Source organism: Simplicispira hankyongi, from assembly GCF_003570885.1.
Taxonomy (GTDB): Bacteria; Pseudomonadota; Gammaproteobacteria; order Burkholderiales; family Burkholderiaceae_C; genus Simplicispira; species Simplicispira hankyongi.
Genome location: NZ_QXJC01000004.1, coordinates 54,354 through 167,113, shown reverse-complemented (window position 1 = coordinate 167,113; position 112,760 = coordinate 54,354). Strand labels below are relative to the sequence as shown.

At 65.6% G+C, this 112,760-nt stretch carries 104 protein-coding genes and 1 riboswitch (1 of these 105 only partly in view); of the genes, 56 read left to right on the top strand and 48 right to left on the bottom strand.

The genetic code is table 11. From position 1 onward, the window contains the following. Positions 1-16 precede the first annotated feature (16 nt). Positions 17-919 carry a LysR substrate-binding domain-containing protein gene (locus D3F03_RS12020; protein WP_119109660.1) on the top strand — a complete coding sequence of 301 codons (903 nt, stop codon included), beginning with the start codon at positions 17-19 and terminating at the stop codon, positions 917-919. Here the strand turns inward: D3F03_RS12020 and D3F03_RS12015 are convergent. From D3F03_RS12015 to D3F03_RS11975, 9 genes are all read right to left on the bottom strand, one after another. Beyond that, entirely contained in the window at positions 873-2,087 is a 1,215-nt protein-coding gene (locus tag D3F03_RS12015) for a LacI family DNA-binding transcriptional regulator (RefSeq protein WP_119109659.1), read from the bottom strand. The genes D3F03_RS12020 and D3F03_RS12015 overlap by 47 nt on opposite strands. Then, entirely contained in the window at positions 2,084-3,073 is a 990-nt protein-coding gene (locus D3F03_RS12010) for a 2-hydroxyacid dehydrogenase (protein WP_119109658.1), read from the bottom strand. Before D3F03_RS12010 ends, D3F03_RS12015 begins: the two co-directional genes overlap by 4 nt. Next, complete coding sequence (locus D3F03_RS12005) at positions 3,070-4,035, bottom strand: sugar kinase (RefSeq protein WP_119109657.1); 966 nt, start codon at positions 4,033-4,035, stop codon at positions 3,070-3,072. The genes D3F03_RS12010 and D3F03_RS12005 overlap by 4 nt, the downstream gene beginning before the upstream one ends. Next, positions 4,032-4,775, bottom strand: coding sequence for a sugar phosphate isomerase/epimerase family protein (locus tag D3F03_RS12000; protein WP_119109656.1), 744 nt, complete (start codon positions 4,773-4,775; stop codon positions 4,032-4,034). Before D3F03_RS12000 ends, D3F03_RS12005 begins: the two co-directional genes overlap by 4 nt. 59 nt (positions 4,776-4,834) lie before the next feature. After that, on the bottom strand, positions 4,835-5,614 hold the full coding sequence (locus D3F03_RS11995) for an amino acid ABC transporter ATP-binding protein (protein WP_119109655.1): 780 nt from the start codon (positions 5,612-5,614) through the stop codon (positions 4,835-4,837). Positions 5,615-5,630: 16 nt separating this feature from the next. Next, positions 5,631-6,437: a transporter substrate-binding domain-containing protein gene (locus D3F03_RS11990; protein ID WP_119109654.1), complete on the bottom strand. Its 807-nt coding sequence runs from the start codon at positions 6,435-6,437 to the stop codon at positions 5,631-5,633. A gap of 67 nt (positions 6,438-6,504) precedes the next feature. Further along, positions 6,505-7,158, bottom strand: coding sequence for an amino acid ABC transporter permease (locus D3F03_RS11985; protein WP_119109653.1), 654 nt, complete (start codon positions 7,156-7,158; stop codon positions 6,505-6,507). 8 nt (positions 7,159-7,166) lie between these two features. Beyond that, positions 7,167-7,838, bottom strand: coding sequence for an amino acid ABC transporter permease (locus D3F03_RS11980; RefSeq protein ID WP_119109652.1), 672 nt, complete (start codon positions 7,836-7,838; stop codon positions 7,167-7,169). Between the two features lie 468 nt (positions 7,839-8,306). Continuing rightward, a complete protein-coding gene (locus D3F03_RS11975; RefSeq protein ID WP_119109681.1) occupies positions 8,307-10,220 on the bottom strand; it encodes an ABC transporter ATP-binding protein/permease in 1,914 nt (637 codons plus the stop codon). A gap of 553 nt (positions 10,221-10,773) precedes the next feature. Here D3F03_RS11975 and D3F03_RS11970 point away from each other — a divergent pair. Beyond that, positions 10,774-11,640, top strand: coding sequence for an SDR family oxidoreductase (locus D3F03_RS11970; RefSeq protein WP_119109651.1), 867 nt, complete (start codon positions 10,774-10,776; stop codon positions 11,638-11,640). 202 nt (positions 11,641-11,842) lie between these two features. Here the strand turns inward: D3F03_RS11970 and D3F03_RS11965 are convergent, their stop codons facing one another. From D3F03_RS11965 to dnaA, 6 genes are all read right to left on the bottom strand, one after another. Further along, the gene (locus D3F03_RS11965) at positions 11,843-12,199 is read right to left on the bottom strand and encodes a DsrE/DsrF/TusD sulfur relay family protein (RefSeq protein ID WP_119109650.1); all 357 of its coding nucleotides are present in this window, start codon (positions 12,197-12,199) and stop codon (positions 11,843-11,845) included. 35 nt (positions 12,200-12,234) lie between these two features. After that, positions 12,235-12,474 (bottom strand): sulfurtransferase-like selenium metabolism protein YedF, encoded by a 240-nt coding sequence (yedF, locus tag D3F03_RS11960; RefSeq protein WP_119109649.1) that lies wholly within the window; start codon positions 12,472-12,474, stop codon positions 12,235-12,237. Positions 12,475-12,483: 9 nt separating this feature from the next. Further along, complete coding sequence (gene yedE, locus D3F03_RS11955; protein ID WP_119109648.1) at positions 12,484-13,698, bottom strand: selenium metabolism membrane protein YedE/FdhT; 1,215 nt, start codon at positions 13,696-13,698, stop codon at positions 12,484-12,486. A 117-nt stretch (positions 13,699-13,815) separates the two neighbouring features. After that, a complete protein-coding gene (gyrB, locus tag D3F03_RS11950) occupies positions 13,816-16,413 on the bottom strand; it encodes a DNA topoisomerase (ATP-hydrolyzing) subunit B (protein WP_119109647.1) in 2,598 nt (865 codons plus the stop codon). Between the two features lie 132 nt (positions 16,414-16,545). Further along, on the bottom strand, positions 16,546-17,652 hold the full coding sequence (gene dnaN / locus D3F03_RS11945) for a DNA polymerase III subunit beta (RefSeq protein ID WP_119109646.1): 1,107 nt from the start codon (positions 17,650-17,652) through the stop codon (positions 16,546-16,548). 90 nt (positions 17,653-17,742) lie between these two features. Further along, positions 17,743-19,164 carry a chromosomal replication initiator protein DnaA gene (gene dnaA, locus D3F03_RS11940; RefSeq protein WP_119109645.1) on the bottom strand — a complete coding sequence of 474 codons (1,422 nt, stop codon included), beginning with the start codon at positions 19,162-19,164 and terminating at the stop codon, positions 17,743-17,745. 248 nt (positions 19,165-19,412) lie between these two features. Here dnaA and rpmH point away from each other — a divergent pair, with 248 nt between their 5' ends. The 7 genes from rpmH (at position 19,413) to D3F03_RS11905 (ending at position 25,199) form a co-directional block, all read left to right on the top strand. After that, complete coding sequence (gene rpmH / locus D3F03_RS11935; protein WP_005798102.1) at positions 19,413-19,547, top strand: 50S ribosomal protein L34; 135 nt, start codon at positions 19,413-19,415, stop codon at positions 19,545-19,547. Positions 19,548-19,603: 56 nt separating this feature from the next. Continuing rightward, complete coding sequence (locus D3F03_RS11930; RefSeq protein ID WP_119109644.1) at positions 19,604-20,020, top strand: ribonuclease P protein component; 417 nt, start codon at positions 19,604-19,606, stop codon at positions 20,018-20,020. Next, positions 20,017-20,316, top strand: coding sequence for a membrane protein insertion efficiency factor YidD (gene yidD / locus D3F03_RS11925; protein ID WP_119109643.1), 300 nt, complete (start codon positions 20,017-20,019; stop codon positions 20,314-20,316). Before D3F03_RS11930 ends, yidD begins: the two co-directional genes overlap by 4 nt. Continuing rightward, positions 20,313-22,088 carry a membrane protein insertase YidC gene (yidC, locus tag D3F03_RS11920; RefSeq protein WP_119109642.1) on the top strand — a complete coding sequence of 592 codons (1,776 nt, stop codon included), beginning with the start codon at positions 20,313-20,315 and terminating at the stop codon, positions 22,086-22,088. Before yidD ends, yidC begins: the two co-directional genes overlap by 4 nt. A gap of 147 nt (positions 22,089-22,235) precedes the next feature. After that, positions 22,236-23,642: a tRNA uridine-5-carboxymethylaminomethyl(34) synthesis GTPase MnmE gene (gene mnmE, locus D3F03_RS11915; protein ID WP_119109641.1), complete on the top strand. Its 1,407-nt coding sequence runs from the start codon at positions 22,236-22,238 to the stop codon at positions 23,640-23,642. Positions 23,643-23,717: 75 nt separating this feature from the next. After that, positions 23,718-24,209, top strand: a complete 492-nt coding sequence (locus tag D3F03_RS11910) for a Crp/Fnr family transcriptional regulator (protein WP_119109640.1) — start codon at positions 23,718-23,720, stop codon at positions 24,207-24,209. A gap of 225 nt (positions 24,210-24,434) precedes the next feature. Next, a complete protein-coding gene (locus D3F03_RS11905; protein WP_119109639.1) occupies positions 24,435-25,199 on the top strand; it encodes a hypothetical protein in 765 nt (254 codons plus the stop codon). 15 nt (positions 25,200-25,214) lie between these two features. On the opposite strand, the gene D3F03_RS11900 is transcribed toward D3F03_RS11905, so the two are convergent. After that, positions 25,215-25,769 (bottom strand): adenine phosphoribosyltransferase, encoded by a 555-nt coding sequence (locus tag D3F03_RS11900; protein WP_119109638.1) that lies wholly within the window; start codon positions 25,767-25,769, stop codon positions 25,215-25,217. Between the two features lie 151 nt (positions 25,770-25,920). Between D3F03_RS11900 and D3F03_RS11895 the strand changes: the two genes are divergently transcribed. After that, positions 25,921-28,983, top strand: coding sequence for an EAL domain-containing protein (locus D3F03_RS11895; protein WP_119109637.1), 3,063 nt, complete (start codon positions 25,921-25,923; stop codon positions 28,981-28,983). An 11-nt stretch (positions 28,984-28,994) separates the two neighbouring features. Here D3F03_RS11895 and D3F03_RS11890 read toward each other — a convergent pair whose 3' ends face one another. Then, positions 28,995-30,980: a monovalent cation:proton antiporter-2 (CPA2) family protein gene (locus tag D3F03_RS11890; protein WP_119109636.1), complete on the bottom strand. Its 1,986-nt coding sequence runs from the start codon at positions 30,978-30,980 to the stop codon at positions 28,995-28,997. 39 nt (positions 30,981-31,019) lie between these two features. On the opposite strand from D3F03_RS11890, the gene D3F03_RS11885 reads away from it, so the two are divergent. Genes D3F03_RS11885 through lptC form a run of 3 tightly spaced genes read left to right on the top strand, consistent with a single transcriptional unit; the run spans position 31,020 to position 33,200 of the window. Beyond that, the gene (locus D3F03_RS11885) at positions 31,020-32,021 is read left to right on the top strand and encodes a KpsF/GutQ family sugar-phosphate isomerase (protein WP_119109635.1); all 1,002 of its coding nucleotides are present in this window, start codon (positions 31,020-31,022) and stop codon (positions 32,019-32,021) included. Position 32,022: 1 nt separating this feature from the next. Continuing rightward, positions 32,023-32,586: a KdsC family phosphatase gene (locus D3F03_RS11880; RefSeq protein ID WP_119109634.1), complete on the top strand. Its 564-nt coding sequence runs from the start codon at positions 32,023-32,025 to the stop codon at positions 32,584-32,586. Continuing rightward, positions 32,583-33,200 carry an LPS export ABC transporter periplasmic protein LptC gene (lptC, locus tag D3F03_RS11875; protein WP_119109633.1) on the top strand — a complete coding sequence of 206 codons (618 nt, stop codon included), beginning with the start codon at positions 32,583-32,585 and terminating at the stop codon, positions 33,198-33,200. The genes D3F03_RS11880 and lptC overlap by 4 nt, the downstream gene beginning before the upstream one ends. A gap of 118 nt (positions 33,201-33,318) precedes the next feature. Here the strand turns inward: lptC and D3F03_RS11870 are convergent, their stop codons facing one another. After that, positions 33,319-33,819, bottom strand: a complete 501-nt coding sequence (locus D3F03_RS11870) for an RNA recognition motif domain-containing protein (protein ID WP_119109632.1) — start codon at positions 33,817-33,819, stop codon at positions 33,319-33,321. 308 nt (positions 33,820-34,127) lie between these two features. After that, entirely contained in the window at positions 34,128-34,529 is a 402-nt protein-coding gene (locus tag D3F03_RS11865) for an RNA recognition motif domain-containing protein (RefSeq protein ID WP_119109631.1), read from the bottom strand. 344 nt (positions 34,530-34,873) lie between these two features. Between D3F03_RS11865 and metX the strand changes: the two genes are divergently transcribed. The 4 genes from metX (at position 34,874) to pyrF (ending at position 38,232) form a co-directional block, all read left to right on the top strand. Beyond that, positions 34,874-36,052 carry a homoserine O-succinyltransferase MetX gene (gene metX, locus D3F03_RS11860; protein ID WP_119109630.1) on the top strand — a complete coding sequence of 393 codons (1,179 nt, stop codon included), beginning with the start codon at positions 34,874-34,876 and terminating at the stop codon, positions 36,050-36,052. After that, a complete protein-coding gene (metW, locus tag D3F03_RS11855) occupies positions 36,049-36,636 on the top strand; it encodes a methionine biosynthesis protein MetW (protein ID WP_119109629.1) in 588 nt (195 codons plus the stop codon). The genes metX and metW overlap by 4 nt, the downstream gene beginning before the upstream one ends. Positions 36,637-36,961: 325 nt before the next feature. Continuing rightward, positions 36,962-37,315, top strand: a complete 354-nt coding sequence (locus tag D3F03_RS11850) for a gamma-glutamylcyclotransferase family protein (protein ID WP_199665455.1) — start codon at positions 36,962-36,964, stop codon at positions 37,313-37,315. Between the two features lie 92 nt (positions 37,316-37,407). Next, on the top strand, positions 37,408-38,232 hold the full coding sequence (gene pyrF / locus D3F03_RS11845) for an orotidine-5'-phosphate decarboxylase (protein WP_119109628.1): 825 nt from the start codon (positions 37,408-37,410) through the stop codon (positions 38,230-38,232). A 68-nt stretch (positions 38,233-38,300) separates the two neighbouring features. Here pyrF and D3F03_RS11840 read toward each other — a convergent pair whose 3' ends face one another. Continuing rightward, positions 38,301-39,428, bottom strand: a complete 1,128-nt coding sequence (locus D3F03_RS11840) for an NAD(P)/FAD-dependent oxidoreductase (RefSeq protein WP_119109627.1) — start codon at positions 39,426-39,428, stop codon at positions 38,301-38,303. 20 nt (positions 39,429-39,448) lie between these two features. Then, positions 39,449-40,816 (bottom strand): D-serine ammonia-lyase, encoded by a 1,368-nt coding sequence (locus tag D3F03_RS11835; protein WP_119109679.1) that lies wholly within the window; start codon positions 40,814-40,816, stop codon positions 39,449-39,451. Positions 40,817-41,048: 232 nt separating this feature from the next. Here D3F03_RS11835 and D3F03_RS11830 point away from each other — a divergent pair, with 232 nt between their 5' ends. After that, positions 41,049-41,345 (top strand): DUF4148 domain-containing protein, encoded by a 297-nt coding sequence (locus tag D3F03_RS11830; protein ID WP_119109626.1) that lies wholly within the window; start codon positions 41,049-41,051, stop codon positions 41,343-41,345. 67 nt (positions 41,346-41,412) lie between these two features. On the opposite strand, the gene D3F03_RS11825 is transcribed toward D3F03_RS11830, so the two are convergent. From D3F03_RS11825 to uvrA, 3 genes are all read right to left on the bottom strand, one after another. Beyond that, entirely contained in the window at positions 41,413-42,366 is a 954-nt protein-coding gene (locus D3F03_RS11825) for an EamA family transporter (RefSeq protein WP_245960601.1), read from the bottom strand. Next, a complete protein-coding gene (locus D3F03_RS11820; protein WP_119109625.1) occupies positions 42,363-42,809 on the bottom strand; it encodes an acyl-CoA thioesterase in 447 nt (148 codons plus the stop codon). The genes D3F03_RS11825 and D3F03_RS11820 overlap by 4 nt, the downstream gene beginning before the upstream one ends. Before the next feature lie 91 nt (positions 42,810-42,900). Continuing rightward, complete coding sequence (uvrA, locus tag D3F03_RS11815; RefSeq protein ID WP_119109624.1) at positions 42,901-45,969, bottom strand: excinuclease ABC subunit UvrA; 3,069 nt, start codon at positions 45,967-45,969, stop codon at positions 42,901-42,903. A gap of 215 nt (positions 45,970-46,184) precedes the next feature. On the opposite strand from uvrA, the gene D3F03_RS11810 reads away from it, so the two are divergent. The 6 genes from D3F03_RS11810 (at position 46,185) to D3F03_RS11785 (ending at position 54,092) form a co-directional block, all read left to right on the top strand. Then, positions 46,185-47,018 (top strand): GNAT family N-acetyltransferase, encoded by an 834-nt coding sequence (locus tag D3F03_RS11810; RefSeq protein ID WP_119109623.1) that lies wholly within the window; start codon positions 46,185-46,187, stop codon positions 47,016-47,018. Further along, a complete protein-coding gene (locus D3F03_RS11805; RefSeq protein WP_119109622.1) occupies positions 47,015-47,533 on the top strand; it encodes a phage tail protein in 519 nt (172 codons plus the stop codon). Before D3F03_RS11810 ends, D3F03_RS11805 begins: the two co-directional genes overlap by 4 nt. 13 nt (positions 47,534-47,546) lie before the next feature. Beyond that, positions 47,547-48,050 carry a phage tail protein gene (locus D3F03_RS11800; protein ID WP_119109621.1) on the top strand — a complete coding sequence of 168 codons (504 nt, stop codon included), beginning with the start codon at positions 47,547-47,549 and terminating at the stop codon, positions 48,048-48,050. An 18-nt stretch (positions 48,051-48,068) separates the two neighbouring features. Next, entirely contained in the window at positions 48,069-48,623 is a 555-nt protein-coding gene (locus D3F03_RS11795; RefSeq protein WP_119109620.1) for a phage tail protein, read from the top strand. An 85-nt stretch (positions 48,624-48,708) separates the two neighbouring features. After that, complete coding sequence (locus tag D3F03_RS11790; protein ID WP_245960600.1) at positions 48,709-52,497, top strand: beta strand repeat-containing protein; 3,789 nt, start codon at positions 48,709-48,711, stop codon at positions 52,495-52,497. A 410-nt stretch (positions 52,498-52,907) separates the two neighbouring features. Then, a complete protein-coding gene (locus D3F03_RS11785; RefSeq protein WP_119109677.1) occupies positions 52,908-54,092 on the top strand; it encodes an MFS transporter in 1,185 nt (394 codons plus the stop codon). Between the two features lie 23 nt (positions 54,093-54,115). Here D3F03_RS11785 and D3F03_RS11780 read toward each other — a convergent pair whose 3' ends face one another. Then, complete coding sequence (locus tag D3F03_RS11780) at positions 54,116-55,480, bottom strand: chloride channel protein (protein WP_119109618.1); 1,365 nt, start codon at positions 55,478-55,480, stop codon at positions 54,116-54,118. A gap of 160 nt (positions 55,481-55,640) precedes the next feature. Here D3F03_RS11780 and ssb point away from each other — a divergent pair, with 160 nt between their 5' ends. Next, positions 55,641-56,198 carry a single-stranded DNA-binding protein gene (gene ssb, locus D3F03_RS11775; protein WP_119109617.1) on the top strand — a complete coding sequence of 186 codons (558 nt, stop codon included), beginning with the start codon at positions 55,641-55,643 and terminating at the stop codon, positions 56,196-56,198. 60 nt (positions 56,199-56,258) lie between these two features. On the opposite strand, the gene D3F03_RS11770 is transcribed toward ssb, so the two are convergent. Then, on the bottom strand, positions 56,259-57,608 hold the full coding sequence (locus D3F03_RS11770) for a sigma-54 interaction domain-containing protein (RefSeq protein ID WP_119109616.1): 1,350 nt from the start codon (positions 57,606-57,608) through the stop codon (positions 56,259-56,261). A 196-nt stretch (positions 57,609-57,804) separates the two neighbouring features. On the opposite strand from D3F03_RS11770, the gene cydP reads away from it, so the two are divergent. The 6 genes from cydP (at position 57,805) to D3F03_RS11740 (ending at position 61,892) form a co-directional block, all read left to right on the top strand. After that, positions 57,805-57,990: a cytochrome oxidase putative small subunit CydP gene (gene cydP, locus D3F03_RS11765; protein ID WP_158606162.1), complete on the top strand. Its 186-nt coding sequence runs from the start codon at positions 57,805-57,807 to the stop codon at positions 57,988-57,990. 4 nt (positions 57,991-57,994) lie between these two features. Beyond that, positions 57,995-59,551 (top strand): cytochrome ubiquinol oxidase subunit I, encoded by a 1,557-nt coding sequence (locus D3F03_RS11760; protein WP_119109614.1) that lies wholly within the window; start codon positions 57,995-57,997, stop codon positions 59,549-59,551. A gap of 93 nt (positions 59,552-59,644) precedes the next feature. After that, complete coding sequence (cydB, locus tag D3F03_RS11755) at positions 59,645-60,781, top strand: cytochrome d ubiquinol oxidase subunit II (protein ID WP_119109613.1); 1,137 nt, start codon at positions 59,645-59,647, stop codon at positions 60,779-60,781. Positions 60,782-60,822: 41 nt separating this feature from the next. Then, a complete protein-coding gene (gene cydX, locus D3F03_RS11750) occupies positions 60,823-60,939 on the top strand; it encodes a cytochrome bd-I oxidase subunit CydX (RefSeq protein WP_119109612.1) in 117 nt (38 codons plus the stop codon). A 1-nt stretch (position 60,940) separates the two neighbouring features. Then, positions 60,941-61,255 (top strand): cyd operon YbgE family protein, encoded by a 315-nt coding sequence (locus D3F03_RS11745; RefSeq protein ID WP_119109611.1) that lies wholly within the window; start codon positions 60,941-60,943, stop codon positions 61,253-61,255. A 172-nt stretch (positions 61,256-61,427) separates the two neighbouring features. Then, positions 61,428-61,892 carry a PaaI family thioesterase gene (locus D3F03_RS11740; RefSeq protein WP_119109610.1) on the top strand — a complete coding sequence of 155 codons (465 nt, stop codon included), beginning with the start codon at positions 61,428-61,430 and terminating at the stop codon, positions 61,890-61,892. 15 nt (positions 61,893-61,907) lie between these two features. Here D3F03_RS11740 and mnmA read toward each other — a convergent pair whose 3' ends face one another. Continuing rightward, a complete protein-coding gene (gene mnmA / locus D3F03_RS11735) occupies positions 61,908-63,047 on the bottom strand; it encodes a tRNA 2-thiouridine(34) synthase MnmA (RefSeq protein WP_119109609.1) in 1,140 nt (379 codons plus the stop codon). Then, on the bottom strand, positions 63,034-63,522 hold the full coding sequence (locus tag D3F03_RS11730) for an NUDIX hydrolase (RefSeq protein ID WP_119109608.1): 489 nt from the start codon (positions 63,520-63,522) through the stop codon (positions 63,034-63,036). The genes mnmA and D3F03_RS11730 overlap by 14 nt, the downstream gene beginning before the upstream one ends. 107 nt (positions 63,523-63,629) lie before the next feature. Here D3F03_RS11730 and D3F03_RS11725 point away from each other — a divergent pair, with 107 nt between their 5' ends. Further along, on the top strand, positions 63,630-64,241 hold the full coding sequence (locus D3F03_RS11725) for a LysE family translocator (RefSeq protein ID WP_119109607.1): 612 nt from the start codon (positions 63,630-63,632) through the stop codon (positions 64,239-64,241). Here the strand turns inward: D3F03_RS11725 and D3F03_RS11720 are convergent, their stop codons facing one another. From D3F03_RS11720 to D3F03_RS11705, 4 genes are all read right to left on the bottom strand, one after another. Further along, positions 64,242-64,745 carry a GNAT family N-acetyltransferase gene (locus D3F03_RS11720; protein WP_119109606.1) on the bottom strand — a complete coding sequence of 168 codons (504 nt, stop codon included), beginning with the start codon at positions 64,743-64,745 and terminating at the stop codon, positions 64,242-64,244. Between the two features lie 179 nt (positions 64,746-64,924). Beyond that, entirely contained in the window at positions 64,925-66,244 is a 1,320-nt protein-coding gene (locus tag D3F03_RS11715; RefSeq protein WP_119109676.1) for a sensor histidine kinase, read from the bottom strand. A gap of 47 nt (positions 66,245-66,291) precedes the next feature. After that, a complete protein-coding gene (locus tag D3F03_RS11710; protein ID WP_119109605.1) occupies positions 66,292-66,963 on the bottom strand; it encodes a response regulator transcription factor in 672 nt (223 codons plus the stop codon). Continuing rightward, the gene (locus tag D3F03_RS11705) at positions 66,944-67,315 is read right to left on the bottom strand and encodes a PepSY domain-containing protein (protein ID WP_245960599.1); all 372 of its coding nucleotides are present in this window, start codon (positions 67,313-67,315) and stop codon (positions 66,944-66,946) included. The genes D3F03_RS11710 and D3F03_RS11705 overlap by 20 nt, the downstream gene beginning before the upstream one ends. A 109-nt stretch (positions 67,316-67,424) precedes the next feature. On the opposite strand from D3F03_RS11705, the gene D3F03_RS11700 reads away from it, so the two are divergent. From D3F03_RS11700 to D3F03_RS11675, 6 genes are all read left to right on the top strand, one after another. Next, positions 67,425-68,804 (top strand): ferredoxin reductase family protein, encoded by a 1,380-nt coding sequence (locus D3F03_RS11700; protein ID WP_119109604.1) that lies wholly within the window; start codon positions 67,425-67,427, stop codon positions 68,802-68,804. A 79-nt stretch (positions 68,805-68,883) separates the two neighbouring features. Beyond that, a complete protein-coding gene (locus tag D3F03_RS11695) occupies positions 68,884-69,291 on the top strand; it encodes a PepSY domain-containing protein (RefSeq protein ID WP_119109603.1) in 408 nt (135 codons plus the stop codon). 20 nt (positions 69,292-69,311) lie between these two features. Beyond that, positions 69,312-69,788 (top strand): DUF2271 domain-containing protein, encoded by a 477-nt coding sequence (locus tag D3F03_RS11690; RefSeq protein WP_119109602.1) that lies wholly within the window; start codon positions 69,312-69,314, stop codon positions 69,786-69,788. Between the two features lie 11 nt (positions 69,789-69,799). Beyond that, positions 69,800-72,013, top strand: a complete 2,214-nt coding sequence (locus D3F03_RS11685) for a PepSY domain-containing protein (RefSeq protein ID WP_119109601.1) — start codon at positions 69,800-69,802, stop codon at positions 72,011-72,013. Then, positions 71,994-72,962 carry an FAD:protein FMN transferase gene (locus tag D3F03_RS11680; RefSeq protein ID WP_119109600.1) on the top strand — a complete coding sequence of 323 codons (969 nt, stop codon included), beginning with the start codon at positions 71,994-71,996 and terminating at the stop codon, positions 72,960-72,962. The genes D3F03_RS11685 and D3F03_RS11680 overlap by 20 nt, the downstream gene beginning before the upstream one ends. A 224-nt stretch (positions 72,963-73,186) precedes the next feature. Further along, positions 73,187-73,495 carry a hypothetical protein gene (locus D3F03_RS11675; protein WP_119109674.1) on the top strand — a complete coding sequence of 103 codons (309 nt, stop codon included), beginning with the start codon at positions 73,187-73,189 and terminating at the stop codon, positions 73,493-73,495. Positions 73,496-73,502: 7 nt separating this feature from the next. Here D3F03_RS11675 and D3F03_RS11670 read toward each other — a convergent pair whose 3' ends face one another. Further along, on the bottom strand, positions 73,503-74,501 hold the full coding sequence (locus tag D3F03_RS11670) for an MDR family oxidoreductase (RefSeq protein ID WP_119109599.1): 999 nt from the start codon (positions 74,499-74,501) through the stop codon (positions 73,503-73,505). Positions 74,502-74,649: 148 nt separating this feature from the next. On the opposite strand from D3F03_RS11670, the gene D3F03_RS11665 reads away from it, so the two are divergent. Next, positions 74,650-74,898 (top strand): hypothetical protein, encoded by a 249-nt coding sequence (locus tag D3F03_RS11665; protein ID WP_119109598.1) that lies wholly within the window; start codon positions 74,650-74,652, stop codon positions 74,896-74,898. A gap of 17 nt (positions 74,899-74,915) precedes the next feature. Here the strand turns inward: D3F03_RS11665 and D3F03_RS11660 are convergent, their stop codons facing one another. The 8 genes from D3F03_RS11660 to D3F03_RS11625 form a co-directional block, all read right to left on the bottom strand. Continuing rightward, positions 74,916-76,622 (bottom strand): FAD-dependent oxidoreductase, encoded by a 1,707-nt coding sequence (locus tag D3F03_RS11660; RefSeq protein WP_119109597.1) that lies wholly within the window; start codon positions 76,620-76,622, stop codon positions 74,916-74,918. Positions 76,623-76,628: 6 nt separating this feature from the next. Further along, positions 76,629-78,272: a polyamine aminopropyltransferase gene (locus D3F03_RS11655; RefSeq protein ID WP_119109596.1), complete on the bottom strand. Its 1,644-nt coding sequence runs from the start codon at positions 78,270-78,272 to the stop codon at positions 76,629-76,631. A 127-nt stretch (positions 78,273-78,399) separates the two neighbouring features. Beyond that, on the bottom strand, positions 78,400-79,749 hold the full coding sequence (locus D3F03_RS11650; protein ID WP_199665453.1) for a chloride channel protein: 1,350 nt from the start codon (positions 79,747-79,749) through the stop codon (positions 78,400-78,402). A 232-nt stretch (positions 79,750-79,981) separates the two neighbouring features. Further along, on the bottom strand, positions 79,982-80,203 hold the full coding sequence (locus D3F03_RS11645; protein ID WP_119109595.1) for a DUF350 domain-containing protein: 222 nt from the start codon (positions 80,201-80,203) through the stop codon (positions 79,982-79,984). A 128-nt stretch (positions 80,204-80,331) separates the two neighbouring features. After that, positions 80,332-81,834, bottom strand: coding sequence for a DUF4178 domain-containing protein (locus tag D3F03_RS11640; protein ID WP_119109594.1), 1,503 nt, complete (start codon positions 81,832-81,834; stop codon positions 80,332-80,334). Positions 81,835-81,909: 75 nt separating this feature from the next. Further along, positions 81,910-82,968, bottom strand: coding sequence for an SPFH domain-containing protein (locus tag D3F03_RS11635; RefSeq protein WP_119109672.1), 1,059 nt, complete (start codon positions 82,966-82,968; stop codon positions 81,910-81,912). A 175-nt stretch (positions 82,969-83,143) separates the two neighbouring features. Next, a complete protein-coding gene (locus D3F03_RS11630; RefSeq protein ID WP_119109593.1) occupies positions 83,144-83,443 on the bottom strand; it encodes a flagellar basal body protein in 300 nt (99 codons plus the stop codon). Between the two features lie 80 nt (positions 83,444-83,523). Beyond that, a complete protein-coding gene (locus D3F03_RS11625; protein ID WP_119109592.1) occupies positions 83,524-84,468 on the bottom strand; it encodes a LysR family transcriptional regulator in 945 nt (314 codons plus the stop codon). A 100-nt stretch (positions 84,469-84,568) separates the two neighbouring features. On the opposite strand from D3F03_RS11625, the gene aptA reads away from it, so the two are divergent. The 12 genes from aptA (at position 84,569) to D3F03_RS11565 (ending at position 97,819) form a co-directional block, all read left to right on the top strand. Next, complete coding sequence (aptA, locus tag D3F03_RS11620) at positions 84,569-85,927, top strand: omega-aminotransferase AptA (RefSeq protein ID WP_119109671.1); 1,359 nt, start codon at positions 84,569-84,571, stop codon at positions 85,925-85,927. Positions 85,928-86,227: 300 nt separating this feature from the next. Then, positions 86,228-88,537: an NADP-dependent malic enzyme gene (locus D3F03_RS11615; RefSeq protein ID WP_119109591.1), complete on the top strand. Its 2,310-nt coding sequence runs from the start codon at positions 86,228-86,230 to the stop codon at positions 88,535-88,537. 164 nt (positions 88,538-88,701) lie between these two features. Then, entirely contained in the window at positions 88,702-89,106 is a 405-nt protein-coding gene (locus D3F03_RS11610; protein WP_119109590.1) for a guanyl-specific ribonuclease, read from the top strand. An 81-nt stretch (positions 89,107-89,187) separates the two neighbouring features. Next, positions 89,188-89,613 carry a barstar family protein gene (locus tag D3F03_RS11605; protein WP_119109589.1) on the top strand — a complete coding sequence of 142 codons (426 nt, stop codon included), beginning with the start codon at positions 89,188-89,190 and terminating at the stop codon, positions 89,611-89,613. A gap of 269 nt (positions 89,614-89,882) precedes the next feature. Then, the gene (radA, locus tag D3F03_RS11600; RefSeq protein WP_119109588.1) at positions 89,883-91,262 is read left to right on the top strand and encodes a DNA repair protein RadA; all 1,380 of its coding nucleotides are present in this window, start codon (positions 89,883-89,885) and stop codon (positions 91,260-91,262) included. A 115-nt stretch (positions 91,263-91,377) separates the two neighbouring features. Continuing rightward, positions 91,378-92,316, top strand: a complete 939-nt coding sequence (locus tag D3F03_RS11595) for a branched-chain amino acid transaminase (protein ID WP_119109587.1) — start codon at positions 91,378-91,380, stop codon at positions 92,314-92,316. Positions 92,317-92,320: 4 nt separating this feature from the next. Beyond that, positions 92,321-92,527, top strand: a complete 207-nt coding sequence (locus D3F03_RS11590) for a zinc-finger domain-containing protein (RefSeq protein WP_119109586.1) — start codon at positions 92,321-92,323, stop codon at positions 92,525-92,527. Between the two features lie 91 nt (positions 92,528-92,618). After that, positions 92,619-93,929, top strand: a complete 1,311-nt coding sequence (locus D3F03_RS11585) for an O-antigen ligase family protein (protein ID WP_119109585.1) — start codon at positions 92,619-92,621, stop codon at positions 93,927-93,929. After that, complete coding sequence (locus D3F03_RS11580; RefSeq protein ID WP_119109584.1) at positions 93,926-95,062, top strand: glycosyltransferase family 4 protein; 1,137 nt, start codon at positions 93,926-93,928, stop codon at positions 95,060-95,062. Before D3F03_RS11585 ends, D3F03_RS11580 begins: the two co-directional genes overlap by 4 nt. Continuing rightward, a complete protein-coding gene (locus D3F03_RS11575) occupies positions 95,059-96,096 on the top strand; it encodes a glycosyltransferase family 2 protein (protein ID WP_119109583.1) in 1,038 nt (345 codons plus the stop codon). Before D3F03_RS11580 ends, D3F03_RS11575 begins: the two co-directional genes overlap by 4 nt. Beyond that, positions 96,093-97,076 (top strand): glycosyltransferase family 32 protein, encoded by a 984-nt coding sequence (locus D3F03_RS11570; RefSeq protein ID WP_119109582.1) that lies wholly within the window; start codon positions 96,093-96,095, stop codon positions 97,074-97,076. The genes D3F03_RS11575 and D3F03_RS11570 overlap by 4 nt, the downstream gene beginning before the upstream one ends. Next, on the top strand, positions 97,073-97,819 hold the full coding sequence (locus D3F03_RS11565) for a hypothetical protein (RefSeq protein ID WP_119109581.1): 747 nt from the start codon (positions 97,073-97,075) through the stop codon (positions 97,817-97,819). The genes D3F03_RS11570 and D3F03_RS11565 overlap by 4 nt, the downstream gene beginning before the upstream one ends. Positions 97,820-97,828: 9 nt before the next feature. Here the strand turns inward: D3F03_RS11565 and D3F03_RS11560 are convergent, their stop codons facing one another. The 3 genes from D3F03_RS11560 to D3F03_RS11550 all read right to left on the bottom strand — a co-directional run bounded on the left by D3F03_RS11560 (position 97,829) and on the right by D3F03_RS11550 (position 101,236). Next, positions 97,829-99,046: a HAMP domain-containing sensor histidine kinase gene (locus D3F03_RS11560; protein ID WP_119109580.1), complete on the bottom strand. Its 1,218-nt coding sequence runs from the start codon at positions 99,044-99,046 to the stop codon at positions 97,829-97,831. 7 nt (positions 99,047-99,053) lie between these two features. Then, positions 99,054-99,773, bottom strand: a complete 720-nt coding sequence (locus tag D3F03_RS11555) for a response regulator transcription factor (RefSeq protein ID WP_119109579.1) — start codon at positions 99,771-99,773, stop codon at positions 99,054-99,056. Between the two features lie 128 nt (positions 99,774-99,901). Continuing rightward, complete coding sequence (locus tag D3F03_RS11550) at positions 99,902-101,236, bottom strand: AmpG family muropeptide MFS transporter (protein ID WP_119109578.1); 1,335 nt, start codon at positions 101,234-101,236, stop codon at positions 99,902-99,904. A gap of 60 nt (positions 101,237-101,296) precedes the next feature. Between D3F03_RS11550 and D3F03_RS11545 the strand changes: the two genes are divergently transcribed. Both D3F03_RS11545 and D3F03_RS11540 read left to right on the top strand, forming a co-directional pair. Then, on the top strand, positions 101,297-101,983 hold the full coding sequence (locus D3F03_RS11545; protein WP_119109577.1) for a helix-turn-helix domain-containing protein: 687 nt from the start codon (positions 101,297-101,299) through the stop codon (positions 101,981-101,983). A gap of 120 nt (positions 101,984-102,103) precedes the next feature. Further along, positions 102,104-103,054, top strand: a complete 951-nt coding sequence (locus D3F03_RS11540; RefSeq protein ID WP_119109670.1) for a DMT family transporter — start codon at positions 102,104-102,106, stop codon at positions 103,052-103,054. 192 nt (positions 103,055-103,246) lie between these two features. Here the strand turns inward: D3F03_RS11540 and D3F03_RS11535 are convergent, their stop codons facing one another. Further along, the gene (locus D3F03_RS11535; RefSeq protein ID WP_119109576.1) at positions 103,247-103,885 is read right to left on the bottom strand and encodes an MBL fold metallo-hydrolase; all 639 of its coding nucleotides are present in this window, start codon (positions 103,883-103,885) and stop codon (positions 103,247-103,249) included. Between the two features lie 323 nt (positions 103,886-104,208). Here D3F03_RS11535 and D3F03_RS11530 point away from each other — a divergent pair, with 323 nt between their 5' ends. Both D3F03_RS11530 and D3F03_RS11525 read left to right on the top strand, forming a co-directional pair. Then, positions 104,209-104,982: a ferredoxin--NADP reductase gene (locus D3F03_RS11530; RefSeq protein ID WP_119109575.1), complete on the top strand. Its 774-nt coding sequence runs from the start codon at positions 104,209-104,211 to the stop codon at positions 104,980-104,982. A gap of 414 nt (positions 104,983-105,396) precedes the next feature. Continuing rightward, positions 105,397-106,104, top strand: a complete 708-nt coding sequence (locus tag D3F03_RS11525; protein WP_119109574.1) for a hypothetical protein — start codon at positions 105,397-105,399, stop codon at positions 106,102-106,104. Here D3F03_RS11525 and D3F03_RS11520 read toward each other — a convergent pair. Together D3F03_RS11520 and metH are read right to left on the bottom strand one after the other, a co-directional pair. Further along, the gene (locus D3F03_RS11520) at positions 106,094-106,822 is read right to left on the bottom strand and encodes a CDC27 family protein (protein ID WP_158606161.1); all 729 of its coding nucleotides are present in this window, start codon (positions 106,820-106,822) and stop codon (positions 106,094-106,096) included. The two genes, D3F03_RS11525 and D3F03_RS11520, sit on opposite strands and share 11 nt — an antisense overlap. Before the next feature lie 303 nt (positions 106,823-107,125). Beyond that, a complete protein-coding gene (gene metH / locus D3F03_RS11515) occupies positions 107,126-109,900 on the bottom strand; it encodes a methionine synthase (protein WP_119109572.1) in 2,775 nt (924 codons plus the stop codon). Positions 109,901-109,930: 30 nt separating this feature from the next. Beyond that, a riboswitch (S-adenosyl-L-homocysteine riboswitch) is annotated at positions 109,931-110,027 on the bottom strand. A gap of 337 nt (positions 110,028-110,364) precedes the next feature. Between metH and D3F03_RS11510 the strand changes: the two genes are divergently transcribed. Then, positions 110,365-112,602 (top strand): NADP-dependent isocitrate dehydrogenase, encoded by a 2,238-nt coding sequence (locus D3F03_RS11510; protein WP_119109571.1) that lies wholly within the window; start codon positions 110,365-110,367, stop codon positions 112,600-112,602. Between the two features lie 107 nt (positions 112,603-112,709). Here the strand turns inward: D3F03_RS11510 and D3F03_RS11505 are convergent, their stop codons facing one another. Then, positions 112,710-112,760 carry the 3' end of a hypothetical protein gene (locus D3F03_RS11505; protein WP_147414721.1) on the bottom strand. It continues 303 nt past the right edge of the window, so the window shows 51 of its 354 coding nt (coding positions 304-354); its start codon lies beyond the right edge, outside the window; the stop codon is at positions 112,710-112,712.

The window sequence follows — 112,760 nt, the reverse complement described above, 5'->3', positions numbered from 1 at the left end:
AAAATGAGACGCCACCATGGACCTGAACGACCTGCGTTACTTCGCTCTGATCGTTGAGCACGGGGGATTCAGCGCTGCCGAGCGCGCCACGCATGTCACCAAGTCCAAGCTCAGCCGCCGCGTTGCCCTGCTGGAAGAGCGCCTCGGTGCACGCCTGTTCCAGCGCAGCACGCGGCGCCTGTCGCTCACCGAGGCAGGGCAGGCGTTCTACGAGCATTGCGCCGCCATGCTGGTGGAAGCCGAGGCAGCGCACCAAGCCATTGACGCGCTGCGCTCGGCGCCTTCAGGCACCGTCCGGCTGACCTGCCCGGTCGCCATTGCGCAGTTCTACGCGGCGCGCGTGGTCGCCGATTTCCTGCGCGAGCACCCCAAGGTGCGGGTGGAGATCGAATCCACCGACCGGGTGGTCAACCTGATCGAAGAGCGCATCGACGTGGCGCTGCGCGTGCGCACCAGCGGCCTGGAAGACCCGGGCCTGGTGACGCGGCGCATTGCTTCCGGCCACCGCGTTCTGGTGGCGGCCCCGGCCTACCTCGCAGGGCGTGAGCCCGTCGTAGAAGTGGCGCAGATTGCCGAGCACGACACCGTCAGCGGTCAGCGCGAGGGCGCTGAGCAGATCTGGGCGCTCACAGCCGCGGACGGGCGCAGTGCGCGCATCGCGCACCGCCCGCGCCTGCTGTGCTCAGACTACGCCGTGCAACTGGAGGCGGTGGCGGGCGGTGTCGGCATCGGGCTGCTGCCGCTGCGCATTGTCTGGCACGCGCTGGAAAGCGGAGCGCTGGTGCATGTGGCCAAGGACTGGCGCACGCTGGAGCAGGACATTCACCTGGTGTTTGTCAGCCGGCGCGGCCTGCTGCCGGCCGTGCGTGCGCTCATCGACCACCTGGTGCTGCACATTCCGGGGGCTCTGGGGGGGTGAGCTGCTTCTGGCTTCGGGTCGCCGGCCGTGTTGTGGCCGCAGCTGACGAGCCGCGCACGACCAGCCGACCCGGCAGCAGACGTTCGCGTGCCGGGCCATGCAGGCCGCCCAGCCGCTCCAGAAGGCACTGTGCGGCGCTCTGCCCTATCGCATCGGTTGGCTGAGAGACCATGGTCAGGCCAGGGCCGATCAGTGGTGCCCAGTCGGGGTCGTCGAAGCCGACAAAGCCCAGCTCGCGGCCAAAGCGCCAGCCCAGGCGCGCCATGGCTGCGGCCACGCGCAAGGTCACCACCGAGTTGCCCGCGACGATAGCCCCGCGCCCGTTGGCGCCAGCGCGTTCGCGCAACGCGCGGATCGCGGCGTCCAGTGTGCCGTCAGGCGCCCCATCAGCCGCGCCCTTCATCGCTTTGCCCAGCTCCAGCAGCTGTCCACGCACGGCCTGCGCGTGCACCTTGATGCAGCGCGAGAATGCGCTGGCGCGCTCCTGGCGTGAGCTTACGTCCTCCAGGGGCTGCGTGATGTAGAGCAGCTCGCGCCAGCCCTGCTCCACCAAATGGTCGCAGGCGGCGCGCATGGCGCTCTGGTTGTCCAGCGAGACGAAATCGGCGTTCAGGGCAGCATGGCGGCGATCCACCAGCACGGCGGGCCGGCCCTGGAGAATATCCGTGTCGGTTGGGTTTTTGCCCAGTGCTTCGCTTTGCCCCTGGGTGTTGAGAATAAAGCCGTCAACCTGGTAGCTGGCCAGCGCGGCGATGGCATCGCGCTCGCGCTCACGCTCGTTGCCAAGGTTGAACAACATCACGAGGTAGCCTGCTTCCTGGCAGACCTTTTCCGCGCCGCGCAGGACGGCGACGGAAAACGGATTGGTGATGTCGGCCACCACCAGGCCGATCAGCCTGGAACGCCCATGGCTGAGCGCCTGCGCCATGGGGCTTGGGCTGTAGGCCAGTTTGGCGATGGCCGCCTCCACTCGGGTGGCGATATCGGGGCTGAGCAGGCGCTCTCGGTGATTGAAGAAGCGCGAAACCGTGGCCTTGGACACGCCGGCTTCGGCGGCTACGTCGGCAATCGTCGGGCGGGTGCGCGCCACGCTGGCGGCAGTGGCGCGCACGGCGGGTGACGGGGTTGCTTCTGGCAATGCCAGCTTCGGCGGGCGCCGGGCGCTCATGTTGCTGGGGCTGTAGGGTAAGCCGCTTCAGGCCGCTCGCCTGCCAGTGCTTGTAGCAGATTGCGCGTGGCGAGGGCGGCCATGGCGTGGCGCGTGTCGTGCGTTGCCGAGCCAATGTGCGGCAGCGGCGTGACGCGCGGGTGTGTGCGCAGGGGCGAGGCGAGCGGCAGTGGTTCGGTGGTGAACACGTCAAGGCCTGCCGCGCACAGTTGGCCGTGGTCGAGCGCGGCGAGAAGATCGGCCTCCACCACGGTGGCGCCGCGTCCGCCATTGATGAAGAAGGCGCCAGGCTTCATGGCCGAGAAGAGTTGCGCGTCCACCATCCCGCGCGTTGTGTGGGTCAAGGGCAGCATGGCCACCACGATATCCGATCGCGCCAGCAGGGTGGCGAGCGGTGTGTGTTCGGCTTTGCCTTGCAGCTCAGGGGCCTGGCTTGCCAGGTCCACCGCATGGCGCGCGTGGTACAGCACCGGCATGCCAAAGCCCAGTGCTGCACGCCGTGCGATGGCTTGGCCGATGCGGCCAAAACCCAACAGGCCCAGCGTTTTGCCGTGCACGTCGGTGCCGAACAGGTCTTCGCCGATGTTGCGTGTCCAATGGCCTTCGCGCACCAGTTGCGAGAGTTCCACCACGCGGCGGCAGGTGGCCATGAGCAGTGCAAATACTGTGTCGGCCACGGTTTCGTCGAGCACGCCCGGTGTGTGGCACAGCACGATGCCACGCGCGTGCAGGGCGCCGAGGTCGTAGTTGTCCACGCCCACCGAAATGCTGGAGACCACCTCCAGGTGTTGGGCGTGCTGGATCAGCGCAGCGTCAAACCGGAAACTCGACCCGATCACACCGTGTGCTTTGGCCAGGGCAGCGTCAAACAGTGGGCGTTGTGCAGGCTGGCGCGGGTCGGCCACGGTCACGTCGTGCGCTGCCTGCAGGCGTGCCAGCTGGTCGGGTGGCAATTCCCGGAACACGAGGATCTTCTTGCGCGTCACAGGCCGGCTTCCTGCAGTTGGGTGCGCGATGGCAGGCCCTCGGTATCGCCTAGCACCTGTACCGCGCGCGCCCCGATCCAGGCGCCGCGCCGCACGGCGGCCAGCACGGTCTGCCCCTCCAGCAGTGCAGTGATCACGCCGACGGCAAAACCGTCGCCTGCGCCCACGGTGTCGACCACTTGAGCCACCGGGAAACCCGCCACGCGGCCGGTGCCCGCCACTTCGCTGTCGAAGTACGCGCCTTCGGCGCCAAGCTTCACCACGACCAGCTTGGCGCCGCGCTCGCGGTAGAAGCGTGCCACGCCTTCGGGCGTCGTTTCGCCGGTGAGGAACGCCCCCTCCTCCATGCCCGGCAGCACCCAGTCGGCATAGCGCGAGAGCTCGTTGATCCAGTGCCGCATGGTCTCCGGCGAGGACCACAGCGTGGGCCGCAGGTTGGGGTCGAACGAGATGGTGCGGCCGGCGGCGCGCATCACCTCCAGCGTTCGGATGGCGGCCTGCAAGCTGGTGTCTGAAATCGCGGCGAAGACGCCGGTAGCGTGCAGGTGGCGTGCGCTGCGCAGCCATGCCGCGTCCACATCGGCAGGGCCCATCTGGCTGGCGGCCGAGCCTTTGCGGTGGTATTCCACCTGGGGGTCGCGGCCGTCGGTCACGCGCTCCTTGAACTGAAACCCCGTGCGCTGCCCGGCGTCGCACACCACGTGGGAGCAGTCGATCCCTTCGCTCTGCATGGTGGCGAGCAGCGCGCGGCCCATGGAGTCTGTGCCCAGGCGGCTCGCCCAACCGACTTTCAGGCCCAGGCGTGCCAGTCCGATCGCGACGTTGGTTTCCGCCCCTGCGGTGCGCTTGTGAAAACCGGTGGCATGCTCCAGCGGGCCGGGCTCGTTGGCCACCAGCAGCAGCATGGCCTCGCCAAACAGGGCAACGTCGAGCGCGGTCTGCGCCGTGGCGTCGGCACTCATAGGCCCCTCCGGGCGGCGCGAATCACCTCGATCTGCGTGCGCGTGGCGGCTTCCAGCGTGTCGCCCACCAGCGGGTATTCAATGGCATGGGGAACGTCGGCAGGCAGGGCCCGCAAGACCGCACGCCACGGCGCGGCCGACGCCATGAGCGGCACCGCTACCCACTTGGCTGGTTGGCGCTGGACGCCCTTGCAGTGCACGTAGCGCACGTGGCGTGCCAGTGCCTGCGCAGCCTGCAGCGGGCATTCGCCTTGCCAGTGCCAGTTGCCCATGTCGAAGGTCATGCCCAGGTCCAGCCCGGCGCGTTCCTGCGCATCAAAAAAGCCCTGCATGGCGGCCAACGTGCCGGCGCTCTCCGTCTGGTCGTTCTCTATCACCAGCTCGGTTGCTTGTGCCACCAGCAGCTCCTTGAGCCGCGCGAGCGATGCGTGCGATGCCGTTCCGAAACCGCCAATCGCCATCTTCAGCCGAGGGGAACCCAGCACCTGCGCGGCGTGCAGGCCACGTGCCAGCGCCTGCTCGTCGAGTTGTCCCGTGGCGGCCCACAGCCCCTCGGGGCTGGAATACACCGCCGCCATGCCGGCCAGTGCGGGCAGCTCTGTCGCAGCATCGCGCAGCAACTCGCCACGCACCTCGACGCTGTCGGCCCCGGCCGCGCGCGAGAGCTGCGCGCACCAGAGCTGGCCATGGCGGCCGACTTCTGCCGCGCCGAAGGACGACAGGGAGATCAATACATTCATTGCTGTTCTTTCAGGAACCGCGCTCGGCACGGGACATCGTCACCGCGCGTGGGCGCGGCTCATTGGGCCTGGTGCGAGGTGAGAATCTGGCCGAGAAACTGGCGTGTCTTTTCGTGCCGGGGTTGCCCGAAGAATTGCGCCGGCGGCGCCTGTTCCAGGATTTTTCCGTCGGCCATGAAGATCACGCGGTCGGCCACGCTGCGGGCAAAGCCCATCTCATGCGTCACGCAGAGCATGGTCATGCCATCGTCGGCCAGGCCGATCATGGTGTCGAGCACTTCCTTGACCATTTCCGGGTCCAGAGCCGAGGTGGGTTCGTCGAACAGCATCACCTTGGGCGATAGGCACAGCGCCCGCGCGATGGCGACGCGCTGTTGCTGGCCGCCCGAGAGCTGGCTGGGGTACTTCTGCGCCTGCTCCGGGATGCGCACGCGCTTGAGGTACTGCATGGCGGTGGCCTCGGCCTCCTGGCGCGACATGCCCTTGGAGCGCATCGGCGAGAGCACACAGTTCTCCAGAATGGTCAGGTGCGGAAACAGGTTGAACTGCTGGAACACCATGCCGACCTCGGCGCGCACCGCGTCCACGTTCTTGCCGCCGGCGGTCAGGTCGATGCCGTCGACCACGATGCGGCCCTTTTGCACCGTCTCGAGCCGGTTGATGCATCGGATCAAGGTGGATTTGCCCGAGCCAGAAGGCCCGCAGAGGACGATGCGCTCACCCGCGCGCACCGACAGGTCGATGTCGGTGAGCACCTGAAAGCTGCCATACCATTTGTCGACGCCCTGCATCTCGATGATGGGCGCCGGGGCGGGCAGGGTCGTGACTGCGTCCGTCATGGGGGTTCCTCGGTACTTACTGCAGCTTGGGCAGATCGGCGCCCAGCCACTTCTGGTAGAGCTTGTTGAGCTCGCCGTTGGCCGTGTTGCGCTCGACAAAATCGTTCACCGCCTTGAGCAAGTCGTCTTGTCCGGGGCGCATGGCAATGCCCATGGCCTGTTGCAGCAGGTTGAACTTGTTCTCGAAGGTGTTGGCCGGCACGCGTTTGGCGATCTGCGCGGCCACGGTGACCGAGCAGCCAATGGCATCGACTTGCCCGGAAATCAAAGCCTGCATGGCAGACGCGTCGTCGTCGAAGCGGCGGATCTCCGTGCCTTCGGGCGCCGCCTTGGTCACCGCGACGTCCTGCGTGCTGGCACGCGCCACGCCCACGCGCAGGCCCTTCAAATCGGCACCGCTCTTGATGTTGGAGCCTGTTTTGCCGTACAGCACGATGGTGGCCGCGGCGTAGGGCTTGGAGAACTGTACCTGCTTGGCGCGTTCGGGCGTGATCGCGAGCGATGCCACCAGGACGTCGACCTTGCTGGTTTGCAGGAACGGAATCCGGTTGGGGCCGGTCACGGGGACGATGTTGGCTTTGACCCCCAAGTCCTTGGCGAGCAGCTTGGCCACATCGGCGTCGTAGCCGTCGGGCTGGTTTTGCGCGTTGGTGGTGCCGTAGGGCGGGAAGTCGATCAGCATGCCGATGGTGATCTCACCCTTCTTTTTGATCTCGGAGACCGTTTGCGCGCTGGCAAATGGTGCGAAAACGGTCAGGGCGGCGCCCAGGCCCAGCGCCGCGAGCGTGGCGGTAGCGGTGCGGCGTTGCAGGGAAAAGGTCATGCGAAGTCTCCTGGTGGTGGCGGGGTGAAAAGAGGGAAAGGACCGTTGTGCGCTGATGGTTAGGCGCTTAACGGGTCAGTGCCTTGGCGCGCTGGCGCTCCATGCGCGCCGCCATCAGCGACAGAGGCCAGCAAATGGCGAAGTACAGCGCTGCCACGGTGGCGAATACGCGCAGCGGCTCAAACGTGGCGTTGTTGATGATCTGGCCGGCGCGCGTGATCTCGGTGAACCCGATGATGGCGGCCAGGGAAGTGCCCTTGATGATCTGCACCACATAGCCCACCGTGGGCGGCAGCGCGATCTTGAAGGCCTGCGGCAGCACCACGAAACGCATGCGGTCGACATAGCCCAGGTTCAGCGCGTGCGCGGCCTCCCACTGACCACGGGGAATGGCCTCGATGCAGCCACGCCAGATCTCGCCCAGGAACGCGGCGCTGTTGAGCACCAGCGCGGCGCCGGCGGCCACCCAGGGGTTGATGTCCAGCCCAAACACCGGTGCACCGAAAAAGATCAGGAACAATTGCAGAAGCAGCGGCGTGCCCTGGAATACCTGAATGAAAAGCGTTGCCGCAAGGCGGGCGGCGCGACTCTCAGACGTGCGCGACAGCGCCACGACAAGCCCCAGGATCGAGCCGCCCACGAAGGCCATGGCGGAGAGCGCCAGCGTCCACTGCGCAGCCTGCACGATGAACCAGAACTCGGGAAATCCGAAAGTACGCATGGCAGGCCTCAGCGGCGGTCGGGGTAGTTGAGCGTGCGCTGGTAGATCAGCTTGAACAGCGCCGAGAACGACACCGCCAGTGCCAGGTAGATGCCCGCCACCACGATGTAGATCTCGAAACTGCGGAAGGTCTGCGATTGCAGGTTGGCCGCCACCGAGGTGAGGTCGTCGGCCGAGATGACCGACACCACGGCCGAGCTCAGCATCAGCAGGATGAACTGACTGGTCAGCGCCGGGTAGATGGCCTTGAGCGCCGGCTTGAGGATGATGAAACGGAAAATCTGAGTGGGCCTGAGGTTCAGCGCCCGGCCTGCTTCGATTTGTCCCTTGGGAATCGACTCGATGCCGGCGCGCACGATCTCGGCCGCATAGGCGCCTAGGTTCACCACCATGGCGGTAAGCGCCGCGGTGTAGGGCGACCAGCGCAGGCCCAGCGACGGCAATGCGAAGAAGAAGAAAAAGAGCTGGACCAGGAAAGGGGTGTTGCGGATCACCTCGATATAGGCGTTGACCACAAAGCGCAGCCATGCGGGCCCGGAGGTCTTGCCCCACGCACAGGCGATGGCGACCAACAGGCCAAGCACCGTCGCGGTGAGCGACAACTGCACGGTGATCCATGTGCCCTTGAGCAGCAAGGGCCAGGCGGCGAAGACGGTGTTGAACTGGAACTGGTAATTCACGTGAATCGCTGTGTGAGAGGCTTGTCGCGATTCTATGAAACCGGTTTCATAAAAATATAAGGAAAAACCCGTAAGGGTTCAACGTGCGCCCATGGGCCAGTGAAAAGGTGGCGCTCGCGTCCTTACCCGTGACGACGTCGGAGACGGGTTGTCAACTCTCCCGTAAAGTCCGCATCCCCTTTTTGAGCGACAGTTTGTCGAAGTCCTTCGACAGGCTCCGGGCGAACGGCAGAGCGTTGCAAGCACCGCCTTAATTAACTGCCAGGTGCCCAGGTCATCCCAGTAGGCAACGCAGCACTCGCACGGTCAGCCAGGCGAGCTTCAGGCCGTTGCCCAGCATGGCGCTGCTGCCTGGCAGCAGGATGGGCAAGCGGTGCCGGCTGCGGCCGGCGCCCCTTGTTTCGACTCGTATAGCGGGGATCGTCCAGAATGCGATATTCCGGGCGCCTTGGGTAGAGGTGGGTTGACCTACCCGGCCACTACCACCGGGCGCATCAACTGCGCGGCCCATGGCTCGGCAGCCTTGTGCGATGCCGTGGCGGTGTCCAGGGTTGCCCCTGCGGCGCCTCGTGCCGCTTCCGCCCGCTCGTAGCGCAAATGGTGCCCATGCCAGCGCGCCACCGTGCTGCGGTGGGCGATGCTGACGATCGCGGCATGGGGCAGGCGCTCCACCAGCAGGGCGTACATCGCGGCTTCGGTTTCTTCGTCCAGCGCCGAGGTGGCTTCGTCGAGAAACAGAAAATCGGGCTGCTGCAGCAAGGCGCGGCCAAACGCCAGGCGCTGCTGCTCGCCGGGCGATAGCCGCAGCGACCAGTTGTCGGCCGTCTCCAGCCGCTCCACCAGGGCGCCCAGGCGGCAGGCCACCAGCACGCCCCGCAGCGCGGCGGCGTCTTGGGTGTGGCCGCGGGCCGGGTAGCACAGGGCGTCGGCCAGCGTGCCCGACGGCAGATAGCTCTTTTGCGGCAGGAACAGTAGGCGCGCACCGGCAGGGTGCTGCACATGCCCGCGGCCATACGGCCAGATGCCCGAGAGGGCGCGGAACAGCACGCTTTTGCCGCTGCCCGACGGGCCCGACACCAACCAGCGCTCGCCCGCGTTGACCCGCAGGTCAAACGGCGTGGTGAGGATCTGGCCGTGGCCGGCGGTCGTGTCATCGCCCAGCGCGGGCGATCCTGGCGGCAGCAGCTCGCCGGGCGTGGCCAGCACCAGGCCCTGCGCCAGCAGCGCCAGCGGCGCGCTGCCGCTTTGCGGTGGCGCCGCAGCGCCGCCTTGTGTGACCACGATGCCGTTGGCGCCATCGCGCGCGGCTTCGTCGCGCTCGGCCCGCTCGATCGCGTCCTGCAAATCCAGCAGCCGGTTGGAGGACGCCTGCCAGTTGACCAGCGAGGCATAACTGTCGACGAACCACGACAGCGCGCCCTGCACCTGTCCGAAAGCCGAATTGATCTGCATGAGGCCACCCAGCGTGATCTTGCCGGCGAAATAGCGCGGCGCGGCGACGATCAGTGGGAAGACGATGGCGATCTGCCCATAGCCCGAGTTCACAAACACCAGCCGCCGCATGTAGACCATCAGCCAATGCCAGTTATGGCGAATCAGCGTGAAGCGGTCTTTGAGGACGCCCGCTTCCGTGCCCTCGCCGCCATACAGCGCCACGCCCTCGGCGTTCTCGCGCAGGCGCACCAGGCCGAAACGAAAACCGGCTTCGGTCTGCTCCTGCTGGAAGTACAGGCCAATCAGCGGCTTGCCCACCCGGTGCGTGATCCACGAGCCGGCCGCTGCATACAGCAGCGCCACCCACACCATGTAGCCGGGAACCGTCACCGCGTGCCCTGCGAGCGCAAAGCTGATCGGGCCCGAAATGGTCCACAGAATGGTGATGAAAGACAGCAGCGTCACCACCGAATTGAGCAGGCCCAGCGAGAGCGAAAGGCTGTCGGTGGTGAGGCTGCGGATGTCTTCCGAGATGCGCTGGTCCGGGTTGTCGGCGCTGCGCGATTGCTCGATGCGGTAGTAGGCCTGGTGTGCCGTCCAGCGAGCCAGGAAGCGGTTCGTCATCCAGGTGCGCCAGCGCATCTGCAGCCGCATGGTGTAGAACTGCTTGACCACCGCCACCACGATGAAGGCCGCTGCAATTGCGCAGAACTGCGCCAGCGCCGTCTTGAAGGCCGGGAAATCCTTGGCTTCCAGCGCGTTGTAGAACACGCGGTTCCAGTTGTTGAGCCACACATTGATGGCCACCACCGCCAGGTTCAGCGCCACCACGAAGGCCAGGAGCCCGAGCGCCGCCTTGCGGTCTTCCGACACCCAGTAAGGTTTGAGCAGCGCCCAGCTGTCGGCGAGCCGCAGCCGCCCGCGCAGGTCGCCCACGGTGGCGGGCATGCCCGGTGGGGTGTCGGGCTCGCCTTCGCCGTAAGGGTCGGCGCCGCCATCGCGGCGGTTGTGGGCAGGCCCAACAGCACCTGGGCCGGGATTGCGTTGGTCTGCGGGAGTTGGGGGCATGCGGGAATCCGAAGAATGCGGTGGCGGGGATGTGCGGTGCGGCGGTCAGAGACAGCGATTTCGAACGACGCGCCGTGGGGAAAAACCTTTTCGCTCTTGCACTGGGGCGCTAGGGTAGGTGCAAGGCGAGGCATTGGAGCAGAGCAAGCATCGCCGGGTTCCGCGCAGCGCAGCCGGCGACGCGGTCACAGCCGTGTGAGCACGCGGGCTATCGTCTCTGCGCCTGCGCCAGGCCGGGCGCGCAGCGGGCCCTTGGGTGTCCACGGCGCAGACGATCAATTAACTATGAAATGTATAGCTATCAGCGCTTACCACATAAGCGCTAGAGGCTTATTTTCTTAAAATTTTCGGTCTTAACCTTGGTGCAAGCGGGCTCGTCAGCCGGCGCCCCTGATTACCATGGCACGATCGTCCTGCTGCCTGTGCGCCCACCATGCCAACTCTGAATCTCCCCCTGCGCGGCCGCGTTGCCCTGGTGACCGGGGCCAACACCGGCATCGGGCTGGTGACGGCGCGTGTGCTGGCCGAGCGCGGCGCCCATCTGTTCGTCACTTGCCGCAATGCGGCCACCGGCGCGGCAGCAGTAGAGCAGATTCGCTCCGGCAGCGGCAACCCACAGGTCGAAGCCCTGTCGATGGATCTGGCCGATTTCGCCTCGGTGCGCGCCTGTGCGCACGCTTTTCTGGCCCGCGAATTGCCGCTGCACATTTTGGTCAACAACGCCGGACTCGGGGGGAAGAGCGGGCTGACCGCGTCGGGGTTTGAGCTGGCCTTTGGCGTGAACCACATGGGCCATTTCCTGTTCACGCAGTTGCTGCTCGAACGCCTCAAGCGCTCGGCACCGGCGCGCATCGTCACCGTGGCGAGCCGGGCGCATTTTCGTGCCGCTGGGTTGGATTGGGAGGCCCTGCGCCAAGGCACGCGCAGCCGCACCGGCATCGATGAGTATTGCAACTCCAAGCTTGCCAATGTGCTGTTCAGCGCCGAACTGGGCCGCCGGTTGCAGGGCAGCGGCGTGAGTACCTACGCGGTACACCCGGGCGTGGTGGCCTCGGACGTTTGGCGCGCGGTGCCGTGGCCGATCCGTCCGCTGATGAAGCTCGGCATGATTTCTACGGAAGAAGGTGCCGCCACCAGCTTGCACTGCGCCACCGCACCCGAACTTGCCACAGCGTCTGGCCTGTACTACGACAAGTGCCGGCCGCGCACGCCGAGTGCCCTGGCGCTCGATGCGGCCTTGGCGGCCCAGTTGTGGCAGCGCAGTGAAGCTTGGGCGGAGAGGGAAGCGGGCGCCCGCTGATACGCCTGGAACGCTGGGCAACCCCTGCCACCTCTCGGGCCGTTCAGAGGGGCTTCAAGCGGCTTGTTCTCAACCTCCAGGGTCAGAACCGCCCCCCGGGCCAGCCTTGAGCCCGAAGCACGGATGCGCGGCGTGTGAGGGACTTGTTCAGCATTGCCTTAACCAGCACGAAGCCCGTTGTCGCCACCCGTGCGGTGGGCGTTCAGAACGTCAGCACCTTGTCGGCTTCCAGCGTCCAGTCGGCCAGCTCGGGCAAGGTGCCAATGGCGACGCCTTCGATCAGTGGCAGGTCGGCCAGACCACGCGCCATGGCGCAGGTGCGGCACAGCCGGATCGCCACGCCATCGCCCACCAGTTGTTCGACCATGGCCTGCAGGCCGCCGGTGGCGCCGTCTCGCTGGTTCGGCAGCCCCAGAACGGTGGCGTCGGACATCAGAAACACGCGCACCAGGGGCGTGTCGTGCTCACGCCCCGCCAGCGTGGTGGCCAGGCGCAGCGCCGACAGGCAGCGCTCGCTGCCATAGGGGGCCGCGTGGACGATGATCAGGACTTTTTGCATGGATGGCTTTCTTGCTCGGCGGGTGGTCGGAGGGTTCAACGGCGGATCAGGTAGCGGATGGTCGGCCCGTCCTGCTGAATCTCCAGCACCTCGTAGCCATGGTTCTTGGCATCGAGGGGAATGCTGTTGATCGACTGCGGGCAGTCGGACACGACCTCCAGAATCTGACCGGGCGCAAGCTGGGGCATGGCTTCAAGCGTGGCGACCGCCGGGTAGGGGCAGGGCTCGCCCAGCATGTCAAGGCGAAAGTCGGGAACGTAGGGGCGGATGCTCATGGGGGCCTTTCAAAGGGCGGTTTGCAGTGCGGCGGCGCTCAGGCGTGCCTTCTTGGCAAAAAAGTGCTTTTCCCACCAGACGACCAGCGCCAGCGACAGGCCCAGCATTCCATAGGTGGCGAGCAGACCGCCCTGCGGGCCCAGCACCTTGAGCAGGTTGACCTTGTCGTAGTTGACGGCAATGAGGGGTGCCAGGTCGTCCCAGACCAGCGCCAGCAGTGTCGAGCCGATCACATTGCCCAGGCCCACCCACCAGTAGTGCACCTGGCCTTCGACGGCACGGTACATCCAGCCGGTCTCGCAGCCACCGGCCAGCACGATGCCAAAACCGAACAGCAGGCCGCCGATCACGGCGTTCGGGCCGGCCCAGAAGATCTTTGGGTCCAGCCCCAGTTGCACATAGCTGTACACGCCAATGGTGCCCACCGCCATGCCGGCAATGATGGCCTTGGCCATCTGCGTGCGCCCGGTGATCCACAGATCGCGAAACGCCGAGGTAAAGCACACCTGGGCGCGCTCGATGATCAGGCCAAAGGCCAAGCCAAACAGCGCCGCCATTCCGAGCTTGGGTGCAGCGAAGGCTTTGGCCACGGCCCAGACGATAAAGGCCAGAAACAGCGCCATGCCGAGGCGAAAGCGTGTCCTGGCCTGCGCCTGGCGCGCCGACAGGGGCTGCGGCGCCGATACCTTTTGCAGCTTCACCGGGATGCGAAAGACGGGCAGCAGGCTGACCTTGGCCCCGGCCAACGAGCCGATGGCTGTGGCAATGGCAAAAAACCAGGCGTGCAGCGAGAACTGCGGAATTCCCGTGAAGAACGCGGCCAGATTGCAGCCCATCGCCAGGCGCGCGCCAAAGCCCGCGATGATGCCGCCCACCAACGCCTGGAACACGCGGATGCGGTGCGTGGGCAGGCGCAGCTTGACGTTATTGGCCCAGAGCGCTGCAGACAAGCAGCCGACAAACATGCCGATGATCATCACGCCGTCCACGCGCGTCAGCGGCGTGCCTTGCAGACCAATGAGCTTGAAGTAGCCCCAGTGCGACAGGTCCACGCCCGCAAACTGCAGTGCATGGCCGCCCCAGCGCGTGAATTCACCCGTGACGGCCCAGAAGGTGCCGGTCAGGCCAAAGTAATAGGCAGAGAGCACCCCCGCCGCAATTACGGACGGAACGGGCGACCAGAAGCGCACGAGGTACTGTTGTTTGAATTCCTGCCAGGTCATGACGGGTTGGCTTTCAGAAGAACACCCGCGCAACAGGGCGGGCCGAGGGTGGAAACAACAAAGGCTCCATGGCGGAGCCTCTGCAGCAATGAGGGGCGGCGGGTGCCTTGCTTGCGCTCAGATGTCGATATTTCCCGCGCGCAGCGCATTGGTCTCAATGAAATCCCGCCGTGGCTCGACCTCGTCGCCCATGAGCATGGTGAACACCCGATCCGCCTCGATGGTGTCGTCGATTTGCACGCGCAGCAGGCGGCGCACTTCGGGGTCCATGGTGGTTTCCCAGAGCTGCTCGGGATTCATTTCGCCCAGGCCCTTGTAGCGCTGGCGGCTGGTGGTGCGCTCGGCCTCCGAAATGAGCCAGGCCATGGCTTCGCGGAAGTCGCCTGCTTTCTCGGATTTCTGGCGCTCGCCTTCGCCGCGCTGCACCTTGGCGCCCTCGCCCAGCAGGCCGCGGAAGGTGTCGGCCGCGGTGGCCAGAGCGGCGTAGTCGGCGCCGTGCACGAAGTCTTGCGTGATGACGCTGCTTTTGACGTTGCCGTGGTGGCGGCGGCTGATGCGCAGCAGCGGCTTGTCGGTGCGGGCATCGAACTCGCTCGCCACTTCGGCGGGGACGCCAGTGCTGGAGAGTTCGCGCAGAGCGGTTTGCAGGGCGACGGCGCTGGCTTCGGCAGCCTCCACTGTGTCGAGGTTGAGGTGCACGCCGCCGGCAATCGCGCGCAGGGCTTCGAAGTCCATGAAGCTGGACAGGCGGTTGATGACGTTTTCGGCCAGTTGGTGCTTTTGCGCCAGTTCGGCCAGCGTGTCGCCGCTGAGGGTTTGCGGGTCGGCACCGCCGGTGGTCACGCTGGCGCCCTGCAGCGCCACGCGCAGCAGGAAGGTGTCCAGCGCGGGTGCGTCTTTCAGGTACAGCTCGTCCTTGCCGGCCTTCACTTTGTACAGCGGCGGCTGGGCGATGTAGATGTGGCCGCGCTCGACCAGCTCGGGCATCTGGCGGTAGAAGAAGGTCAGCAGCAGGGTGCGGATGTGCGCGCCGTCCACGTCGGCGTCGGTCATGATGATGATGCGGTGGTAACGCAGCTTGGCGACGTCGAAATCGTCGCTGCCGGTGCTGCCGCCGGCCTTGCCGATACCGGTGCCCAGCGCCGTGATCAGCGTGAGGATTTCGTTGCTGGTCAGCAGTTTTTCGTAGCGGGCTTTCTCAACGTTCAGGATCTTGCCGCGCAGCGGCAGGATGGCCTGGAACTTGCGGTCGCGGCCTTGCTTGGCAGAGCCCCCGGCGGAGTCGCCCTCGACAATGTAGATCTCGCACATCGCCGGGTCTTTTTCCTGGCAGTCGGCGAGCTTGCCGGGCAGGCCCATGCCGTCGAGCACGCCCTTGCGGCGCGTCAGGTCGCGCGCCTTGCGGGCGGCTTCGCGGGCGCGGGCGGCCTCGATGATCTTGCCGCAGATGATTTTGGCGTCCGCGGGCTTCTCCTGCAGGTAATCGGTGAGCAGCTTGCCGACGATGTCTTCCACCGGGGCGCGCACTTCGCTCGATACCAGCTTGTCCTTGGTCTGGCTGCTGAACTTGGGTTCGGGCACTTTGACGGAGAGCACGCAGCACAGGCCTTCGCGCATGTCGTCGCCGGTGACTTCGACCTTGGCCTTCTTGGCGAGGTCGTTCTCGTCGATGTATTTGTTGATGACGCGCGTCATCGCGGCGCGCAGGCCGGTCAGGTGGGTGCCGCCGTCGCGCTGCGGAATGTTGTTGGTGAAGCACAGCACCTGCTCGCTGTAGCCGCTGTTCCACTGCATGGCCACTTCGACGCCGATGTGCGTGCCGGGGATACCGCCGTAGGTCTCGGCCGGCCGCTCGCCGGCCGCGTAGAAGGAATGGGGATGCAGGACGGTCTTGCCCTTGTTGATGAACTCGACAAAGCCGCGCACGCCACCCGCGCCGGAGAAATCGTCTTCCTTGCCGGTGCGCTCGTCTTTCAGGCGGATGCGCACGCCGTTGTTCAGGAACGAGAGCTCGCGCAGGCGCTTGGCCAGAATCTCATAGTGGAAATCGCTGTTTTCCTTGAAGATTTCGGTGTCGGGCAGAAAGTGCACCTCGGTGCCACGCTTGTCGGTGTCGCCTGTCACCTTCATGGGCGAGACTTCGACGCCGTCCACGGTCTCGATGAGGCGGTTTTGCACAAAGCCGCGGCTGAATTCAAGCACGTGCACCTTGCCTTCGCGGCGCACCGTCAGGCGCAGCATTTTGGAGAGCGCGTTCACGCAGCTCACGCCCACGCCGTGCAGGCCGCCCGAGACCTTGTAGCTGTTCTGGTTGAACTTGCCGCCGGCGTGCAGCTCGGTCAGAGCAATTTCGGACGCACTGCGCTTGGGCTCGTGCTTGTCGTCCATCTTCACGCCCGTGGGAATGCCGCGGCCGTTGTCGGTGACGGAGACCGAGTTGTCCGAGTGGATGGTGACGACGATGTCGTCGCAATGGCCGGCGAGTGCTTCGTCGATGGAGTTGTCCACCACTTCAAAGACGAGGTGGTGCAGGCCGGTGCCGTCGGACGTATCGCCGATGTACATGCCGGGGCGTTTGCGCACCGCTTCCAGGCCTTCGAGGATGGTGATGGCGCCTTCGCCATAGCCTTCGCTGGCGCCGGCCTGGTGGGCGTCGATCCGCTGGACGGGGGTGAGCGGTTCGTCGGATTCGGGCAAGTGGTTGTCAGCGGTCATAAAATTCTAGCCAAATTGGCCTCTAGCGCTTATCCTGTAAGCGTGAGCAGCTATTAAATAAATAGTAAATGCATGCCGAGCAATGCGCCACTCGGCTTGTGCAGGGAGCGCAGCGACACAGGGGGTTGGCCTCTAGATTCTCATCGGCATCACGACGTATTTGAAGCTGTCGTTCTCAGGAATGGTGATCAGCGCCGAGCTGCTGCCATCGGCCAGGGCGATCTGCACCATGTCTTGCGGCATGCTGGCGAGCGCGTCGATCAGGTAGGTGACGTTGAAGCCGATCTCGATCGGCTCGCCGCCGTAGTCGATATCCAGCTCGTCCACCGCCTCTTCCTGCTCGGCGTTGTTGCTGGTCACGCGCAGGCTGCCGGGCTCCAGGTTCAGGCGCACGCCCTTGAACTTGTCGCTGGTCATGATGGCGGTGCGCTGCAGGCTGGCCAGAAGCGGCGCGCGGCCCAGGGTAATGGTGTTGCCGTGGCTGCGGGGAATCACGCGGTTGTAGTCAGGGAACTTGCCTTCGACCAGCTTGGTGACGAACTCCATCGCGCCAAAGCTGAACTTGGCCTGGTTGCTGGCGAATTGCATTTCGATGGCGGCGTCGCCGTCGCTCAGCAGGCGCTGCAGTTCCAGCACCGTCTTGCGCGGCAGGATGACTTCCTGCTTGGGCACCTCGACATCCAGCGTGGCACTGGCAAACGCCAGGCGGTGGCCGTCGGTGGCGACCAGGGAGAGCGTCTTGCCCTCGGCGACAAAAAGAATGCCGTTCAGGTAGTAGCGGATGTCTTGCACCGCCATGGCGAAGGCCACCTGGCCGAGCAGGTTTTTGAGGGTCTTTTGCGGAATGCTGAAAGCCGGGCCGAAGTTGGCGGCCTCCTGCACCAGCGGGAAGTCTTCCGCCGGCAAGGTCTGCAAGGTGAAGCGGCTCTTGCCGCCCTTGAGCACCAGCTTTTCCTGCGCCGTCTCCAGGCTCACGGTCTGGTCACCGGGCATGGTGCGCAGCACGTCGATGAGCTTGCGCGCCGCTACCGTGGTGGTGAAGTCGCCGGTGTCGCCGCCGAGTTCCGCCGTGGTGCGGATCTGGATTTCCAGGTCGCTGGTGGTCAGTTGCAGGGCGTTGCCGGTCTTTCTGAGCAGCACGTTGGCCAGGATCGGCAGCGTGTGGCGGCGCTCGACGATGCCGGCGACCGATTGCAGGACTGCGAGAACCTTGTCTTGGGGAGCCTTCAGAACGATCATTTCATCCTCTTGTGGTTTTCTGCGATTGGCCGGCGCCCGTCTCCCGCGCCGTTTAACCCGCCATTTTGCCTGTGCGCCACGCCGTCTGGCCTAGCCTTTGAGTGTCTGCTCCAGCACATGGAGCTGCTGGTTCAGTTCGGTGAGCTGCTGGCGCTCGGTGGATATCTTGCGCACCGCGTGCAGCACGGTGGTGTGGTCGCGCCCGCCAAACAGTTCGCCGATCTCGGGCAGGCTTTTTTGCGTCAGCTCCTTGGCCAGGTACATGGCAATCTGGCGCGGCCGGGCAATGCTGGCCGGGCGCTTCTTGCTGTACATGTCTGCCACTTTGATCTTGTAATAGTCGGCTACCGTCTTTTGAATGTTCTCGACGCTGATCTGGCGGTTCTGGATGGACAGCAGGTCGCGCAGGGCCTCGCGGGCGAGCTGAATCGAGATTTCCTTTTGGTTGAAGCGGCTGTAGGCCAGGATCTTGCGCAGCGCACCTTCGAGCTCGCGCACGTTCGAGCGCACGTTCTTGGCGACGAAAAACGCCACTTCCTCGGGCATCTCGACGCTCTCGGCGTGCGCCTTGTTGATCAGGATGGCGACGCGCATTTCCAGCTCGGGCGGCTCGATGGCCACCGTCAGGCCGGAATCAAAGCGCGAGACCAGCCGCTCGTGGATGTCCGCCAGGCCCTTGGGGTAGGTGTCGCTGGTCATGACGATGTGGCTCTTTTTGGCCAGCAGCGCCTCGAAGGCGTTGAAGAATTCTTCCTGCGTGCGGTCCTTGTTGGCGAAGAACTGCACGTCGTCGATCAGCAGCAGATCGAGCGAGTGGTAGCGCTGCTTGAACTCGTCAAAAGTCTTGCGCTGGTACGACTTGACCACATCCGAGACGAACTGCTCGGCGTGGATGTAGAGAACTTTGGCGTTCGGCCGGTCGGCCAGCAGCTTGTTGCCCACGGCGTGCACCAGATGGGTCTTGCCCAGGCCGACGCCGCCGTAGATGAAAAGCGGGTTGTACAAATGCCCCGGCATCCCCGCCACGTGCATGGCGGCGGCGCGCGCCATGCGGTTGGCCGTGCCCTCGACCAGCGTGTCGAAGGTGAGGCCAGGGTTCAGGCGGTTGCGCGGTGGGCTGTACGCCGCATCGCCCTCGGGGCGCTGCGAGGCAAGCGCCTCCGCCGGCGCCTGGGCGGCGGTATTTGCAGGTGCAGCGTACGCACGCACGGGGGCTGCGCGCTGAGCAAGCGCTAACTCCAGCGTCACGGTCTGGCCCGAGAGCTGCTCCAGTACCGAGGCAATGCGCCCGGCATACTGCGAGCGAATCCAGTCGAGCGTGAAGCGGTTGGGAACGTACAGCGTGGCGCGGGAGAAGTCGTCCGAGACTTGAGCGCTCAGGGGTTTGATCCAGGTGCCGAACTGTTGGGCGGGCAAGTCTTGCGCCAGTTGCTCCAGGCAGGCCTGCCACAATGCCTGCCCCGCTTGTGGTGCGGATGCGTCAGGGGCAGGGTTCGCGAATTCCTCTGTCATGTAGATGGTTTTCTTGTGGATAGAGGGAGCTTATGAGGCCCGGAATTGTAGCTTTTCAAGATCTTATCCACACCCGTGAAAAGGCGTGCGCAAGGGCATTTGCGGCGAGTTCGATTGCTTCGTTCATACAAGCCTGCGATAATTGCCGGTTTCCCTGAAAAGGTTCAGGGCAATTTTGACTTCGCACGCAACTGCTCTGGCGCCATTGGTGGCTGGCGGCTTGCCTGAACAACTTCCAAGGAAAGACCATGAAACGCACTTACCAACCTTCCAAGACCCGCCGCGCCCGCACCCACGGTTTCCTCGTGCGCATGAAGACGCGTGGCGGCCGCGCCGTGATCAATGCCCGCCGCGCCAAGGGCCGCAAGCGCCTGGCCGTCTGAGCCTGCGTGAGCATCAGCGGTCGGTGGCAGTTTCGTGCCCGGCGCGCCACGCTCGTATGCAGCGCCTGAAAACCCGTCCGCAATTCCAGGCCACTCTCGACGGTGGCACGGTGGCGCGGACGCCCCATTTCGCCATGCACCGCCTTGTCCTGGCGCCCACTGCCGTGCCGCTAACGCCGGTTGATGGGGGGGTCGTAGCAAAACCTCTGATCGTGCCCGGCATGGTCTGGCTTGGCGCCATGGTGCCCAAGCGCTGGGCCCGGCGCGCGGTCACGCGCAATGCCATCAAGCGCCAGATTTTTAGCGTGGCGACCAGCTTTGAGCCCCAGCTCCCTCTCGCGGCCCATGTGGTGCGGCTGCGCGCAGCGTTCGATCGCAAGGTGTTTGTCAGTGCCAGCTCTGATGTGCTCAAGAGCGCGGTGCGCGAGGAATTGCACACGCTGTTTGAGCGCGCCAGCCGGAGTAGCGCCTGATGCGCCGCGTGCTGATCGCGCTGGTGCGCGGCTACCGCCTGCTGCTTAGCCCCTGGCTCGGCTCGGCCTGTCGCTTCGAGCCCACCTGCTCCGTGTACGCCATAGAGGCGCTTGAGCGCCATGGGGCACTCTCAGGCAGTTGGCTCACGCTCACGCGGTTGGCGCGCTGCCAGCCCTGGTGTCAGGGCGGGCACGACCCGGTGCCCTTGGATTCGCCGCGCGCTTCGCGCCTGTTCTCGCGTCTTTTGGTGGCGCAAGAAAAATCTCACTCTCCTGCTTCTGAGAAGACTCCATGAACGACATCCGCCGCACCATTCTGTGGGTCATATTCGGCTTTTCCATGGTCCTGCTGTGGGACAAGTGGCAGGTGCACAACGGCCACCGGGGCACGTTTTTTCCCAGCCCCGCGCAGCAAGTCTCGAGCGTACCTGCTGCGGACAAGGCTGCGCTGTCCGGTGTACCAGCCGCCGCTGCAGCAGCAGCACCAGCAGGCGCCCAGACGGGGGCCGCCGTGCCGGACCAGGCGAGCCCTGTGGCGCGCGACAAAATTTCGGTGTCCACCGATGTCTTCAAGGTCGTGATTGACAGCCAGGGCGCTACCTTGTCGGAGCTTGAGCTCACGCAGTACAAGGAAAAGTCGCATATCCGCGGGCTGGTCGATGCCGTCAAGGGCGTCTTGGGCATGCCGTTGCTTCCCGTCGAGATCACGCCTGTCACGCTGATGGAAGACGGCAACCCGGCGACCCGCTACGTGGCGCAAACCGGCCTGCTCAATACGGTGGACGCTGGCGCCAGCTTCCCTAACCACCTGACGCTGATGCAGGCGCTGCCTGGCCCGCGTGTGCTGGCCGATGGCGCCAAGACGCTGGAAGTGAGCTTTGAATCGCAGCCTGTGGGCGGGCTCAAGTACGTCAAGACCTATGTCTTTACCCGTGGGGACTATTCCATCCGCGTGAAGCACCAGGTGGTCAACGTCGGCGACCAGCCACGTGACGCGCAGCTCTACCTGCAGCTGGTGCGCCATGGCACGGTGGCTAAGGGCACCATGCTGGGGGCCAACACGTTCACCGGACCGGCCGCGTATACCGATGAGAAGAAATTCCACAAGATTCCCTTTGCTGACATCGAAAAGCAAAAGGCCGAAGTGCCTGCGCCAGCGAACAACGGCTGGATCGCCATGGTCCAGCACTACTTTGTTGCGGCCTGGCTGCTCAACGCACCTGATAGCCAGACCCTGCAGCGTGAATTTCGCGTGAAGCGTCTGGGCGACAACCAGTATTCCGTGGCCATGGTGATGCCGTTGGGCACCATCGCGCCGGGCGCGAGCCGGACCGTTGACAGCGACCTGTATGCTGGCCCGGAAGAAGAGAAAAAGCTCGAAGCACTTGCCCCTGGCCTGGAGCTGGTGAAGGACTACGGCATCTTCACCATTATTTCCAAGCCGCTGTACTGGTTGCTCAACCAGTTGCACAGCGTGCTGGGCAACTGGGGCTGGTCCATCGTGGGCCTGGTGCTGCTGCTCAAGATCGCCTTCTACTGGCTCAATGCCAAGGCCTACGCCAGCATGGCCAAGATGAAGGCCATCAATCCCAAGATTACCGAGATGCGCGAGCGCCTCAAGGACAAGCCCCAGCAGATTCAGCAGGAGATGATGCGCATCTACCGCGAGGAGAAGGTCAACCCCATGGGCGGGTGCTTCCCCATCGTGATTCAGATTCCGGTGTTCATTTCGCTGTACTGGGTGCTGCTCTCCAGCGTGGAAATGCGCAATGCCCCCTGGATCGGCTGGATCCACGACTTGTCGTCGCCCGACCCGTTCTTTATCCTGCCATTGCTCATGACGCTCAGTTCGCTGCTGCAGACGGCGCTCAACCCGGCGCCGCCAGACCCTATGCAGGCCAAGATGATGTGGATCATGCCGCTGATGTTCAGCGTGATGTTCTTCTTCTTCCCCGCCGGTCTGGTGATGTACTGGCTGACGAACAACCTGCTGTCGATTGCCCAGCAATGGGTCATCAACACCCGCATGGGGGTTCCGCCGCAGTTCCATTTGCCAAAATTTAAGTAACCCCCTGAGCGGCTGCGCCGCTTCCCCCTTTCTCTCGCGCTACGCGCGGGAAGGGGGACGACACCAGCGCGGCGGGGCGGCCCTTGCGCGGTGTCCCGCGCCTGGGCTGCGCCAGTTTTTGGCGCTCCAATCCGAACCATCGCCGCCATGCTTGCCCGTCACCACGACCCCATCGCCGCCATCGCCACCGCCCCTGGGCGCGGTGCCGTAGGCATCGTGCGCGTGTCGGGCAAAGGGCTGGCGGCGCTGGCCCTGGCGCTTTTCGGTCGCCCCCTACGCGCACGCGAGGCCACCTACCTGCCGTTTCGCGACGCCGCAGGACAGGCCATCGACCAGGGGCTGGCGCTGTACTTTCCCGCGCCGCACTCCTACACCGGGGAAGACGTGCTGGAACTGCAGGCACACGGCGGCCCGGTGGTGCTCCAGTTGTTGCTGGCGCGCTGCCTGCAGGCGGCTGCCGAGCCCGACCCGCAGACGGGAACGCCGCGGCTGGCGGGCCTGCGCCTCGCGCAGCCGGGCGAATTCACCGAGCGGGCCTTTCTCAACGACAAGCTCGACCTGGCGCAGGCCGAAGCAGTGGCCGACCTGATCGACGCCTCGACCAGCGCCGCGGCCCGAAGCGCCGCGCGCTCGCTGGCGGGCGCGTTCTCGCAGGAAATCCACACGCTGCGCGACGCGCTGGTGCATCTGCGCATGCTGGTGGAAGCCACGCTGGATTTTCCTGAGGAGGAGATTGACTTCCTTCGCAGTTCTGATGCCGCTGGGCAGCTACAAGATTTGCAGCGGCGGCTGAAGCTTCTCATGGAGCGCGCGCACCAAGGCGCGCTGCTGCGCGAAGGGATCAAGGTGGTGATCGCCGGCCAACCCAATGCAGGCAAGAGCTCACTCCTCAACGCCCTGGCGGGTGCCGAACTGGCCATCGTCACGCCGATTCCCGGCACTACGCGGGACAAGGTGCAGGAGACGATTCAGATTGAAGGCGTGCCGCTCCACGTGATCGATACGGCTGGCCTGCGTGAGAGCGACGACGAGGTAGAGCGCATCGGCATCGCACGTGCCTGGGAGGCCATCGCTGGCGCTGATGCCGTACTGTTTCTGCATGATCTCACCCGAAGTGACACTACTGAATATGTAGCTGACGACGCAGTACTGGCAAGCGCTATGGGCAGATTTAAGCCGAATTCCGTACCCTTGCTCGACGTCTGGACCAAAAGCGACTGCGTCCCTCCGGGCGGGCCGCGCGAGGGTATCCGCCTGTCGTCCCATAGCGGTGAGGGGCTGGATGCGCTGCGCCTGCGCTTGCTGGCGATGGCCGGCTGGCAATCGGCTCCGGATGGCATCTTCATTGCCCGCGCGCGCCATGTGCAGGCGCTTGCTGCGGTGGGCGCGCATCTGGAGGCGGCGGCTGACCAATTGCAGGGCCGCCATCCGGCGCTGGATTTGTTGGCCGAGGAACTGCGCCTGGCGCAGAATGCCTTGAACGCCATCACGGGCGCGTTTGGCGCCGACGATCTGCTTGGCGTCATCTTCTCGAGCTTCTGTATCGGGAAATAGCCGCGAAAACCCGCTTGTAAGCGACCGTAACGCCGGCTTGTGCGCATTCCGCATTCGCGGTAGCGTCAATGGATCATGAATGCTCCAATGCCCTCCACGATCAAGCTCGATTTAAGCGGCCTGATCAACGCCATTATTCAAGCCACCGCCGAGGACAGTCTGAGCAATCCGCTGAATACTGCCGATTGGAACTTGCTGTCGGCCTACATCCAGCCCATGACGCTCGCCGCAGGCCAGACCTTGTTCATGCAGGGGGCCTCCGAGCGCACTTTGTACTTTGTCGAGAGCGGCAGCCTCAGCGTGCACTACGAGGACGAAAAGGAGCGCCTGCGCCTGGCCATCGTCACGGCCGGCTCGGTGGTTGGCGAAGGCGCGTTTTTCTCGCACCGACCGCGCAGCGCCACCGTGCAGGCCACGGCGCCTTGCAAGCTCTGGAGTTTGACGGCGATGCGCTTTACCGAACTGAGCAACCGCCAGCCCGCCATTGCGCTGCACCTCGCCATGGCGGTTGGGGCGGTGATAGCCAAGCGCATGGGCAATCGCCGCCGCCGCATCGCGACGACCTGAGCGCTGGATTCACGCCGACTGCGGTGGCGCTGGTCCGCGAAGGCGGCTTCGGTGTATTGCTGTGCCCCTGCATGCTTGATGGGGGCTACATGCTGTCGGGTGCCTTATTGACCGTTTATCTGACATAGCGCCTATCGCCATACAGGCTGCCATGACCTAAACTCGGCCCGCATACAGCGGTGCGCACGCCATCTGCGGCCCATTTAGGTTGAAGAAAGTACAACAATGTCCATTCTGAGCTGGTTCACCCGAAAGCAGACGCCGGTCGGTGCACGCAATCTTGAACCTTCGGGCCTTCTGAATGCCGACGCCACGGTGCCCCTCGTACCGGGCCGCAATGGGCGCCAAATGCCCGAGCCTGTCCCCATGGACCATGCGGCCAATCGCAAGAATGAGCGCATGGAGCGGCGCGAACTGCTCTACACCGTCGTGCGCGACGCCATGGTGCGTGCCGGCGTGCTCTCGGCCAGCTACAAATTCAAGGTGCTCTCGCTGGACCAGCGTGGCAGCCAGTTTCTCGTCATGATGGATCTGGCGCGCGAGTTTGGCGGGGATACCGCCAGGCTGAGCGAAATCGAGGCGCTGATTGCGCAGACGGCCAAGTCGCGCTACGACATTGCGGTGACGGCCGTCTATTGGCGGATCAACGACCACGTCGCCGTGGGCATTCCACAGAAAGCGGCTGCAGCGCAGCGACCGGTCGCGGCCAACGCCCCGGTAGCGCCGCAGCCGACGCACCCCCCGGTCGTGGCGCCGGTACGCGCCGCCGCACGTCCCGCGCCGGCGCCCTTTGACCCGATTGCCGCGGACGAAGTCGAAGCCTTCAAAAAGGCCCTGGGCGCTTCGCCGCAACGGTCCAATCTGCCGGGGGTCGCAGTGCGCACGGGGCCGTTGCGGCGCCCCACGGCAGATGATTTTGCCGACACGGAAATGCCGCACACAGAACCCCGTGGCCCGGACTTGAGTGGCACGCAGTACGGCGATTTGTGACCATTGCCGGCGCGTTCAATGCCCGGCGAAATCCACCAGCGTATATAGGCGCAGCCCCGCCTGGCGCAGTCGTGCAGAGCCTCCCAGTTCGGGCAGATCGACAATGCAGGCGCCTTCCACCACCTGAGCGCCGAGCTTTTCCAACAGCTTTTTCCCCGCCATCATGGTGCCGCCGGTGGCGATCAAGTCGTCGATCAGCAACACCCGGTCGCCAGCCTGCACGGCATCGGTGTGCAGTTCCACCGTTGCACTGCCGTATTCGAGCTCGTAGGTTTCCTCGACGGTGGTAAAGGGCAGCTTGCCCTTTTTGCGGATCGGCACAAAGCCCACGCCCAGTTCGTAGGCCACCACCGCGCCCAGGATGAAGCCGCGCGCGTCGAGGCCTGCCACTGCGTCTGGCCGCAAGTCACGCTGCATGTAGCGCTGCACGAAGGCGTCTATCAGCACGCGAAACACCTGGGGATCCTGCAGCAGCGGCGTGATATCGCGAAACTGCACGCCTGGGGCGGGCCAGTCCGGTACGGTACGGATGTGCTGGCGCAGGTAGTCGGAAAAGCTGGGTGTGGGCATGGCGAGAGTTTGCAATGAAATCCGCGGGTGCTGATGGCCTGTGCCAGCGGGCAGTGTAGTGAACCGTTGTGCACCCGCCACTTGTCAAAGTGTGTGGCAAAGCGCCCATAATGACTTTGGTAATGCGAGTCCGCGCGTACCCCAAAAGCCCATGACCGTTTCTGTTCTTCTTGTCGAAAGCAGCGACGACTACGCCGACCAGGTGCACGGGGCACTGGCCGAATCCTGGCTTGCCTGGGACGTCCAGCGCGCACGCACGCTTCGTGAGGCACGAGAAATCCTCCAGCAGCGCCGTTTTGATGTGGCGCTGGTGTCCTACCGCCTGTCGGACGGTGCTGCCTACGATGCGTTGGCGGCTCTGGCGGGGACCCCAGCCCTGATCGCGGTACCGGCGGGTGCCGAGTCGCAGGCGGCCCATGCCTTGCGCCACGGGTTTGCCGATTTTTTTGTGCACGACCCGGCCTGTCAGTACCTGCTCACCCTCCCTTCGCAAATCGAAGCCGTGCTCGAGCGCAGCCGCAGCGCGAAGTCCCGGGAAGCCGCCGAACAGCTGCTCGCGCGCCAGCACCGCTTGTTGCAAGCGATTTTCAAGGCCCAGGCCTTGTTCATTGCCAGTGCAACGCCCCGGGATGCTTTTGAAACCCTTCTTCACGAAATGCTGGTGTTGACGCAGAGTCCGCTGGGCTTCGTTGGCCAGGTGGAAGCAGCGCCCTCAGGTGCAAAGCAACTGCGCATCCACGCCATTACCGACATTGCCTGGGACGTGCCATCACGAAGAAAGCTTGCGCAACTCGATGCGGGAGGCATGGTCTTTAACAATCCCCACTCGCTGCTGGGTGCTGCGCTTGAGGGGGCTGTGCCCCTGATCAGCAACGATCCCGCGAGTGATCCGCGTGCCGGCGGATTGCCGCCCGGCCACCCGCCGCTGCACTCCTTTATGGCCTTGCCCATTCTGGCAGGAGGCGAGGTCGTTGCGCTGGCGGGTGTGGCCAACCGCGCCGAGGGCTATCTCACGGCAGATGTGAGCTTTCTGCAGCCGCTGCTCAACACCGTGGGGCAGTTGGAAATGGCGCGGCGCGCCGACCGGGAACGCCGGGCGATGGAGGCGCAGCTGGCGCGCACCAGTGCTGAGCTGGCCACCAAGAGCCAGGCGCTCGAAGTGACGCTGGCCAGCGTCTCCCAGGGCATTTCCAATGTGGACGAGCAGGGATTCGTGCGCGTGCACAACCAGCGCTACCGCGAGCTTCTGGATCTGCCTCAGGAACTGCTCGATCGCCAACCCCATATGAGCGAGATCGTGAGCTTTCAGCGGGAGCGCGGCGACTTTGGTGTGGGGTTCGAACTGATTGAGCCGAATGCGCGCAGCTATGTCGCCTCCGAGTCTGCCGCGCAGGCCCAACTGGGGGACATGCCGCCACTCTATATCCGCAAGACGATGGAGGGGCGCTATCTGGAAGTGCGCACCCGCCTGCTTCCAGGTGGCGGACGCGTGCGCACATTTGCCGACGTCACCGACTACCTCGTCACACAGGACGCGCTGCGCCAGAGCGAAGCGCGCTGGCGCAGCCTCACGCAACTGTCCTCCGATTGGTACTGGGAGTGCGATGCCGAATTTCGCCTGACACGGCTGGAGGGCAATATCCGCGCGGATCTGGGCATCTCTGAAGACCAGTTGTACGGCAAGCGCTTGTGGGAAATGGCGACGGTGCAAGTCCCTTCGGCTGCGATGGCAGCCTACCGCCGGCGGCTCAATGCGCACAAGGTCTTCCATGATTTCGAGATACAGAACGCCAATTCTGGCGTGACCACGTTCTGGGCGGCGCTCAGCGGTGAGCCGATATTCGACGAGGCGGGCCAATTCACCGGCTACCGCGGTATCGCGCGCGATATTACCGAGCGCAAGCGTGCTGAGGCCAAAATCGAGCAGTTGGCGTTTTTCGACGATCTCACAGGCCTGCCCAATCGCCGCCTGTTGCTGGACCGACTGGGCCAGGTGCTTGCTCAGTGCAAGCGAGTCAACAGCCAGGCTGCACTGTTGTTCCTGGATCTGGACAATTTCAAGGACATCAACGACACGCTGGGGCATGAATGGGGCGACCGGCTCCTCGCAGAGGTGGGCCAGCGCTTGTCCGAAGGCGTGCGCGCCTCGGACACCGTCGCCCGGCTAGGTGGAGATGAATTTGTCGTCATCCTCCAGGGCCTGAGCGGGAAGGCCCAGGACGCGGCGCAGGAAGTGGAGGTCGTGGCGCTCAAAATTCTCGCCCGCCTGAACCAAAGCTACGAGATCGAAGGTCGCTCCATCCACAGCACCCCCAGCATTGGCATCGCGCTGGTTGACTCGGCCTCTGGAACGCCGCAGGATCTGCTCAAGCGAGCCGACCTCGCCATGTACGAGGCCAAGGCGCAGGGGCGCAATACGCTGTGCTTCTTTGATCCGCAGATGCAGGCCACGGCATCGGCGCGCTCGCTGCTTGAAGCGGATCTGCGGCAGGCGTTGGCGCGGTCCGAATTTCTTGTGCACTACCAGCGCCTGGTCGACGCAGACAACCGTGTGCTCGGGGCGGAGGCACTGGTGCGCTGGCAGCATCCGCAGCGTGGGCTGGTGCCACCGATGGAGTTCATCGGTCTGGCTGAGCAGACCGGTTTGATCCTGCCGCTGGGCCGTGCTGTCCTGCGTAGCGCTTGCGAGCAACTCGCACGCTGGGCTGCCCATGCGGCCAGCGCGCACTGGACGGTCTCGGTGAATGTCAGTGCGCACGAGTTTCGCCACCCTGGCTTTGTCGAGCAAGTGCTCGCCATCCTTCAGGAAACGGGAGCACAGCCGGCCCTGCTCAAGCTCGAACTCACCGAAAGCCTGCTGCTGCACGATGTAGAGGATTGCATCGCCAAGATGCAGGTCCTGCGCAGCCGGGGCGTGGGGTTTTCCCTAGATGATTTCGGCACCGGGTATTCGAGCCTGACCTACCTCAAGCGCTTGCCGCTGGACCAGCTCAAGATTGACCAGAGCTTTGTGCGCGATGTGTTGACCGACCCCAACGATGCCGCCATCGCCTGCACCATTGTCACGCTGGCGCAGAGCCTGGGGCTCGATGTAGTGGCCGAGGGAGTGGAGACCGAAGGCCAGCGGCAGTTTCTGCTGAACAATGGCTGCCGCTGCTTTCAGGGGTATTTGTTCGGGCGCCCAGGTCCTGCTGAGGCCTTGCTGCAGCCATAGTGGCGGCGCACTCAGCCGCGCAGTAGCCGCTCCTCTGCCAGTGCCAGCGCGGGCGGCGCGCCCGAAAGCACCAGGGTGTCGCCTTCGGCCAGTACAGCCGCCTCGCTCACGCTGAGTGCATGGCCCAGGCGATTGCGCAGATTCACCACGCTCACCCCCAGATCGGGCAAATGGAGTGTCCCCAATGCCTGTCCCAGCGTGGCCGCCCCCGTAGGCAGCGTCAGCGTCGCCAGGCGTGCCTGTTCGCGCTCGGCGGAGGTGTCGTCGTCCGCACCATGAAAGTAGCCACGCAGCAACTGGTAGCGCGCTTCGCGCTGGTCCTGCACGGAGCGGATCACGCGCCGCATGGGGACGCCCACCAGCGCCAGTGCGTGGCTGGCCAGCATCAGCGAGCCCTCGATAGCCTCGGGCACCACTTCCGTTGCGCCGGCTTCGCGCAATTTTTCCAGGTGCAGATCGTCCTGGGTGCGTACGACCACCGGAACGTGCGGTGCATGCGTACGCGTATTGGCGAGCACCTTGAGCGCCGCAGGTAGTTCCAGGTAGGTGATGGCCACCGCACTGGCGCGTACCAGGCCCGCCGCCATCAAGGCCTGCAGGCGTGTGGCGTCGCCGTACACCACCTTGTCACCCGCGGCAGCGGCCTGGCGTACGCGGTCCGGGTCGAGGTCCAGTGCCAGGTACGGTATCGATTCGCGCTCAAGCATGCGCGCCAGGTTTTGTCCGCAACGGCCATAGCCGCAAATGATCACGTGTCCGTTGGTGTCAATCGACTTGCGCGCAATGGTTGTCATCTGCAGCGATTGCAAAAGCCAGTCACTCGCCACCAGGCGCATGACGATGCGGTTGCTGTACAAAATCAGAAAGGGTGTGGCCAGCATCGACAGCACCATGGCCGCGAGGATGGGGTTCATGAGCGCCGGACGCAGCAGGTTGTTTTGCAGGGTCAGCGAGAGCAGCACGAAGCCGAATTCGCCCGCCTGAGCCAGGTACAACCCGGTGCGCAGCGCCACGCCCGTGCTGGCCCCCGTGAGGCGCGCCAGCAGCAGGATGATGAGCAGCTTGAGCGCCAGCGGCACAACCACCAGGCCCAGCACCAGCCATCCCTGTTCGAGCAGGATGTGCCAGTCGAGCATCATTCCGATGGTGATGAAGAACAGGCCCAGCAGCACGTCGTGGAAAGGGCGAATGTCCGTCCCCACCTGGTGCCGGTATTCGGTTTCCGACACCAGTACGCCAGCAATGAAGGCCCCGAGGGCTAGGCTCAAGCCCGCAAGGTCGGTCAGCCACGCCAGGCCCAGCGTGATGAGCAGAAGATTGAGCATGAACAGCTCGTCGCTCTTGCGCCGTGCCACCAGCGTGAGCCACCGGCGCATCACGCCTTGCCCGCCCGTTAACAGCACCGTTACCAGCACAATGGCCTTGAGCAAGGCCAGGCCCAGCGCGCTCAGCAGGTTGTCGGGCGACGACCCCAGCGCCGGGACCAGCACCAGCAGCGGGACGACCGCCAGATCCTGGAACAACAGGATGCCCATGACATTGCGCCCGTGCTCGCTCTCCAGCTCGGCACGTTCGGACATCAGCTTGACCACAATGGCCGTGCTGCTCATGGCCAGTACGCCGGCGAGTGCCAGTGCGGTCTGCCACCCCACATCCCAGACTCCGCCCAGGTACTTGGCCAGGAACAAGGTCCCGCCAAACCCCAGGGCCATGGTCAGCGTCACCTGTAGCAGACCCAGCCCGAACACCTGGCGGTGCATGGCGCGCAGCTTGGGCAGGCTGAATTCCAGGCCAATGGCAAACATCAGGAACACGACGCCGAATTCGCCCAGATGGCGCACGCTGTCGGAATTGCGCGCCAGCGCCAGCGCATGGGGCCCGATCAGTACTCCTGCCACCAGGTAGCCGAGCATGGGGGGCAGTCGCAGGCTTCGGCACACGACTACGCCCAGCACTGCGGCAAGCAGATAGAGAAGTGTGAGCGCAAGGCTGGACATGGTGCAATGCTAGCGGAGCGCCACCGATAGAATTGGCCGATGCACGCTGCCCACGCCTCCGAGCGCCCTTTCGACCCGCAGCAAGCCCTGCGACTTGGTCGTGAGACCTTTGAAATTGAGTCGGCTGCTCTGCAGCGCCTGGGTGAATCGCTCACCGGCGCGTTCCCCGACGCGGTGCGTGCCATGCTGCACACGACGGGGCGCGTGGTGGTCATGGGAATGGGCAAAAGCGGGCATGTGGGGCGCAAAATAGCCGCCACGCTCGCCTCCACCGGCACCCCGGCGCTGTTCGTTCACCCCGCAGAGGCCAGCCATGGCGACCTGGGCATGGTGACCCCGGGCGATTTGGTGCTGGCCATTTCCAACAGCGGCGAGAGCGCCGAGTTGATTGCCATCCTCCCGGTGCTGCGACGGCTTGGCACGCCACTGGTCGCGATCACTGCCAAGCCGCAGTCGGCGCTGGCGCAGCATGCCGATATCGTGCTTGACTGCAGCGTCGAGCGCGAGGCCTGCCCGCTCAACCTGGCGCCGACCACCAGTACCACGGCGCAGCTGGCCCTCGGCGATGCGCTTGCCGTGGCCCTGCTGGATGCACGGGGTTTCCGCGCCGAAGACTTTGCGCGCTCACACCCCGGCGGTGCCTTGGGTCGCAAGTTGCTGACGCATGTCAGCGACGTGATGCGCAGCGGCGACGAACTGCCGCGCGTGGGCCCAGAAGCCGGATTTGGCGAACTGATGCGCGAGATGAGCGCCAAGGGCCTGGGCGCCGCTGCCATCGTGGACCAAGCTGGCCATATTCTGGGCATTTTTACCGACGGTGACCTGCGCCGGCGGATCGAGAACGGCGCCGATCTGCGCCCTTGCACCGCCGCGCAGCTCATGCACCCGGGTCCGCGCACCATCCGCAGCGACGCGCTGGCGGCCGACGCTGCGGCGTTGATGGAAACCCATGGCATCACCAGCGTGCTGGTGGCCGGCGACGATGCGCTGCTGCTGGGCGTGGTGCATATTCGCGACCTGATGCGCGCCAAGGTGATCTGACATGAAGAGCGCTGCGCCAACCCTCCCCGCCCTGCGCTTTGCGCCTGAGCTGCTGCTGGCCGCACAGGGCGTGCGCGTGGCGTTTTTTGACGTGGACGGGGTGCTGACCGACGGGGGCATCTATTTCACCGACACTGGCGAAACCCTCAAGCGCTTCAGTACGCTCGATGGCCATGGCCTCAAGCTGCTGCAGCGCGCCGGCATTGTGCCCGCCGTCATCACCGGGCGCGATTCTGCGCCGCTGCGCCTGCGGCTCTCCGCCCTGGGCGTGCAGCATGCGGTGTTCGGCACCGAAGACAAGGGCCCGGCCGCGGAGCGCCTGCTGGCAGAGCTGGGCCTCACTTGGGGCCAGGCGGCTGCCATGGGCGACGACTGGCCCGATCTGCCAGTGTTGCGGCGCGCCCGCTTCGCCTGTGCGCCGCCGGGTGCCCACGCCGAGGTCCTTGCCAGCGCCCAATACACCACTCAGGCATTGGCCGGTGCCGGAGCTGCACGTGAGTTCTGTGATCTGCTGCTGGTGGCCAGCGGCAGCTATGCTGGCCTGCTGGCCGACTACTGCGTATGAGAAGCCGCCCGCAGCGCGTGTGGGACCACATATCGGTGTACCTGCCCGTCGTGCTCATGGGGATGCTGGCGCTCGCCACCTGGTGGCTGGTGCGCAGTGCGCCTTCGGCTCCGTCCGGTGCGCAGGAGCCTGTGCGTGGCCATGAGGCGGACTATTTCATGCAGGGTTTCTCGGTCAAGAATTTTGGCCCCCAGGGGCAGTTGCTCAGTGAAGTACGCGGTGAAATGGGCCGCCACTACCCAGACACCGACACGCTGGAGATCGACCGCATGCGCCTGCGCGCGCAGGACGCTGCCGGCCGGGTCACCCATGCCTCTGCCGACCGTGCACTGAGCAACGCTGATGGCTCCGAAGTGCAGCTTTTCGGGAATGCCAAGGTGGTGCGCGAGGCCGTACCCAGCGTGCGCGGGCAGGCGCAGCCGCAGCTTGCGTTTGAAGGCGAGTTCCTGCACGTGTGGCCGCAGTTGGAGCGGGTGCGGTCCAACAAACCGGTGACGCTGACCCGCGGCAATGACCGTTTCACGGCGAATGGCCTGGTGTACGACAACATCGCCCAGGTGTTGGAACTGCAGGGTGCCGTGCACGGTAGCTTGGTGCCGAGAAAATCAAAGTAAAAAGCGCTCTATCGTAATTGGAAGAACAGTCTTGCGCTACATAATTAGTAGCATTTGATTGGCTAGGCCGAAAAAAAAGCCTCCGCAGAGGCTTTTCGTCGAAGTGCTATGCGGCCGGTCAGTAGCCGCTTCCGCCGCCATAGTCGTTGCCACCACTTCGGCCACCGCCGCCGCGGGGGCCAGAGCCGTAAGGGCTGCGGAAACCCCCTTCACTGCGACCGCCGCCGTAGCCACCACCGCCGCCCTCGCGGCCACCGCCGTAGCCTCCACCGCCACCTTCGCGTCCCCCGCCGTAGCCGCCGCCACCGCTGCGACCACCGCCGTATCCGCCACCACCGCCGCCATAGCCACCGGAGCGCGGTGGGCGCGGCTCCATGGGACGCGCTTCATTGACGACGATGGCCCGGCCGCCGAGCGATTGGCCATTCATGCCGTTGATGGCGGCCTGCGCTTCTGCGTCGCTGCCCATTTCGACGAATCCAAAGCCCTTGGAGCGACCGGTATCGCGCTCCATCATCACCTTGGCGCTGGTCACGGCTCCGAACTCGGCAAAAGCCTCTTCCAGATCGTTGTCGCGCACGCCGTAGGGCAGGTTGCCCACGTACAGTTTGTTGCCCATGTTCGGGATTCCTCAAAAACACATGAAAAAAGCGATGGAGTCCCGAAAACGCAACCAGATCATCTTGACGACGCTGCGTGAAACCGACGGATCACCGCAAACCCAACGGGACCGCACGAAGCACGCCCCATTTGTTAAAGGCACTCTCCGCACGCGCTCCAATGGAGCACCCGCCAGCGCATTATGAATCTTGTTTTTCCCGGGAAAGCAAGGGTTTTCTGGGATTTTTGTGTGCACCGGCAACAAAAAAGGAACCCGAAGGTTCCTTTTTTAGCTATGCCGGCGAAAGCCGGCTCGCAAGGGGTTGATCAGTAGCCGCCGCGGCCACCACCGTAGCCGCCACCGCCGCCGCCGCTGCGGCCACCACCGTAGCCGCCGCCACCACCGGCACCACCACCGTAGCCGCCGCCGCCAGCACCACCACCATAGCCACCGCCGCCACCGCTACGGGGAGGACGGGGTTCCATGGGGCGCGCTTCGTTGACCACGAGGTCGCGGCCGCCGAAGTTTTGGCCGTGCACGCCAGCGATAGCAGCTTGTGCCTCAGCGTCGTTGCCCATTTCGACAAAGCCGAAACCCTTGGAGCGGCCGGTGTCGCGTTCCATCATGACTTTGGCGCTGGAGACCGAGCCGTACTGGCCGAAGGTTTGCTCAAGGTCGCTGTCGCGGAAAGAATAGGGCAGGTTGCCCACGTAAAGTTTGTTGCCCATAAGGGACTCCTGAAGAAACAAAAAACGCGATGGAGTCCGACGCAATCAACAAACCTGTGACGACTTCAAAGACGCGAAACTGACCATGCACCGCTTCACTGTTTTTTCGACATGCGGAAAAACCTGACCATTATCAGCCAATTTTCCAGGGCGGCCGCTTTTATTTCCCTTTTCTTCTAAATTGTGCCTTGGCACAACGCCCGTATGGCGCGCATGGGCACCTGCGGCTTTGCTATAGTGGCTGCCACGCGCCGATTTGCCACAGCTTGCGGGCGCTTTACAAATACTGCTAAAGACCGTCCGCGAGCCACCCGGTACCGTTTTTAGCGTTGCCGGGTTTTTTTATGCCGCTACTCGCCACGCCCCAGTTCCAGCATTTTTCCGAGCCGCTCGCGCTGCAAAGCGGTGCGTCCATCGCCGGCTACACGCTGGCGTTTGAAACCTACGGCACGCTCAACGCTGCGCGCTCCAACGCCGTGGTGGTGTGCCACGCGCTCAATGCATCGCACCATGTGGCGGGCGTCTATGCTGGCCAGGACAAGAGCGAAGGCTGGTGGGACAACATGATCGGCCCCGGCAAACCGGTGGACACCAACCGCTTCTTCGTCATCGGCATCAACAACCTCGGCTCGTGCTTTGGCTCCACCGGCCCCATGCACGAGAACCCGGCCACCGGCCAGGTCTATGGCGCCGACTTTCCCGTGGTCACGGTGGAAGACTGGGTGAATGCCCAGGCGCGGCTGCTCGATGTGCTGGGCATCGCGCAGTTGGCCGCCGTGCTCGGTGGGAGCCTGGGCGGCATGCAGGCGCTGTCGTGGGCACTGCAGTACCCCGAGCGGGTGCGCCACGCCGTGGTGGTGGCGAGTGCACCCAACCTCACGGCCGAGAACATTGCCTTCAACGAGGTGGCGCGCCGCGCCATCGTGACCGACCCGGATTTCCACGGCGGCAACTTCTACCGCCACGGCGTGGTTCCCAAACGCGGCCTGCGCATCGCCCGCATGATCGGCCACATCACGTACCTTTCCGACGACGTGATGAACGAGAAGTTCGGCCGCAGTCTGCGGCCGCCTGAGCTGCTGGCCGGCCAGGCGCCGCCGTCGGACGACCCGGCCACGCTGCTGCGCGACTACCACTACAGCACGCAGGACATCGAGTTCCAGATCGAAAGCTACCTGCGCTACCAGGGCGACAAGTTCAGCGAGTATTTCGATGCCAACACCTACCTGCTGATCACCCGCGCGCTCGACTACTTCGACCCCGCGCGTGCCTTTGGCGGCAACCTGACCGAGGCGCTGGCGCGCGCCAGCGCCAAATTCCTGCTGGTGAGCTTTTCTACCGACTGGCGCTTTGCCCCCGCGCGTTCGCGTGAAATCGTCAAGGCGCTGCTGGAGAACCGGCGCGACGTGAGCTACGCCGAAATTGATGCGCCGCACGGGCACGACGCCTTTTTGCTCGACGATGCCCGCTACCTGGGCGTCGTCGGCGCGTATTTCGATCGCATTGCCAAGGAGCTGGCATGACTGAAAAGGCCACCATGCAGGCGCTGGCCGCGCTGGTTCCCCAGGGCTCACGCGTGCTCGATCTGGGCTGTGGCGACGGCGCCATGCTCGACTACCTGCAACGAGAGCGCGGCTGCAGCGGCTACGGCGTTGAGATTGCCGATGCCAATGTGCTGGCCTGTGTGCGCCGCGGCGTCAACGTGGTGCAGCTCAACCTCGACGAAGGCCTGGCCCTCTTCGAGGACAACTCGTTCGACATGGTGCTGCAGATCGACACCCTGCCGCATCTGCGCAACGCCGAAGTCATGCTGCGCGAAACGGCGCGTGTAGGCCGCGCCGGCGTCGTCGCCTTCCCAAACTTTGCCCACTGGCCCAACCGCCTCTCGGTGCTGCGTGGGCGTATGCCCGTGACGCGGCGCCTGCCCTACCAGTGGTACGACACGCCCAACATCCGCGTTGGCACTTACAAGGACTTTGAGGTGCTGGCGCACAAGAACCAGCTGCGCATCCTCGACGCCTTTGGATTGCAGGACGGCGAAGTGGTGCGCTGGCTGCCGAACGCGCGGGCGGGGACGGCGGTGTTTCATTTCGAGCGTGCTGCGTGAGCGCGGGCACCCGGTGGGAGCGCAGCGATCCACTGTTCCAGGCCGACGCCCTCTTGGATCGTTGCCGGTGGCGCGGGTCAATGGCAAGCATGCGGGTTTCACTCCTCGCAAAATACCGTCCCCAGATGCCGCCCAATAGAATGATTTAAGGCGATGCTGAATAAGTCACCGCGATGGCGAGGATTTGCAACGCCGCAGACCGCCCGAAGCACGGATGCGCGGCGCGTGAGGGACTTATTCAGCATTGCCTTCACCGCCCCATGTTCCCGGCACGGCACGCTTGCCGATGCGGGGCGCAACCGTTTTTCATGACACTTCCATGCCCATGATGCAGCTTCTCTTCTCCTATGGAACGCTCCAGCAGCGTGATGTGCAACAGGCCACGTTTGGGAGACTCCTTCATGGAACCGCCGACGAGCTGCTAGGTTTTCACCAATCCATGGTCAAGATTGAAGATCCCGATGTGGTGAGGACCAGCGGGAAAACCCATCACCCCATCGTCGCCCGCACCGGCAGGCCAGACGACCGTGTGGCAGGGACCGTTTTCGAAGTGACGCAGGAGGAGCTCGCGCAGGCAGACCGCTACGAGGTGTCCGACTACAAGCGCGTCGCGGCCCAACTGGCTTCCGGGCGAACGGCCTGGGTTTACATCGATGCGCGCGCCCTCGCAGCGCCGTGATGCCCCCCTCATGCCATCCGCCATGCCTGTGCGCCGACGCCAAGGCCGCTGAACCGTGCAAACGGGTGGTCCTGGCTGCCTAAAATCCCCCCATGGACTTCCTCGACATGCTGCGCGCCGCTTCGGCGCAGAACGCCTCCATGCTCTGCGTCGGGCTGGACCCCGAACCCACACGCATCCCTGCTTGCGTGCCGGAGGGCCCGAACCGGCTCTACGACTTCTGCGCCGCCATCGTCGACGCCACCTGCGACCTGGTGTGCGCCTTCAAGCCGCAGATCGCCTACTTTGCCGCGCACGGCGCCGAGGGCCAGTTGGAGCGCCTGATGCAGCACATGCGCGCCAATGCGCCGCAGGTGCCGGTGATCCTCGACGCCAAGCGCGGCGACATCGGCTCCACCGCCGAGCAGTACGCACGCGAGGCGTTCGAGCGCTATGGCGCCGACGCGGTGACGCTCTCGCCCTTCATGGGCTACGACTCTATCGAACCGTATTTGCAGTACCCCGGCAAGGGCGCCTTTTTGCTCTGCCGCACGTCCAACCCTGGGGGCGACGATCTGCAGAACCAGCACCTGGCCGATGTGGAAGGCCAGCCGCGTGTGTACGAGCACATCGCCCGCCTCGCGCAGGGGCCGTGGAACCGCAACGGCCAGCTCGGGCTGGTGGTGGGCGCCACCTACCCGGCCGAGATCGCGCGCGTGCGGGCATTGGCGCCCACGGTGCCGCTGCTCATTCCCGGCGTGGGGGCCCAGGGGGGCGACGCCGCCGCTACGGTGCGCGCCGGCTGGCGGGTGGACGGGCCGATCGTCGTCAACTCGTCGCGGTCCATTTTGTACGCCAGCAACGGCAAGGATTTTGCCCAGGCCGCACGGCGCGAAGCCGAGCGCACGCGGGCGCAACTGCAGGCAGCGCTGGCGTAAGATAGCTACGGTAAATATAGCTGCAGGCGCATACAGGCTGTGCGTTAGCGGCCTATTTCTCTTAAATTTCAGCGCAAACGGGCGGGCGACATGGCAGCCGGGTCCACGCCCTGCGCCTGCAGGCTCTCGTCCAGCGTTTCGCCCAGCACGAGGTTGCGCGCCAGCAGGGCGTAGGCGGGCGCACTCTGGATGCCGTAGCCGCCCTGCGCGGCCAGCCAGAACAGGCCGCCCACGCCACCATCCCAGCCGATCACCATCTCGCCATCCGGCACGAAAGAGCGCAGCCCCGCCCAGGTGTGCGTGGGTCGGCGGATGGTGAAATGCGTCATCTCCTCGATGTGGAAGATGCCGGTGGCCACATCGATCTCTTCGGGCATGACGTCGTGCGGCGTCGTCGGGTCGGCGTTGGCGGGTGAGCCCAGCAGTTGGCGCGCGTCGGGCTTGATGTAGAAGCTCTCGTCCACGGCAATGATGGCGGGCATCCGCGCCAGATCCATGCCCTCTGGCGCCGGAAAGGTGAAGGCGGTGCGCCGGCACGGCGTGAGGCCAATGGGGGCGGCGCCCGCCATCTCACCCAGCACATCGGCCCAGGCGCCGGCTGCGTTGACGAGGGTGCGCGCGCGCACGTGGCTGCCGTCGGCCAGCGTGAGGTTCCACAAGCCATCGTGGTGCTTGGCCGCGACCACTTCGGCATCGGTGCGCAGCGCGCCGCCGCGCTGCCTCAGCCCACGCAGATAGCCCTGGTGCAGGCTGTGCACGTCGATGTCCGCGGCGCCCCCTTCCTGCAGGCCGCCGCCCAGCGCCTCGCGGCGCAGGCAGGGGTGGCGTGCGGCCAGGGCGTCGGCCGACAGGCGTTCGAGTTGCGGTGCATGGGGGCGCAGTTCGGCTTCGGTGGCGTCCAGCAGGTCGAGCTGGTCGGGCCCTGCGATATAGACCACGCCGCGCGGCGAGAGGATGGCGCTGTCGCAGAAACCGGGCGGAGGCGATTGCAGGAACGGCCGGCTGGCACGCGTCATGGCGCGAATCGCCGGCGTGCCGTAGGTTTCCAGGAACAGCGCCGCCGAGCGGCCCGTGGTGTGGTAGCCGGGAAGGGATTCGCGCTCCAGCAGCAGCACGCTGCCGTGCGCGGCGAGCTCCCAGCCCAGGCTGGCGCCCGCAATGCCGGCGCCGACGATGGCGAAATCTACGGTGGACATGCTCAGGTCTCCTTGCGGGTTCAGGATGCGGCTGCGCCTGCAGTAGCGGTTGCGGACAGGCCCCGTCCGCGCGCGACAAATTGCCCGAATTCGGCGTCCGGCAGCAAGGAGCCACCGGTGGTCCAGGCCACGTGGGTCGCCTGCGGCAACTGCGCGAGCAAACCCGTGTGCGCCAGCCAGGCGCGGCCAATGGGGCTTTGCGTCAGGCGCAGCGGGCCTTCAAGCCCGGCGGCGGCGGAGGGCTCGATGCGCAGGCCTTCTGCCTCGTGTGCCCGCACCAGGTGCTGGAACAGGGTTGCGTCATCCACCGTGTACACGCCAGAGAGCCGCTCGCGCATCAGGCCCGCTGCCAGGCGCGAAGCCTGCGCCACGGCAAGCCCATCGGCCTCCGTGCGGTTGGTCAGGCCCATGCCGTACACCGAAGGCTCGGCGCCCAGGCCCGCGCGCAATTGCAGCAACATGCAGGGCGATTGCACCGGCTCGGCAAAAAAGCAGTGCACATGCGGCCCGAAGCGCTCGCGCAGGCCCAGGGTGATGCCGCCGGGCGCGCCGCCGACGCCGCAGGGCAGGTAGACGAACAGCGGGTGCCGGGCGTCCACCATCACGCCGGCGGCGTCCAGTTGCGCCTGCAACTCGCCAGCCGCGACGCTGTAGCCCAGCAGCAGCGAACGCGATTGCTCGTCGTCGACAAAATGGCACAGCGGGTCTTGGGCGGCCGCTTCGCGTCCGGCCTGCACGGCCAGCGCGTAGTCGCCTGCGTGCTCCAGCACCTCCACGCCATGCGCGCGCAGCCGCGCTTTCTTCCAGGCCTTGGCGTCGTGCGACATGTGCACGCGGGCGCGAAACCCGAGCGCCTTGGCAATCAGCCCAACGCCCATCCCCAAGTTGCCGGTCGAGCCCACCGCCACCTCATGCTGCGCAAACAGCGCGCGCGCGGGGGCGCTGGCCAGCACCGTGAGGTCGTCCCCCGCAGCCATCAACCCGTGGGCAAGCGCCAGACGCTCGGCCAGTTCCAGTATTTCGTGCGTCGCGCCGCGCGCCTTGACCGAGCCGGCAACGGGGAGCAGGTGGTCGCATTTCAACCAGAGCGCGCCGCAGGCGGCGTCCAGGCCCAGGGCGCACTGCAATTCGGCGGTGCGCACCAGAGGCGAAGCGATGCGTCCGCCGGCCTCTGCGAGCACCGGGAACACGCGCGCCAACAGGGCTGCGGCACGCTCGAAGCGCTGCTGCGCGGCGTTTATCTGGGCCTGGCCGACTTCACCGGGCGCCGGGGCCGCCTGCCAATCGGGGTTGGCCCACAAACAGGGCTCGGCTTGGCGCAGTTGCGCCTCCAGCATCTCGGCGCTGCCAGCGCCAGCGGGTGGAACGGAAGAAGCAAAGGAAGGCATGTTGCCATTGTGCCCAGTGCGCACCTTTTGCGCACCTGCCGTCGATCGAGATTGTTTCAAATACTGGAACAGTCAATTCGTGACTGAATGGTTTTAAATCGACCTCATGCGGCGTACAGTTCAATCCATCGATGAGCCGAACACACAAGGCGACTCACCGAAACCGCTCCCCAAGGGCACCGTGCCCTTCCCACAGCGGGTTTTTTAAGTCGTTTTTAAGAAAGAAACCATCATGAACACCGCACGCATTCTCTCTATCGCCGCTGTTGCCGCTTTTGCCTCTATCGGCGCCCAAGCCGGCGAATTGAACGGCAACCTCTACGGCACGGACTTTGAAGCCCACGTGCAATCCACCCGCAGCAGCACCGACGTGCGCGCCGAAGGCCAGAAGGCACTGCCCAACTTCGCCAAGGGCCCCGTGGCCGACTACGCTGCACGCACCACCAGCAATCTGGACCGCGCCGCTGTTCGTTCGGACGCCTTGGTCGCTATCCGCGCCCACCAGATCGCCACCGGCGAACGCAGCTAAACACTGCGGCAGGGCGCTAGGCGCCCTCGCTTCTAGGCCCGTACCGTGCAAACGGTGCGGGCCTTTTTTACGGGGTACTTTTGCGCTGGGCCATGCGCCCGCCCAGCACCACGCAAACCAGCGCCGCCACGATAAAGGCCGTTCCGACCCATTGCCATCCGGTCACGACTTCGCCCAGCACCAGCAGGCCGGCCGCCAATCCCACGACCGGTACGCCCAGGCTGAAAGGCGCCACCCGGTTGGCCGGGTGGCGCGTGAGCAGACGTGTCCACAGGCCGTAGCCGAGGATGGTTGCCGCCCAGCCCAGGTACGCGACCGAGCCCCAGGCCAGCCCGGGCAAAGCGCTCCAGCTACCCAGGTGGAGCCAGCGGTCAGCGTCAGGCTCCGTGACCGCCACGAGCGCAGCGAACGCCAGAATCGGCGCCGGGCAGGACCAGACGACAAAGGCAATCGGGTCGTAGCCCGGCGCCGCACGCTGTGCCAGGCGCGCAATGATGTTCGAGACCGACCAAGACGCCGCCGCGCACAGCGTGAGCGCAATGCCGATCAGCGTGGCACCGCCGGCGCTGCCCGCTTCAGGCCCAATGAAGTTCATGGCAAAGCACCCGAGCCCGACAGCCGCCAGGGCCATGCCGATCAGCAGCGGGCGGCTGGGTCGCTCGCCCAGCGCCATAAAGCCAAACAGCGCGGTGAAGAACACCTGGGTCTGCATCAGCACGCTGGCCAGCGCCGCCGTCATGCCGAGTTTGAGCGCAAAGAAACCAAAACTGAACTGTCCCACGCCCTGGAACATGCCAAATCCGACCACCCAGCGCCAACCAATGCGCGGTGGGCGCACCAGAAACACCATCGGAAGGGCGGCGGCGACGTAGCGCATGCCGCCCAGTTCAAAGGGGGTGAAGCTTTCCAGCCCCCACTTCATGGCAATGAAGTTAAGCCCCCAGAGGACGACCACGGCCAGCGCCGCCAGCAGGTCGCCCGTCCCCAGGCCCGCTGCCTCACCGGTGGGGCGGCGGCTCACTGCACCGCCTGCGCGGCGGCAATTTGCGCTTGGACCCGCTGCGCCAGGGCCATGTCGCCAGGCGTTTCGGGAATGAAATGGTCTACGGCGCGCGGCGCGCCGGCAGCGTCCAGCGCCACATAGACGGCTGCGCAGTGCAGCACCATGTGCAGCTCGCTGCCGGCCAGCGCGCCGGTGTGCACTTCAATCGCCAGGCTCATGCTGGTCTCGCCGGTGAACGCCAGGTGCGCACGCACCTCGACCAAATCGCCCGCATGCACCGGCCGCAAAAAGTGCGCGTTGCCGACAAAAGCCGTCACGCAGGCGCCCCGCGCCCAGGCCGAGGCGCAGGCAAAGCCGGCTTCGTCCACCCAGCCAAGAACGCTGCCGCCTGAGACGCGGGCGCCGGCGCCGGCGTGCGGGCTGTTGTGCGGGGCCAGAAAGCGCAAGGTGATGGAGTGCATGGGCGGGTGTGGGCGGGCGAGTTGGAGAGGCCATTATTCCCTAGAGCATCTCCGTACGTAAGCTACCAAATAAATAGCTGAAAGCGCATATCTATAAAGCGCTAGAGGCCGATTTGGCCAAATATTTCCGCAGGTAATGCCCGGTATGGCTCGCCGGGTTGGCCGCGACCTGCTCCGGCGTGCCCGTGCCCACCACGCTGCCTCCACCCGCGCCGCCCTCGGGTCCCATGTCGATGATCCAGTCGGCGGTCTTGATGACGTCCAGGTTGTGCTCGATGACGACGATGGTGTTGCCGGCGTCGCGCAGCTGGTGCAGCACCTTGAGCAGCAAATCGATGTCGGCAAAGTGCAGGCCGGTGGTGGGCTCGTCCAGGATGTAGAGGGTGCGGCCGGTGTCGCGTTTGCTGAGCTCTTGCGCGAGCTTGACGCGCTGCGCCTCGCCGCCCGAGAGCGTGGTGGCGCTTTGCCCCAGGCGCAGGTACGACAGGCCGACGTCGAGCAGGGTCTGCAGCTTGCGGGCTATTGAAGGCACGTCCTTGAAGAAGGCGTAGGCGTCTTCCACCGTCAGCTCCAGGATGCCCGCGATGTTGCGGCCCTTCCATTGCACTTCCAGCGATTCGCGGTTGTAGCGTTGGCCGTGGCAGATGTCGCAAGGCACGTAGACATCTGGCAGAAAGTGCATTTCCACCTTCACCACGCCGTCGCCCTGGCAGGCCTCACAGCGCCCGCCCGCCACGTTGAAGCTGAAGCGCCCTGGGCCGTAGCCGCGCTCCTTGGCGAGGTTGGTTTCCGCCATCAGTTCACGGATGGGCGTGAACAGGCCGGTGTAGGTGGCCGGGTTGCTGCGCGGCGTGCGGCCAATGGGGCTTTGGTCGACGTTGATGACCTTGTCGAAATACTCGATGCCTTCAATGGCTTCGTGTGCCGCCGGCTCCTCGTGCGCGCGGTAGAGCTGGTGGGCCACGGCGGTGTACAGCGTGTCGTTCACCAGCGTGCTTTTGCCTGAGCCAGAAACGCCCGTTACGCAGGTGAACAGGCCGACCGGAAAATCGACGCTCACGTCTTTGAGGTTGTGACCGCTCGCCCCGACCACGCGCAGCGCCTGCACGGCGCCCTGGCGGGCCACATGCTCGGCAAGGCGTGCAGCGCGGCGTTCGCCGGCTTCGGTGACGGGGAAACGCGATTTGCCCTTGGGCGCGGCAGGGGCCTCCTGTTTCACCACCGGCAGCCAGGGCGTGCGCCGCGCCGGGACGGCGATGCGGCGCGTGCCCGCCAGGTACTGGCCGGTGAGCGAATCGGGGTTGGCGCGCACTTCGTCGTAGGTGCCCTGGGCCATCACGCGGCCACCGTGTACGCCAGCGCCGGGGCCCATGTCCACCACTTGGTCGGCGGCGCGCATCATGTCTTCGTCGTGCTCGACGACGATCACGCTGTTGCCGATGTCGCGCAGGTGTTTGAGCGTGGCGATCAGCCGGTCGTTGTCGCGTTGGTGCAGGCCGATGCTGGGCTCGTCGAGCACGTACATCACGCCCGTCAGGCCCGAGCCGATCTGGCTGGCCAGGCGGATGCGCTGCGCTTCGCCGCCCGAGAGCGTCTCGGCACTGCGGTCCAGGCTCAGGTAGTTCAGGCCCACGTCGTTCAGAAACTGCAGGCGGGTGGCGATTTCGCGCACCACTTTGTCGGCAATGTCGGCCTTCGAACCGCTGAGCCGCAGAGCGGCAAACCAGGCGTGGGAAGCAGACAGCGTGGCGCGGCTCACCTCCCAGATGGCGCGGGCCTGCTCGCCTTCGCCGATTTTCACGAAGCGTGCCTCGCGGCGCAGGCGTGTGCCGTGGCAGTCGGGACAGGGCTGCGACTGGCGGTAGCGGGCCAGGTCCTCGCGCACCGCACTGGAATCGGTCTCGCGGTAGCGCCGCGTCATATTGGGCAGGATCCCTTCGAAGGGGTGCTCGCGCAGCACCGGCTTGCCCTTGGATGCGCCACTGTCAACAAGGTAGCGAAACACAATCTGCTCGTCACCCGAACCGTGCAGCACCACCTGCTGCACCTGGGGCGGCAAGGTCTCGAACGGCGTGTCCACGTCAAAGTGGTAGTGCTCGCCCAGGCTTTGCAGCATGGCAAAGTAGTAGGCGTTGCGCCGGTCCCAGCCCTTGATGGCGCCGCTGGCCAGGCTGAGCGTGGGAAAGGCCACCACGCGCGCCGGGTCGAACACCTCGCTGTGGCCCAGGCCGTCGCAGGTGGGGCAGGCCCCCATGGGCGAGTTGAAGGAAAACAGGCGTGGTTCCAGCTCGGGCAGCGAATAGCTGCACACCGGGCAGGAGAATTTCGCGCTGAACGCGTGCTCGCCTTCACCGTCCGTGTTGCTGTCCATCTCCAGCGCCAGCACGCGGCCATTGGTCTCGCCCGCGCTGGCGCCCACGCGCAGCGCCGCTTCGATGCTCTCGGCCAGGCGCTGCTGGGCGTCCGGGCGCACCTTGAGGCGGTCGATGACGACGTCGATATCGTGCTTCTCGGTCTTTTTCAGCTGTGGCAGGTTTTCGGCCTCCAGCACCTGGCCATCGACGCGAAAGCGCACATAGCCCAGCGCCTGCATCTGCGCGAACAGCTCGGTGAATTCCCCCTTCTTCTCGCGTGCCACGGGCGCCAGCAGCATCAAGCGCGTATCAAGCGGCAGCGCCAGCACCGCATCGACCATTTGGCTCACCGTCTGCGATTGCAGTGGCAGGCCATGCTCGGGGCAGTACGGCGTGCCGGCGCGGGCGTACAGCAGGCGCAGGTAATCGTGAATCTCGGTCACCGTGCCCACCGTGGAGCGCGGGTTGTGGCTGGTGGCCTTCTGCTCGATGGCAATGGCGGGCGAGAGGCCTTCAATCAAATCGACATCGGGCTTGTCCAGTCGCCCGAGAAACTGCCGCGCATAGGCAGAGAGGCTCTCCACATAGCGCCGCTGGCCCTCGGCGTACAGCGTGTCGAACGCCAGGCTCGACTTGCCGGAGCCCGACAGCCCGGTGATGACCACCAACTGGTTGCGCGGCAGGTCGAGGTCGATGTTTTTGAGGTTGTGCGTGCGCGCGCCGCGGATGCTGATGCGCTGCTCGCGCAGGGCGCGGGCAAGGTGGGGGCCGTCGGTGGAAGCTTCAGGGGAGACGGGATCTGGCATCAGCGGGTGAAAAAAGTCGAACCCGCGATGATAGGCCCGCCTTTGCGGATCGCGCCCCACCGAGCCATCCCCGCTGATGCTGGACCCTGAGAAACAGGCAATGGCACTAGGGAAAACCCATTGTTCACAAAGATTTGCGGTTCCATTAGCATCAAGCTCCGGTGTACCAGGGCAGTGGCCGCCGCCGGGCATGCCGCCACACTCCCTACCCCACCATGCCTGCGCACCGCACCCTGCCCGATCCTCTGGCGTTGCGCTCCATCCAGCCTGGGGACGAAGAGGTATTGCACACCATATTCGCCGCCACTCGCGAGGCCGAGCGCCAGCAGTTTGGCTGGAGCGCGCCCGAGTGGGATGCCTTCACCCGCCAGCAATTCGCTGCCCAGCACGCCCAGTACATGCACGGCTACGCCAACCCTACGTTCAGCATCGTGCTGCGCGGCGGGGAGGGCGGCGGGCCAGCACAGATAGCCGGCCGCCTGTATGTGGACCGCACCCCCGCGGAAATCCGCATCATCGACATCGCCTTACTGCCCGCGCACCGGCGCCAGGGACTGGGCGGGCGCCTGCTGCGCGCGTTGGCCGATGAGTCCGACGCCTGCGGCGCCCCCCTGGGCCTGCACGTTGAGAAGAACAACCCCATCCTCAGCGCCTATGAACGCCTGGGCTTTCAGGTGCGGGACGACCGGGGCGTTTACCTTTACTTGCAACGCCCGCCCGTGCAACCGCCGGGTATGGAGGATTTGGCCGCCGAAACGGGAACGGACTTTCAGCTCAGCCAGCCCGGCGGCGACGGCAGTCTTTTGGCCACGCTGCGCTTGCAAGAGGCCACGCACCGCCAGGGTGCGCACGGCCTTGGCTGCTCGCTGCGCTTCACGGGCCCGGACCTAGGCCGCCCCGCGCACGCCACCTACACCCTGGCCCACCCACGCCTGGGGCGCTTTCCGTTATTCCTTGGCCCCGTGATGGACGGTGCGGCCGGGGACATGTGTTACCAGGCCATCGTCACGCGCCTGACCCCGCCGCCTACAAAGGAGCCCATCCCATGAGCGAAGCCTACATCGGAGAAATCCGCATGTTCGGGGGCAATTACGCCCCTCAAAACTGGGCGCCGTGCGACGGCCGCCTGCTGTCCATCGCCGAAAATGACGTCCTTTACGCCCTGCTGGGCACCACGTACGGCGGCGACGGCGTCAGCACCTTTGGTCTGCCCGACCTGCGCGGGCGCCTGCCCATCGGCATGGGTCAGGGGCCTGGCCTGAGCCCGCGCGTGCAGGGCCAGTTAATGGGCGTGGAAAACGTCACCCTCACCGTGGCGCAAACCCCTGCGCACACCCACACCTTCGCGGCGGGCGGCGCGTCCAGCAGCGCCAGCCCGCAAAACTTGGTGCCGGCGGCGGCTACCGGCTTGAGCTTCTACGCAAGTGCCCCCACCCCCTCGGCCTGGCTGGCCCCCGGCACGGTGGAAACCGTGGGCGGCGGGCAGCCGCACGGCAACGTCATGCCCTCGCTGGCGGTGGGTTTCATCATCGCCCTGGCGGGCATCTTCCCTTCCCAGGGCTGAACAGGAGCAGACCATGGATCCCTTTCTCGGTGAAACCCGCGCCTTCGCCTTCGGCATCACCCCCAAGGGCTGGGCGCCGTGCGACGGTCGCCTGCTGTCCGTGCAGCAGAACCAGGCCCTTTTCTCCTTGCTGGGCGTCGCCTACGGCGGTAACGGCACCACCAACTTCGCCCTGCCCGACCTGCGCGGGCGCGCCCCGTTGGGCTACGGCAGTTCGGTCGCCATCGGCGCCCAGAGCGGCAGTGAAACCGCCACGCTGACCGCTGCCGAAGTGCCTGCGCACACCCACGCCGTCTACGCCAGCACCGCCGCCGCCAGCACCGCCGCGCCCAGCACAGCATCGCTGGCCACCCTGCCAGCAAGTGTCTCGGCCTATGCCGTGCCCAACGGCAGCGCCGCGTTGGCCGCCGGCGCCGTGGCAACCAGCGGCGCCAACCAGGCGCACGAGAACATGCAGCCCTCGCTGGCCGTCAACTGGTGCATTGCCACCAGCGGCATTTTTCCATCCCGCAGCTGAAACAGGCAAGGAGACCCCATGGCAGACCCCTTTATCGGAGAAATCCGCGCCTTCGGCTTCAACTTCGCGCCCGTGAACTGGGCCATGTGCCAAGGCCAGCTCATGCCCTTGCAGCAGAATCCGGCGCTTTTTTCCATCATCGGCACCCAGTTTGGCGGCAACGGCACGAGCAACTTCGGCCTGCCCAACCTGCAAGGCCAGGCCCCCATGGGCGCGGGCGCCGGCCCCGGTCTCACGCCGCGCACCGTGGGCGAGGCCGTGGGTGAAGCTGCTGTCGCCCTGCTGCCCACCGACATGCCGCCGCACAACCACGCCATTGCCGTGCAGACGGCGAACGCCACCGCGGCCATTCCCGGCGGCAATGTGCTGGCGCAGAGCGTGAACGGTAGCGGCCCACGCGCACCGCAGGTATTCGCCTACGCCCCCGGAGCGCCCACCGTGCCCCAGGGCGCGCTGGCCGCCAACGCCCTGGCCCCGTTCAGTGGCGGCAGCCAGCCGCACAGCAACTTGCAGCCCAATCTGGCGCTGAACTTCTGTATTTGCCTGAACGGGGAATTCCCCGCCAGACCCTGACCGCTGTGCCCTGGTTTTGCATCAAATAGGCTGCTAGCGCTTATGTACAAAGCGCTGGCAGCTATGTTTTTGAATGATGATCGCCATGTTGCCTAACACGCCCCCCTCTCCCCATACGCATCAGCGCAAAGCCGCAGCCACCTTTGTGCGCCTGTGGTTCGCGTGGTGCATGGCGCTGCTGCTGGCGCTGGCCCTGCCCGCGCAGGCCGCCATCACAGGTGGAACGATCACATTCGGCACGGGGCATAACGAAGTGGATCCGATTGGCACCTTCAATGGCATCGACTTTTTGGGCACTAACTTCGGTGCCAACGGCTGGCTCTATGCCACACCAAGCGGGCTTTTGAGTGGTTTCCCTGGCGCGACGGGCGACGCCGCGCAGCCAGCCGCCGACGCGTCAGGCGGCCCCGGCCCGGGCCAGCCAACGATTGCGAACTTTCAGGCAGCAACGCCAGGCGACCGCTTTAGTATCAAGAGCGTCAAGATATTCAACTTTGTCAATGGGATCACCTTCAACTCCAAGATCACGGTCACAGGCTATCGGGGGGGTACGCCCGTAGGCTCCTTTGACCTGGCGGTTGTCGCCGACCCGTCAAACTTTCAATCCTTCACCTTCAACCCGACCCAGTTGGCCAGCGTAGTCGACGTGGACAAGGTGAGCTTCCTGTCTGACCAGAACTGGACCTTCGGTATCGATGACCTGGTGGTCGAGCCCTACCCCATAGCCCCCACGGTGACGGGCGTGTCGCCCGCCAGCGGCCTAGCGGCAGGCAGTACCAGCGTGACCCTCACCGGCACCGGCTTCAAGGCTGGCCTGGGCGTGACGGCAGTGAACTTTGGCGGCACGGCCGCGACGGCCTTTACCGTGAACAGCGACACCCAGATCACCGCCACCAGCCCGGTGGGTACGGGCACGGTGCACGTGACGGCGACTGGTTCCGGCGCCACCAGCAGCACCAGTGCGGCTGATCAGTTCACTTATGTGGCCGCACCCACGGTGACGGGCATTGCGCCCACGGCCGGCCCCACTGGGGGCGGCACCTCGGTCACCATTACGGGCACCGACTTCACGGGCACCACGGCGGTGACGTTTGGCGCCACGGCGGCCACGGGCTTCACCGTCAACAGCGCCACGTCCATCACCGCCACCGCCCCTGCGGGCAGCGCAGGCACGGTGGACGTGAGGGTGACCACACCCGGCGGCACCAGCGCCACCGGCGCGAGCGATCAGTACACCTATGTGGCTGCGCCCACGGTGACAGGCATTGCGCCCACGGCCGGTCCCACGGGGGGCGGCACCTCGGTCACCATTACGGGCACCAACTTCACGGGCGCCACGGCGGTGACGTTTGGCGCCACGGCGGCCACGGGCTTCACCGTCAACAGCGCCACGTCCATCACCGCCACCGCGCCGGCGGGCAGCGCAGGCACGGTGGACGCGCGGGTGACCACGCCCGGCGGCACCAGCAGTACCAGCGCGAGCGATCAGTACACCTATGTGGCTGGGCCCACGGTGACAGGCATTGCACCCACGGCCGGCCCCACGGGGGGCGGCACCTCGGTCACCATCACCGGTACGGGTTTTGCGGCTGCTGCGTCCACCGGAGCCGTGCACTTTGGCGCCACCGTGACCACCTATACCGTCAATAGCAACACCCAGATCACGGCCACTGCGCCGGCGGGCAGTGCGGGCACGGTGGATGTCACGGTGATCACGCCCGGCGGCACCAGCAGCACCAGTGCAGCTGATCAGTACACCTATGTGGCTGCGCCCACGGTGACAGGCATTGCGCCCACGGCCGGCCCCACGGGGGGCGGCACCTCGGTCACCATTACGGGCACCGACTTCACAGGCACCACGGCGGTGACGTTTGGCGCCACGGCGGCCACGGGCTTCACCGTCAACAGCGCCACGTCCATCACCGCCACCGCGCCGGCGGGCAGCGCAGGCACGGTGGACGTGCGGGTGACCACGCCCGGCGGCACCAGCAGTACCGGCGCGAGCGATCAGTACACCTATGTGGCTGCGCCCACGGTGACGGGCATTGCGCCCACGGCCGGTCCCACGGGGGGCGGCACCTCGGTCACCATTACGGGCACCAACTTCACGGGCACCACGGCGGTGACGTTTGGCGCCACGGCGGCCACGGGCTTCACCGTCAACAGCGCCACGTCCATCACCGCCACCGCGCCGGCGGGCAGCGCAGGCACGGTGGACGTGCGGGTGACCACTCCCATCGGCACCAGCAGCACCAGTGCGGCTGACCAGTACACCTATATGGCCGCACCCACGGTAACCAGCATTTCGCCCGCAGCCGGCCCGCTGGCGGGCAGCACCGTCGTCACCATCACCGGCACCAACCTGACGGGGGCCACGGGCGTGGCGTTTGGCGGTGGGGCGGCCACGGGCGTGACCGTCGTCAACGCCACGACCATCACTGCCACCGCACCAGCAGGCACGGGTACGGTGCACGTGCAGGTCACCACGGTGGGCGGCACCAGTGCCGCCGGCACGCCGGACCAGTTCACCTACGCGGCCGCGCCGACGGTGACGGCTATTTCCCCTATTACGGGCCCTACGGCGGGCGGTACTGTGGTCACCATCACGGGTACCCACTTTACCGGTGCCACGGGGGTGAAGTTCGGCGCCACGGCGGCCACGGGAGTTACCGTGGTCAGCGACACGTCCATCACTGCCACCTCCCCGGCAGGTAGCGCGGGCACGGTGGATGTGCAGGTCACCACGCCGGGCGGCACCAGCAGTACCAGTGCGAGTGATCAGTACACCTATGTGGCGGTGCCTACGGTGACCACCCTTTCGCCCGCGATAGGTCCTGCGGCGGGCGGCACCGTGGTCACCATCACCGGCACCAACCTCACGGGGGCCACGGGCGTGGCGTTTGGCGGTGGGGCCGCCACGGGGGTCACCGTGGTCAACGCCACGACCGTTACTGCCACCGCACCGGCGGGTAGCGCAGGAACGGTGGATGTGGTGGTCACCACGCCCGGTGGCACCAGCGCCACCGGCGCGAGCGATCAGTACACCTATGTGGCTGCGCCCACGGCGACGGGCATTGCGCCCACGGCCGGCCCCACGGGGGGCGGCACCTCGGTCACCATTACGGGCACCGACTTCACAGGCACCACGGCGGTGACGTTTGGCGCCACGGCGGCCACGGGCTTCACCGTCAACAGCGCCACGTCCATCACGGCCACCGCCCCGGCGGGCAGCGCAGGCACGGTGGACGTGCGGGTGACCACACCCGGCGGCACCAGCAGCACCAGTGCAACTGACCAGTTCAGCTACGCATCGCTGGCCAGCCTGCAAACGGCTACGGGTTCAGGCACCACGCTGACAATCAGCAACCCCGGCCCCACCTGCATACTGACCCTTGCGCAATTCACCAGCCCTTCCGCGTTGCCGACCCCACAAAGGCAGACACTGCCCGTGGGCTACACCTACCCGTTCGTCGCCGTGGATTTCACTGCCGAGCAGTGCATCCCGGGCAGCAACCTGGCGGTGACGCTTACCTTCCCGGGCCCGGTACCCGCCAATGTCGTGCTGATGAAGTACGACGCCGCCGCCACCCCGCCATGGCAGAGCTTCACGCCCACCTCGATCAGCGGCAACCAGGTGACTTATACGATCACCGACGATGGCGCCCTGGACGCGGACAAGACCGCAGGCCGCTTCACAGACCCTGTGATTTTGGCGGTGCCGGCGCCAGTCGGGGTGGCGGCGATTCCCACGCTAAGCCCGTGGGGCTTGGCGCTGCTGTCGCTGCTGGCGGGGTTGGCGGGGTTGGCGGGGTTGGCGGGGTTGGCGGGAGCCGTTACCTTGGTGCATAAACGCTATTATAAAAGTAGCATTTAGCACCTGCTGCGTGCAGGCCTCAGGCCAATTTACTTGATTGGATTCATTCCTTGGACAGCCGAGAAATTCATTGAGGGCGAGTTTGGATTTTTGAGCGTCTGCTTTTGCCAAGGGCGGAGGCCGGGGGTGCGTCTGGCAACGCAGTCGCTTTCTTTCGCGTCGCCAAAAGAAAGTCACCAAAGAAAGGGCGACCCCACTGCCGGACTGTGGGAGTACCTGGGCGCCTGTTTGCGTCTACGGCCAGCCACCGTGCCGCGGTCAGGGTTTGTCCCCCGCGCGGTGGGCGATTGGCGCACAATGCACGTTTTTTCAGCCTTCGCCGGCCCTTTCAGGCTGGCCTGCACCGCGTGTCCGAGTCCATCGCTTCTGCTCGCCCCATCCCCTCTTCGATTCCCGATCCCGCCCACCGCATGACCGCGCTGGAGCGACGCTCCAGCGTCAGCCTGGCGCTGATCTTCGCGCTGCGCATGCTGGGCCTCTTCCTGGTGCTGCCGGTGTTTGCGCTTGAAGCGCGCAAGTACCCCGGTGGCGACGACCCGGCGCTGGTCGGCCTGGCCATGGGTATTTATGGTCTGACGCAGGCCTTTTTGCAGCTCCCGCTGGGCCTGGCGTCTGACCGGCTGGGGCGCAAGCGTGTCATCGTGGCGGGCCTGCTGGTCTTTGCTGCTGGCAGCTTGGTGGCGGCGCTGGCCGGCTCCATCACGGGCCTTTTGGTAGGCCGTGCGCTGCAGGGCGCGGGCGCCGTGTCGGCGGCGGTGACCGCCCTGCTCGCCGACCAGACGCGCGACGGCGTGCGCACCAAGGCCATGGCGCTGGTGGGTGGCAGCATCGGCCTCATGTTTGCCGTGGCGCTGGTGGCGGCGCCGGCGTTGGCGGCCCACATTGGCTTGTCGGGGCTGTTTGGCCTGACCTGTGCGCTGGCACTGGGCGGCGTTGCCGTGGTGCTGTGGTGGGTACCGGCCGAGCCCGCCCAGCATGCCAATGCGCCGCGCGGGCGGCTGCTGGACGTCTGGAAGCATGCCGACTTGCTGCGCCTGAACCTGAGCGTGTTCGTGCTGCACAGCGTGCAATTGGCCATGTGGGTCGCCGTGCCGGCCATGCTGGTGCAGGCGGGCCTGCCCAAGGCGGCGCACTGGCACATTTACTTGCCGGCGGTGGTGCTCTCGTTTGTTGCCATGGGCGGATTGTTTGCACTCGAGCGGCGCGGTCACTTGCGCGCGGCCTTGCTGGCGGCGATTGCCATGGTGCTGGTGGTGCAGGTGGGCCTGGGCCTGCTTGCGGCCACCGAGACCGCGCCGACGCTGTGGGTGCTGGGGGCGGTGCTGTTTGTGTTTTTCTGTGGCTTCAATGCGCTGGAGGCCAGCCAGCCCAGCCTGGTCTCGCGCATGGCGCCAGCGTCGCTGCGCGGTGCGGCGCTGGGCACTTACAACACCCTGCAGTCGCTCGGCCTGTTTGCCGGCGGCGCCTTGGGCGGTGCACTGGTCAAGTGGGCCGGCGTGCCGACGCTGTTTGGTGTGACCAGCGTACTGTGTGTGCTGTGGCTGGCGCTGAGTTGGGGCTTGCGGCCGGTGGGGCGCAGCAGCGGCGGGCACTGAGACGCCCGCTGCGGGTGAAGGACTCAGTGCGGCGGCGCATCGGCAGCCGGCGCAGAGGGGTCTGGCGCTGCCGGTGCCTTCAGCACCGCCACCATGTGGGCCGCCAGCGTTTCGTACAGCGGCTTGGCGATCAGGCGCGAGATCAGGCTGGACAACATGGCGGCGGCCATGAGGCTCAGCACCAGAGCGTGGCCGTCGATCATCTCCATCACGATGATGAAGGCCGTCAGCGGTGCTTGCGTGACCGCCGCGAGGAATGCCGCCATGCCCATGGCAATGAGTGCTGGCGCAATGTCGGCGCCCATCAACAGCGAAACGTTGTGCCCTACGCCGGCACCAATCGACAGCGAAGGCGCAAAAATACCGCCCGGTACGCCGCACCAGGCGGTCAGCCAGGTGGCAATGAACTTGAGCGTGACATAGAACGCCGGAACGTCGGCGTGCCCGGCGAGCATGTGCTGCACTGCCTCGGAGCCGGCGCCAAATGTGGCGCCGCCGGTGGCCAGCCCCATCAACGCGATCATCAGGCCGCCCGCCGCTGCAAACCGCACCGGAAAGCGCGCGCGCAGCACGTTCAGGCGTTCCGGTGCTCCGGTCAGGGAGGTTGCCATCACCTTGGCAAACAGGCCGCCCAGTGCTCCGCAGACGAGCACCACCATCAGGCCGGGGGCCAGCGCGCTCCAATCCAGTGGTGGCACCACGATGACGCCGTAGTAGCTGTGGTTGCCATAGAAAGAGACGCCCATCAGACCGGCCAGCACGATGCCGGTGATGATCAGGCCGCTGCTGCGCGATTCGAGCTTGCGCGAGAGTTCCTCAATGGCGAATAGCACGCCAGCCAGCGGCGCATTGAAGGCTGCGGCGATCCCGGCAGCGCCCCCGGCTACCAGAAGAGCATGGTCGCTGATGCCCGAATGCGGCCCTAGCCAACGCCTTGCATGGCGCATGACGCCGGCGGCGATTTGCACCGAAGGCCCTTCTTTGCCGACTGACATGCCGGCCAGGAATCCGGCACTTCCCAGCACCAGCTTGGCCAGCGTGAGGCGCAGCGACACGAAAATGGAACGCTCGGCTTCGGCAACTGCCGGGTCCAGTGCAGCGATCACCTGCGGTATGCCCGAACCCGCCGTGGTGGGCGCAAAACGGCGTGTCGCCCAGACAATCGCCGCCGACCAGGTGGGAATCCACACCAGCACGGCCCATCCACCCTGCCAGTGGTACACCCGCTGGAAATACGCGAAGGCCTGGTTGGTCAGAAAGGTAAATGCCACGACGCTCAGGCCAGCGATAACGGCGTAGGCGAGTACCACGGTGCGGTCCAGCCACAGCCGGCCGCTGGAGAACTCGCGGCGCAGGTTTTGCAGAATGTCGGGCTGATGGTGGTGCATGGCAGAGAGTGGCGGCGATCCTGCCAACGGGCTACACGCCGCCTTTGACTTTGATTGTGGCACGCATGCCCTCGCCGGACGGCTTGCGGCACAATGTCGGGCCCTACCAGCGCTGGCCGCAGCGCATGTTTCCATCTCCCCAATTCCTGCAGGTCCCACCATGGCATCCGTGAACAAAGTCATCATCGTCGGCAACCTGGGCCGCGATCCCGAAATGCGCACCTTTCCCAGTGGCGACCAGGTGGCCAATGTCACCGTGGCCACCACCGACAAGTGGAAAGACAAGCAGAGTGGTGAGATGCGCGAAGCCACCGAATGGCACCGCGTGGTGTTCAATGGTCGTCTGGCGGAGATTGCCGGCCAGTACCTGCGCAAAGGCTCGCAGGTCTATGTGGAAGGGAGTCTGCGCACGCGCAAATGGACCGACCAGGCTGGTGTGGAAAAGTACAGCACCGAAATCCGCGCTGACCAGATGCAGATGTTGGGAAGCCGCCAAGGCATGGGCGGACAAGGCGGCGGTGGCCAGCAAGGTGGTGGCTACGACGATGGCGGTTACGGCGGCGAGCCGGGCGGTGGCTTTGACCAGGCCCCCCGCCGCGCCGCGCCTCCGGCCCAGCGCCCTGCAGCGCCTGCACCTCGTCCTGCCCCCCCAGCACCAGCCCCAGCGCCGCGTGCGGCCTCGGGGTTCGACGATATGGATGACGATATTCCGTTTTGAGACCGGGCAAAGCCAATTCCTGTGGATTGAAGCCAGCCTCCCTACTGGGGAAAGCGGGGTTCAGCTAGACCCGATTGCCGATGGCGATGCCCCTGGCGTTTTCAGTTCCCGCAACCGGCGGTAGAGTGAACGCTCGCTGATCCCCAGTTGGGAGGCCAGTTCGGCTCGACTGCCGTGGTGGCGTGCCAGGGCTTGGCGCAGTGCGTTGTCGTGCAGGGGCTGCGTCGGCACCGGCATTCTTGCTGGCGCGCAATCGGCTGGCGCCAGCGCCTTGGGCGAGCGCAGGCCCGTGTCCAGCGCGAGCTGCACATGCTCGATCTCGATGCAGTTGCCATCACACAGCAGCGTGGTGCGCTCCAGGAGGTTGCGCAGTTCGCGCACATTGCCGGGAAAGGGCTGGCGCTCCAACAGCGCAAGGGCGGCCGGGCTGACGGAAAACTGCCGCGGTGCGGCCACCCGCGCGAGCAGTGCCGGAACCAGCAGCGCGATGTCGCCCGTGCGCTCGCGCAGCGGCGGCAGTGCAATGGGGAAGGTGCTGAGCCGGTAGTACAGGTCTTCGCGGAACCGCCGCTCGTCGACCATGGCGGCCAGATCGCGGTGCGTGGCCGAGACCACGCGGATGTCGGCATGCCGCAGCTCGGTACTGCCTACGCGGCGGTAGGTGCCGGTCTCCAGCAGGCGCAGGAGCTTGACCTGCATGGCCAGCGGGATGTCGCCCACTTCATCGATCAACAGCGTGCCGCCGTTGGCTGCTTCGACCAGCCCGTCGCGGGCATGGGTCGCGCCTGTGAAAGCACCACGTTCGTGGCCAAACAATTCGGATTCGAATAGCGTCTCGGGAAGACTTGCGCAGTCCACGGCGACCAGGGCATGTCCGGCGCGGTTGCTCGCCTCATGCACGGCACGCGCCACCAGCTCCTTGCCGGTACCCGATTCGCCCAGCAGCAGTACGTTGGCGCTGGAGGGCGCGACACGCGCCACCAGTGCCAGCATGCGTTGGAACGCCCCGGAGCGGCCTATCAACGCAGCCGCTTCTGGCTGCGCCCCGGCCATTCGCAGCGACTCCATCTTCTCGACGAAGAAGCCCGGCCCGCCTTGCGGCCCGGGCAGAGGCGATAGCTCGATGTTGACATACGCCTCGCCGCGTGGCGTATGGTGCAGGTGCAAGACGCGTTCGCGCTGGCCCGAGTGCAGGGACTGCGCGAGGGGGCACGATTCGCCTGCCTGGTCGCAAGGCACGGCGAAATGGTGGGACACCTCATGGCAGGTCCGGCCCACCACGCTGCCCTGTGCGCTGAACTGCCGGCGGTAGGCGGCGTTGGCCGCAAGAATGCGGTACTGTGTGTCCAGCAGGATATGCGGCTCTGGAAGGCCTTCAAGGAACGCGGTGAGTTCGGGCAAGGGGTGCATGGCAGCGGTTCCGGTCGTACTGCCATATGGCAGCGTGTGCAGCTGCCATTTTCTGCCAGTTTGGCAGTTGCGCCTACGAAGAGGCGGACGCAGATGCTTGCGCAAGGTTTTAGATCTTTGATTTTCAAAGGGTTTTTTGTGCCAGAAGATTGGCACGAATCTTGTTTCCATTGTGTCCTTGCACCCCTACCGCACCATGCAATTTCACGACCGATCCCTGATCCGCAAATTGGCCGTTGTGCTGGTGGTCAAGGTGCTTGTGCTGACCGGCCTGTGGTGGGGGGTCGTGCGCGAACAGCGTTTGCCGGTTGATGCGCAGGATGTCGCCGCGCAGTTGCTGGGGGTTGCGCCCGCCCCGATTTCAAAATCCGTTCAGGAGTAGCCCCGTGATCTCAGAACAACTGGTGGATCTGTCCCGGCTGCAATTTGCCGCCACGGCTCTGTACCACTTCCTTTTCGTGCCGCTGACGATTGGCATGGTATGGCTGCTGGTCATCATGGAGAGCGTCTATGTGATGACCGGCAACGTGATCTGGAAGGACATGACGCGTTTCTGGGGCAAGTTGTTCGGCATCAACTTTGCGCTGGGGGTGACCACCGGCATCACGCTCGAATTCCAGTTTGGCACCAACTGGGCCTACTACTCGCACTATGTGGGCGACATCTTCGGCGCCCCCTTGGCCATTGAAGGCCTGATGGCCTTCTTCCTCGAATCGACCATGATCGGCCTGTTCTTCTTTGGCTGGGATCGGCTCTCGCGCACGCAGCACCTGATGGTGACCGTGCTGATGGCGGTGGGTACCAATCTGTCGGCGCTGTGGATCCTGATCGCCAATGGCTGGATGCAGAACCCGGTGGGCGCCGAGTTCAGCTACCAGACCATGCGCATGGAGATGACCGACTTCTGGGCCGTGCTGTTCAACCCCGTTGCGCAGGCCAAGTTCGTGCACACCGTCTCGGCGGGCTATGTGACGGGGGCGATGTTCGTGCTGTCCATCTCGTCCTGGTACCTGCTCAGGGGCCGCGACATTGAATTTGCCAAGCGCAGCTTTCGCGTGGCGGCGGCGTTTGGCCTGGCCAGCGTGTGCTCGGTGATTGTGCTGGGTGACGAGTCGGGCTACACGGTGGGCGAGGCCCAGCAGACCAAGATGGCGGCGCTTGAAGCCATGTGGGAAACCAAGCCCGCACCAGCGGGCCTGACGCTGGTGGCCGGTATCGACGAAGCGGCGCAGAAGAACGACTGGGAAATCGAAATCCCCTGGGTGATGGGCCTGATCGGCACGCGTTCGACGACCCAGCAGATTCCAGGTATCCACGACATCAAGGCGAAGAACCGCGAGCGTATCGAGCGTGGCATCCACGCCGTGGCAGCCCTGGAAGCGTTGCGCAAGAACCCGGGCGATGCGGCGGCCAAGGCCCGCTTCGAGCAAGACAAGGCGGATTTGGGCTTTGGTCTGCTGCTGAAAAAGTATGTCGCCGATGTCCGGGAGGCCACGCCCGAGATCATCCAGAAGGCGGTGGACAGCACGGTGCCGCGCGTCACCCCGATGTTCTGGAGCTTTCGCGTCATGGTGGGGCTGGGCTTTCTGATGCTGGCGCTGTTTGGCCTGGCGTTCTGGAGCACGCTCAGAACGGGCTTCGGCCCGCCGCGCTGGCTGCTGCGCGGGGCGCTGATCATGCTGCCCGCGCCCTGGATTTCCTGCGAGCTAGGCTGGTTCGTCGCCGAATATGGCCGCCAGCCCTGGACGATCTACGGCGTATTGCCGACCCATCTGAGTGTTTCGACCCTGAGTCTGAACAGTCTCTACGGCTCGCTGGCCGGCTTCATCGGCTTCTACACCGTGCTGCTGGTCGTCGAGATATTTCTCATGGTCAAGTTCGCCCGCATGGGCCCGGGCAGCCTGGGTACCGGCCGCTACCAGCAAGAACCCATCCACGCCTGAGGAGGAAACCATGAACCCGCGCTCCCATCTTCGTTCGCAGCCCTCCGAGAGAGTGCAAGCCGCCCTCGGGATGGCTTGGCAGGAGTCTTGACCATGTTTGACTACGGAACCCTCAAAATCATCTGGTGGCTGCTGGTGGGCGTGCTGCTGGTGGGCTTTGCCATCATGGACGGCCACGACATGGGCGTCGGCACGCTGCTGCCTTTTGTGGGCCGCAGCGATATCGAGCGGCGCACCGTGATCAACACCGTCGGTGCCCACTGGGAGGGCAACCAGGTCTGGTTCGTCACAGCGGGCGGGGCCCTCTTTGCGGCTTGGCCGCTGGTCTATGCCACCGCCTTCAGTGGTTTTTATTGGGCCATGATGGCCGCGTTGTGGGCCCTGTTTTTCCGCCCTGTGGGCTTCACCTACCGCAGCAAGATCCAGAACACCACCTGGCGAAGCACCTGGGATTGGGGCTTGTTCGTTGGCGGCTTCGTTCCTCCGGTGATTTTTGGCGTGGCTTTTGGCAACCTGCTCCAGGGAGTGCCGTTCCAGTTCGATCCCCTGCTGGTCTCCACCTACACCGGGAATTTTTGGCAACTGCTCAACCCGTTTGCCCTGCTCGTGGGCGTGGTCAGCAGCGCCATGCTCACCCTCCAAGGCGGGGCCTATCTGGCGCATCGCACCGAAGGTGTAATCCAGGCACGTGCGGTCAAGGCTGCGGGCGGCGCAGCGCTGGTGATGGTGGCCGGCTTTGTGGCCGCCGGTGTCTGGCTGCAATGGATTCCGGGCTTTCGCATCAGCTCGGTGGTCGATCCGTCCGCCCTGCCCAACCCCCTGGGCAAGACGGTGGTGCTTGAGACGGGCGCCTGGATGGCCAACTACGCCATACAGCCGCTGCTGTGGCTGCTGCCGGCCCTGGGCATCGTGGGCGCCCTGGCTGCGGCCGGGCTGTTGCGGGCGCGCCGCACGCTGACCGCCTTTGTCGCATCGTCGCTGGCGATCGTGGGCGTGATCGGTACGGCGGGCGCCTCGATGTTTCCCTTTGTCATGCCCTCGAGCACCATGCCCGCCGCCAGCCTCACCGTGTGGGACAGCGTTTCCAGCCACCTCACGCTGGGCATCATGTTCTGGGCCACCCTGATCCTCATGCCGCTGATCGTGCTCTACACCTCATGGGCCTACAGCGTGATGCGCGGCAAGGTCACTGCGGCCTACATCCGCGAGAACGAACACGGCGCTTATTGATCCCGGTGCATCACCCTGACGCACAACAAGGAGCCTGAACCATGTGGTATTTCGCCTGGATGCTTGGCATCGGCTTTGCGGTCTTGCTGGCCATTCTCAATGCCCTGTGGGGCGAGAACGAAGAGGCGCGCAGGGCCTCGCTCGGGCGGGACGGGTGATATGGCAGCCCCGGCCTCCGAGGAGCCGGCGCTGCCGCCACGCGCTGACCGCCCAAGCACCAGCCGCGTGCACCTGCCCAGCCTGCTGGCTGCGCTGGCCATCATGCTGGTGGGCAGCGTGTACCCGCTGCTGCTGGCCGATGCGCAGGGCAAGGCAGACCACGCCCTGGCCTTGGCACTGTTCTGGGCCATGAGCGCAGGCCTGGTGCGCGGCGTCGGCTTTGTTCCGCGGTGGGCGCTCTGGCGCTGGCTGTTCTCGGGCTGGGCCTGCACCTTTGCGCTGCTGCTCGCCGCTTGGCTGCGCTGGGGCGGCTGAGCCGCTGTTGTACCGCTTGCGCTGTGCATGCCCCGCAGCGGCACCGGTGCCGTGTGCGTGGGGTCACGCTTTGCACAGATGGCTAACCACAGTGTCAACACCGATGCCGGCGTGCACGGCTGCAGCTACGCGGCGCAAACCATGTGACCTATTTGCAAACCCAAGAGAACCCATGAAAGCCTTTCAAGACTATTACCCCGAAAACGTCTCGCACTGCTATGGCTGCGGTAGCCAAAACCAGCACGGCCACCGCATTCGCACCTTCTGGGAGGGCGATGAAACGGTGACCCGCTATACCCCGCAGGCCTGGGAAACCTCGGTGCCGGGCTTTGCCTATGGCGGCCTGATTGCCTCGCTGATCGACTGCCACAGCACCGGCACGGCCGCCGCCGCGATGTACCGCAGCGAGGGCCGCGAGATGAGCTCGCAGCCCGCATTCCGCTTCGTGACCGGCTCGCTGCATGTGGATTTCAAGAAACCCACGCCCATCGTGGAGCTGGAGATCCGCGGACGCGTCAAGGAAATCAAGGGCCGCAAGGTGGTGGTGGAGACGACCGTGAGCGCCAACGGCGTAGTCACCGCACGCGGCGAGGTGGTCGCGGTGCAAATGCCTGAGGATTTCGGCACACCGCGCTGAGCGCGAGGTGCTGGTTCAGGGCGTGTGCACTGCCGCGCTCTGGATCACCCCGCCGCCCAGGCAGACCTCACCGTCGTAGATCACGGCGCTTTGCCCCGGCGTCACAGCCCACTGGGCTTCGGCAAAGCGCAGTGCAAAACCGTCGGGCAGCGCCTGTAGCGTGCAGGCTGCGTCCTGCTGGCGGTAGCGCGTCTTGGCGGTGTAGGCTCCCGGCGCGGGGGCATGGCCTGCGCACCAGCTCACGTCCTGCGCGGCCAGTTGGTGCGACAGCAGCCAGGGGTGGTCGTGTCCCTGCACCACGCGCAAGGTGTTCTTGTCCAGCTCCTTGCGCGCCACGAACCAGGGTGCGTGCTCGCCCGCTCCGCGCTGGGCGCCCTTCTCCTTCACGCCGCCAATGCCCAGGCCCTGGCGCTGGCCCAGGGTGTAGAACGAGAGGCCCACATGCTTGCCCAGCGTGCGGCCGCGTTCGTCCTGGATGGGGCCAGGCGCGTGTGCGATGTAGCGGTTGAGAAACTCGCGAAACGGCCGCTCGCCAATGAAACAGATGCCGGTCGAGTCTTTCTTTTTGGCGTTCGGCAGGCCGATGTCGGCGGCGATGCGGCGTACCACCGTTTTTCGCAGTTCGCCCACCGGGAACAAGGTCTTGGCGAGCTGCGCCTGGGTCAGGCGGTGCAGGAAGTAGCTCTGGTCCTTGGTGGTGTCCAGGCCTTTAAGCAGTTCGAACAGGCCGGTGTCGCTGCTCTGGCGCACCCGGGCGTAGTGGCCCGTGGCGATCTTCTCGGCGCCCAGGCGCATGGCGTGGTCCAGGAAGGCCTTGAACTTGATCTCGGCGTTGCACAGCACATCGGGGTTGGGCGTGCGGCCGGCCTGGTATTCGCGCAGGAACTCGGCGAACACGCGGTCCTTGTATTCGGCGGCAAAGTTGACGTGCTCGATCTCGATGCCGATCACGTCGGCCACGGCGGCGGCATCGACGAAATCGACGTTGGACGAGCAGTATTCGCTGTCGTCGTCGTCTTCCCAGTTCTTCATGAAGATGCCGACCACCTCGTGCCCCATGGATTTGAGCAGCCAGGCGGTGACGGCCGAATCCACCCCGCCCGAGAGGCCGACAACGATGCGCTGGCGCCGGCCAGTCGGTTCAGGCAGCGACATGGTTCAGTACGCTGGCGTCGGTGTGTACCAGTTCGAGCGCGTAGCGCCTGCCGGCCAGGTAGTCGGTGATGCACTGCAGCACCAGCGGGCTGCGGTGGCGCTCCTGCGTGGCACGCAGTTCATCGAGTGTGAGCCACACGGTGCGCACGATGCCGTCGTCGAGCGCTCGCCAGGCGTGGTGCGCGCCCAGCGTGCCGGTGAAGGCAAAGCGCAGGTAGGTGATGTCGTCGCCGGAACGCGTGCGCGTGAAGCGGTTGAGGTAGATGCCGACCAGGGCCGTGGGCGTGAAGTCGTGCGCGGTTTCTTCCAGCGCCTCGCGCGCGCAGGCGTCCACGGGGGATTCGCCGGGGTCGAGGTGGCCGGCAGGGTTGTTCAGCTTCAGTCCGTCGGCGGTTTCTTCTTCGACCAGCATGAAGCGCCCGTCCTGCTCGATGATGGCAGCGACGGTGACGTTGGGTTTCCAGCGATTGGGCATGGCAGGATTATCCTGAACTGGCTGAACCCGCGTTTTTGACCACCCGCAGCAGGGCTTTCTATACTGACAGCACGCGCCCGCTTGCACGGCGTGGCAGGAGGTGATTTGTGGCCTGGCATACCTGGTTGATCTATCTCGTCGCGGCGGTGGGCCTCTCGCTCACGCCCGGCCCCAACAGCCTGCTGGCGCTGACCAATGGCGCCCTGCACGGCCACCGCCGCACACGCTGGAGCGTGGCGGGCGGCGCCGTGGGTTTTGTGGCGGTGATCGCGCTCTCCATGCTGGGCATTGGCGCGTTGCTACAGGCCTCGGCCAGCGCGCTGCTGGTGCTCAAGTGGGTCGGTGGCGCGTACCTGGTATGGCTGGGCATCCAGCTCTGGCGCGCGCCGCCACTGCAGCTCCAGCCCAGCGCGGACACACCGTTTCCGCGCCGCAGCCAGTTGTTTCGCCAGGGGCTGTTCGCGGCGGTGTCCAACCCCAAGGCGCTGCTGTTCTACGGCGCCTTTCTGCCCCAGTTTCTTGACCCGGCGCGCAGCCTGTGGCTGCAGTTCGTGGTCATGGCCGGCACGTTTGCGGTGATCGAGTGTGGGGTGGAAGTGCTGCTCGCCCGCATGGCGCACCGCATTCGCCCGGTGCTGGAGCGCTATGGCAAGCGCTTCAACCGCGTCTGTGGCGGTGCCTTTGCGGCCATGGGTGTGGCGCTGCCGATGACGCGTTGATCAATTGAGCGTCCGCAACATGTACACAGCGCCTTGGCCATAAGCAGCGAGACGTCGGCGTTGCTCCAGATCTTGCAACGGGGCAACGGCATAGCCGCGCCGCTCCCAGAAGCCTTGCGAGCCCTGTACCGCCACCAGCGCCGAGCGGGTGAGGCCACGCGCCACTGCGCTGCGCCACAACAGCGCCAGCAGTGCCTGCGCCAGGCCCTGCCCGGAAAATTCAGGCAAGACGGCCAAGTCGTGCAGATACAGCGTGTCGGGCGAATCCGCGACCTCGAAATCGCCATGCAGCGGTGTCACTTTGCCCTGGGCCGAGCCATAGGCGGCAAGGTAGGCGCAGATGCGGCCCGCCTGCTCGATCACCCATGAGCATTGCGCCGGGCTGGCGAGGCGGCGTGCATAGACCGAGGCACTTTCGATATAGCCAGCGCCATAGCAGGCGCGCTGCACCGCCAGCAGGCCGGGCAGGTCTTGCAGGGTGAGAGGGCGGGGGACGGCGGTCATTCTCGGTGGGGTGGCAGGGGTTTGGCGGCTGGCGCGGTAAGCGCTTTCGGGTCTGGCATTGGCTGGAGAATGCTATTAGATAGATAGCATGTAGCGCTTATCAGGCATGCCATGGAGCATGGTTCTATTCAAAATTCAAACCAATTCGGACGAAGCTCTGCATACCCTGGCCATCGCGCCTACGCGTCAGCGGCCATGGGCAGGCACAGCCGCAGGCGGGCACCGCCCAGGGGCGAGGCCAGGGCCTGCACGCTGCCGCCGTAGGTCTCGGCCAGCGCGCGCACGATGTCCAGGCCCAGGCCGGAGCCGGGCCGCTGCTCGTCGAGCTGCACGCCGCGCTCGAACATGTGCTCGCGCTCTTCCTCGGGAATGCCAGGGCCGTCGTCATCGACGGTGAAGCACAGCTGCCCCTGCGACGATTGCACATCGACCACCACGCGTTGGCGCGCCGATTTGCCGGCGTTGTCGATCAGGTTGCCCAGCAGTTCGTAGAGGTCTTGCTCCTCGCCGCGAAAGGCCCCGTCCTGCGCCTGGGGCGCGAGTTCAAACGCCAGATGCCGCTCTGCATGCAGGCGCTGCATGGTGCGCAGCAGCGCGCGCAGCGGCGGCAGCACCGGGGTGCGCAGGCCGGTGGCGCGCACGGCGGCGGCGGCGCGCGCACGGGCCAGGTGGTAATCGACCTGGCGGCGTGCGCTGGCCACCTGCTCTTGCACCAGCAGCGCCAGCGGGCTGCGTTCTTGCGCGGCGGCATTGGCCAGGATGGACAGCGGCGTGTGCACGGCATGGGCCAGGTTGCCGGCCTGGGTGCGGGCGCGCTGCACCATGTCGGCGTTCTCGCGCAGCACGTGGTTGAATTCGTTGACCAGCGGCTGCAGCTCTTGGGGGAAGCTGCCTTCGAGCTGCCCGGCGGCGCCGCTGCGCACGGCGGCCAAGCGCGCGCGCAGGAGCTGCAGCGGCCGCAGTGCCAATTGCAATTGCACGGCCACGGCAAGCGCCAGGCCCAGCGCCAGCAGGCCCAGGGCGATGAGCAGCATGCGGGTAAAGCGCTGCAGGGGTTCGGCCAGCAGGGCTTTGTCGCCCGCCACCACCAGGCGCAGCAGGGGCGCGTCGTCCTCGGGCAGTTGCAGGGTGCGTGCCACGGCCAGCAAGGCGTGGCCCTGGGCGTCCTGCAGTGGCAGAACGCTGTAGCCGCCAGCCGGGTAGGACGCTGGCGCATCGGGCAAGCGCAGCACCTGGTCCCACAGCGAGCGCGAGCGCGCCACGCCCGCCTGGGGCGCCGCGCCCAGCCGGTCAATCTGCCAGTACAGGCCCGACAAGGGCTGTGCCAGGCGCGGGTCTGCCGCCATGGGGCTGATCGTGACGTGGCCGGGTGGGACCCAATCGACGGAAGCGCTCAAATGGTCGAGCTGCATCACCAACTGCGCCTGCAATTGTTGGGTGACGTGGTCCTGAAACAAGCCGCGCAGGCCCCAGCCCACCAGGACAATGGCCAGCAGCATCCAGGCCAGTGTGCCGGCCAGCAGGCGCAGGCGCAGCGACCCCGTTCTCACGCCGAGTGGCCCACGTCAACCAAGCGGTAGCCCAGGCCCCGCACGGTTTCGATGCTGCCGGTGGGCAGCTTCTTGCGCAGGCGGCCGACGAAGACTTCGATGGTGTTGGAATCGCGGTCGGCGTCTTGCGGGTAGAGGTGCTCGGACAGTTCGGTGCGCGAAAGCACTTCGCCCTTGCGCTGCATGAGCAGCGACAGCAGCTTGAACTCATGGCTGGTCAGTTGCAGGGGCAGGCCGTCCACCAGCACGCGGGCCTGGCGTGTGTCGAGCAAGATGGCCCCGCATTGCCATTGCGCGCTGCTGTGCTCACCCAGTCGCCGCAGCAAGGCGCGCAGGCGCGCCAGCAACTCTTCCATGTGAAAGGGTTTGGCCAGGTAGTCGTCCGCGCCGGCATCCATGCCGGCCACTTTTTCATGCCAGGCGCTGCGCGCCGTGAGGATAAGGACTGGCATGGTGCGCCCCGCCGCACGCCAGCGGCGCAGCACCGACAGGCCATCGAGTGCGGGCAGGCCCAGGTCCAGCACCACGGCGTCGAAGTCCTCTACGTCGCCCAGGTAATGGGCGTTGACGCCGTCGCTGGCACTTTCCACCGTGTGCCCTGCGGCCGTGATGGCGCGCACCAGTTGGTCGCACAGCGTGGGTTCATCTTCAACGACGAGGATGCGCATCCCTGTCCTTTCCGTGGTCCTTGCGCTGGATCTCCAGCACCTTGCCATCGACGGCATCGACCTTGAGCTTGACGATGCGGCCATCGTTCTGCAGCAATCGGATTTCGTAGAGGAAGCGGCCGCCGTCCTGCTCGAACTCTACCTTGAGCGCCTGGCCCTGGTAATCGCGTTCGATTTTTTCCAACACGGCCCGCAAAGGCAGCACCCGGCCTTGTTCGAGCGCCTGGCGCGCCAGCTCATGGTCACCATGCTCACGCTCATCGGCGTGCAGCACCGGCCCGGCGCCGAGCAGACACAGGGCCAGGCTGTGCAGCATCAGGCGGCGAAAGGGTTGCGCGGTGCAGGAGGCCATGGGCCGGTTTGTACCCTTGGGGTGATGAACGGAGGATGAATGCGTCTTTCAGCATGCGTTCAAGCTGCATTTTCCACAATGCCATGGAACGAAAAAAGGGAAGCACCTCATGCGGTCAAAAATAGCACTGGGAATCTGGTTGCTGGGCATCACCCTGGCGTGGATGGCGGTCGTGCCGGCCGATCTGGGGGGCTCGCCCCTGGTTGATGCCCAAGGCGCCGCCGTGGGATGGTGGCAGTTGCGCCGGCACGCCCTCTATTTGAGCGGGCTGTGGAGCATCGGCCTGATGGCGCTGGCCCTGCTGCTGGCCCTGCGCCTGCCGCTGTTCGACCGTGTGCTAGGCGGCATGGACCAGGTCTACCGCTTGCACAAATGGACGGGCATTGCCGCAGCCCTGAGCGCTATCGTCCATTGGGGCGCCAAGGAATCGAGCGGCTGGATCAAGACGCTCTGGGGCCGCGCCGGCAAACCCGGGCACGACGCCGTGCTGCCTTGGTTGACCGATACCCGTGGTTTTGCCAAGGACCTGGGCGAGTGGGCGTTCTACCTGCTGCTGGCCATGGTGGCCCTCACGCTGCTCTCGCGCTTGCTGCCCTACAAGCACTGGCGACTCCTGCACCGCGCGATGCCGGTGCTGTTCCTCGCGCTGGTGTTCCATGCGGTGGCCCTGATGCCGCTCACGTTCTGGGCGCTGCCGCTGGGGCTGCTGATGGGCTCGCTGCTGGCACTGGGCAGCCTGGCCGCGCTGTGGTCGCTGGCAGGCTGGGTGGGGCGTTCGCGCAGCCATGTGGCGCGTATTCAGTCGGTAGCGGTGCTGGGCGACACGCCCACGGGCGCACCCATTGAGGTGATTTGCGCCATGCCAAAGAGCTGGCGGGGGCACCGCGCGGGGCAGTTCGTCTTTGTGCGCTTTGACGCTGCCGAAGGCGCCCACCCCTTCACCATTGCCAGCGCGCCGCACGCGCTGGGCAACAGCCCCGAGGGTGAGCCCCTGCTGCGCCTGGTGATCAAACCGCTGGGCGATTACACCCGCACCCTGCACCAGCGTCTGCACGCCGGGCAGCGCGTGGACATCGAAGGCCCCTATGGTCGCTTTCACGGCAAAGGCTCCCGCCGTCGCCAGCAGGTCTGGGTGGCCGCAGGCGTGGGCGTAACGCCGTTTCTGGCGCTGCTGGAGGCGCGCCAGCCGGGCGTGGCCGCTAAATCTGGCGCCACCGCCGTCCACATGCATTACTGCACCCGGGACGCCCGGCGCGACCCGCTGCTGCCTCGCCTGCAGAAGCTTTGCGCGCAGGCCCAGCCGCCGGTGCAGCTCACGGTGTACAGCGAGGCCGAAGGGCAGCGCCTCACGCCCCAGGATCTGCAGACCGTGCCCGGCCCGCTGGACATCTGGTTCTGCGGTCCTCCGGGCCTGGGCGATGCGCTGCACCAGCACGCGCGCGGCCCCAAGCCCTGGCGCCTGCACCGCGAATCGTTTGCCATGCGTTGAATGAACACCTTCCTTGCGCGGCGGGGCTTGCGGGGCCGCGCCAAGGGTATACCCTAGATTCACCGAAAGGAGCGTCGCCATGAAAGACAAACTCAAAATCATCACCGCCCTGGCCCTGCTGGGGCTGGGCTTGGCAGCGGCCCCGGTGCATGCCAGCGACGACGACTGCGATGCGCCGGTCAACCGCTGGCAGTCGCGCGAGGCCGTGCGCCAGATGGCGGCCCAGCAGGGCTGGCAGATTCAGCGACTCAAAATCGACGATGGCTGCTACGAAATTCACGGCACGGACGCCCAAGGCCGCAGCTTCAAGGCCAAGATCGACCCGGAAACCCTGAAGGTGTTGAAGATGAAGCAAGGGGATCGCCAGCGTTCCCGCGAGCGCAACCGCGATCGCAATCACGACCATGCAGCGCCGCAATCGGGCGGCGCTGATGCGCCTTCGCCACTGTTCACCCCTGGTACCGCCCCGCGCGGCCAGATCGAGTAACCACCCACTGGAGCATCACGATGTCCAAACCTCTTTTGACCACCTTGGCCGCCGCCTGTGCGCTGGCCGTTCCCGCCCTGGCGCACAGCCGCCAGGTCACGCTGACCGCCCAGCTCAAAAACTACGGCGGCGACGGTGCCTACCTGGCCGCCTACCTGACCGACGCCAAAGGGGCGTATGCCGGCACGCTGTGGGTGGCTGGCGGCAAGGCCAAGTACTACAAGCACCTGTCCGACTGGAACCGGCTCTCCAGCGGTGACGCCAAGCGCCTGAACGGCGTCACCGGTGCCAGCGTGGGCGCGGGGCGCACGCTCAAGGTCACGGCCAACCTGGCCGATGCCCTGATTGACGCGGGCTATGAAATCCACATCGATGCTGCCGTGGAAGACATGCGCGACAGCCCATCGGAAATCCGCATACCGCTGACGACCGGCAATGCCGGCAAGCCGCAGGCCGGCAAGCAGTACCTCCAGTCGCTGACCTTCCAACTGCAGTAAAGGGCGTGCGCATGGGTTGGAAAGCCATTCACCGCTGGCTGGGTTTGACGGCGGGTACTCTGGCGCTGGTGCTGGGCCTTAGCGGCGCCCTTCTGGCGTTCGACCCGGTGCAGCAATCGTGGCAGGCACCTGCGGCACCGGGCGACCTGTCGGTAGCGACGCTGGTGGAGCGCGTGGCACGCACCGTCCCGGGCGCAGAAGAAATCCGCCACCTGCCCTCGGGCGCCATCGTGGTGTTCGGCTTTGTCGGCGACCAGGCGCAGGCGCACTACGTGGATGCGGCCGATGGCAAGGTGCTGGGCGCCTGGGAGCCTTCGGCGCTGCCGCGCTGGGTGAAGAACCTGCACCGCTCGCTGCTCCTGGGCGACGCCGGGCGCTGGGGCGCGGCGGGCATTGCACTGGCCATGGCCTTGATCTGCGTCTCGGCCCTGGTGCTGCTGCTGCGCCGCATGGGCGGCTGGCGGCGCCTGGCCGCGCGGGTGCGGGGCTCGCTGGCGCAGCGCATCCACGTGGTGGCTGGCCGGGTGGTGCTGGCGGTGCTGTGCCTGACCTCCCTCACCGCGCTGACGATGAGCGCCTCGACCCTGGGATTGGTGGCGCTGGATCCCGGGACCGAGCCGGATGTGATTTCTGTCACCACCGGACAGACCGCTCTGCAAGCACTGCCTGGGGCGCAGCTTCCTATGCTGCAAAGCCTCGCTGTGCGAGATTTGCGCAAACTGAATTTCCCGGACGCAGCCGACCCGCAAGACACTTGGACGGTCGCCACCCGTCAGGGCGAAGGCTGGATCGATCGCTATTCAGGGCAGACGCTGGCCTGGCAAGACCTTACCCTGGCGCAGCGCCTCTACGACTGGGCGCTGGTGCTGCACACCGGCGAAGGGGCCTGGCCCTGGGCCGTGGTGCTCGCCTTCGTGGGCGCCAGCGTGCTGCTGTTCTGGTGGTCGGGCGTGGCCATGTGGTGGCAGGCACGCCGCCAGGCGCCGCACATCACCGGCAACAGCCCGCTGGCGCACGCCGACGTGCTGATCTTCGTCGCCAGCGAAGGCGGCAGCACCTGGGGATTTGCCCAGGCGCTGCAGGATGCGCTGGCCCAGGGTGGGCACCGCGTGCACACCAGCGCGCTGGAGCATTTTCAGACCACGCCCGCCACGCGGCAGGTCTTCGTGCTCGCCGCCACCTATGGTGAGGGCCAGGCCCCGGCCCATGCCAGCGACGCCCTGCAGCACATCGCAAAGCTGACCGCCAGCCCCGTGCCGGTGACGGTGCTGGGGTTTGGCGACCGGCAGTACCCGGCCTTTTGCGCCTTTGCCGAGGCGCTGGAGACAACGCTGCGTGCACAGGGTTGGCCCGCGCTGCTGCCGCTGGAGTGCATCCACCAGCAGTCTGGCCAGCAGTTCGCGCGCTGGGGCGACGCTCTGGCGCGTGCACTGGGCGAGCCCCTGGTGCTCGACTATGTGCCGCGCGTGCCGCCCACCACCGCGCTCACGCTCGTGGCGCGCCAGAACTACCGCGAGCACAGCGACGAACCCACGGCGATCCTGCGCTTTGCCTGGCCCGCGCAGGGCGGCGGGGCACTTCGGGGCCATGGCCTGGCGCACTTTGCGGCGGGCGATCTGGTGGGCATCGTGGCGCCGGGTTCGGCCGTGCCGCGCTTTTACTCGCTGGCGTCGGGCTGGAAGGACGGGTTTCTGGAAATCTGCGTGCGCCTGCTGCCCGGTGGCCTGTGCTCCACGCATTTGCTGGGCCTGCAGAGGGGGGGCAGCATCGCCGCCTTCATTCGGCCCAACCCCGGCTTTGCGCTGCCGCGCACGCGCCGGCCCGTGCTATTGATCGGGGCCGGTACGGGGGTGGCGCCCCTGGCTGGTTTTATTCGCCGCAACGACCGGCACACCCCCATGCACCTGTACTTTGGGGGGCGCGACCCGGCGCAGGACTTTTACTTTGGCACCGAGATCGGGCAATGGCTGGGTGAAGGGCGGCTGGCGAGTGTGCAGACGGTGTTCTCGCGCATCCCGGAAGGCGGTGGTTATGTGCAGGACGCCCTGCGCCGCGACGCCGAGCGCCTGCGCGCACTGCTGGCCCAGGGCGCCCTGGTGCGCGTCTGCGGCAGCCGCGCCATGGCCAAGGGCGTGGCCGAGGCGTTGGACGCCATCCTGGCGCCACTGAAGCTGAGCGTGGCGCAGCTCAAAGCAAAAGAGCGCTATGCCGAAGACGTCTTCTGAGACTGCCGCGCCCTGCACGCGGATTGCGCTGCACGGCCCGACCATGGGGACGCGCTGGTCCGCCAGCGTGGACGCCGATGGTGCTGTGAACCAGGAGGCCCTGCGCCGAGACCTGGCCTTTGCGGCGCAGCAGGTGGACATGCAGATGTCGCCCTGGAAGCCAGAGAGCGATCTGGTGCGCCTGAACCGCGCACCCGTGGACACCTGGGTGGACCTGCCGCCTGAAATGCTGGAGGTGCTGGCCTGCGCCATGGACATCCACCGCCAAAGCGCTGGTGCGTTTGACCCCTGCGTCGGCGCGCTGGTCGATGCCTGGGGTTTTGGCGCCGCGCGCGACGCCCCCGATGCCGCAGCGATCCAGGCCGCGCGCCAGGCCGTGCCCATCCCGATGCACAAGGGCCTGGAACTCGACCGCCCCGCAGGCCGCGCCCGCAAGCGTGCCCCCGTGCAGCTCGATCTGTGCGGCATTGCCAAGGGCTATGCGGTGGACCGCATGGCCGCCGTGCTGCGGCAGCATGGCGTGCGCCATGCGCTCGCGGCGCTCGATGGCGAGCTGCGCGCCGTGGGCGGCCAGGCCAGTGGCGTGCCCTGGGCCGTGGCGCTCGAATCTCCTGATGTTGGACGCCGCGCGGCGCGCGGCGTCATCGAACTCGAAGACCTGGCCGTGGCCACCTCGGGCGACTACCGGCACTACCTGAAAGTCGGCGACGCGCACCTCGCGCACACCATGGACGCACGCCGCGCCGCGCCGGTGAACAACGCCGTCGCCTCGGTCACCGTGCTGGCACGCACCTGCATGGAGGCAGACGCCTGGGCCACCGCCCTGCTGGTGGCCGGCCCGGGCGAAGGCCTTGCCCTGGCGCAGCGCAGGGGGCTGGAAGCGCTGTTTCTGCTGCGCCGCCCCGAAGGCTTGGTGGAGTTGGGGCTGGGGCGGTTCGCCGCCTCCTGATTCCATTTCTAAATCAAACGATTACTTTGTCGGCTTCGCTTGTCGTACGCCTGTACTGTCTGCGCTTCACCTTCGCGTACTCGATTGATTGAGAAACGGAATGAGCGCCGCAGAGATTTGCATGAACGGCAGCACAACAGGCCGTTCAGCAGCGATTCATGGGGGCCGGCGCAGACTGGGTTCACAGTCGCCAAGGACTGGGCACCTACGCAAAGGAGACCACCATGCAACGGACCACACTTCTCGCCTCGATCGCTCTGCTGGCAGCCGCCATCAGCCCCCCGCTCCTGGCCGGAGATCACCAACACCACCGGAAACACGACCGCCAGCCGGCCACGGACATGCGCACAACAGACGGGGATGGCCAAGGCATGCAGGCGGTCGTCCACAGCGCCCCCAGCGATGCGCCGGGCTATGGGTGGCGCTATTTCACGGATCCGGCAGCGTCCCGCGCTCTCGTCATCAGTCCGCAAGGGGACTACTACTACAGTTCCGGCACGGGCTTGCGCTGGATCGCCGCGGCACAGCGCTGAGCAGCGCTCAGCGCGCCACGTCGATCACCACGCGCCCGCGCACCTGCCCCGCCAGGATGGCACCCGCCAGCTCCGGCAGGCGGCTCATGGGCTCGACGGTGGTGATGGCGTCCAGATGCTTCAGGTCCAGATCGCGCGCCAAACGCTGCCAGGCCGAGTGGCGCGCAGGCATGGGCGCCATCACCGAATCGACGCCCAGCAGCGCCACGCTGCGCAGGATATGCGGCAGCACCGTGGCCGGCAGGTCCATGCCGCCGGCCAGGCCGCAGGCGGCAGCCCCCGCGCCGTATTCCATTTGTGCCAGCACATTGGCCAGCGTGGTGCTGCCCACCGAATCCACCGCGCCAGCCCAGGTCTCGCGCTGCAGCGGGCGCACCGGGCCCTGCAGGCTGACGCGGTCAATGAAGGCGCTGGCGCCCAGGCCGCGAAGGTAGTCGTGCGTGTCGGGCCGGCCGGTAGAGGCCGTGACGTGGTAGCCGCGCTTGGCCAGCAGGCTGACCGCCACCGAGCCCACGCCGCCGGCGGCGCCCGTCACCAGCACCTGACCCTTGCCCGGCTGGGCGTGGCCCCAGCGTTCGAGCATGTCCACGCACAGCGCGGCGGTGTAGCCGGCCGTGCCGATGGCCATGGCCTGCAGCGGAGTGAAGGCGTCCGGCAAGCGCACCAGCCATTCGGCCTTGACGCGTTGGAAGCGTGTGAAGCCGCCCCAGTGCGTCTCGGACAGGCCAAAGCCGTTGAGCACGACCGGGTCGCCCGCCTTCCACAGGGGCGAACGCGACTCGACCACCGTGCCCGCCAGGTCGATGCCGCCCACCATGGGCAGGCTGCGCGCGACCTTGTTCTGGTTGCCGGACAGCGCCAGCCCGTCCTTGTAGTTCAGTGCCGAGTACTGCACCTCGACCAGCACGTCGTCATCGGGCAGATCGGCCAGGGTGAGTTGCTGGAAGGCGCTGCGCGCCTTGCCCTCGTGCTCTTCGATGACCAGGGCGGTAAAAGTGTCGGACATGGGAAGCCTCTGCAAAAGAGACCATGCTAACCCTCGGAACGCCAGCGGCGTGCCGCACGCACGACAGCCACCGCACGCTCGGTCGGGCCGCAGGGTGTGCCTGGCCGCAGTGTGGGATAGTGCGCGGCTACCGCTCGACCTCTGTGCCATGGAAACCCTCTCTGCCCTGCAATCCCTGGGTCTGGAACTGCCCAGCCCCGCCTACATCGTGGGGGCGATCCTGTTTGGCACCATTGGCATGGCCGCCTACTGGCATGGCAAGCGCTCGCAGCAGCGCAACCTGCGCTGGCTGGGTTGGGGGCTGATGCTCTATCCCTATGCGGTCTCGCAGACCTGGGTGCTGTATGCGGTGGGCGTGGCGCTGTGCGCTGGCGTGTGGTGGGAGTGGGGCGGATAAGCCGCTCGCGCGTTTGCTTACCCGGCCGCCGCCCGCAGGCCCGCGCCGTGCCCGCGGGTGAACGCTTCCTCGAACACCGAATAGCCCGACCAATCGGCGTGGGCAAACGCCAGGCGTGCGGTGGCAGGCGTCGGCAAGGGGCGCTGGCGCTCTCCATTCGATAGCCGCATGCGCTTGTCCACATTGCCCTGCGTGCCAATTTTGCTTAAAGTTTTGAGCCCGCCGGGGCGTGGGATTGCCATGGCGTGGCCGTAGCGCGTGACTTCGACGCGCTCCACGCGCTCGCGCAAATCCGGGTGTGGGCCCGAAAGCCCCGCCACCGCCGCCTCGGCCCAGTGCTGCCAGGGCAAGCGTGCCAGCTGTGCGCGGCCACCGGGCACGTCGCCCAGCGCCTCGTAGTAGGTGAGCACGGTGGGCGCGGTGAGCAGCGCGCCCAGGCCGAGCCGCTGGTGGCCGGCGTCCACGTAGCCGAGCCCGCCCGGCGTGGCCTCGGTGTAAAGCACGTTGTCCCAGGCCGGGGCGGCGCCGGGGCGGTCGGTGAGCGGCGCGTTGGTGGCAATGTTGGTCACCACCCAGGGCGCCCAGGCCAATTGCGCGGCGGCGGCGCGCAGGAACTGCGGCGGGTTCTGCACCACGCGCGCCGCGATGAACACCGGCAGCGCCACCACGCACTGGTCGGCCTGCCAGCGCACCACCTGGCCGCTGGCGTGCTCCAGCGCGTCGACCTGCACGCCATGGCGCTGCTCGGTGATGCGGAGCACGCTGTGGCCCGTGCGCAGTTGCTGGCCCGGCGCCAGGGGCTCGGCCAGCTTGCGCACGAGGAAGCCATTGCCTTCGGGCCAGGTGAGCAGGCCATCGCTGTCGTCGTCCGCGGCGCCCTCGCCACCCTCGCCCGGCGCCGCAAAGCCGTGCCGGCTGGCGAAGTAGTGGATGCCGGCCCAGGCCGATACGCTGGCGCTGCCGGCGCCGTAGTCGTCGCGGCAGCAGTAGTTGAGGTACCAGCGCAGGTGCGGGTCGTCCAGGCCCTCGCCCCCCAGCCAAGTATCAAAAGTAATAGCATCCAGCGCAAGTGCAATGGGCGCCACGGCCTTGTTGTTGCCCCAATCGGCAAAGGTGGGCATGGCAAACGCCGCAGCGCGCGAGAGCGTGCGGATGCGCTGTGCAAACAGCCGGTACTGGGCCAGCGTGCGCGGCGCCACGCCGTCCACCGGCAGCAGGCCGGCGTGCCAGTGGCCTTGCCAGTACAGGCGCTCCTGCGGGCTGTGGCAGAGCGTGAATTCGTCGTAGCGCCAGCGCCCGGCCACGCGCTGGCGCAGGCCGAGTTCTTCGAGCAGGTTTTGCACCTCGGGCGCGCTGTCGCCGGGCACGGGCAGGTAGTGCGCACCGTGCGGGCAGGCACGCCCGAGCACGCTGCCGGCGCGGCTGTTGCCGCCGGCGCTGTCTTCGAGCTCCAGCAGGGCAAAGTCGTTCACCCCCGCCAGCCGCAGCGCGCGCGCAGCGGCCAGCCCGGCAATGCCGCCACCGGCAATCAGCACGCGGGTGCGGCGCTGCGCAGCCGGCGCCGGCAGGCTGCCGCGCGCCAACAGGTCGCGCAGCGCATGGCCGCGCGCCATGTCAATGCCGGCAAAGCCACCGACGAGCGGCGCGGGCGCCTGCGAGCAGCCCGGCGAGAGCACGGCCGTGGCCGCAGAGGCGGCAGCGGTGAGAAACCTGCGGCGTTGCATGGCGGCTCAATGCGTGGCGACCATGCCCCACTCGCGCTCATAGGTGTTCACCAGCACCTGGTTCGACAGGCGGTTCACCTCGGCCGGCACGCGCGCCATGTCGAGCGGAAAGTCGAACATCAGCGGCACCGTGGGGATGGACAAAAACCGCATGCCGGGCGGCAGCGTGGTGGGCATGCGCCAGGGCCGGTGGCTGGCCAGCGTAAAGCCCCATTCGCCAAAACTGGGCACATGCACGTGGTAGGGCGTAGCGGTGAGGCCGACGGATTCCACCGTCTGCACCACCGTCCAGAAGCTCTGCCGCGCCACCAGCGGCGAGGTGGTCTGGATGACGGCGTAGCCGCTGGCCGACAGGTGCTTTTCCAGCAAGGCATAAAAGCTGTTGGTGTAGAGCTTGCCGATGGCGAAGTTGGTCGGGTCGGGGAAATCCACCACCATCACGTCGAAGAAACTGTCGGCCCCCACGCTCCCCGCTGCGCGTGGTTCGTTGCCCCCCGAGGGAGTGCGATTCGCCTTGGGGCGGCCCGGCGGCGAATCCACACCCTGCTGCAGCCACTGAAAAGCATCTTCGTTGACGATATGCACGCGAGGGTCCGACAGCGAATGGTGGTTCAACCCGGCCAGCGTGGGGTTGTCGGTGAAGAGCTTCGTCATCGCCGGGTCCAGCTCGACCAGCGTGACCGATTCCACCGACGGGTATTTAAGGATCTCGCGCACCGCCATGCCGTCGCCCCCGCCCAGCACCACCACGCGTTTGGGGGCGCCCTGCGCGGACATGGCCGGGTGCACCAGGGCCTCGTGGTAGCGGTACTCGTCGTGCTCGGCGAACTGCAAATTGCCGTTCAGGAACAATCGGTGGCCCAGCTTGCCGTTGGTCACCACGATGCGCTGGTAGGGCGACTGCACGGCAAAGACAATGCGGTCCTGGTAGAACTTGTCCTCGGCAAAGTGCGTGATTTGCTCGGACCCCCACAGGCCCGCAGCCAGCAGCGCGATCACGCCGGCGCAGGCCAGGGCATGCGCGCGAAAGCGCCGCAGTTCCCAGCGAAACAGCCACAGCGCCCACACCGCCACCAGCGCGTTGAGCAGACCAAACAGCAGGCCGGTGCGAATCAGCCCCAAATGGGGCACCAGAAAAATAGGGAACGCCAGCGACACCGCCAGCGCGCCCAGGTAGTCGAAGGTCAGCACCTGCGAGATCAGATCCTTGAGCGCCACGTTGCGCTTCAGGATGCGCATGACCAGCGGAATCTCCAGCCCGACGAGCATCCCCACCACCAGCACCAGGCCGTAGAGCAGGAAGTGGAACGACCCCGGTGTGTACGCATTCGCCAGGAACAGCGCCGCTGGCAGCGAGCCGCCCACCAGCGCCACCATCAACTCAATGCGCAGGAAATGCGCCGGCAACTGGCGCTCGAAATAGCGCGACAGCCACGAGCCCACGCCCATGGCGAACATATAGGTGCCGATGATGGTCGAAAACTGCAGCACCGAGTCGCCCAGCAGGTACGAGGCGAGTGCCCCCGCTGCCAGCTCGTAGAGCAGCCCGCAGGCCGCGACGATGAAGACGCTGGCGAGCAGGGCGATGTCGATCGGGCGGGGGCTGCGGGCCGTGGGCCTCTGCGCGGCGGATGTGCTGGCCTGTGTCATGGCACAGGGAAGCCGCCGACAGCGTCAGGGAATTGTTGCACTACGATTTTCATAGCTATGTATGCCCTATTTATAAGCGCAGGCGGTTCATGGATTTGAAAAATATGGCCATGCAGACCACTGCGCCCTACCTGCGCCACCGGTTGCTGCGGAAGTAACCCAGCCGGCGCAGCAGGCTGTAGGAAATGTGGATTTTTCCGGGCTCCAGCGGCGCGTCCGGGGTGGAGCGCACCCAGAGCGATTTGGAGTAACCCAGCAACTGACCCGAGTACACGCTGCGGTGGCCGACCACGATGTAAGCCGTGACGCAGGCGGTGGCGAAGTACGGCCCGGCGGAGTTGCCGAACAGCTCGAAGCCCATCAGCACGGCGGCGATGGGCGTGTTGGACGCGGCGGCCACCACGGCCACCATGCCCACGGCGGCGCCGAGTGCCGGGTGGACGCCCAGCAGATGGGCAAAGGCGCTGCCCGCCATGGCGCCAATGACGAACTGCGGGGTGACGATGCCGCCGTAAAACCCCGAGCCCAGCGTGATGGCGACCAGCAGCGACTTCCACAGAAAGCCCCAGAAGGCGATGTCCTTGCCCTGCAGCGCATCGTTCATCAGCGGCAGGCTCAGGCCCAGGTAGTCGGTGGGAATCACCAGAATTAGCGCCGCCAGCACCACCCCGCCGATCAACGGCATAAGGGGCTGCCAGATGTGAAAGCGCCGTTGCAGCGCGATGAACCCGTAGCGGGTGCGGTTCAGCAACTCAATAAACAACCAGGACACCAGCCCGCAGAGGATGCCGATGAGCGTGATGCGGATTGCCAGAAAGGAAGAGAAATCCGACGAGGTGACGACCGGGAAGTAGTCGTACGCCATGCCCCAATACTTCCCCACCTCGAACGCCGTGATGGCGGCGATTACGGCCGGGAAGATGAAGTCGTGGCGCACGCGCCCGATGACCAGCATTTCAATGCCGTAGATGGCGCCGGCCAGCGGTGTGCCGAACACGGCGGCAAAGCCGGCGCTCACGCCGCAGGCGACCAGGCGTTTTTGCATCTCGGGGTCGAGCCGCATCCGCTGGCCAAACCACGAGGCCAGCGTGCCGCCGATGTGCGAGCACGGCCCCTCCTTGCCGGCTGAGCCGCCGAGCGCCAGCGTGATCAGCGCCGCCAGGGGCTTGATGAGGATCGTCTTGTGCGACATGGCGCCCGAGCGCAGGTGGATGGCGCTGATGACCGAATCGCGCGCGTAGCTGCCGGGCTCCCGGTAGCCGTAGTGCAGGAGCAGCCCGTTCAAGATGCCCGCCAGCGGCAGCAGCGCCATCTGTGTCCACAGCGAGACGTGGGCGGTGTGCTCCGAGAGGAAAAAAAGCGCCTGCAGAAAGAAGCTGACCCCGGTTCCCACGATCGCCCCGGTGATGCTGGCCAGGAGAAGCCACCGCAAGATGGTGGCCAGCATGATGGCGGGTTCGATGTAATTGACGCGCATGGAGAAGAGGGCCGATCTGTCGTTTGGCAAGAGGCCGTATTTTCTCCCGCGTGGGCGCGGGCACCGTTCAATCGCCCGGTGTCGGCCCAGGCCAGGCCGCAACGGGCCTGCGGGCGGCGCAGGCGCTCATTCGGTTTCTCAATCAATCGAGTACGCGAAGGCGAAGCGCAGACAGTACAAGCGTACTGGCGAAGCGAAGCCGACAAAGTAATCGTTTGATTGAGAAATGGAATCAGTGGATCGCAGCGGCCACGATGATGCTGATGCCCAGGCACATGGCCGCCACCACCATGCCCAGTGCGCGGTTCTGCTTTTCGACGATTTCGCGCCACAGGTCGTAGGGCGTGATCTTGTCGACGATGACGAAGCACAGCCAGAAGATGACGACGCCAATCAGCGCGTAGAGGATGGAGCCAAGGATGGCTGCGGGCCGAAGCCATTCGATTGCGGGCATGGTGTGATCTCCTTCGCTGGGGTTGTTCGATTTCTAAATCAAACGATTACTTTGTCGGCTTCGCTTCGCCAGTACGCCTGTACTGTCTGCGCTTCGCCTTCGCGTACTCGATTGATTGAGAAACCGAATTATTTGTGTCCGCCGCCGGTGGAAAAGCCGCCGTACGAGCCGCCTGAGCTGCGATAGCCGCCGCCGCTGGGTGAACCCGAGCAGTTCGACATCAGCACGAGCAGGATGATGACCACGATGGCGATGATGAACAGCGTACCGCAGCCTATGCTTTTGGCCGCCACGAACGGGCCGGGGTCGTCTCGCTTGAGCAGATCGGCCTTGTCCTTGAGGCCAAAGGCTTCTGCCACCGTATCGCTTGCCAGTTTGTCGCCGGCCGACCAGGTCACTTCGCTGGGCGTTTTTTCCAGCGACAACAGGCCTTTGCTGCTGGCGAAATCGCGGTTGCTGGTGCGCTGGCCGCGCTCGACTTTCCAGTAGAACTCGCCCAGCACGTAGGTGGTTTCGGCCTCGTAGGCCGACTGCAATTGGTAGGTGGTGCCCAGGTAACTGGCGCTGCGGCCGTTTTGCACCATCTGCGGGGCGCCGGTGGTCGGGCTGACCAGGCTCCAGCCGTCGCTGCTGTCCACCAGAAAAGAGAAACCGCGCTTCTGGTTGTAGAGCAGGTACTCGCTCCAGCCGAACTGTTCATCATCGCCCGGCTCCTGCCCCATGCGGTGCTGAAAGCCCACCACCTGCCAGTGCACGCCTTGCAACTGGCCCTTGGCGCCCAGCGGGATGATGGGGCGCACGGGCTCGTCCTGCTCGGCAAAGCTGAGCTCGGCGCCGACGCCGCTGTCCAGCGAAATGAGGCTTTTGCAGGATGGGCAGGTGATGCTCTTGCTGGTGCTCAGTTGCACCTGCACCGGCGAGCCGCAATGGGGGCAGTTGAACTGGCGGCCTTTTTCCTCCTTGACCGATTCGTCCTTGAGGCCCTGGAGCTTCAGGTCGTCGAGCAGCACGGCGCGGCCCCGGTCTACCGCGGGCGGCTGGCGGCTGGTGTCGATGGAGAGCACCTCGCCGTCGCTGCTGCGCAGCTCGATCAGGTCAAACAGGTGGCCGAGCGGCGGCAGCTTGGGCAGCTCGCCCTCGGCCGCGATGAGCTGCGCCTGGCCGGTGTAGGCGACGCTGTAGGCCTTGCCATCGAGGCTGACGCTGGCGCCGGGGCGCAGCGCGGCCACGTCGGGCAGCGCCTGCTGCACGCTGGCGGAGCGGGTGAAGACATAGGCGCCGTTGTCTTCCGAGAGGGTGGCCAGCTCGCCGTCTTGCAGGAAAGCGGTCCACTCGGTCCAGACGCCGGCGGCGCTTTTGTACTGCAGCCGGCCGATCAGCGTGAAGGGCTGCTCCTTGCCATCGAGCACGATGCGCCCGCTCGCCATGAGCTGCAGCGGGCTGTGGTCGTCGAACAGCTCGGCCATCTTGCCGATGCGGGACAGCACCTCGCCATTGCGCACCACCGTGCTCTGGCAATACGGGCAGACGGCGTAGCTTGACTGCGCGCTGCGGAATTCCACTGGCGCGCCGCAGCCGGGGCAGGGCGCGCGGTAGGCGCGCTGGGTGGGCGGTGTGGGTTCGGTCGCCATCCGCGATAAATTTCAGGTGTTTTTGGCCTCTAGCGCATATGCAGTATGCGCTAGCAGCTATTTAATAAATAGCAATCAAACCAATTTCTTCAACAGCTCGGCCTTCTTGCTGTCGAATTCTTCCTGCGTCAGGATGCCCTTGGACTTGAGCTCGCCGAGCTTTTCCAGCGTCGCCATCACGTCTTCGGGCTTGACCCCCACTGCGGGTGCTTCTGCCGCAGCGGCCGCGTGCGGCTGGGGCGCATTGCCGCTGCCCTGCAGGCCGGCAGCCAGGTTCTGCGCCATCACCTGGCCGAGCGCCACGCCGGCGCCCAGGCCCATGGCGTCGCCGGCAATGCCGCCGCCACCGCTGCCGGCTCCCTCGGCAAACTTGGGAATGGCTTGCGCCGTCTGGTACTGCATGAACTTGCCCATGTCGTTGCCGACCATGCCCATGCCGATTTTCTGGTCCAGGATTTTCTGCAGCTCTTCGGGCAGCGAGAGGTTCTGCACCGTCAGGCTCTCGAGCTTGAGGCCGAGCCTTTCAAAGGCGGGCGTCAGCTCCTTGGTCAGCGCGTCGGCAAACATGACCTGGTTGGCCGCCAGGTCCAGGAACGGCACGCCGCTGCCGGCAATGGCGTTGCTGATGTTCTGCAGCACCAGGCCGCGCAACTGCCCTTCGAGGTCGCCCACCGGGTAGCTGGCGCGGGTGCCCGAGATTTCGGTGTAGAACGCCTTGGGGTCGGCGATGCGGTAGGCGTAGTTGCCAAACGCGCGCAGCCGCACCGCGCCAAAATCCTTGTCGCGGATGGTGATGGGTTGGGGCGTGCCCCATTTCTGGTCGATCTGCTGGCGCGTGCTGAAGAAGTAGACGTCGCTCTTGAAGGGCGACTGGAACAATTTGTCCCAGTTCTTCAGGTTGGTCAGCAGCGGCAGCGTCTGCGTGGTCAGCTTGTGCGTGCCAGCGCCAAACACGTCGGCCACCTGGCCTTCGTTGACGAAAACCGCCATTTGCGATTCGCGCACCACCAGCACGCCGCCGTTCTGGATTTCCATGTCCCGCATCGGGAAGCGCCAGGCCAGGGTGCCGTCGCCGTCCTCGGTCCATTCGATGACATCGATGAACTGTTTCTTGATGAAATCCATAAGGGCCATGTGCTGCTCCCGTGGGTGGGCAAAAAGGGTGGCGGCCATGATAGCAACGGGGGTGGGGTTTTGGCGCTTTTTCGCTGCCCCATCCCAAGAGAGCGTGACGGAAGGCGCAGAGGCGCGCAGCCGCTGCGTTGGATCGTTGGTCAATAGCGCGCTTGGCGCCCGCGGGAAGGGCTGGTCAGGCCTGAACGTCGAGGAGTGCGCCCATCACCGCGTCTGCGGTGCGCAGGGTCTGTACGTTGGCCATGAAATCCTGTTTGGCGGCGAGCTGGTCCACGACTTCTTGCTCCAGCGAGACACCTTCCGCATTGGCGCGCTGAACGCTGGCATCGACGCCGCCCTCGGGAGCGGCCTGTTGCACGACACGCTGGGCGCGGTAGCCGGGCGTGTTCATGTTGGCCACGTTGCCGGCCGAGGCGTCCAGCCGCATCCGGGCGGCGGAAAGACCGGAGGCGGCAATGGCGTTGAGGCTGGACATGGGGAAACTCCTTGAACCGTGGCGGGTCTGGCGATTGTCCGCCGCTGCTGCGAAGTCGGCAAGCGCCCCGCCGCTGTGCGCTAGGGCTGAGGGCCGTGGGCGTCGTGCAGGCACTGCGCAAACGCTTGTGCGGCGCGCGCAGGCGGGGGCGAGCGGCGCAGCACGCTGACGAACTCGCAGCGGTAGAAAAACAGCTCGGGCCGAATCGCGCGCATGTGCCCACGCCGCTCAAAGGCTTCCGCGTAGTGGTCGGGCAGAAAGCCCAGGTAGCGGCCCGAGAGAATCAGCGTGGCAATCGACTCCTGGTCAAACCCCGTCGCCTTGCGCGGCAGGCACTCGCGGTGGCCGAGTTCCATGTTGGGCGAGTGGTAGCCCAAGCCGGCAAAGGGCCAGGCGCGCAGGGCGTCCCAATCCAGCGCGGCGTGGTCGGCGGCAAACAGCGGGTGGCTGGCGCCCGCGTAGAGCCGCATGTCTTCGCCAAACAGTGTTTCGTAGACCAGGCTTTGCGAGCTGCGGTGCGTGGGCAGGATGCCCACCTGAAAGCGCCCATCCATCAGCCCGCGCTCGATGGCAGGCATGCCGCCCACATGCAGGTTCAGCGCCACCTCGGGGGCGCGGTCGGCAAACAGCGCAATGGCGGTATCGATATGCGCCTGCGGGTTGCTGGCGGTCTTGTCGAACACCGCCACGTCGAGCTGCCCGCCCATGCGGTGGTGGATGTCGTCGATGCTGCTGCGAAACGCGTCCACGCCAGCGAGCAGGCGCAGCGTTTCGTCGTACACCCGCTGGCCTTCCAGCGTCAGCGCAAAGCCGGCCCGGCCGCGCCGGCACAGCCCCAAACCGAGGCGGGTTTCCAGATCTTTCAGGTGGCGGCTGACCGTGCTGGTGCCGATGTTGAGTTCGAGCTCGGCCGCGGCGAGCCCACCGCACTCGACCACGCTCTTGAACACCCGCAGCAAGCGCAGGTCCATATCGGCCAATTGCCCCAGCATGGCGCGGGGCCGCGCCGAAGAGGCGGGGGGCATTACTTGCATAAATCTTCAAGTAAACAGTGATATTTGTTGATTTGAGAGATTAACACCCGCGAGAACAATGGCGCACCGTTCTGTCCTTTTGGAGACCGCCATGAGTTTTGTGCCTATCGACCAAGCCCTTGAAGCCGCACCGCGCATGGACGCCGCCTGGCTTGACGCGCACTGGATGCCGTTTACCGCCAACCGCAATTTCAAAGCCGCACCGCGCATGGTGGCCAGCGCCAGCGGGGCCTACTACACCGACACCGATGGCCGCAAGATTTTTGACGGCCTCTCCGGCCTGTGGTGCACCGGCCTGGGCCACGGCCGGCGCGAAATCGCCGAGGCCGTGGGCAAGGCAGCGCTGAACCTGGACTACGCCCCGGCCTTCCAGTTCGGCCACCCGGCCTCGTTCGCGCTGGCCAACAAGATCAAGGAACTCACGCCCGACGGGCTGGACTACGTTTTCTTTACCGGCTCGGGCTCGGAATCAGCCGACACCTCGCTGAAAATGGCCCGCGCCTACTGGCGCGCCAAGGGCCAGGGCACCAAGACACGTCTCATCGGCCGCGAAAAGGGCTACCACGGCGTGAACTTTGGCGGCATTTCGGTGGGCGGCATCGGCGGCAACCGCAAGACCTTTGGCCAAGGCATTGAAGCGGACCACCTGCCGCACACCCAGCCGCCCGCCGGCACTTTCCAGAAAGGCATGGCCGAGGAAGGTGGCCGTGCACTGGCGGACAAGCTGCTCGACGTGATTGCCCTGCACGACGCGAGCAATATCGCCGCCGTCATCGTCGAGCCGTTTTCGGGTTCGGCGGGCGTGGTGATACCGCCCAAGGGCTACCTGGAGCGCATCCGCGAGATCTGCACGCAGAACCACATCCTGTTGATTTTTGACGAAGTCATCACGGCGTTTGGCCGCTGCGGCACCTGGACAGGGTCCGAGGCCTTTGGCGTCACGCCCGATATCCTCAACTTCGCCAAGCAGGTGACCAACGGTGCCCAGCCACTGGGCGGCGTGGTGGCCAGCAAGGACATCTACGACACCTTCATGGCACAGGGCGGCGCGCAATACCTGGTCGAGTTCCCCCACGGCTACACCTATTCGGCGCACCCGGTGGCCTGCGCCGCCGGCCTCGCCGCCCTCGAAATCCTGCAAAAGGAAGACATGCCCGGCCGCGTGCAGGCCTTGCTGCCGCACTTCGAGCAGGCCGTGCACAGCCTCAAAGGCGCCAAGCATGTCGCCGACATCCGCAACTACGGCCTGGCGGCGGGCTTCACGATTGCCGCGCTGCCCGGCGAGCCGGCGCGCCGGCCGTACGAGATTGCCATGGCGTGCTGGAAGAAAGGCTTCTACGTGCGCTACGGCGGAGACACCATCCAGCTGGCGCCGCCGTTCATCAGCGAGAAGGCCGAGATCGAGCGTCTGGTGAATGCGCTGGGGGATGCGCTGGCCGAGACGGCCTGAGGCTTGTCTCGCGGGCCATTTGCTATTATATAAATAGCTAATGGCGCTTATTCAGTAAGCGCTGGAGGCCAATTTTGTTTGAAACTTTGGCTGTGCTGCCACAGCCCTTGCGGACGCGGCGACGGAGCTGACGCTGCGCCAGCGCGGATTGCGCGCAAGCGTGCTTCGCTTCACGGCAACGATCGGGGCAGGCGAGCGCGCAAAACGCGCAGCCTACAATTGCTTTGCGCTCATGCGAGCGGCTGCGTCAAGCCAGTGACGGAACCCGGCGCGCGGCTGCTCGCCTCCGCCGGAGTTCCTATGTCTGAAGCCCCCAAAGTCCCCCCTGTCGACAAGCGCGCGCTGCTGCGCAAGGCTGCTCTCGAATACCACGAGTTTCCCAAGCCCGGCAAGATTGCCATCGCTTCCACCAAGCAGATGGTCAACCAGCTTGATCTGTCGCTGGCCTATTCACCCGGCGTGGCTGCGCCCTGCGAAGAGATCGTCAGAGATCCGGCCACGGCCTTCCGGTACACCAGCCGCGGCAACCTGGTCGGTGTGGTCACCAACGGCACAGCCGTCCTTGGCCTGGGCGACATTGGCCCGCTGGCCAGCAAACCCGTGATGGAGGGCAAGGCGGTCCTGTTCAAGAAGTTCTCGGGCATCGACGTTTTCGACATCGAGATCAACGAAAAAGACCCGGAAAAACTGGTCGAGATTATCGCTGCGCTGGAGCCGACCTTTGGCGGCATCAACCTCGAAGACATCAAGGCGCCCGACTGCTTCTACGTCGAGCGCAAGCTGCGTGAGCGCATGAACATTCCCGTGTTCCATGACGATCAGCACGGCACGGCCATTGTCGTCGGCGCCGCCATCCTCAATGGCCTCAAGGTGGCGGGCAAGCGCGCCGAGGACGTCAAGCTTGTGACCTCGGGTGCGGGTGCTGCGGCGCTGGCCTGCCTCGGCCTGCTTGTCAAGCTGGGTGTGCGCCGCGAGAACATCTGGGTGACCGACCTGGCCGGCTTGGTCTATGAGGGCCGCACCGAGCTGATGGACGACGACAAGCGCCAGTATGCCCAGCCCACGGAGTTGCGCACGCTCAGCCAGGCGATTGCCGGCGCCGACGTGTTCCTGGGCCTCTCGGCCGGCGGCGTGCTCAAGCAGGACATGGTGCGCGCCATGGCGCCGCGCCCGCTGGTCTTTGCGCTCGCCAATCCCAACCCGGAGATCGCGCCCGAAGATGTCAAGGCGGTACGCGACGACGCCATCATTGCCACCGGCCGTACGGACTACCCCAACCAGGTCAACAACGTCCTGTGCTTCCCCTACATCTTTCGCGGGGCGCTTGATTCGGGTGCCACCACCATCACGATGGAGATGGAAATCGCCGCCGTGCACGCCATCGTCGAGCTGGCGCAGGCCGAGCAGAGCGAAGTGGTGGCAGCGGCCTACGTTGGCGAGCCGCTCGCCTTTGGGCCGGAATACCTGATTCCCAAGCCTTTTGACCCACGGCTGATGATGAAGATCGCGCCGGCCGTGGCGCAAGCCGCCTTTGACTCCGGTGTGGCACGGCGCCCCATTGCCGACATGGACGCCTACCGCGACCATTTGCAGACCTTTGTGTACGCTTCGGGCACGACAATGAAGCCGATCTTCGCGTCGGCCAAGGCGGCCATTGCCAAACGGGTGGCCTATTCTGAAGGCGAGGAGGAGCGCGTGCTGCGCGCGGCACAGATTGTCGTGGACGAGCATATAGCGCGCCCGACCCTCATCGGCCGCCCGAAGGTCATTGCCCAGCGCATCGAAACCTTCGGCCTGCGCCTCTCGGAAGGGCGTGACTACGACGTCGTCAACGTCGAGCAGGACCACCGCTACCACGACTTCTGGCAGACCTACCACCGCATGACCGAGCGCAAGGGCGTGACGGTGCCGATTGCCAAGATCGAACTGCGCCGGCGCCTGACCCTGATCGGCAGCATGCTGCTGCACAAAGGCGAAGTGGACGGCCTGATCTGCGGCACCTGGGGCCACACAGCCCACCACCTGAACTACATTGACCAGGTGATTGGCAAGCGCGCGGGCGTTGCCACCTACGCCTGCATGAACGGCTTGCTGCTGCCCGACCGCCAGATTTTCCTGGTCGATACGCACGTCAACTACGACCCCACGGCGGCCCAACTGGCCGAAATTTCCGTGATGGCAGCAGAGGAAATGCTGCGTTTTGGCATCAAACCGAAGGCGGCGCTGCTGTCGCACTCGAACTTTGGCAGCAGCAACCAGCCCAGCGCCGTGAAAATGCGCGAGACACTCGACCTCCTGCGCTTGCAAGCGCCTTGGCTCGAAGTGGACGGTGAAATGCATGGCGACGTGGCCTTGAACGGTGCCAGCCGCGCCGCACTCATGCCGCACGGCAGCCTGGTGGGCGACGCCAACTTGCTGATCCTGCCCAATATCGATGCCGCCAATATCTCCTACAACCTGCTCAAGACGGCGGCAGGCGGCAACATCGCCATCGGCCCGGTGCTGCTGGGGGCGGCCCAGCCGGTGCACATCCTCACCGCCAGCGCCACCGTGCGCCGCATCGTCAATATGACCGCACTGACAGTGGTGGATGCCAACGTCCAGCGCTGACCGTCTGCGCACTTAGACTGGCGCGCCATTGCGCCGCAAGCGCTTTTAAAAGCCCAGGCATTTGCCCATATTTTGGGCAAATGCTTGCATTTGTGTGGGGATTCCGTCACACTAGCGCCTTGAAATTTCGGGTTAACCCGTAGTTTCTGAAAGGTGTGGTGTTGATGTTTGCTGCTGCTGCGACCTGGACGCGCAAAACCGGTTTTTCTTTTGTTTTGGGTGCCACGCTCGCATTGACGTCGCTGGGCCTGCAGGCGCGGGAAATCGCCAGTGACGGCACCGCTTCCGTCATTGCGCTGGCCGACCTGCCTGCGCAGGGGCGACAGATGCATGCATTGATTCTGGCGGGCGGGCCGTTTCCCAGCGGCAAGGACGGCATTGTCTTTGGCAATCGGGAGCGTTTGCTGCCAACGTCAAAGCGCGGGTATTACCGCGAATACACCGTCAGAACCCCCGGCGCGCGCAACCGCGGCGCGCGGCGCATCGTCTGTGGCGGGCCGCCGCGAAATCCCGAGGCTTGCTATTACACGAGCGATCACTATGCCAGTTTTCGCCGAATTGTGGATTGAACCCTGCAGGTGCGTGAACTTCGCGCATCTGCAGACCCTCCAACGACCGATTTTTTGGACTTGATAGAAAGAGAAGCGAAGATGGACACGCCACTTCGTAAAGACCAGGATGTTCCCTTGCGCGGCATTCGCCCCAACATCGTGCAATCGATCCGCGCGTTTCGCGTGCAGGATTTGCAAGATGCGGCCACCGCCCTCGGACACCATTTCCTTTACGCCAACCTCGCCCACGCACAATCCAAGCAGGATGTGCTGGATCTGATTGCCCAGCAATTCACCCTGCCGACGCATTTCGGCAAGAACTTCGATGCGCTGTCCGATTGCCTGACCGATCCGCTGCACAAGTCGGGGCCGCAACCGGGCTTCATTGTGGTGCTTGAGCAAATCCCTGCCACGGCCAAGTTCGACAAAGAAGCGCGCGAGCAGTTGATCGACGTGTTCCGCGACGCCGCCGATTTTTGGGGGGAGCGAAAAATCCCGTTCCGCTGCTTCTATTCTTTTCTGTAGCCCGTTCTGCAACCATCAGCCAGGCAGAACGGGCAAGCGGGGCTAGTGAAGCACCCAAGCCGGTGCAAGGGATTGAGGTGCCTGTCGAGGACGGGGCCGAGAAATTGCCGACCGACAAGTTGGTGGACATCTCGCCATTGGCACTGCGCATGAGCAGCCCTTTCAACTCGGGCTATTGGCTGAACGCTGCCTGAACATGGTTGCCATGGTCCGCCGGCGCTGCAGCGCAGTGCCGGCGGATTTCCATTTTTGCGGTTCACGGGGGCGCGATGTCCAAAGACAAGACGGTGTTCGTGTGCGCGGACTGTGGTGGCACCAGCCCCCGGTGGCTGGGCAAATGCCCGCAATGCGGCGCCTGGAACACGCTTAACGAGACCTTGGCCGAGACGCAGGGCGCCCGCAACCGCTATGCCAGCGCGTCGCGTCCGGCCTTGAATGCGGCGCAGGCGGTCACGCCGATCGCGTCGATGGAGGCCAGCGACTTCGAGCGCACCCCGACGGGCCTGGACGAACTCGATCGCGTTCTGGGGGGCGGCATGGTCGAGGGGGCGGTGGTCCTGATCGGCGGCGACCCAGGTATCGGCAAATCGACGCTGCTCTTGCAGGCGCTGGATGCCTTGCAGCGATCCGGCCTGTCCACGCTGTACGTCACCGGCGAGGAAAGTGGCGCGCAGGTGGCCTTGCGCTCGCGCAGATTGGGCTTGGACCAGAGCATGGTCAATGTGCTGGCCGAGACGCAGCTTGAAAAGACCATCGCCACCATCGAGCAGACACAACCGGCCATCGCAGTCATCGATTCGATCCAGACCATGTATTCCGAGGCGCTCAGCTCTGCGCCGGGTTCGGTGGCCCAGGTACGCGAATGCGCAGCGCACCTGACGCGCCTGGCCAAAGCAACCGGGGTGGCGATTGTCCTGGTCGGCCACGTGACCAAAGAGGGCGCGCTGGCCGGCCCACGGGTGCTGGAGCACATGGTCGACACGGTGCTGTACTTCGAGGGCGATACGCACTCGAGCTTTCGCCTGGTGCGCGCCATCAAGAACCGCTTTGGCGCCGTCAATGAGATTGGCGTCTTCGCCATGACCGAACGCGGCCTCAAAGGCGTGGCCAACCCCAGCGCCATCTTCCTCAGCCAGCACAGCGAGCCCGTGCCGGGCAGTTGCGTGCTGGTCACGCTGGAGGGTACGCGCCCGCTGCTGGTGGAAATCCAGGCCCTGGTCGACGGCGGCGGCCCCAGCCCGCGCCGGCTCTCGGTGGGGCTCGATCGCGACCGTCTCGCCATGCTGCTCGCCGTGCTGCATCGCCATGCCGGCGTGGCCTGCGCCGACCAGGACGTATTTGTCAACGCCGTGGGCGGCGTGCGCATCAGCGAGCCTGCGGCGGATCTCGCCGTCATGCTGGCCATCACCTCGAGCCTGCGCGGTCGCGCCATGCCCAAGGGGTTCATGGCGTTCGGCGAAGTCGGCCTGGCCGGAGAGGTGCGCCCGGCGCCGCGCGGCCAGGAGCGCCTGCGCGAGGCGGCCAAGCTCGGGTTCTCGGTGGCCATCGTGCCCAAGGCGAACGCCCCCAAAAAACCTGTTGAAGGGCTCACCATCCACGCAGTGGAGCGTGTTGAGCAAGCTATGGATGTCGTGCGCCAATTGCAATAAAGCATGGCGGACGTGCACTTCTTGGCACTGACAGTTACCACGAATGCTGCAAGGCGGTGGGCACGGCGCCGTAAAATCCCCGGATTCGCGAACTTAGCAGATGCAAAGGACACCCATGAGCCCCGTAGTTCCCTCGATAGCCGACCGTGACGGCAAGATCTGGATGGACGGCCAGATGGTCGATTGGCGCGACGCCAAAATCCATGTGCTCACGCACACCTTGCACTATGGCTGCGGGGCGTTCGAGGGCGTTCGCGCCTACAAGACCGCTGCGGGCACCGCGATTTTCCGGCTCGAAGAGCACACCGATCGCCTGTTCAACAGTGCCAAGATCCTGCGTATGAAGATGCCGTTCACCAAGGACGAAGTGAATGAGGCGCAAAAAGCGGTGGTGCGCGAGAACAAGCTGGAATCGTGCTACTTGCGCCCCCTCACTTGGATCGGCTCGCAGAAGCTGGGCGTCTCACCCAAGGGCAACCAGATTCACCTCATGGTCGCCGCCTGGGCTTGGGGCGCTTACTTGGGCGAAGAAGGCATGCAGCGCGGCATCCGCGTCAAGACCAGCAGCTATTCGCGCCACCACGTCAACATCACCATGACGCAGGCCAAGGCGGTGAGCAACTACACCAATTCCATCCTCGCCAACATGGAGGCGCTGGACGATGGCTACGACGAGGCGCTGTTGCTCGACAGCTCTGGCTTCGTCTCCGAGGGCTCGGGGGAAAACATCTTCGTCGTCAAGAATGGCGTTATCTACACGCCTGACCTCTCGGCCGGTGCGCTCAATGGCATCACGCGCAATACCGTGCTGCACATTGCCAAGGACTTGGGGCTCGACGTGGTGCAAAAGCGCATTACACGCGATGAGGTGTACATCAGCGATGAGGCCTTCTTTACGGGAACCGCCGCCGAGGTGACGCCTATCCGCGAACTCGACCGCATCGAGCTCGGCGCGGGTTGCCGCGGCCCTGTCACTGAAAAAATCCAGTCGGCCTTTTTCGACATCGTGAACGGTCGCAACCCCCAATACGCCCATTGGCTCAGCAAGGTGTGATGCCATGAAACAAGACGTTGTGGAACTGCTCGCAAAAGACCTGAATCCGGAAGGGGGCGTGTTCTGCCCGAACCCCAAGGCCGGTATGGCGCTGTGGAACAACCACCCGAGGGTGTACCTGGACGTGGCGCACGCAGGTGCAGCCAAGTGCCCCTACTGTGGTACGGAGTACCGGCTCAAGGAAGGGGAAGTGCTGAAAGCAGGGCATTGACGGCGCCTTGCCGCTTGCCGCGCCTGCGTATCTGCTGTCAGCCGGGGCAAAGCGGGCCATTGCGTCTCTGATTTCAACGAGTCCGATAGATTTGAATCCCTCTTTTGCGGCTGCGCAGCGCGCCTCCTGGCCGGAACAACTCTCAAGCGTGGCGGCATTTGCAGTGCCCGGCCTTGCCTTGTGGTTGCCGTCTGGTTATTCCTATGGCGCGGTCTTGCTGTTGGTCGGCGCGCTGCTTACCTTGCACCGCTGGCCGCGACAGCCACGCGACGCATTCACTTGGTGGTTCGCGGCGAGCATGCTGGCCATGGCAGTTTTGTGGGCCGCTCAGGCCGACCCCGCCGAGCATTTCGGTCGCGCAGATCGTCCGGCGAAATACGTGCTTGGCGCTGTGTGCCTGTTTTTCGTCACCGCTTACCCACCCAAGCCCAGAGCGCTGCTGGCAGGGCTGGTGGTGGGGAGTCTGGGCGCTGGTGCCATTGCTGTCTGGCAAATATACGGCCTGCATGCGGAGCGCGCATGGGGCCACACCAATGCCATCCAATATGGCAACCTGGCGCTGTGCCTGGCGGCCCTCCTGGCGCTCTACGCGGGTGCGGTCTGGGCGCAACTGGGGTGGCGCGCGCGCGTCTTGTGCGTCCTGGGCGTGGCCGCCGGGTTGGACGCTTCGATGCTGTCGCAGTCCCGGGGGGGCTGGCTGGCTTTGCTGCTGGCCATCCCCTTGTTGCTGGGATGGCTGATGGCGCATCGGCGCCAGCTGTTCAAGAGGGTCGCTCTGGGTGTTGTCGCCATGGTGCTGCTGCTGTCCATCATCAACAGCAGCGTATTGGTCCAGCGCTGGGACCGCATGGAGCACGAGGTGCAGGTCTACGACCAGCGCGATGACGCCGCCACTTCCGTTGGGCAGCGGCTTGAGCATTGGCGCTTTGCCTGGGACATTGCGCGCGAGCGCCCGTGGCTGGGCTGGGGCTTTGCCGGCTACATGGCGGAAAAGGCGAAACGTGTCGGTGCGGGGCTCTACCAGCCGTCCATTGTGGAATACAAGTTCGTCCACAACGAGCTGCTTGACCAGTGGGTCAAACTGGGCGTCACAGGACCGGCCGTGCTGCTCCTGTTCTACCTCTTGCCTCTCGCCATGTTTCTCCCGCTTGCATCGCGCATGCAGGGCTACCGGCGGGATGCGGCGCTGGGTGCGCACGCGCTTGCGCTGCGTCTGTGTGGCACCTGTATTCCCGTTCTCTATATCGGCTTTGGTCTGACGCAGGTTTTCCTGGCGCACAACAGCGGCATCATGTTCTATCTGTTCATGTTGATGCTGCTGTGGGCGGCGCTGCGGTCGGTGGAGCGCCAGCTTGCAAACCTGCCACTTGCGCAGGCCTTGCCGGTGGTGCCTGCACCATGAGCGGCGTGGGTGCGCATCCGCCGCGCGTGCTGCATTTCGTCACGGGGGGCTTTTCCGGCGCCACGCAGGTGGCCCTGGATCTGGTGCGCGCGCACCGTGCCAGTGGGCGGTTTGAGCCCTTGCTGGTGTTGCGGCGCAAGCGCCAGACCGACCCGGCACGCATTGCCGCCTTGCGCGCCGAAGGCCTGGCGGTACAGGTGGTGCCGGGCTGGTCGCACGGAGCCACCATTTGTCAGTTGGTTCGGCAGTGCCGGCGCTTTCGGCCCGATGTGCTGGTCGCGCACGGTTTTAGCGAACATTTGTGGGGCCGCTACGCCGGGCTGCTGGCGCGCGTGCCGATCCTTGTGCAGGTGGAGCACAACTCGCGGGAGCGGTATTCGTGGTGGCGCAATGCGCAGATGCTCTGGCTGGCACGCCGCACGCAGGCCATCGTAGGCGTCTCGGAAGGCGTGCGTGGCGCATTGTTGGCGCGCGGCGTGGATCCGGCCAAGACCTTGGCGATTCCCAATGGCGTGCGGCTTGGGCCCTACGCCGCTGCTGCCGATCACCCTTTTGAAGCGCGCAAGCCCGACATCGTCATGGTGGCCAGGTTTGCCAGGCAAAAGGACCACGCCTGCCTGCTGCATGCGCTGGCTTTGCTGCGCGGACGCGGACTGACGCCGCAGCTGTTGCTTGCGGGTGGCGGTAAGGCATCTGCGCTCCGGCAGGCCGAGCGTCTCTGCGACGAACTCAAGCTGCAGGATCAGGTGCAATTTCTTGGGCGCTGCGACGACGTGCCGGCTTTGCTCATGGCGCACCAGGTGTGCGTGCTGTCCACGCACTACGAGGGCATGCCGCTGTCGCTCATCGAGGGCATGGCCGCCGCGTGCGCGGTGGTCGGCAGCGCCGTCCCTGGCGTCCGCGAAGTGATCCAGCACGAACGCAACGGCCTGCTGGTTCCTGAAGCCGACCCGTCCGCCATGGCCGACGCGCTTGAATGCCTTCTGACGCAGCCGCAGCATGCTGCCGCTCTGGCAGCACAAGCCAGGGCCGATGCCCTGGAGCACTATGGACTGCCCAAGATGCTCGATCGCTATGAAGCGCTTTTTCTGCGCTTGCTGGAGCCGACAACCCACGCGGAGGCAAGGGCATGAGCGGGGTCGATTCACCGCGTCCGACGCCTTGGCTCAGCGTACTGGTCCCTGCCTACAATGCGGCGGCCTATTTGGGCGAATGCGTCGATTCGGTGCTGGTGCAGGGCGTAGCGGGCGTCGAAGTGGTGGTGGTGGACGATTGTTCCAACGATGGGTCCGCGCAGGTTCTGGTGCAACTGGCGGAACGCTGGCCCGATGCCCTGCATGTGCGCCGCCATGGCCACAACCGGGGCTTGAGCGCGGCGCGCAACACCCTTCTGGAAGCCGCGCGTGGAGAATACCTGTGGTTTCTGGATGCCGACGACAAGCTGCTTGCAGGGTCACTGGCCGAGCTGGACCGAATCGTGCACAGCGCGTCGCCCGACCTCGTGCTGTGCGATTTCGAAGTCCTGCGTGCCTGCCGCAAGCCCAAGCACTGGCTGCGTGGGGAGCACCACCGCAAGTCGTTCCTGGGCCCTTCCGGGCGGCTGCTGAGCGACCCGGCTGAGCTGCTCAGCGGTCTGTTGCTCGCCGGGCAACTGCATGCCTGGTCGAAGATCTCGCGGCGCAGTCTGTGGCATCCGGGCCTGCGCTTTCCTCCCGGACAGTACTTCGAAGACATGGCCACCATGACGCTGCTGGCCCTGCAGGCACGCACCAGCTACTACGCGCCGCATCCCTGGGTGGCCTACCGTCAGCACGAGCACAGCATCCTGGCCAATGCCAGCTGGCAAAAGGCGCAAGACCAGTCGCGGGCGCTGGTGCCGCTGCGGGAAACCTTGCGTGCGCACGCCTGTGGCGAGTCTGCGCAGGTGCGCCTCGCCCTGGCCCACCAAAGCGCGCGCAATTTCATGGGCGCCATGCGCTTTCTGCATGCGCAGGCACCCAGCGAGCCTTCGGGCAAATCGGTCTCTATGCTGGCTGATGAATTGCGCCAGAACTTCCGCGATTCCTCGCCACTCACGCCCAAAGAGCTTGCGCGCGCCTACCTGCAGCGCGGTTGGTTCTTGCGGCGCCACAAGTTCTTGCGCTGGTACGGAGCGTTTCGCGTATGAACCCCGCCGCCCTGCCTTGGCGCGATGAAGCCGAGTTGTGGCTGGCGCGCTGGCTGATGCGCTACTACCGCTGGTTTGGCCGGGCGGCCGAAAACGCCCCTGTGGCGCCTGCGCAGGGGTACCGCTTTGGCAAAGATGCCCCGCGACGCGCGCCCGGGGAGCAGGCTGCCGCTGCGATTCCACCCATCGTGTGGGCGTACTGGAGCGGCGGGGCACCCCCACCGCTCATCGCGCGCTGCTTTGCCAACTGGCGGCGCTTTAATCCAGGTTTTAGCATCCGCATTCTGGACGACGGCAATGTGCGCGACCATGTGGGTGATTTGCCTGAGGCGCTTGCCCATGCCAGCGCCACGCTGCGTGCCGACTGGATTCGACTGGAACTGCTGCGGCGCCACGGCGGTATCTGGCTCGATGCCAGCACCGTGCTCACCGCATCGCTGGCCTGGGTGTTGCAGGCGCAGCAGGCAGGGGGCGATCTGGTGGGCTACTACCTGGCCCGCTACACCACCGACGCGGCGTTTCCGGTGGTGGAAAACTGGTTCCTGGCGGCGCCGCCCGGCAGTGCGCTGATCGAAGACCTGCAGCAAGAATTCACGGGTGTCGTGCTGCCACTCGGGGGCCCCGGCTACGTCCGGCACCTGCAGCAGCGCGGCGAGTACGACGCGCTGCGCCAGGGCATCGATCTGCCGAATTACCTGAGCATGCACCTGGCCTTGCAGCGGGTGCTGCGCAGTGGCAAAGCGTACCGACTGCTGCTCTGGCGCGCCGAAGACGGGCCTTTCCTTTACCATGCGCTGGGCCAGTGGGGGCGCACGGCGCTGAAGATTCGCCTGCTGTTTCGCCGCGCCGCCACTGCGCCGCCACCCTTGATCAAGCTGCGCAAGCCTGACCGCAAGCGCCTGGACCTGTACCTGGAGCGCAAGCTGTACCTGCCCGAAAGCACCGTTGGGCGCTACCTCTGCGCGTCCCCATCGCCATGAGCCGCCGCCGCAAGACACGTATCGAAAAGTGGTTCTCGTTCAACCGCTACCGCCGGCGCTTTGGCGCACGCGCGCTGGCGGGCGATCTGCTGGGCGACGATCTTGAAGCGCTCAAGCACACTCTGGTGCCCGGCGACGTGGCCGAATACGCCTATGGCTCGCTGCCCGACTTGCAAGCCCACCTGCAGCGCCTGCGGCAGGAATTTGTCGGCCGCCCGCAATTGCTGTACCACCACGCGGCGTTGATCGTGCTGATCCGCCGCGAGTCCGAGGTGGCGCGGAACTTCGCGCGCTTCAAGCACCTGTGGTTGGCCGAGCGGGCCTTTCTCACCGAGCACCTGGACCTGCGCTGGCTGGTGGCTGCCTGCGACACCTTGATCGATCACCATCCGGACCTGGCGCTGCGCGCCGCGCTGATGAACGGCGTGCTGCTGGTCAACACCGTGAAATTGCAGGAAACCGAGCGCTTTCTTCAGGCGCAAGCCGGCGCCACCGACGACCCACAGGCCCTCGCCGCGCTGCAGTCGCGCCGTATCGGCCTGTGCGATGGCCTGTCGGCCTTTGTCGCGGGCACGGACGACACTTTGCGCAACATGCGCTGGCGGCTGGAGAGCATTTGCGCCGTGCACCCGCTGGCTGGCATCGTCATGGTCATCTTTGAACGGCTGCAGCAGCCGGCCAACGACAATGTGTTTTCGCGTTTTCGCCAACGCCACACGCGCGATCGCACGCGGTGGTGGTGACGGGGGCGTTCAAACAGGCCCAGGCGCCCGCTGCGCCAGTGGCAAGCGCAGCACGAAGCAGGCTCCCCCGCCCGCGTGGTCTTCACAGTGGACGCTGCCCTGGTGGCGCCCGACAATTGAGCGCACCAGCGCCAGCCCGAGCCCCACGCCGCCGGCACGCTCGCTCGCACCCGGCAGGCGGTAGAAGGGCTCAAAGATGCGTTCGCGCTGCGCCGGCGGCACGCCCGGCCCGCGGTCGCACACCCGCACTTCGGCCCAGCCCTGGCGGCTCGCAATGCTCAGGGTGATCGGCCCCTGGCTGTAGCGGTGTGCGTTTTCCAGGAGGTTGCGCAGCGCGCGGCGCAGCAGCTTGGCGACGCCGCGCACCTCGATATCGGCGGCCCCTGCCTCCAGGTCTGCGTTCACGCGGGAGCATTCCTCTGCAGCCAGCCCGACCAGGTCTACCGCTTCGATATCGCCCACGTCGGCCTCGTGCGCATCCAATCGGCTGGCGAGCAGGATTTCTTCGACCAGTTGGTCCAGTTCAGCGACGTTGCGCTCGATCTCGCGCCGGAACTGCGCCGAGGGCTGGTTGCCGTCCATCAGTTCGAGGCCCATGCGGATGCGGGTCAGCGGCGATCGCAATTCGTGCGAGGCATTGGCCAGCAAGGACTTGTGCGATTGCACCAAGGCCTCGATCCGCTCTGCAGCGGCGTTGAATTGGCGCGAGAGGTCTGCCACCTCGTCGTGGCCCTGCACCGGGACGCGCGCCGCAAGGTCGCCAGCGCCAAAGCGCTGCACGCCGCGCTGCAGGATGTCGAGCCGCAGCAAGAGCCTGCGGATGATGGGGAACACGCCAAGGGCCACCGCAATGCCCACCACGCCCAGCATCCACAGAAAGCCAAAGGGTGGCCTGGTCCAGAAAGCGGCTTCGCGTCCGCGCGGCCCCCGCTCGTCCCGTGGACGCGGCTGGCGCGGTGCCACCAGCAAGGTGTAGGAAGCGCCGGAATCGAGTTCGACCTTGAATTCAATGCCTTCGCCGGGGACCCGCTGCGCCACGCCGCTGCCCAGAATGTCGCCCTGCCCATTGATGACCCGCACTTCGCGCTGCGTTTGCACCCTTTGCACTTCATTCTGTTCGGCTGCAATGCGCCAGGCCCAGCCAACGGCCAGCGTCAGCACGGCCACGCCGCCCACGACGGCCAGCCAGATGCGCAGGTAAAGGCGGCGGGAAAACAGCGACAGCATGAGCCGGTCAGTCTTGCTGTTTTGCGAACACGTAGCCCACGCCGCGCACGGTGAGAATGCGGCGCGGGTTCTTCGCATCGTCCTCGATGGCGGCGCGAATGCGGCCCATGTGCACGTCGATGGAGCGGTCGAAGGCTTCAAGCTCGCGGCCGCGCACGGCCTCCATGATCTGGTCGCGCGTCAGCACCCGGCCGGCGCGCTCGGCCATGGCCACCAGCAGGTCGAACTGGTAAGACGTGAGCTCGCAGGGCTGGCCCGCCACCGTGACGGTGCGGGCATCGCGATCGATCTCAAGCGCGCCAAAGCGCAGGGCCTGCGCCTGCGGTGCGCCGCCTTCGGTGCGGCGGCGCAGCACGGCGCGGATGCGCGCCAGCAGCTCGCGCGGCTCGAAGGGCTTAGGCAGGTAGTCGTCGGCGCCAAGTTCCAGGCCGATGATGCGGTCCATGGGGTCGCCCTTGGCCGTCAGCATGAGCACCGGCACGCGCGCGGCGGGGCCCTGCATGCCGCGGATGTTGCGGCAGACGTCGAGCCCATCCATGTCGGGCAGCATCAGGTCCAGGATGACGAGGTCGGGCAACGCCGTGCTGCCGCCCACCTCCTGCAGCCTGGCCAGGCCGCTCTGCCCGTCGCCACAGTGCGCCACCTGCATGCCCGATTGCCCGAGGTACTCCACCACCATCTGCGCGAGGCGGCTGTCGTCTTCAATCATCAGCAACTGGGTGGTCATGGCAATTCCGGGGTTGGGATGAGCATGGTGGTGGCCCCGCATCTCGCGGGCTTGAAGCAGGCGTAAAGCCGAGGTAAATACGTTCTCAGAGAAGTGCTATACATGTTGTAGCTGTATTCTCTTGTCTGTCATGCGGAAACGGCATTTTTCTGCCTTGAAGCGAATGCCACCAGGATGAGCACGGGAAGACCCAGCAGTGCGGTAGCCAGGAAGAAGTTCGTGTAACCGTAGGCGTCAACGAAGCGGCCGGAAAACCCGGCGATCCATTTCGGCAGCAGCAGCATCACGGAGCTCAGCAGCGCGTACTGCGTGGCCGAATACTGCACATTCGTCAGGCCCGAGAGGTAGGCGATGAACGCCGCCGACGCAATGCCGCCCGAGAGGTTGTCCGCCGAGATGACGAGCACCAGGCCCGTCAGGTCGTGTCCACGCGTGCCCAGCCAGGCAAACAGCAGGTTGCTGGCGGCCGAGAGCACAGCGCCCAGCATCAGCACCCGCATCACCCCCATGCGCAGCGCCAGCGCGCCGCCCAGGAACGCGCCAGCGAGCGTCATCAGCACGCCGAACACTTTGGTGACGGCGGCGACCTCGTCCTTGGTGTAGCCCATGTCCACGTAAAACGGGTTGGCCATGATGCCCATCACCACATCGCTGATGCGGTAGATGGCGATCAGCGACAGGATCAGCACGGCCTGCCAGCCGTAGCGGCTGAGGAAGTCGGCAAACGGGTCGATGAGCGCGCCGCGCAGCCACTCGCCGAGGTTGCGCGATGGCGGCAGCGGGCGCGGCGCCGGCTCGCGCGAGAGCAGCACCGTGACGGTGCCCACCAGCATCGAGGCGGCCATCACCAGGTAGGCCGTCTTCCAGGCGCCCTGCTGGTAGCCGGCCACGCCCGCCAGCTCGGCGCGCGCGGCCACCCACAGCACACCGGCGCCGGCCCAGATCATGGCCAGGCGGTAGCCCGTCTGGTAGGTGGCGGCCAGCGCCGCCTGGCGCTCGGTGTCGGCCGATTCGATGCGAAAGGCGTCCAGCGCAATGTCCTGCGTGGCCGAGCCAAAGGCCACGGCCAGGGCGCACCACACCATGGGGGTCAGGGCGACGCGCGGGTCGCTCCCCGCCATGCCCGCCAGGCCGGCGATCACCATCGCCTGCGACAGCAGCAGCCAGCTGCGCCGCCGCCCGAGCGCGCGCGTCAGCAGCGGCAGCGGCAGCCGGTCCACCAGCGGCGCCCAGACCCACTTGAATGCGTAAGCCAGCCCCACCCAGCTCAGGTACCCGATCGTGGTGCGGTCCACGCCCGCCTCGCGCAGCCAGAAGCTGAGCGTGCCCAGCACCAGCAGCAGGGGCAGCCCGGCCGAAAACCCCAGCGTGAGCATGCGCAGGCTCGCCGGCTCCAGGTAAATGAGCCAGGCCTCGCGCCAGCTGCGGCGGCTCGCGGGGGCGGGGGAAGTCGCTGGGGGCATATTCGGGAACCCAAAGTGTTCAGAGGATTATCCGCATGCCCGCGCCGCTACCATGCGTCCATGGCCCATGCCCCGGTTCTCGTGCCCCTGCTTTCCGTGCGCCAGTACAGCGGCGAACACGCGGCGCACGCGCACGACCACGCCCAGGTGCTCTACGCGCTGCGCGGGCGCATGGAGCTGGAGGTGAACGGCCGCGCCGCTTTTGTCGACACTGCGTGCGGCCTGGTGGTGCCGGCCGGTACGCGGCACGGTTTTCTGGCGCTGCCGGGTGCGCGCCTGCTGGTCATCGATGCGCCTGCGCAGCCTGGCGTTGAGCGTATCAGGCGCTTTGCCGTGGCACCTGCGCAGCTGGGCTGGAGCGCGAGCGACGATGCGGCCGCGCGGCTCCAGCAGATTTTGCAGGCCCGGCGGGTGCTGGCGCGCCGCGCCATCCGGCCCGAGCAGGTGGCACGGACCGTGGGAGCCGCCCTGCACGAGCCCTGGCCCACCGCCCGCATGGCGGCGCTGTGCGCCTTGAGCACGCAGCGCTTTCACGCCCGCTGGCGCGAGCTGACAGGCCAGACGCCCCAGGCCTGGCTGCGCGCGCTGCGGCTGGACGCGGCGCAGCGCCTGCTGGCGCGCGGCCAGTCACTGGAAGCCACCGCGCTGCAACTGGGCTACGCCAGCGCCAGCGCCCTGGGCTTTGCCCTGCGGCGCGAACGGGGTCTGGGCGCCCGCGGGCTGCGCCGGCCGCCTGATTGCTCCTGATTCGAGAGCTTCTAGCGCTCTACAGGAAAGCGCTGCAGCCGTTTTTACCAAAATTCATGGGCCATGCACTTCGCGCGTTGCTCGACATTTGCGCGGGCCGGGGGCGGCACCATCGCAGGCATGACGACTTCCCATTCCACCCGTGGTATCGCCATGGTGCTGCTCGCCGCCATGCTCTGGGGCACCACCGGCACGGCGCAAAGCCTGGCCCCCGCGGGGCTGTCCCCGTACTGGGTGGGCGCGCTGCGCCTGGCGGTGGCCAGTGGGTTTTTTGCCTTGCTGGCAGCGCCGGCCCTGTGGGGGCGCGCCAGTGCGGCCAGGCTGCCGTGGCGCCCCGTGCTGCTGGCAGGCGCGTGCGTGGCGGCGTACAACCTGAGCTTCTTTGCCGGCGTGAAGGCCAGCGGCGTGGCCCTGGGCACCGCTATCGCCATCGGCAGCGGGCCGATCTGGGCGGGGCTGATGCAGACGCTGGCGCAGCGCCGCTGGCCTGCGCCGGTGTGGTGGGCCGGCACGTTGCTGGGCGTGGCCGGCGGTGCGGCCATGGCGCTCAACGGGCACGCGTCGGTCAGTGCGCCGCTGGCGGGTATCGCGCTGTGTCTGCTGGCGGGGCTGGCGTACGCGGCGTATGCGCTGCTCAATAAACCGCTGGTGGCGCAGTCGGGCGCGGCCAGCGCCAACTTGGCGGTGTTTGGTACGGCGGCCTTGCTGTCGCTGCCGGTGGCAAGCGTACTGGGAGGGCCTTTGAGGGCGCCGGGGGCCACTTGGGCCATCGTGGCCTATCTGGGCCTGGTCGCGACCGGGGTGGCCTACCTGCTGTTCAGCCACGCCCTGCGCCATATCAGCGGCGCCACGGCGGTGACCCTGGCGCTGGCCGAGCCGGTGACGGCGTTTGCGCTGGCCATTGCGGTGGTAGGCGAAGCGCCTTCGGCCATGGCGTTCTGGGGGTTGGCAGGCGTGCTGGCGGGGCTGCTGCTGGTGATCTGGGCCGAACTGCGCGCGCAGGCCAGTCGCCGCCGCGCTGCGGAGGGTGGCAAGGGCGCTCTGCCGGCAGACGGAGAAGGAAGCGTCTGATGGGCAGCAAGCCGATCAAGGCTTTCTGCATGCCGGGGGCAAGCTTGCTTTTCACGCCGGCATCCTCGACCCGCTCCCATTGGGCGGCAACGAGGTGGCCGTGGCGGCTGAGGCATGAAAATCTTAAGAAGAAAGACGTTTTACGCTTATTTGGCGGGCGCTATAAGCTATCAATAAGATAGTGAAAATGTCTTAGGTGCCCTGCACGTAAGGGTTGCTGCGCCGCTCGCGCCCGAAGCTGCTCTCCGGCCCGTGGCCGGGGATGAACACCGTCTGGTCGCCCATGGGCCAGAGGCGTTGGGTGATGCTGTCGATCAACTGCTGGTGGTTGCCCTGGGGGAAATCGGTGCGGCCTATGCTGCCGGCAAACAGCACGTCGCCAACAAAGGCGCGGTCAATTTGCGGCGCATGGAACACCACGTGTCCAGGCGTGTGGCCGGGGCAGTGGCGAACGTTCAATGTCTCGTTGCCGATTTGCACCGTGTCGCCATCGTGCAACCAGCGCGTCGGCGCGAAGGGCCTGGCGGGTGGAAAACCGAACATGGCACTTTGCTGCGGCAGCGCGTCGATCCAGAACTGGTCGGCGGGGTGCGGGCCGATGATGGGCAATTGCAACTGCTCAGCCAGCTCACCGGTAGCGCCCGCATGGTCGATATGGGCGTGCGTGAGCCAGATCGCCTTGAGGCGCACGCCCAGATGCTGCACTTCGGCCAGCAGCGTGTCGATGTCACCGCCCGGATCAATGATGGCGGCGTCCTTGGTGGCGTCGCACCAGACGATGGAGCAGTTCTGCTGGAACGGCGTAACGGGAACGGTGAGGTACTGGAGCATGGGTGGTGGTGAGATGGCCCCACAAGGGGCCGCCAGGGGGGCGGCTGGCGGGAGCGTGATTCGCCCGAGAATAGCCGCATCGTTTCGGGGCCGGGCACAAACGGTATTTTGCAAGTGCACTCCGCAGCGCGTGCCTCGCGCGAGCGGATCGCCCTCTCGCCTTGCCTTATATCAATTTAGGTACAAGAGAAACCCCATTGGTTATGAGGTTTGCAGGACAATGGCGACCATTGCCCGCCAGTCTATCTAGGACTTTTCTACGCGGGCCGCAATCGGGACCATCCCTTCGCGCCATCTTTTTCTGACTCTGCCTGCATCCCACCATGAGTGCTTTCCACGAAGAACGCGTGCTCTCGGTTCACCATTGGACCGACCGCCTTTTCAGCTTCACCACCACGCGCGACCCCGCCCTGCGGTTTTCCAACGGCCACTTCACCATGATCGGCCTCATGGTGAACAACAAGCCGCTGCTGCGCGCCTACAGCATTGTCAGCGCCAACTACGAGGAGCACCTCGAATTCCTCAGCATCAAGGTGCAGGACGGCCCGCTGACCTCGCGCCTGCAGCACATCCAGGTGGGCGACAACATCATCGTTGGCAAGAAACCCACCGGCACGCTGCTGATCGACTACCTGCTGCCCGCCAAGCGCCTGTACCTGTTTTCCACCGGCACGGGCCTCGCGCCCTTCATGAGCGTGATCCGCGACCCGGAGACGTACGAGCGCTTCGAGCAGGTCATCCTGATCCACGGCGTGCGCCAGGTGGCCGAGCTGGCCTACCACGACTACCTCACCAAGGAACTGCCGGCGCATGAGATCCTGGGCGAGATGGTGAGCAAGCAGCTTTTGTACTACCCCACGGTGACGCGCGAGCCGTTTCGCAACCAGGGCCGCATTCCCGACCTGATCACCTCGGGCAAGCTCGCCGCCGACCTGGGCCTGCCGCCGCTCAACCCGCTGGAAGACCGCGCCATGCTGTGCGGCAGCCCGGAGATGCTGGCCTCCATCAAGGCGCTGCTGGAAAAGCTCGATTTCGAGGAAGGCAACACCACCAAGCCGGGCGACTTCGTGGTGGAACGGGCTTTCGTCGAGAAGTAAACACGGCCTGTTTGCGCAGGCCGTGTGGTTGCTCTTGTATTGGTAGCTTATAGCGCTTTACCCATAAGCGCTAGAGTCACTTTTTTATCAAATTTTCCGTGCGGAACCGCGTACTCCGAAGTGCCCCAGGAGGCAGCCGGTTCACCCACGACCCCGTAGCCTGAAGCGCTGCTGGCGCCCGACCTTCTTTCTCCGCGCGGAGGTTTTCGGGCATGGGCGTCAAACGGCGGTTCGACCTGCAAGGGTACGCTGCATGCCCCGTGCGGCGCCTGCAGCGCGCAGGGCGCGCCCGCATGAAAAGAATGCTGTCAGAAAGGCCCCGGCGAGGCGGGCCCCGCATGGGGTTGAAGCGCTCATTCACACGCCTTGTGGCAGGCACTGACAGTAAGATCCGTTGTTTACTCAGGGGGGGTTATGGACATCACATTTCGCTGCGACCCGGCGCTTTTTGATGTATTGCCTCGGCCAATACCGGGTTCAGCAGCGTTGCCAGAATGGCTGCGAAAAATGGCGCCCCGAATGCCGTCAGACGTTCATCAAAGAAGTATTCGGACGGTTAAACAATGCCCGCCATTCGTGGATGCCATGATGCACGGGTTTCTCATTCTGCTGCCATGCGATGTCACCGTTGGTGCTGGCCAATTCACATGGAACTGGGAATTGCCGGCGCTGGGCATGAAGCACCACCCCCGGGCGCCCATCAGCTTTCACGTGCCGGAACAAATCGCGGGAACACCCTTTGCCCATGAGAATGCGTCCATTATTAAATTCAATAGTTTTTGGACGGTTGAACTGGATCCCAACTGGTCGCTGATGGCGGTGCACCCCATTAATCGCGCGGATTTGCCTTTCCGTTTGATAACCGGGGTGGTGGATTCAGATCGCTTCCATGACGTTGGCATTAATTTTCCGGCCGTATGGTCTGACAAAAATTTTAGCGGGGTATTGCCCAAAGGCACTCCGATTGCGCAGTGCTATCCGGTCCCACGGGAAGCCCCCACCCTGGTTTTTGAAGCAATGTCGGATGACAAAATGCGCCGCTACGACGATCTTGCTTCCAAAATCATGGCCGCCCCAGGCGTGTACCGGCAACAGCACCGCAGCAAGCGCGTTACGCCGTAAGCGGGCGCTCACTGTGCAGTAGCGCAGTGCGAAGATCGTCCAAGTCCAGCCACATCCGCCCGGTTTTTTCTGCTGCCAGCGCATGCGCAATCCGGCCAAACGTGTCGCCTTGCAATCGGTAGGCACGGCCATAAACCAGAAAAGCCTCGTCCATTTGGCCATTGGCCTGTAGCACGATTCCCAAGTTGACAAGCGCATCGGCCCGGGTCGGGCACAGTACCAAGAGGCGGTTCAAGGCTGCGATGGCGCCATTGAGGTCCTGCATATCCTGGCACACCAGTGCCAGGTTGAACCATGCATCCAAAGATTCAGGGGCAAGGTGAACGCAACGTTCAAGGGCATTCAACGCTGGCAGCAATTGGCCGCTTTGGTAGTGTGCAATTCCCAATGCCAGGCAAATATCCGGCCGATCCGGCTGCAATAGGTAAGCCCGCGTGTAATGTGCAGCGGCTAGGTCCGTGGTGCCCACGCTGCGAGCAGCGTCACCCGCGATCATCAGCGTGGGAACATGGTTAGGCCGAAGCGCCAGACTCTCCTGCGCATAGTCACCCGCTTCTTTCGGTTGCCCCCGCTGCATACTCAGAACGGCAAGCAGCTGGTGAACGGCAGGCTGTGCCGGGTAGGCTGCTTCCACCCGCCTGCACAAATCCCACGCGTGCTCAATGTCCCCCGCATTTGCGCAAGCAATCACCGCGCCCAAGTCGTTTTCAAAAGACATGCCAGCCACTCCAGGAGGTTGCATTGTGCCCATCGCTTCACGCCTTCGCCAGGGCGTGAGCAGGCTCAAAGGATGTCCTGCATCACGCTGCGCGAGCACCGCGCCGAGCGGTACATGGTCGCGCATGGCGCCTGCACGGATCAGTCAGCGGCCAGCACAGGCGGTGCGGGTGGCGTCGGGGTTTGGCCCATGCCGCCACTGCAAAGCACGGAGCATGTCAGGCGCGTCAGACTGGCGCCCTGATGATGCTATTGTCGTGATAGCTGCAAGCGCTTAATGGATAAGCACTAGAGCCCTATTTGACTACAAATTTGGACCGAGCAAGCGGCGCAGCTCGGCCTCGTCCATGCCGCGCCGCGCCGCCATGTCCTGCACCTGGTCTTCGCCAATGCGCCCCACGCTGAAATACTGGCTCTCGGGGTGGCCGATGTAGAAGCCGCTCACGCTGGCTGCCGGGTGCATGGCCATGCTGTCGGTCAGTTCCATACCGATCTCTTCGGCCTGCAGCACGCGGAACAGCTCGCGCTTGGCGCTGTGGTCCGGGCAGGCCGGGTAGCCGGGGGCGGGGCGGATGCCTTGGTATTTTTCGGCGATCAGCGCGTCGTTCGACAGCTGCTCATCCTTCGCGTAACCCCACAGGTCGGTGCGCACGCGGTGGTGCAGGCATTCGGCAAAGGCCTCGGCCAGGCGGTCGGCCAGGCTTTTGAACAGGATGGCGGAGTAGTCGTCGAAGTCCGCAAGGAATTCCTGCGCCTTTTTCTCCACGCCCAGGCCGGCGGTGACGGCAAACATGCCGGCATAGTCGGCAATGCCGCTGTCCTTGGGGGCGACGAAATCGGCCAGGCAGCGGCTGGGGCGCATGATTTTTTCGCCGTTCGGGCCGTCAACGGCCAGCTTCTCGGTCTGCTGACGCAAGCCGTACCAGGTGGTCAGCACCTGGCTTCGGCTCTCGTCGGTATAGAACTCGATGTCGTCGCCGACGCTGTTGGCGGGGTACAGCGCCATGACGCCATTGGCCTGCAACCAACGGCCGTCGATGATTTTCTTCAGCAGCGCCTGGCCGTCGGCGAACACGCGGGTCGCCTCTTCGCCGACGATCTCGTCTTTGAGTATGGCGGGGTACTTGCCGGCCAGGTCCCAGGTCTGGAAGAACGGGCCCCAGTCCATGTAGGGCACCAGCTCATTCAGGTCGAAATTCCTGAACACATGGCGCCCCAGCGTGCGCGGTGGTGTGGGCTTGAACGCGGTCCAGTCGATGGCGGTGCGGTTGGCGCGCGCTTGCGCCAGCGTCCACATCGGCGTCTGCTTCTTGTTGGCGTGCTGGGTGCGCACGTGGTCGTAATCGGCTCGCACTTCCTGCAGGAAGGCCTCGGCGCCTTCGCCGAGCAGGCTTTGCGCCACGCCCACGCTGCGCGACGCATCGGGCACATAGACCACCGGGCCGTCGTAGTGCGGCGCAATTTTCACGGCGGTGTGCACGCGCGAGCAGGTGGCGCCGCCGATGAGCAGCGGGATCTTCTTGACGCGGAAGTGGTCGTCCTTGTGCATCTCGGCGGCCACGTACTGCATTTCTTCCAGGCTGGGGGTGATCAGGCCCGAGAGGCCCACGATGTCGGCACCCTCGGCCTTGGCGCGCGCCAGAATCTCATGGCAGGGCACCATCACGCCCATGTTGATGACCTCGAAGTTGTTGCACTGCAGGACGACGGTGACGATGTTCTTGCCGATGTCGTGCACGTCGCCCTTGACGGTGGCAATGACGATCTTGCCCTTGGTGCGCACATCGCGCCCGGCGAGTTCGTCCTGGCGCTTTTCCTCCTCGATGTAGGGAATCAGGTGCGCCACGGCGAGCTTCATGACGCGTGCCGACTTCACCACCTGGGGCAGGAACATCTTGCCCGCGCCGAACAGGTCGCCGACGATGGACATGCCGTCCATCAGCGGCCCTTCGATGACGTGCAGCGGGCGCCCGCCCTTGGCCAGGATCTCCTGGTAGGCCTCTTCCGTGTCTTCGACGATGAAGTCGGTGAAGCCGTGCACCAGCGCGTGGGAGAGGCGCTCGCCCACGGTCTTGGGCGCTTCGGGTGTGCCGCGCCATTCGAGTTTTTTGCTCTCGTCCTTGGCGCCGCTTTTGGCGGTTTCGGCCACTTCGAGCAGGCGTTCGGCGGCGTCGGGGCGGCGGTTGAGGATGACGTCCTCCACGCGCTCGCGCAAGGTGGGTTCGAGGTCGTCGTACACGCCCACCATGCCGGCGTTGACGATGCCCATGTCCATGCCCGCTGAAATAGCGTGGTACAGGAACACCGTGTGGATGGCCTCGCGCACCGGGTCGTTGCCACGGAAGCTGAACGACACGTTCGATACGCCGCCCGACACCTTGGCCCCCGGCAGGTTCTGCTTGATCCAGCGCGTCGCCTCAATGAACTCGACCGCGTAGTTGTTGTGCTCTTCAATGCCGGTCGCCACGGCAAAGATGTTGGGGTCGAAAATGATGTCCTCGGGCGGAAACCCCACCTCATCGACCAGGATGCGGTAAGCCCGCTCGCAGATGCCGATCTTGCGCGCGTAGGTATCGGCTTGGCCTTGCTCGTCAAATGCCATCACCACGGCCGCGGCGCCGTAGCGGCGCACCAGCGTGGCCTGCCGCTTGAAGGCCTCCACGCCTTCCTTCATGGAAATCGAGTTGACGATGGGCTTGCCCTGGATGCAGCGCAGGCCGGCTTCGATCACCTCCCACTTGGAGCTGTCCACCATGATGGGCAGGCGGGCGATGTCGGGCTCGGACGCAATCAGGTTCAGGAAGCGCACCATGGCCGCCTTGCTGTCGAGCATGGCCTCGTCCATGTTGATGTCGATGACCTGGGCGCCGTTCTCCACCTGCTGGCGCGCCACGGCCAGGGCTTCTTCGAACTGGCCGTTCAGGATGAGGCGTGCGAAGGCCTTGGAGCCGGTAATGTTGGTGCGCTCGCCCACGTTGACGAAGAGCGAGGCGGCGTCGATGGAAACGGGCTCAAGGCCCGAAAGGCGCATCGGAGGCGCGGAGACGGAAGCAGTCGGCGGGGAAGAGATTTCAGGCATGCGGCTCACCAAGGCAGTTCACGGGAAACAGACTGGTGAGCGCCGTTCGGGGCCTGTTTGCGCCCCACCCAAGCCTGACGCACGGGAGCGCCAGAAGGCTCCCGGCGCTGCAGCGCTCCTTGAGAGGGGATGATTTTAGACCGCGTTGCCTCGCGCCTGCAAAGCCGTGGCGCGCTTGCCGAGGCAGGTGCGCCAGCGGATGGCCCGCCGCAGACGCTCGTGTCACGCATGTCGAGGCGGACCTTGGGGCGTGCAGGCGGTGATTTTCCGGCTTGGTACATCGCCGTGCATCACCACCGGCACCCGCTTTCTCCGTTGCCGCCCTCCCGATTCTGGTGCGATACGCCGCCGGGCCAACGGCATCGAGTGGCTGGGGGGTTCCCACGGGCCACAGGACAGCGCCATGTCAGCGGGAGGCACGAAAATAACCGGTTGACCCCATTTCCCTTTAAGGAACCCAGCGCATGAGCACGAAGCAACCGACCATCATTTACACGCTGACCGACGAAGCTCCAGCGCTCGCCACGGCGGCCTTTTTGCCCATCGTGCGCGCCTTTGCCGCGCCGGCCGGCATTCACGTGGAGACCAGCGATATTTCGGTGGCCAGCCGCATCCTCAGCCAGTTCCCCGAGTACCTGACCGAAGCCCAGCGCGTGCCCGACAACCTGGCAATGCTGGGCAAGCTCACGCTTTCGCCCGACGCCAACATCATCAAGCTGCCCAACGTCAGCGCATCGGTATCGCAACTGGGCGCCGCCATCAAGGAGCTGCAGGGCAAGGGGTACGCCATTCCCGACTACCCCGAGAACCCGACGACAGACAAAGAGAAGGACATTCGCGCCCGCTACAACAAGTGCATTGGCAGCGCCGTGAACCCGGTGCTGCGCGAGGGCAACTCGGACCGGCGTGCCCCCAGGGCGGTGAAGGAATACGCCCGCAAGCACCCGCACAGCATGGCCGAGTGGAGCCAGGCATCGCGCTCGCATGTCTCGCACATGCACCACGGCGACTTCTACGCTGGTGAAAAATCGCTCACGATTGGCAAGGCCTGCGACGTGAAGATGGAGCTGGTCGGCAAAAGTGGGAAGACGGTGGTGCTCAAGCCCAAGCTGTCGCTCAAAGATGGCGAGATCATCGACAGCATGTTCATGAGCAAGAAAGCCCTGCTCGCCTTCTACGAAAAAGAGATTGAAGACGCCTACAAAACCGGCGTGATGTTCTCGCTGCACGTCAAAGCGACCATGATGAAGGTGTCGCACCCCATCGTGTTCGGCCACTGCGTGCGCATCTTCTACAAAGACGCGTTCGAGAAGCACGCCGCACTGTTCGACGAACTGGGCGTGAACGTCAACAACGGCATGGTCGACCTGTACAACAAGATCAGCACGCTGCCGCAAAGCCAGCAGGACGAGATCAAACGCGATCTGCACGCCTGCCACGCGCACCGCCCCGAGCTGGCCATGGTCGATTCGGCCAAGGGCATCACCAACTTCCATTCGCCCAACGACATCATCGTGGACGCCTCCATGCCCGCCATGATCCGCAACGGCGGCCAGATGTGGGGCGCCGACGGCCGCCTGAAGGACGTCAAGGCCGTGATGCCCGAAAGCACCTTCGCCCGCATCTACCAGGAGATCATCAACTTCTGCAAATGGCACGGCAACTTCGACCCGAAAACCATGGGCACCGTGCCCAACGTGGGCCTGATGGCCCAGCAGGCCGAGGAATACGGCTCGCACGACAAGACCTTTGAAGTACCCGAGGACGGCGTGGCCAATATCGTCGACCTGGCGACTGGCGAAGTGCTGCTCAGCCAGAACGTGGAAGCCGGCGACATCTGGCGCATGTGCCAAGTCAAAGATGCCCCGATTCGCGACTGGGTCAAGCTGGCCGTGACGCGTGCCCGCAATTCCGGCATGCCGGCGGTGTTCTGGCTCGACCCGTACCGCCCGCACGAGGCCGAGATCATCAAGAAAGTGCGCCAGTATTTGAAGGACCACGACACCACCGGCCTCGATATCCAAATCATGAGCCAGGTGCGCGCCATGCGCTTCACGCTGGAGCGCGTGATTCGCGGGCTGGACACCATCAGCGTCACCGGCAACATCCTGCGCGACTATCTGACCGACTTGTTCCCCATCATGGAACTGGGCACCAGCGCCAAGATGCTGTCTGTCGTGCCCCTGATGGCCGGCGGCGGCATGTACGAGACGGGAGCTGGCGGCTCGGCCCCCAAGCATGTGCAGCAACTAGTGGAAGAAAACCACCTGCGCTGGGATTCGCTGGGCGAGTTTCTGGCACTGGCCGTGAGCCTGGAAGACCTGGGTCTGAAAACTGGCAACGCGCAAGCCACGCTGCTGTCGAAAACGCTGGACACCGCCACGGGCAAACTGCTCGACAACAACAAGAACCCTTCACCCAAAACCGGCCAGCTCGACAACCGCGGCAGCCAGTTCTACCTGGCGCTGTACTGGGCGCAAGAATTGGCCGCGCAGACCGAAGACAAGGCCCTGGCGGCCAAGTTCGCGGTGCTGGCCAAGACCCTGGCTGAGAACGAGCAGAAGATCGTCGCCGAAATGGCCGAGGTGCAGGGCAAGCCGGCGGATATTGGCGGGTATTACCTGATGGATGCGAAGAAGACGGAGGCGGTGATGCGGCCTAGCAGGACGTTGAATGCGGCGTTGGAGGCTGTGGGGGGCTGATAGCGGTTGTCCTTGGGTGGTTGTGTCCTTGGGCGCTTGCCCAAGGATGCACCTGACGGCAGGCCTGGCGGCGGGCCTGTCGGTGCGCTGCCTACAGAACCGCCCGCTCAGCGATCGTGGGCGCTATCTCCATCCAGCGGAACGATGCGTTCGTTGGT

Bases quoted from the DNA above. Each gene is read 5' to 3' on its own strand.
- D3F03_RS12020 (WP_119109660.1), top strand. From the start codon at position 17: ATGGACCTGAACGACCTGCGTTACTTCGCTCTGATCGTTGAGCACGGG.
- D3F03_RS12015 (WP_119109659.1), bottom strand. From the start codon at position 2,087: ATGAGCGCCCGGCGCCCGCCGAAGCTGGCATTGCCAGAAGCAACCCCG.
- D3F03_RS12005 (WP_119109657.1), bottom strand. From the start codon at position 4,035: ATGAGTGCCGACGCCACGGCGCAGACCGCGCTCGACGTTGCCCTGTTT.
- D3F03_RS12000 (WP_119109656.1), bottom strand. From the start codon at position 4,775: ATGAATGTATTGATCTCCCTGTCGTCCTTCGGCGCGGCAGAAGTCGGC.
- D3F03_RS11995 (WP_119109655.1), bottom strand. From the start codon at position 5,614: ATGACGGACGCAGTCACGACCCTGCCCGCCCCGGCGCCCATCATCGAG.
- D3F03_RS11990 (WP_119109654.1), bottom strand. From the start codon at position 6,437: ATGACCTTTTCCCTGCAACGCCGCACCGCTACCGCCACGCTCGCGGCG.
- D3F03_RS11985 (WP_119109653.1), bottom strand. From the start codon at position 7,158: ATGCGTACTTTCGGATTTCCCGAGTTCTGGTTCATCGTGCAGGCTGCG.
- D3F03_RS11975 (WP_119109681.1), bottom strand. From the start codon at position 10,220: ATGCCCGCCACCGTGGGCGACCTGCGCGGGCGGCTGCGGCTCGCCGAC.
- D3F03_RS11970 (WP_119109651.1), top strand. From the start codon at position 10,774: ATGCCAACTCTGAATCTCCCCCTGCGCGGCCGCGTTGCCCTGGTGACC.
- D3F03_RS11965 (WP_119109650.1), bottom strand. From the start codon at position 12,199: ATGCAAAAAGTCCTGATCATCGTCCACGCGGCCCCCTATGGCAGCGAG.
- yedF (WP_119109649.1), bottom strand. From the start codon at position 12,474: ATGAGCATCCGCCCCTACGTTCCCGACTTTCGCCTTGACATGCTGGGC.
- yedE (WP_119109648.1), bottom strand. From the start codon at position 13,698: ATGACCTGGCAGGAATTCAAACAACAGTACCTCGTGCGCTTCTGGTCG.
- gyrB (WP_119109647.1), bottom strand. From the start codon at position 16,413: ATGACCGCTGACAACCACTTGCCCGAATCCGACGAACCGCTCACCCCC.
- dnaN (WP_119109646.1), bottom strand. From the start codon at position 17,652: ATGATCGTTCTGAAGGCTCCCCAAGACAAGGTTCTCGCAGTCCTGCAA.
- dnaA (WP_119109645.1), bottom strand. From the start codon at position 19,164: ATGACAGAGGAATTCGCGAACCCTGCCCCTGACGCATCCGCACCACAA.
- rpmH (WP_005798102.1), top strand. From the start codon at position 19,413: ATGAAACGCACTTACCAACCTTCCAAGACCCGCCGCGCCCGCACCCAC.
- D3F03_RS11930 (WP_119109644.1), top strand. From the start codon at position 19,604: ATGCAGCGCCTGAAAACCCGTCCGCAATTCCAGGCCACTCTCGACGGT.
- yidC (WP_119109642.1), top strand. From the start codon at position 20,313: ATGAACGACATCCGCCGCACCATTCTGTGGGTCATATTCGGCTTTTCC.
- mnmE (WP_119109641.1), top strand. From the start codon at position 22,236: ATGCTTGCCCGTCACCACGACCCCATCGCCGCCATCGCCACCGCCCCT.
- D3F03_RS11910 (WP_119109640.1), top strand. From the start codon at position 23,718: ATGAATGCTCCAATGCCCTCCACGATCAAGCTCGATTTAAGCGGCCTG.
- D3F03_RS11905 (WP_119109639.1), top strand. From the start codon at position 24,435: ATGTCCATTCTGAGCTGGTTCACCCGAAAGCAGACGCCGGTCGGTGCA.
- D3F03_RS11900 (WP_119109638.1), bottom strand. From the start codon at position 25,769: ATGCCCACACCCAGCTTTTCCGACTACCTGCGCCAGCACATCCGTACC.
- D3F03_RS11895 (WP_119109637.1), top strand. From the start codon at position 25,921: ATGACCGTTTCTGTTCTTCTTGTCGAAAGCAGCGACGACTACGCCGAC.
- D3F03_RS11890 (WP_119109636.1), bottom strand. From the start codon at position 30,980: ATGTCCAGCCTTGCGCTCACACTTCTCTATCTGCTTGCCGCAGTGCTG.
- D3F03_RS11885 (WP_119109635.1), top strand. From the start codon at position 31,020: ATGCACGCTGCCCACGCCTCCGAGCGCCCTTTCGACCCGCAGCAAGCC.
- D3F03_RS11880 (WP_119109634.1), top strand. From the start codon at position 32,023: ATGAAGAGCGCTGCGCCAACCCTCCCCGCCCTGCGCTTTGCGCCTGAG.
- lptC (WP_119109633.1), top strand. From the start codon at position 32,583: ATGAGAAGCCGCCCGCAGCGCGTGTGGGACCACATATCGGTGTACCTG.
- D3F03_RS11870 (WP_119109632.1), bottom strand. From the start codon at position 33,819: ATGGGCAACAAACTGTACGTGGGCAACCTGCCCTACGGCGTGCGCGAC.
- D3F03_RS11865 (WP_119109631.1), bottom strand. From the start codon at position 34,529: ATGGGCAACAAACTTTACGTGGGCAACCTGCCCTATTCTTTCCGCGAC.
- metX (WP_119109630.1), top strand. From the start codon at position 34,874: ATGCCGCTACTCGCCACGCCCCAGTTCCAGCATTTTTCCGAGCCGCTC.
- metW (WP_119109629.1), top strand. From the start codon at position 36,049: ATGACTGAAAAGGCCACCATGCAGGCGCTGGCCGCGCTGGTTCCCCAG.
- D3F03_RS11850 (WP_199665455.1), top strand. From the start codon at position 36,962: ATGATGCAGCTTCTCTTCTCCTATGGAACGCTCCAGCAGCGTGATGTG.
- pyrF (WP_119109628.1), top strand. From the start codon at position 37,408: ATGGACTTCCTCGACATGCTGCGCGCCGCTTCGGCGCAGAACGCCTCC.
- D3F03_RS11840 (WP_119109627.1), bottom strand. From the start codon at position 39,428: ATGTCCACCGTAGATTTCGCCATCGTCGGCGCCGGCATTGCGGGCGCC.
- D3F03_RS11835 (WP_119109679.1), bottom strand. From the start codon at position 40,816: ATGCCTTCCTTTGCTTCTTCCGTTCCACCCGCTGGCGCTGGCAGCGCC.
- D3F03_RS11830 (WP_119109626.1), top strand. From the start codon at position 41,049: ATGAACACCGCACGCATTCTCTCTATCGCCGCTGTTGCCGCTTTTGCC.
- D3F03_RS11820 (WP_119109625.1), bottom strand. From the start codon at position 42,809: ATGCACTCCATCACCTTGCGCTTTCTGGCCCCGCACAACAGCCCGCAC.
- uvrA (WP_119109624.1), bottom strand. From the start codon at position 45,969: ATGCCAGATCCCGTCTCCCCTGAAGCTTCCACCGACGGCCCCCACCTT.
- D3F03_RS11810 (WP_119109623.1), top strand. From the start codon at position 46,185: ATGCCTGCGCACCGCACCCTGCCCGATCCTCTGGCGTTGCGCTCCATC.
- D3F03_RS11805 (WP_119109622.1), top strand. From the start codon at position 47,015: ATGAGCGAAGCCTACATCGGAGAAATCCGCATGTTCGGGGGCAATTAC.
- D3F03_RS11800 (WP_119109621.1), top strand. From the start codon at position 47,547: ATGGATCCCTTTCTCGGTGAAACCCGCGCCTTCGCCTTCGGCATCACC.
- D3F03_RS11795 (WP_119109620.1), top strand. From the start codon at position 48,069: ATGGCAGACCCCTTTATCGGAGAAATCCGCGCCTTCGGCTTCAACTTC.
- D3F03_RS11790 (WP_245960600.1), top strand. From the start codon at position 48,709: ATGTTGCCTAACACGCCCCCCTCTCCCCATACGCATCAGCGCAAAGCC.
- D3F03_RS11785 (WP_119109677.1), top strand. From the start codon at position 52,908: ATGACCGCGCTGGAGCGACGCTCCAGCGTCAGCCTGGCGCTGATCTTC.
- D3F03_RS11780 (WP_119109618.1), bottom strand. From the start codon at position 55,480: ATGCACCACCATCAGCCCGACATTCTGCAAAACCTGCGCCGCGAGTTC.
- ssb (WP_119109617.1), top strand. From the start codon at position 55,641: ATGGCATCCGTGAACAAAGTCATCATCGTCGGCAACCTGGGCCGCGAT.
- D3F03_RS11770 (WP_119109616.1), bottom strand. From the start codon at position 57,608: ATGCACCCCTTGCCCGAACTCACCGCGTTCCTTGAAGGCCTTCCAGAG.
- cydP (WP_158606162.1), top strand. From the start codon at position 57,805: ATGCAATTTCACGACCGATCCCTGATCCGCAAATTGGCCGTTGTGCTG.
- cydB (WP_119109613.1), top strand. From the start codon at position 59,645: ATGTTTGACTACGGAACCCTCAAAATCATCTGGTGGCTGCTGGTGGGC.
- cydX (WP_119109612.1), top strand. From the start codon at position 60,823: ATGTGGTATTTCGCCTGGATGCTTGGCATCGGCTTTGCGGTCTTGCTG.
- D3F03_RS11745 (WP_119109611.1), top strand. From the start codon at position 60,941: ATGGCAGCCCCGGCCTCCGAGGAGCCGGCGCTGCCGCCACGCGCTGAC.
- D3F03_RS11740 (WP_119109610.1), top strand. From the start codon at position 61,428: ATGAAAGCCTTTCAAGACTATTACCCCGAAAACGTCTCGCACTGCTAT.
- mnmA (WP_119109609.1), bottom strand. From the start codon at position 63,047: ATGTCGCTGCCTGAACCGACTGGCCGGCGCCAGCGCATCGTTGTCGGC.
- D3F03_RS11730 (WP_119109608.1), bottom strand. From the start codon at position 63,522: ATGCCCAATCGCTGGAAACCCAACGTCACCGTCGCTGCCATCATCGAG.
- D3F03_RS11720 (WP_119109606.1), bottom strand. From the start codon at position 64,745: ATGACCGCCGTCCCCCGCCCTCTCACCCTGCAAGACCTGCCCGGCCTG.
- D3F03_RS11715 (WP_119109676.1), bottom strand. From the start codon at position 66,244: ATGCTGCTGGCCATTGTCCTGGTGGGCTGGGGCCTGCGCGGCTTGTTT.
- D3F03_RS11710 (WP_119109605.1), bottom strand. From the start codon at position 66,963: ATGCGCATCCTCGTCGTTGAAGATGAACCCACGCTGTGCGACCAACTG.
- D3F03_RS11705 (WP_245960599.1), bottom strand. From the start codon at position 67,315: ATGGCCTCCTGCACCGCGCAACCCTTTCGCCGCCTGATGCTGCACAGC.
- D3F03_RS11700 (WP_119109604.1), top strand. From the start codon at position 67,425: ATGCGGTCAAAAATAGCACTGGGAATCTGGTTGCTGGGCATCACCCTG.
- D3F03_RS11695 (WP_119109603.1), top strand. From the start codon at position 68,884: ATGAAAGACAAACTCAAAATCATCACCGCCCTGGCCCTGCTGGGGCTG.
- D3F03_RS11690 (WP_119109602.1), top strand. From the start codon at position 69,312: ATGTCCAAACCTCTTTTGACCACCTTGGCCGCCGCCTGTGCGCTGGCC.
- D3F03_RS11685 (WP_119109601.1), top strand. From the start codon at position 69,800: ATGGGTTGGAAAGCCATTCACCGCTGGCTGGGTTTGACGGCGGGTACT.
- D3F03_RS11680 (WP_119109600.1), top strand. From the start codon at position 71,994: ATGCCGAAGACGTCTTCTGAGACTGCCGCGCCCTGCACGCGGATTGCG.
- D3F03_RS11675 (WP_119109674.1), top strand. From the start codon at position 73,187: ATGCAACGGACCACACTTCTCGCCTCGATCGCTCTGCTGGCAGCCGCC.
- D3F03_RS11670 (WP_119109599.1), bottom strand. From the start codon at position 74,501: ATGTCCGACACTTTTACCGCCCTGGTCATCGAAGAGCACGAGGGCAAG.
- D3F03_RS11665 (WP_119109598.1), top strand. From the start codon at position 74,650: ATGGAAACCCTCTCTGCCCTGCAATCCCTGGGTCTGGAACTGCCCAGC.
- D3F03_RS11660 (WP_119109597.1), bottom strand. From the start codon at position 76,622: ATGCAACGCCGCAGGTTTCTCACCGCTGCCGCCTCTGCGGCCACGGCC.
- D3F03_RS11655 (WP_119109596.1), bottom strand. From the start codon at position 78,272: ATGACACAGGCCAGCACATCCGCCGCGCAGAGGCCCACGGCCCGCAGC.
- D3F03_RS11650 (WP_199665453.1), bottom strand. From the start codon at position 79,749: ATGCGCGTCAATTACATCGAACCCGCCATCATGCTGGCCACCATCTTG.
- D3F03_RS11645 (WP_119109595.1), bottom strand. From the start codon at position 80,203: ATGCCCGCAATCGAATGGCTTCGGCCCGCAGCCATCCTTGGCTCCATC.
- D3F03_RS11640 (WP_119109594.1), bottom strand. From the start codon at position 81,834: ATGGCGACCGAACCCACACCGCCCACCCAGCGCGCCTACCGCGCGCCC.
- D3F03_RS11635 (WP_119109672.1), bottom strand. From the start codon at position 82,968: ATGGCCCTTATGGATTTCATCAAGAAACAGTTCATCGATGTCATCGAA.
- D3F03_RS11630 (WP_119109593.1), bottom strand. From the start codon at position 83,443: ATGTCCAGCCTCAACGCCATTGCCGCCTCCGGTCTTTCCGCCGCCCGG.
- D3F03_RS11625 (WP_119109592.1), bottom strand. From the start codon at position 84,468: ATGCCCCCCGCCTCTTCGGCGCGGCCCCGCGCCATGCTGGGGCAATTG.
- aptA (WP_119109671.1), top strand. From the start codon at position 84,569: ATGAGTTTTGTGCCTATCGACCAAGCCCTTGAAGCCGCACCGCGCATG.
- D3F03_RS11615 (WP_119109591.1), top strand. From the start codon at position 86,228: ATGTCTGAAGCCCCCAAAGTCCCCCCTGTCGACAAGCGCGCGCTGCTG.
- D3F03_RS11610 (WP_119109590.1), top strand. From the start codon at position 88,702: ATGTTTGCTGCTGCTGCGACCTGGACGCGCAAAACCGGTTTTTCTTTT.
- D3F03_RS11605 (WP_119109589.1), top strand. From the start codon at position 89,188: ATGGACACGCCACTTCGTAAAGACCAGGATGTTCCCTTGCGCGGCATT.
- radA (WP_119109588.1), top strand. From the start codon at position 89,883: ATGTCCAAAGACAAGACGGTGTTCGTGTGCGCGGACTGTGGTGGCACC.
- D3F03_RS11595 (WP_119109587.1), top strand. From the start codon at position 91,378: ATGAGCCCCGTAGTTCCCTCGATAGCCGACCGTGACGGCAAGATCTGG.
- D3F03_RS11590 (WP_119109586.1), top strand. From the start codon at position 92,321: ATGAAACAAGACGTTGTGGAACTGCTCGCAAAAGACCTGAATCCGGAA.
- D3F03_RS11580 (WP_119109584.1), top strand. From the start codon at position 93,926: ATGAGCGGCGTGGGTGCGCATCCGCCGCGCGTGCTGCATTTCGTCACG.
- D3F03_RS11575 (WP_119109583.1), top strand. From the start codon at position 95,059: ATGAGCGGGGTCGATTCACCGCGTCCGACGCCTTGGCTCAGCGTACTG.
- D3F03_RS11570 (WP_119109582.1), top strand. From the start codon at position 96,093: ATGAACCCCGCCGCCCTGCCTTGGCGCGATGAAGCCGAGTTGTGGCTG.
- D3F03_RS11565 (WP_119109581.1), top strand. From the start codon at position 97,073: ATGAGCCGCCGCCGCAAGACACGTATCGAAAAGTGGTTCTCGTTCAAC.
- D3F03_RS11560 (WP_119109580.1), bottom strand. From the start codon at position 99,046: ATGCTGTCGCTGTTTTCCCGCCGCCTTTACCTGCGCATCTGGCTGGCC.
- D3F03_RS11555 (WP_119109579.1), bottom strand. From the start codon at position 99,773: ATGACCACCCAGTTGCTGATGATTGAAGACGACAGCCGCCTCGCGCAG.
- D3F03_RS11550 (WP_119109578.1), bottom strand. From the start codon at position 101,236: ATGCCCCCAGCGACTTCCCCCGCCCCCGCGAGCCGCCGCAGCTGGCGC.
- D3F03_RS11545 (WP_119109577.1), top strand. From the start codon at position 101,297: ATGGCCCATGCCCCGGTTCTCGTGCCCCTGCTTTCCGTGCGCCAGTAC.
- D3F03_RS11540 (WP_119109670.1), top strand. From the start codon at position 102,104: ATGACGACTTCCCATTCCACCCGTGGTATCGCCATGGTGCTGCTCGCC.
- D3F03_RS11535 (WP_119109576.1), bottom strand. From the start codon at position 103,885: ATGCTCCAGTACCTCACCGTTCCCGTTACGCCGTTCCAGCAGAACTGC.
- D3F03_RS11530 (WP_119109575.1), top strand. From the start codon at position 104,209: ATGAGTGCTTTCCACGAAGAACGCGTGCTCTCGGTTCACCATTGGACC.
- D3F03_RS11525 (WP_119109574.1), top strand. From the start codon at position 105,397: ATGGACATCACATTTCGCTGCGACCCGGCGCTTTTTGATGTATTGCCT.
- D3F03_RS11520 (WP_158606161.1), bottom strand. From the start codon at position 106,822: ATGTCTTTTGAAAACGACTTGGGCGCGGTGATTGCTTGCGCAAATGCG.
- metH (WP_119109572.1), bottom strand. From the start codon at position 109,900: ATGCCTGAAATCTCTTCCCCGCCGACTGCTTCCGTCTCCGCGCCTCCG.
- D3F03_RS11510 (WP_119109571.1), top strand. From the start codon at position 110,365: ATGAGCACGAAGCAACCGACCATCATTTACACGCTGACCGACGAAGCT.